The sequence below is a fragment of the Streptomyces sp. 63XJN7_1_ISO-PGPR-S23-121 genome (assembly GCF_056173025.1).
Map to the genome: position 1 here is coordinate 2,102,840 of NZ_CM149653.1, position 115,343 is coordinate 2,218,182.

The 115,343-nt window shown below is 72.8% G+C and carries 71 protein-coding genes and 1 pseudogene (1 of these 72 cut by a window edge); 43 read left to right on the forward strand and 29 right to left on the reverse strand.

Annotated elements, in window-relative coordinates; all coding sequences use genetic code 11:
* Nucleotides 1–25: 25 nt before the first annotated feature.
* The 4 genes from AC0VYN_RS09415 (at nt 26) to AC0VYN_RS09430 (ending at nt 2,980) form a co-directional block, all read left to right on the forward strand.
* A complete protein-coding gene (locus AC0VYN_RS09415) occupies nt 26–1,192 on the forward strand; it encodes an acyl-CoA dehydrogenase family protein (protein ID WP_475535575.1) in 1,167 nt (388 codons plus the stop codon).
* Nucleotides 1,189–1,587 (forward strand): RidA family protein, encoded by a 399-nt coding sequence (locus AC0VYN_RS09420; RefSeq protein ID WP_475535576.1) that lies wholly within the window; start codon nt 1,189–1,191, stop codon nt 1,585–1,587. Before AC0VYN_RS09415 ends, AC0VYN_RS09420 begins: the two co-directional genes overlap by 4 nt.
* A 142-nt stretch (nt 1,588–1,729) precedes the next feature.
* Entirely contained in the window at nt 1,730–2,173 is a 444-nt protein-coding gene (locus AC0VYN_RS09425) for a DUF6299 family protein (protein WP_475535577.1), read from the forward strand.
* A gap of 450 nt (nt 2,174–2,623) precedes the next feature.
* Nucleotides 2,624–2,980 (forward strand): DoxX family protein, encoded by a 357-nt coding sequence (locus AC0VYN_RS09430; protein ID WP_385469531.1) that lies wholly within the window; start codon nt 2,624–2,626, stop codon nt 2,978–2,980.
* Nucleotides 2,981–2,990: 10 nt separating this feature from the next.
* On the opposite strand, the gene AC0VYN_RS09435 is transcribed toward AC0VYN_RS09430, so the two are convergent.
* Together AC0VYN_RS09435 and ispH are read right to left on the reverse strand one after the other, a co-directional pair.
* Nucleotides 2,991–4,598, reverse strand: coding sequence for a class I adenylate-forming enzyme family protein (locus tag AC0VYN_RS09435; RefSeq protein ID WP_475535578.1), 1,608 nt, complete (start codon nt 4,596–4,598; stop codon nt 2,991–2,993).
* 61 nt (nt 4,599–4,659) lie between these two features.
* Nucleotides 4,660–6,687, reverse strand: coding sequence for a 4-hydroxy-3-methylbut-2-enyl diphosphate reductase (gene ispH, locus AC0VYN_RS09440; RefSeq protein ID WP_475535579.1), 2,028 nt, complete (start codon nt 6,685–6,687; stop codon nt 4,660–4,662).
* A 322-nt stretch (nt 6,688–7,009) separates the two neighbouring features.
* Here ispH and AC0VYN_RS09445 point away from each other — a divergent pair, with 322 nt between their 5' ends.
* From AC0VYN_RS09445 to AC0VYN_RS09460, 4 genes are all read left to right on the forward strand, one after another.
* A complete protein-coding gene (locus tag AC0VYN_RS09445) occupies nt 7,010–7,558 on the forward strand; it encodes a cupin domain-containing protein (RefSeq protein ID WP_475535580.1) in 549 nt (182 codons plus the stop codon).
* A gap of 46 nt (nt 7,559–7,604) precedes the next feature.
* A complete protein-coding gene (locus AC0VYN_RS09450) occupies nt 7,605–8,756 on the forward strand; it encodes a DegT/DnrJ/EryC1/StrS family aminotransferase (protein WP_475535581.1) in 1,152 nt (383 codons plus the stop codon).
* Between the two features lie 98 nt (nt 8,757–8,854).
* Nucleotides 8,855–9,979, forward strand: coding sequence for a type III polyketide synthase (locus tag AC0VYN_RS09455; protein ID WP_475535582.1), 1,125 nt, complete (start codon nt 8,855–8,857; stop codon nt 9,977–9,979).
* On the forward strand, nt 9,979–11,007 hold the full coding sequence (locus AC0VYN_RS09460; protein ID WP_475535583.1) for a class I SAM-dependent methyltransferase: 1,029 nt from the start codon (nt 9,979–9,981) through the stop codon (nt 11,005–11,007). Before AC0VYN_RS09455 ends, AC0VYN_RS09460 begins: the two co-directional genes overlap by 1 nt.
* 111 nt (nt 11,008–11,118) lie before the next feature.
* Here the strand turns inward: AC0VYN_RS09460 and AC0VYN_RS09465 are convergent, their stop codons facing one another.
* From AC0VYN_RS09465 to AC0VYN_RS09495, 7 genes are all read right to left on the reverse strand, one after another.
* Nucleotides 11,119–12,210, reverse strand: a complete 1,092-nt coding sequence (locus tag AC0VYN_RS09465) for an AfsR/SARP family transcriptional regulator (protein WP_475535584.1) — start codon at nt 12,208–12,210, stop codon at nt 11,119–11,121.
* Between the two features lie 202 nt (nt 12,211–12,412).
* Complete coding sequence (locus AC0VYN_RS09470) at nt 12,413–14,524, reverse strand: MMPL family transporter (RefSeq protein WP_475535585.1); 2,112 nt, start codon at nt 14,522–14,524, stop codon at nt 12,413–12,415.
* A 39-nt stretch (nt 14,525–14,563) separates the two neighbouring features.
* The gene (locus AC0VYN_RS09475; RefSeq protein WP_475535586.1) at nt 14,564–16,240 is read right to left on the reverse strand and encodes a prenyltransferase/squalene oxidase repeat-containing protein; all 1,677 of its coding nucleotides are present in this window, start codon (nt 16,238–16,240) and stop codon (nt 14,564–14,566) included.
* A 118-nt stretch (nt 16,241–16,358) separates the two neighbouring features.
* Nucleotides 16,359–17,876: an FAD-binding oxidoreductase gene (locus AC0VYN_RS09480; RefSeq protein WP_475535587.1), complete on the reverse strand. Its 1,518-nt coding sequence runs from the start codon at nt 17,874–17,876 to the stop codon at nt 16,359–16,361.
* A 49-nt stretch (nt 17,877–17,925) separates the two neighbouring features.
* Nucleotides 17,926–19,698, reverse strand: coding sequence for an FAD-dependent monooxygenase (locus tag AC0VYN_RS09485; protein WP_475535588.1), 1,773 nt, complete (start codon nt 19,696–19,698; stop codon nt 17,926–17,928).
* Nucleotides 19,699–19,798: 100 nt separating this feature from the next.
* A complete protein-coding gene (locus tag AC0VYN_RS09490; RefSeq protein ID WP_475535589.1) occupies nt 19,799–20,731 on the reverse strand; it encodes an aromatic prenyltransferase in 933 nt (310 codons plus the stop codon).
* 93 nt (nt 20,732–20,824) lie between these two features.
* Nucleotides 20,825–22,660 (reverse strand): AfsR/SARP family transcriptional regulator, encoded by a 1,836-nt coding sequence (locus AC0VYN_RS09495; protein ID WP_475535590.1) that lies wholly within the window; start codon nt 22,658–22,660, stop codon nt 20,825–20,827.
* Nucleotides 22,661–22,883: 223 nt separating this feature from the next.
* On the opposite strand from AC0VYN_RS09495, the gene AC0VYN_RS09500 reads away from it, so the two are divergent.
* Nucleotides 22,884–23,048, forward strand: coding sequence for a hypothetical protein (locus AC0VYN_RS09500; protein WP_475535591.1), 165 nt, complete (start codon nt 22,884–22,886; stop codon nt 23,046–23,048).
* A 42-nt stretch (nt 23,049–23,090) separates the two neighbouring features.
* Here the strand turns inward: AC0VYN_RS09500 and AC0VYN_RS09505 are convergent, their stop codons facing one another.
* Complete coding sequence (locus tag AC0VYN_RS09505) at nt 23,091–26,120, reverse strand: AfsR/SARP family transcriptional regulator (RefSeq protein WP_475535592.1); 3,030 nt, start codon at nt 26,118–26,120, stop codon at nt 23,091–23,093.
* A 165-nt stretch (nt 26,121–26,285) separates the two neighbouring features.
* Nucleotides 26,286–28,853: an AMP-binding protein gene (locus tag AC0VYN_RS09510; RefSeq protein ID WP_475535593.1), complete on the reverse strand. Its 2,568-nt coding sequence runs from the start codon at nt 28,851–28,853 to the stop codon at nt 26,286–26,288.
* Between the two features lie 271 nt (nt 28,854–29,124).
* Between AC0VYN_RS09510 and AC0VYN_RS09515 the strand changes: the two genes are divergently transcribed.
* The 3 genes from AC0VYN_RS09515 (at nt 29,125) to AC0VYN_RS09525 (ending at nt 31,072) form a co-directional block, all read left to right on the forward strand.
* Nucleotides 29,125–29,658, forward strand: a complete 534-nt coding sequence (locus AC0VYN_RS09515) for a hypothetical protein (RefSeq protein WP_385468533.1) — start codon at nt 29,125–29,127, stop codon at nt 29,656–29,658.
* 140 nt (nt 29,659–29,798) lie between these two features.
* Entirely contained in the window at nt 29,799–30,137 is a 339-nt protein-coding gene (locus AC0VYN_RS09520; protein WP_385468536.1) for a PadR family transcriptional regulator, read from the forward strand.
* Nucleotides 30,134–31,072, forward strand: coding sequence for an HAAS signaling domain-containing protein (locus AC0VYN_RS09525; protein WP_475535594.1), 939 nt, complete (start codon nt 30,134–30,136; stop codon nt 31,070–31,072). Before AC0VYN_RS09520 ends, AC0VYN_RS09525 begins: the two co-directional genes overlap by 4 nt.
* Nucleotides 31,073–31,148: 76 nt before the next feature.
* Here the strand turns inward: AC0VYN_RS09525 and AC0VYN_RS09530 are convergent, their stop codons facing one another.
* From AC0VYN_RS09530 to AC0VYN_RS09550, 5 genes are all read right to left on the reverse strand, one after another.
* Nucleotides 31,149–32,651, reverse strand: a complete 1,503-nt coding sequence (locus AC0VYN_RS09530) for an AMP-binding protein (protein WP_475535595.1) — start codon at nt 32,649–32,651, stop codon at nt 31,149–31,151.
* Nucleotides 32,648–32,947 (reverse strand): acyl carrier protein, encoded by a 300-nt coding sequence (locus tag AC0VYN_RS09535; protein ID WP_475535596.1) that lies wholly within the window; start codon nt 32,945–32,947, stop codon nt 32,648–32,650. The genes AC0VYN_RS09530 and AC0VYN_RS09535 overlap by 4 nt, the downstream gene beginning before the upstream one ends.
* Before the next feature lie 46 nt (nt 32,948–32,993).
* The gene (locus AC0VYN_RS09540) at nt 32,994–34,022 is read right to left on the reverse strand and encodes a 3-oxoacyl-[acyl-carrier-protein] synthase III C-terminal domain-containing protein (RefSeq protein WP_475535597.1); all 1,029 of its coding nucleotides are present in this window, start codon (nt 34,020–34,022) and stop codon (nt 32,994–32,996) included.
* 30 nt (nt 34,023–34,052) lie between these two features.
* Nucleotides 34,053–35,396, reverse strand: a complete 1,344-nt coding sequence (locus tag AC0VYN_RS09545; protein ID WP_475535598.1) for an MFS transporter — start codon at nt 35,394–35,396, stop codon at nt 34,053–34,055.
* A gap of 180 nt (nt 35,397–35,576) precedes the next feature.
* The gene (locus AC0VYN_RS09550; protein WP_475535599.1) at nt 35,577–36,557 is read right to left on the reverse strand and encodes a helix-turn-helix transcriptional regulator; all 981 of its coding nucleotides are present in this window, start codon (nt 36,555–36,557) and stop codon (nt 35,577–35,579) included.
* Between the two features lie 237 nt (nt 36,558–36,794).
* On the opposite strand from AC0VYN_RS09550, the pseudogene AC0VYN_RS09555 reads away from it, so the two are divergent.
* The 3 genes and pseudogenes from AC0VYN_RS09555 to AC0VYN_RS09565 form a co-directional block, all read left to right on the forward strand.
* Nucleotides 36,795–36,971 (forward strand): annotated as a pseudogene (locus AC0VYN_RS09555) (4'-phosphopantetheinyl transferase); the annotation flags it as partial.
* A gap of 6 nt (nt 36,972–36,977) precedes the next feature.
* The gene (locus AC0VYN_RS09560) at nt 36,978–37,394 is read left to right on the forward strand and encodes a 4'-phosphopantetheinyl transferase superfamily protein (protein ID WP_475536843.1); all 417 of its coding nucleotides are present in this window, start codon (nt 36,978–36,980) and stop codon (nt 37,392–37,394) included.
* A 257-nt stretch (nt 37,395–37,651) separates the two neighbouring features.
* Nucleotides 37,652–39,007 (forward strand): ATP-binding protein, encoded by a 1,356-nt coding sequence (locus AC0VYN_RS09565; protein ID WP_475535600.1) that lies wholly within the window; start codon nt 37,652–37,654, stop codon nt 39,005–39,007.
* 139 nt (nt 39,008–39,146) lie between these two features.
* Here AC0VYN_RS09565 and AC0VYN_RS09570 read toward each other — a convergent pair whose 3' ends face one another.
* Both AC0VYN_RS09570 and AC0VYN_RS09575 read right to left on the reverse strand, forming a co-directional pair.
* Entirely contained in the window at nt 39,147–40,892 is a 1,746-nt protein-coding gene (locus AC0VYN_RS09570; protein WP_475535601.1) for an acyl-CoA dehydrogenase family protein, read from the reverse strand.
* Nucleotides 40,889–41,233, reverse strand: coding sequence for an acyl carrier protein (locus tag AC0VYN_RS09575; RefSeq protein ID WP_385470325.1), 345 nt, complete (start codon nt 41,231–41,233; stop codon nt 40,889–40,891). The genes AC0VYN_RS09570 and AC0VYN_RS09575 overlap by 4 nt, the downstream gene beginning before the upstream one ends.
* Nucleotides 41,234–41,386: 153 nt before the next feature.
* Here AC0VYN_RS09575 and AC0VYN_RS09580 point away from each other — a divergent pair, with 153 nt between their 5' ends.
* Nucleotides 41,387–42,193 (forward strand): thioesterase II family protein, encoded by an 807-nt coding sequence (locus AC0VYN_RS09580; protein ID WP_475535602.1) that lies wholly within the window; start codon nt 41,387–41,389, stop codon nt 42,191–42,193.
* Here the strand turns inward: AC0VYN_RS09580 and AC0VYN_RS09585 are convergent.
* The 5 genes from AC0VYN_RS09585 to AC0VYN_RS09605 all read right to left on the reverse strand — a co-directional run bounded on the left by AC0VYN_RS09585 (nt 42,155) and on the right by AC0VYN_RS09605 (nt 55,227).
* Nucleotides 42,155–43,387 carry a cytochrome P450 gene (locus AC0VYN_RS09585; RefSeq protein ID WP_475536844.1) on the reverse strand — a complete coding sequence of 411 codons (1,233 nt, stop codon included), beginning with the start codon at nt 43,385–43,387 and terminating at the stop codon, nt 42,155–42,157. The genes AC0VYN_RS09580 and AC0VYN_RS09585 overlap by 39 nt on opposite strands.
* Before the next feature lie 55 nt (nt 43,388–43,442).
* Entirely contained in the window at nt 43,443–44,213 is a 771-nt protein-coding gene (locus AC0VYN_RS09590) for an SDR family NAD(P)-dependent oxidoreductase (RefSeq protein WP_475535603.1), read from the reverse strand.
* Between the two features lie 37 nt (nt 44,214–44,250).
* A complete protein-coding gene (gene gntD / locus AC0VYN_RS09595; RefSeq protein ID WP_475535604.1) occupies nt 44,251–45,327 on the reverse strand; it encodes a guanitoxin biosynthesis L-enduracididine beta-hydroxylase GntD in 1,077 nt (358 codons plus the stop codon).
* A 193-nt stretch (nt 45,328–45,520) separates the two neighbouring features.
* Complete coding sequence (locus AC0VYN_RS09600; protein WP_475535605.1) at nt 45,521–51,955, reverse strand: amino acid adenylation domain-containing protein; 6,435 nt, start codon at nt 51,953–51,955, stop codon at nt 45,521–45,523.
* The gene (locus AC0VYN_RS09605) at nt 51,952–55,227 is read right to left on the reverse strand and encodes an amino acid adenylation domain-containing protein (protein ID WP_475535606.1); all 3,276 of its coding nucleotides are present in this window, start codon (nt 55,225–55,227) and stop codon (nt 51,952–51,954) included. The genes AC0VYN_RS09600 and AC0VYN_RS09605 overlap by 4 nt, the downstream gene beginning before the upstream one ends.
* 369 nt (nt 55,228–55,596) lie before the next feature.
* On the opposite strand from AC0VYN_RS09605, the gene AC0VYN_RS09610 reads away from it, so the two are divergent.
* Together AC0VYN_RS09610 and AC0VYN_RS09615 are read left to right on the forward strand one after the other, a co-directional pair.
* Nucleotides 55,597–56,226: an AMP-binding protein gene (locus tag AC0VYN_RS09610; protein WP_475535607.1), complete on the forward strand. Its 630-nt coding sequence runs from the start codon at nt 55,597–55,599 to the stop codon at nt 56,224–56,226.
* A gap of 1 nt (nt 56,227) precedes the next feature.
* Nucleotides 56,228–57,232 carry an AMP-binding protein gene (locus AC0VYN_RS09615; RefSeq protein WP_475535608.1) on the forward strand — a complete coding sequence of 335 codons (1,005 nt, stop codon included), beginning with the start codon at nt 56,228–56,230 and terminating at the stop codon, nt 57,230–57,232.
* Between the two features lie 336 nt (nt 57,233–57,568).
* Here the strand turns inward: AC0VYN_RS09615 and AC0VYN_RS09620 are convergent, their stop codons facing one another.
* Nucleotides 57,569–58,588 (reverse strand): ferritin-like domain-containing protein, encoded by a 1,020-nt coding sequence (locus AC0VYN_RS09620; RefSeq protein WP_475535609.1) that lies wholly within the window; start codon nt 58,586–58,588, stop codon nt 57,569–57,571.
* 204 nt (nt 58,589–58,792) lie between these two features.
* Here AC0VYN_RS09620 and AC0VYN_RS09625 point away from each other — a divergent pair, with 204 nt between their 5' ends.
* From AC0VYN_RS09625 to AC0VYN_RS09660, 8 genes are all read left to right on the forward strand, one after another.
* The gene (locus AC0VYN_RS09625; protein ID WP_475535610.1) at nt 58,793–59,608 is read left to right on the forward strand and encodes a thioesterase II family protein; all 816 of its coding nucleotides are present in this window, start codon (nt 58,793–58,795) and stop codon (nt 59,606–59,608) included.
* Between the two features lie 73 nt (nt 59,609–59,681).
* On the forward strand, nt 59,682–66,374 hold the full coding sequence (locus AC0VYN_RS09630; RefSeq protein WP_475535611.1) for an amino acid adenylation domain-containing protein: 6,693 nt from the start codon (nt 59,682–59,684) through the stop codon (nt 66,372–66,374).
* Nucleotides 66,371–66,571 carry an MbtH family protein gene (locus AC0VYN_RS09635; RefSeq protein WP_385461288.1) on the forward strand — a complete coding sequence of 67 codons (201 nt, stop codon included), beginning with the start codon at nt 66,371–66,373 and terminating at the stop codon, nt 66,569–66,571. Before AC0VYN_RS09630 ends, AC0VYN_RS09635 begins: the two co-directional genes overlap by 4 nt.
* A 59-nt stretch (nt 66,572–66,630) precedes the next feature.
* Nucleotides 66,631–67,770 (forward strand): glycine amidinotransferase, encoded by a 1,140-nt coding sequence (locus tag AC0VYN_RS09640; RefSeq protein ID WP_385461291.1) that lies wholly within the window; start codon nt 66,631–66,633, stop codon nt 67,768–67,770.
* Between the two features lie 282 nt (nt 67,771–68,052).
* Entirely contained in the window at nt 68,053–68,847 is a 795-nt protein-coding gene (locus tag AC0VYN_RS09645; protein WP_475535612.1) for an SGNH/GDSL hydrolase family protein, read from the forward strand.
* Nucleotides 68,848–69,081: 234 nt separating this feature from the next.
* A complete protein-coding gene (locus AC0VYN_RS09650; RefSeq protein WP_475535613.1) occupies nt 69,082–70,281 on the forward strand; it encodes a serine/threonine-protein kinase in 1,200 nt (399 codons plus the stop codon).
* 74 nt (nt 70,282–70,355) lie between these two features.
* On the forward strand, nt 70,356–73,418 hold the full coding sequence (locus tag AC0VYN_RS09655; protein WP_475535614.1) for an SNF2-related protein: 3,063 nt from the start codon (nt 70,356–70,358) through the stop codon (nt 73,416–73,418).
* Between the two features lies 1 nt (nt 73,419).
* Nucleotides 73,420–78,810, forward strand: coding sequence for a DNA methyltransferase (locus AC0VYN_RS09660; RefSeq protein ID WP_475535615.1), 5,391 nt, complete (start codon nt 73,420–73,422; stop codon nt 78,808–78,810).
* Between the two features lie 52 nt (nt 78,811–78,862).
* Here AC0VYN_RS09660 and AC0VYN_RS09665 read toward each other — a convergent pair whose 3' ends face one another.
* Nucleotides 78,863–79,051, reverse strand: a complete 189-nt coding sequence (locus AC0VYN_RS09665) for a DUF397 domain-containing protein (protein WP_475535616.1) — start codon at nt 79,049–79,051, stop codon at nt 78,863–78,865.
* The gene (locus tag AC0VYN_RS09670; RefSeq protein WP_475535617.1) at nt 79,048–79,905 is read right to left on the reverse strand and encodes a helix-turn-helix domain-containing protein; all 858 of its coding nucleotides are present in this window, start codon (nt 79,903–79,905) and stop codon (nt 79,048–79,050) included. The genes AC0VYN_RS09665 and AC0VYN_RS09670 overlap by 4 nt, the downstream gene beginning before the upstream one ends.
* Nucleotides 79,906–80,062: 157 nt before the next feature.
* On the opposite strand from AC0VYN_RS09670, the gene AC0VYN_RS09675 reads away from it, so the two are divergent.
* From AC0VYN_RS09675 to AC0VYN_RS09705, 7 genes are all read left to right on the forward strand, one after another.
* On the forward strand, nt 80,063–80,521 hold the full coding sequence (locus AC0VYN_RS09675) for an ATP-binding protein (protein ID WP_475535618.1): 459 nt from the start codon (nt 80,063–80,065) through the stop codon (nt 80,519–80,521).
* Between the two features lie 263 nt (nt 80,522–80,784).
* Nucleotides 80,785–81,777 carry an endonuclease domain-containing protein gene (locus AC0VYN_RS09680; RefSeq protein ID WP_475535619.1) on the forward strand — a complete coding sequence of 331 codons (993 nt, stop codon included), beginning with the start codon at nt 80,785–80,787 and terminating at the stop codon, nt 81,775–81,777.
* 86 nt (nt 81,778–81,863) lie between these two features.
* Nucleotides 81,864–83,165, forward strand: coding sequence for a GmrSD restriction endonuclease domain-containing protein (locus AC0VYN_RS09685; RefSeq protein WP_475535620.1), 1,302 nt, complete (start codon nt 81,864–81,866; stop codon nt 83,163–83,165).
* Nucleotides 83,162–84,349, forward strand: a complete 1,188-nt coding sequence (locus AC0VYN_RS09690; RefSeq protein WP_475535621.1) for an AAA family ATPase — start codon at nt 83,162–83,164, stop codon at nt 84,347–84,349. Before AC0VYN_RS09685 ends, AC0VYN_RS09690 begins: the two co-directional genes overlap by 4 nt.
* A 54-nt stretch (nt 84,350–84,403) precedes the next feature.
* Nucleotides 84,404–85,345: a hypothetical protein gene (locus AC0VYN_RS09695; RefSeq protein WP_475535622.1), complete on the forward strand. Its 942-nt coding sequence runs from the start codon at nt 84,404–84,406 to the stop codon at nt 85,343–85,345.
* A 108-nt stretch (nt 85,346–85,453) separates the two neighbouring features.
* Nucleotides 85,454–92,299, forward strand: coding sequence for a DEAD/DEAH box helicase (locus tag AC0VYN_RS09700; protein ID WP_475535623.1), 6,846 nt, complete (start codon nt 85,454–85,456; stop codon nt 92,297–92,299).
* Entirely contained in the window at nt 92,296–94,608 is a 2,313-nt protein-coding gene (locus tag AC0VYN_RS09705; RefSeq protein ID WP_475535624.1) for a UvrD-helicase domain-containing protein, read from the forward strand. The genes AC0VYN_RS09700 and AC0VYN_RS09705 overlap by 4 nt, the downstream gene beginning before the upstream one ends.
* An 87-nt stretch (nt 94,609–94,695) precedes the next feature.
* Here the strand turns inward: AC0VYN_RS09705 and AC0VYN_RS09710 are convergent, their stop codons facing one another.
* Together AC0VYN_RS09710 and AC0VYN_RS09715 are read right to left on the reverse strand one after the other, a co-directional pair.
* Nucleotides 94,696–96,225 carry a helix-turn-helix domain-containing protein gene (locus AC0VYN_RS09710; protein WP_475535625.1) on the reverse strand — a complete coding sequence of 510 codons (1,530 nt, stop codon included), beginning with the start codon at nt 96,223–96,225 and terminating at the stop codon, nt 94,696–94,698.
* Between the two features lie 74 nt (nt 96,226–96,299).
* Nucleotides 96,300–96,497: a DUF4236 domain-containing protein gene (locus AC0VYN_RS09715; RefSeq protein ID WP_385473300.1), complete on the reverse strand. Its 198-nt coding sequence runs from the start codon at nt 96,495–96,497 to the stop codon at nt 96,300–96,302.
* 294 nt (nt 96,498–96,791) lie between these two features.
* Between AC0VYN_RS09715 and AC0VYN_RS09720 the strand changes: the two genes are divergently transcribed.
* The gene (locus tag AC0VYN_RS09720) at nt 96,792–99,587 is read left to right on the forward strand and encodes an aconitate hydratase (protein ID WP_475535626.1); all 2,796 of its coding nucleotides are present in this window, start codon (nt 96,792–96,794) and stop codon (nt 99,585–99,587) included.
* A 109-nt stretch (nt 99,588–99,696) separates the two neighbouring features.
* On the opposite strand, the gene AC0VYN_RS09725 is transcribed toward AC0VYN_RS09720, so the two are convergent.
* Nucleotides 99,697–103,500, reverse strand: coding sequence for a GH92 family glycosyl hydrolase (locus AC0VYN_RS09725; protein WP_475535627.1), 3,804 nt, complete (start codon nt 103,498–103,500; stop codon nt 99,697–99,699).
* Between the two features lie 425 nt (nt 103,501–103,925).
* Here AC0VYN_RS09725 and ngcE point away from each other — a divergent pair, with 425 nt between their 5' ends.
* The 9 genes from ngcE to AC0VYN_RS09770 form a co-directional block, all read left to right on the forward strand.
* Nucleotides 103,926–105,374, forward strand: a complete 1,449-nt coding sequence (gene ngcE, locus AC0VYN_RS09730; RefSeq protein WP_475535628.1) for an N-acetylglucosamine/diacetylchitobiose ABC transporter substrate-binding protein — start codon at nt 103,926–103,928, stop codon at nt 105,372–105,374.
* An 85-nt stretch (nt 105,375–105,459) separates the two neighbouring features.
* Entirely contained in the window at nt 105,460–106,386 is a 927-nt protein-coding gene (locus tag AC0VYN_RS09735; RefSeq protein ID WP_475535629.1) for a carbohydrate ABC transporter permease, read from the forward strand.
* Between the two features lie 2 nt (nt 106,387–106,388).
* Nucleotides 106,389–107,312 (forward strand): carbohydrate ABC transporter permease, encoded by a 924-nt coding sequence (locus AC0VYN_RS09740; protein WP_475535630.1) that lies wholly within the window; start codon nt 106,389–106,391, stop codon nt 107,310–107,312.
* A 183-nt stretch (nt 107,313–107,495) separates the two neighbouring features.
* Nucleotides 107,496–108,707 carry an ROK family transcriptional regulator gene (locus tag AC0VYN_RS09745; RefSeq protein ID WP_359392229.1) on the forward strand — a complete coding sequence of 404 codons (1,212 nt, stop codon included), beginning with the start codon at nt 107,496–107,498 and terminating at the stop codon, nt 108,705–108,707.
* A gap of 133 nt (nt 108,708–108,840) precedes the next feature.
* Nucleotides 108,841–109,944 carry an ABC transporter substrate-binding protein gene (locus AC0VYN_RS09750; RefSeq protein WP_475536845.1) on the forward strand — a complete coding sequence of 368 codons (1,104 nt, stop codon included), beginning with the start codon at nt 108,841–108,843 and terminating at the stop codon, nt 109,942–109,944.
* 165 nt (nt 109,945–110,109) lie between these two features.
* The gene (locus AC0VYN_RS09755) at nt 110,110–110,901 is read left to right on the forward strand and encodes an ATP-binding cassette domain-containing protein (RefSeq protein WP_475535631.1); all 792 of its coding nucleotides are present in this window, start codon (nt 110,110–110,112) and stop codon (nt 110,899–110,901) included.
* Nucleotides 110,898–112,190 (forward strand): sugar ABC transporter permease, encoded by a 1,293-nt coding sequence (locus AC0VYN_RS09760; RefSeq protein WP_475535632.1) that lies wholly within the window; start codon nt 110,898–110,900, stop codon nt 112,188–112,190. The genes AC0VYN_RS09755 and AC0VYN_RS09760 overlap by 4 nt, the downstream gene beginning before the upstream one ends.
* 293 nt (nt 112,191–112,483) lie before the next feature.
* On the forward strand, nt 112,484–114,409 hold the full coding sequence (gene dxs, locus AC0VYN_RS09765) for a 1-deoxy-D-xylulose-5-phosphate synthase (RefSeq protein ID WP_475535633.1): 1,926 nt from the start codon (nt 112,484–112,486) through the stop codon (nt 114,407–114,409).
* 138 nt (nt 114,410–114,547) lie between these two features.
* Nucleotides 114,548–115,343: the 5' portion of an amino acid permease gene (locus tag AC0VYN_RS09770; RefSeq protein ID WP_475535634.1), read on the forward strand. It continues 716 nt past the right edge of the window; 796 of the gene's 1,512 nt are visible here — the first part of the coding sequence; the start codon lies at nt 114,548–114,550; its stop codon lies beyond the right edge, outside the window.

Genomic DNA, 115,343 nt, shown 5'->3' on the forward strand with positions numbered 1-115,343 from the left:
AGGGGAGCAGGGGAAGGGACCGGCGATGACCGCATTCTCGCTCGAACCGGAACAACTCGCCTGGTGCGAGCGGCTGCGCGCCCTGGCCGCGGAACGGCTGCGCCCCTTGGCCGACCGGGGCGGGCCGGGCCACGTCAACCGGCCCCTCGTCGCCGAACTCGGCGCCCTCGGCCTGCTGCCCCGCCTGTTCACCTCCGGCGCGCTCGACCTGTGCCTGATGCGCGAGTCCCTCGCCTACGCCTGCACGGAGGCCGAGACCGCCCTCGCCCTCCAGGGGCTCGGCGCCCACCCGGTGCACGCCCACGGCACCGAGGCGCAGCGCGCCCGCTGGCTGCCCCGGGTGAGCGACGGCAGCGCGGTGGCCGCCTTCGCGCTCAGCGAGCCGGCCGCGGGCTCGGACGCGGCGGCCCTGACCCTGAGGGCGGAGCCGGCCGGCACCGCCCTGGCCGCGGACGCGGACGGCCGCTCCGCGTGGCGGCTCACCGGCGAGAAGTGCTGGATCTCCAACGCCCCCGAGGCCGACTTCTACACCGTCTTCGCCCGCACCACCCCCGGCGCCGGCGCCCGCGGCGTCACCGCCTTCCTCGTGCCGGCCGACCGCCCCGGCCTCACCGGGAGCCCCCTCGACATGCTGTCGCCCCATCCCATCGGCGCCCTGTCCTTCGACGCGGTGCCCGTCACCGCCGACGACGTCCTGGGCGAGCCGGACCGCGGCTTCCGCGTCGCCATGGGCACCCTCAACCTGTTCCGCCCCAGCGTCGGCGCCTTCGCCGTCGGTATGGCCCGCGCCGCCCTGGACGCCACGCTGGCCCACACCGGCGCCCGCGACGCCTTCGGCGGCAAACTCCGCGACCTCCAGACCGTCTCCCACCAGGTCGCCGAGATGGCCCTGCGCACCGAGGCGGCCCGCCTCATGGTGTACGCGGCGGCGACGGCGTACGACGAGAACGCGCCGGACGTGCCGGGGCGGGCCGCGATGGCCAAGCTGCTCGCCACCGAGACCGCCCAGTACGTCGTCGACAGGGCCGTCCAGCTGCACGGCGCCCGCGCCCTGCAACGCGGCCACCTCCTCGAACACCTCTACCGGGAGGTCCGCGCCCCCCGCGTCTACGAGGGCGCGAGCGAGGTGCAGCGCGACATCATCGCCAAGGAGCTGTACCGCACGCACACGACCGGGGAGGCCGGCGCATGACCGCCGAACGCGTGAACCCGCCCGGCCTCTCCCCGCCCACCGGCTTCTCCCACGCCGTCGTCGCCACCGGCACCCGGGTCGTCTTCCTGGCCGGCCAGACCGCGCTCGACACGGACGGGAGGATCACCGGCGACACCCTTCCCGAGCAGTTCGAGAAGGCCCTCGCCAACCTCCTCGCCGCCCTGCGCGCCGCCGGCGGCGCCCCCGCCGACCTGGCCCGCGTCACCGTCTACGCCACCGACGTCGCCGACTACCGCGGCCACGCCGCAGACCTCGGCCGCACCTGGCACCGGCTCGCCGGCCGCGACTACCCGGCGATGGCGGTCGTCCAGGTCGTACGCCTGTGGGACGAGCGGGCGCTGGTGGAACTGGACGGCTTCGCCGTACTGCCGTGAGCCCACCGCCCGGCCGCGCGCCGGGGACCGGGCGGCCGCCGCCAGGCGCGGACTCGCCACCGAAGGGGTGAGGGTCACTCCCTTCGGGCCGTCCGGCCGGTACCCCTGGAATCCCTCATTCCGACCGACCGGGAGGTACCCCATGTCCCTACGCCCCGCCGCCCTCGCAGCGGCCGCCGGCGCCGCCCTGATCCTGCTCGCCGCCCCCGCGATGGCCGACGCCGCCGACACGGTGACCGCGGACCCGTACCAGACGGTGACCGTGGACCGCGCCGGCCGCATCGCCGCGGACGGCAGCATCACCCTGACCGGCACCTACCGCTGCTCCGGCGGCACCGGCCCGGTCTACGTCAGTTCGTCCGTGAGCCAGGACAAGGGCTCCAACGAGTACGGCATCGGCGGCACCCGCGCGGTGTGCGACGGCCGCCAGCACCGCTGGACCAACACCGGCACGCCCTCCCGCGCCCTGCGTCCCGGCACGGCCCACGTCAAGGCGACCCTGCTGGAGCTGCGGCCGCTCGGCATCCTGCCGCTGCCGTACTTCCACGCGTGGCAGGAGCGGGACGTCACGCTGGCCAGGGGCTGAGGCCGCGGCCGGCCCGGACCGCACCGTCGCCCGTCACGACCGCCCGTGACGGGCGACGGTGCGTCGTCCACCGCCCGTGCCGGGCGGGCCCCCGCGCGGACCGCCTCCCCGAAGGACCCGGCGCGATCGCCGGAAGGCATCCCGCGTCCCGTCCCGGTCGTGCATACTCACAGCCTTCCGGGAGCGTGCGGAGAGCCCCGCGCCCTCCCGGTGCGCGCGTGACCCGTGGGGCCGGACCACCCGCGGGCGAACTCCCGTCCCTATCCGGCCAGTTGTGGCCGAAGAGTGGCGAGTAAGGCCTGTTCCGTACCGGGGTGACCTGTACGATCATCACCGCACAAAAGCGTCCCGAGCCGACAGCACCGACGCGTCGTGGTGCTGCGCGGTGGCCACCAGGTCATCCGGCCACTGGTGCACCCGGCACCCTTGTCTCCACAGAGCGGAGAGAACGTGTACATCGCCTTCGTCACGGTCACCATCATCGGCGCGGTCTTCAACGGTGCCGCCGCCGTCACATACCTGATCGGCCATGAGTACCCCAAGACCCAGGCGGACATGAAGGGCATCCCCCGGAAGTACGTCCCGGTCCTGGGGTCGTTGCTGGCGGCGGGCACCGTGGGGCTGCTGGCCGGGCTCGCCGTACCGGTACTGGGCACCCTCGCCGCCTGCGGCCTCATCCTGTACTTCATCGGCGCGATCATCGCCCACCTGCGGGTCGGCTCCCGCGACATCGTGGGCGGGATCGTCTTCCTGATCACCGCCGTGGCCGTCCTCGTCCTGGGCCTGCTCGACCACGGCGCCTGGTGACCCCAGCGGCCTACAGGCCGGCCTCGAGGCGGCGGGAGAGCTCGACCCGGCGGGTCTTCAGCGTGGCGGTGCGGGGCAGTTCGGCCAGCGGGATCCGGACCGGCTCCGCCAGCTGCGGATAGGCGGCCGTGGCGGCGCGCCAGCGGTCCGGGTCCAGGGGCTCGTCGCCGTGGGTGCAGACGACCGGGACCGCCGTGGACCCGGGGCCCGGTACCACGACGACCTCGGCGAGCTCCGCCAGCTCGTCGAGGAGCGCGTCCTCGATCTCGAGGTTGCTGCCCACCCCGGGGATCGTGTCGAACTCCCGGTCGAGCATGTGCAGGCAGCCGAACGAGGTGCGGTAGCCGACGTCCCCGGTGCGCCACCAGCCGTCGTGCAGATTGGCGTCGTAGCGCTCCTGCTCGCCGTGGTACGTCTTCGCCAGCCCGTCCCAACGGACCTCGATGAAGCCCGGGTTCCCTTGCGAGGGCCGCCTGCCGTCCTGGCTCACCAGCCTCACCCGGGCGCTGCCCGGCAGGGGGTAGCCCACGCAGCGGCCGTCCATCCGGTGGACGAACCGGCGGAAGTACGGCCGGCCGGCCGCGGGACCGACCTCGCTCTGCCCGTAGATCTGGAAGAACTGCGCCCGCCGGTCGGAGGCGTGCAGCAGACGGCGCACCGTCCTCGGGTGGATCGCGTCGAAGGTGCTGCTGAAGTACTTCACCGACGAGAACGGGCGGCGCGCGTCGTCGGCCACGTCCTCCCAGACCATGAAGGAGTTGGGCAGCGCCTCTATCAGCCAGGGGCGGCGCTCGGCGAAGAACGCCGCGACGGCGTCCGGGGCGCCGTCCTTCACCAGCAGCGCCGGCATCCCCTGGAGGAGGCAGAGCGACATCGCCGCGAAGGTCCGGGAGTGGCCGAAGGGGAGGTGGATCGCCACGGTCCCCCGCTTCCTCATCAGCCCCAGCAGGAACAGCTGCGGGCGCAGCCGGGACCGCATCGTCCGCGGGGTGTGCACGACCAGCTTGGGCAGGCCCGTGGTGCCGGACGTGTGAGTGATCATGGCCGGGTCGTCCAGGCCGCGCAGGACCGGCCGCACCGGCACCGAGCCGTCCAGCCCGTCGAGCGCCACCGCCCCCGGACCGGCGTCGCCCACACCGATCACGCCCCGGGTGAGCGCCTTCAGATCCACGCCGTCCCCGCTCAGGGCACGGAGCTTGGGCCCGTCGGTGACCAGGTGCGGCCGCTCCAGCCGGGCCAGCAGGGCGCCGATCGCCTCGGAGTCCAGGTGCTGCGACAGCATGACCGGGACCGCGCCGATGCGCTCCGCCGCCGTCGCCAGCAGCCAGAGATCGAAGTTGGGGGCCTTGCAGATCACTACGTGACCGCCGCGGCGCACCCCGGCGGCGGCGAGCCGGTTCGCGACGTCCGCCACGTGGTCCGCGAGCTGACGTACCGTCATTGTCCGTCCGGCCTCCGGCAGGACGTCGAGGTCGTGGTCGAGGACCAGCGGCATGCCGCCCCGGACGCGCGCGGCCCGCTCCGGGACCACGCCGAGGTAGAGGCCGCGCTGGTGCACCGACGGGGCCGGTGCGCGGTTCGGCCGGTGGCTCAGCTTGTACAGCAACGTGCTTCCCATGAGGTCTCCTGTGCGTCCTGCGGAGCGATGGTGCGGGTGGGCAACGGGTGCGGGCGCCGGATCAGCGGTCGCGGTAGGCGACCATGTCGGCCAGTTCCTCGAGACGCAGGCGCCAGTGGCCGGGCAGGCCGGCGTCCGCCAGGGCCTTACGGGCGTCGGCGACCAGGGCGTCGATCCGCTCCTCGACCTCCGCGCGCACCCCGGAGGCGAGCAGGGCGGCACGGAGCTCCGCCGGATTCCAGTCGGCGTGGCGGCTGTCCTCGACCAGCCGGGCGACCCGCGGGTCCCTGGCCGCGCCCAGCGCGATCAGCAGCGTCATCTTGTGCTCGCTGAGGTCCAAGCCGGTCGGCTTGCCGGTCGCCGTCGCGTCGCCGAACGCGTCGAGCAGGTCGTCCCGCAGCTGGAACGCCTCGCCGGCCGCCACCCCGTACGCCTCGAAGACCGCGTGCAGCCCCGGGCGTCCGGCGATGGCCGCGCCGAGGGCCAGCGGGCGGTGGATGGTGTAGCGGCCGGACTTGCAGACGGCGACCCAGCGGGCCAGGTCCGCGTCCGGCTCCACCTCGGCGGCCAGGGCGACGTCCAGCTGCTGGCCGATGATCATCTCCGTGACCAGCTCGTGCCACACCTGCGCCGCCGGGCCGGTCAGCCTGCTCGCCAGCCGGTTCGCGTAGCTGAGCGCCAGGTCCCCGGCGAGCAGGGCGACGGCCTCCCCGTACCGGCGTGACTCCCCGGCCCAGGCGCGGCGCGCGTGCAGGTCCGTGTACGCGGCGTGGACGGTCGGGGCGCCGCGCCGGGTGGGCGAGTTGTCCATGATGTCGTCGTGGATGAGCGCGAACGCGTGCAGCAGCTCGAGCGCCGCCGCCGCGTCCACGACCGTGTCCTCGTCCGCGGCGGTGCCGCCGGCCGCCAGGTAGCCGGTGACGCAGAACAGGGGACGCAGCCGCTTGCCCCCCGCCGCGACCAGCTCCGCGACGGCCGCCACCGGCACCGCCACCCGGGGGTCGACGGCGCTCCAGCGCGCCTCCTCGGCACTCAGCAGCTCCCCGATCCGCCGGTCGACCCGGTCCAGCAGCTTGCCGCAGGTCTCCTCCTCGGCCCCGGCACGCTCCCGCACCGTCCCCGCACCACTGTCCGCGCCGGCCGGCGCCACCGCGTCCTCCAGCTCCGGCGGCAGCCGGAACGTCACGTTCTCGGTGGCCGTCACCTCCGTCTCGACGTCCCCGAAGCCCAGGTCCGCCAGCCGGCGCAGCGCGCGTTCCACCAGCACCTCGGGGGCACTCGCGCCGGCCGTGAGGCCCACCGTGCCGACGCCCTCCAGCCAGGCGGGGTCGAGCAGGTCCGGGTCGGGCAGCAGCCGGGCGTCGGCGCCCGCGGCCCGGGCGACCTCCACCAGGCGCACCGAGTTGCTGGAGTTGGCCGAGCCGACGACCAGGACCAGGTCGCTGCGGCCCGCGATCGCCTTCACCGCGTTCTGCCGGTTCTGGCTGGCGTAGCAGATGTCGGCGCTGCCCGGACCGGTCAGCCCCGGGAACCGCTTCTCGAGGACGGCCACGATCTCGGCCGTGTCGTCCACCGACAGCGTGGTCTGGGTGAGATACGCGGCCGAAGTCCCCGGCGGCAGGTCGAGCCGTCCGGCCTCCTCCACGCTGCCGACGACGACGGTGCGCTCCGGAGCCTCCCCGAACGTGCCCTCGATCTCCTCGTGGCCGACGTGCCCGACGAGGATCAGGGTGTCCTTGTCCCGGGCGAACCGGACGGCCTCCTGGTGGACCTTGGCCACGAGCGGGCACGTCGCGTCGACGACCGTGAGGCCGCGCCGCCGGGCGTTGTCGCGGACCTGCGGGGACACCCCGTGCGCGGAGAAGATGCACACGGCACCGGCCGGCACCTCCTCCTCCGAGTCGACGAAACGGGCGCCCTTGCCCTCCAGGTCCCGCACGACATGCTCGTTGTGCACGATCTGCTTGCGTACGTAGACGGGCGCGCCGTGCACCTGGAGGGCGCGTTCCACCGTCTCGACGGCCCGGTGCACTCCGGCGCAGGCTCCCCGGGGCTCGGCCAGCAGAACTCGATGCGGGGCGGACGGCATGATTTCCCCCTCGGGATGGATTCTGGAATTCCGTACGGATGCAGCCGTCCCGACGGTGACCGACGGGCCGCGAAACGCATCCTCGACGCCGTCCCTTGCCGTGGAATACGCGGCGAGTTGGCCTCCGCTTCCGGCAAGCAGGCGCCAATCCCGGACCCAGTGGTCCCCAAGTCGCCGCTGGCATTCTCACTGCGGAGGCCGGCCGGCCCGGCCGCGGCACCTTTTTCCCGACGTGCCGGAAGACGCCCGCGGTCGCCCCGAATCATCCCCGGATTGCCCCGTCCTTCCGCGTCCGCATTCCACCCGAGAGAGCGACACCAGCATGAGCGGTCTCATCGTCCCGCCCGGCCAGGGCCGGAAACTCGTCACGAAAGCGCAGGACGTGACCTTCAAGGTCACGGCCGCGGACGGCTCCTCGTCCTCCGTGTTCGAGGTGGTCGTGCCCCCGGGGTTCGACGTCGGCGCGCACACCCACAGCCACTCCCAGGAGTTCTTCTACGTCCTGGAGGGGGAGTTGGAGCTCTTCGCGTTCGAGCCCACCGAGCGGACCCACGACACCTGGCACGGCTGGGAGTCCCCGGGCGGCGACCGTGCCGCCCGGGCGGTGACGGGCAGCTGCATGTTCGTCCCGCCGGGCTGCCCGCACGCCTTCCGCAACGCCACCGACCGGCCGGCCCGCATGCTCTTCCAGAGCTCCCCCTCGCCGGACCACGAGCGGTACTTCGAGGAGATCGTCGAGATCTTCGCCGCCGGCCGGACCGTCGACTCCGAGGCCGTGGAGCGGATGCGCGAGCGCTACGACGTCCAGCAGATCACCCCGCTCCGCTTCACCCCGCCCGCCCCGGCGCCGGCCGGGGGGCCCGCGGCATGACCAGCGCACACCCGACCGGAGACGAAGAGCTGAGGGGTGACCTCCGATGACCGTGACCACCACGGACAGCATTCCGCTCGTGCACGCGAGCCTCGGCGACCGGGAACTCGCCGCCGTCGCTGAGGTGTTCGCCTCGGGCTGGCCGGCCGGCCAGGGCCCGAAGGGCAAGGCACTCGAGGCCCAGCTCGCCCAGCGCTACGGCGTCGGTGACGCGGTCGCGCTGAGCAACTGCGGCGCGGCGCTCCACCTGGCCATGCTGGCGCTCGGCGTCGAGCCCGGCGACGAGGTGATCGTCGCCGACTACACCTTCCCCGCCCCGGCCCACGCCGTGCGCTACGTCGGCGCGACCCCCGTCTTCGCGGACGTGCGCCGCGACACCGGCACCGTCGACCCGCAGGCGGTGGCGGACCTGATCGGCCCGCGCACCGTGGGCGTGATCGCGGTGGACACCGTCGGGCTGCCCGCCGACTACACGGAACTGATGGCCGTCGCCGACCGCCACGGCCTGTTCGTCGTCGAGGACGCCGCCTGCGCGGTCGGCGCCACCTACCAGGGCCGCCCGGCCGGCGCGCTGGCGCCGGTGGCCTGCCTGTCCTTCCACGGCCGCAAGGGCGCCAGCAGCGGCGAGGGCGGAGCCCTGCTCGCCGCCGACCCGGTGATCGGCGCGGACGCCCGGCTGCGCTCGTCGTTCGGCATCGGCAGCATCTACGACCAGGCCCAGGTGGTCGGCCTGCCCATCCCGGCGTTCACCGACATCGGCTACAACTACAAGCTGTCCGACATCGCGGCCGCCATCCTCCAGGTGCAGCTCGCACGGGTCGACGAACTCCTCGAACGCCGCGGCCGGATCGCGGCGGCGTACACGGAGGCGCTCGCCGGCGAGGAACTGCTCACGGTGCCGCACGTGCCCGCCGACCGCACTCACGCCTGGCAGTCCTACCTGGTGACCCTCGACCCGCGCGTCGACCGCTCCGGGCTGGCCGCCTCGCTGCGCGCCCAGGGCATCGGCTGCGGGCACGGCACCTGGGCCAGCCATCTCCAGCCGGTGTACGACGCCGCGCAGAGCTGCCCGGTCTCGGCGGACCTCTTCCAGCGCAACCTGGCCATCCCCATGCACGCCGAACTCCGCCCGGACCAGGTCGAACGCGTCGTGGACGTGCTGCGGGCCGAGCTGAAGAACAACCTGCGCCCGAGCTGACCGGGGCGCCGCCCGGCCGTGCTCCGCGGCACCCCGTCGCCACGGACGACACCGAACCCCTGACCGACAGCAGACCTCCCGAGAGGCGGACGCCGGACATGCCCATCCTCTGCAAGCCCGCGGTGCGCGTACCGGAATACATCATCACCATGGAGCAGACCCTGGAATTCGCCAGGAAAGCCCACGCGGGAAAGCCGCAGCTCCCGCTCGCGCTCCGGCTGATAGAGAACACCGGAGTGCAGAAACGGCACATCGTGCAGCCCATCGAGAAGACCCTGGGCCACCCCGGTTTCGAGGAACGCAACCGCATCTACGAGACGGAATCGAAGAAGCGCTGCCCCGAGGCCGTCGAGGAGGCCCTGGCGAACGCGATGCTGCGCGCCGAGGACATCGACGCGATCATCTATGTGTCGTGCACCGGATTCATGATGCCCTCGCTCACCGCATGGCTGATCAACACCATGGGGTTCCGCTACGACACCCGGCAACTGCCCATCGCGCAGCTCGGCTGCGCGGCCGGCGGGGCGGCCATCAACCGCGCCCACGACTTCTGCGCCGCCCACCCCGACAGCAACGTGCTGATCGTCTCGTGCGAGCTGTGCTCGCTGTGCTACCAGCCCGACGCCGACGACGTCGGCTCGCTGCTGTCCGACGGACTCTTCGGCGACGCGGTCGCGGCGGCCGTGGTGCGCGGTCGCGGCGGCCCCGGCGTCACCGGGGTCGAGCTGCGGCGCAACGCCTCGTACCTCATCCCGAACACCGAGGACTGGATCTCGTACGCCGTCCGCGACACCGGGTTCCACTTCCAGCTCGACCGCCGGGTGCCGGGCACCATGGAGCCGCTCGCCCCCGTGCTGCGCGACCTCGCCGCCGGCCACGGCTGGGACGCCGCCGACCTCGACTTCTACGTCATCCACGCCGGCGGCCCCCGGATCCTTGACGACCTCGCGAAGTACCTCGGGGTCGACCGCACGGTCTTCCGGCACAGCTGGGGGACGCTGACCGAGTACGGGAACATCGCCAGCGCCGTGGTGCTCGACGCGCTGCGCAGACGCTTCGAGGAGGGGCCGCTGCCCACCGGCGCCACCGGGGTGATCGCCGGCTTCGGCCCCGGCATCACCGCAGAGATGGCCCTGGGCACCTGGGTCGACGGCACGGCCCACCAGCACAGCGAGCACCCGGCCGCCGTGGCCGCGCCGCGCCCGTACGCAGGGAGGATCTGATGAGCAGCACCGGCACCGACCGCACCGCCGGCACACCGGCCGGACCCACGTCCGACCGGATCATGCGGATGATCAACGGCTACTGGGCCACCGGCATCCTGGGCACGGCGGCGACGTACGACCTGTTCACCCACCTGGAGGACGGCGCCGGCACCCCGGACGCGCTGGCCGCACGGGCCGGGATCGCGCTCCGCGGCGCCCAGGCCCTGCTGGACGGCCTGGTCGCCCTGGACCTGGTCGAGGTGGACGGGGGCCGCTACCGCAACACCCCGGAGGCGGCCGCCTTCCTCGTGTCCGGCCGGGCCGTCTCCCTCACCGGGTTCGCCCGCCTCAAGATGGGCCACCTGGGCTCGCTGGCCGCACTGCCCGACGTCGTGCGCGCCGGAGGGCCGGTGACGGACGCGGTGGTGGAGGTCGCCGACAACCCGCACTGGGAGAACCTCGTCCAGGCCATCGCCGCGCAGTCCGTGCCCGTCGCGCACCTCGCGGCCGGGGAACTCGGGCTGGCCGACGCCGGGAAGGTCTCGGTCCTCGACATCGGCGGCGGTTCCGGAGTCTGCTCCGCCGTCTGGCTGGGCATCAACCCCGATGCCCGGGCCACCCAGATCGACTGGGCGCCGATCAACGCCATCGCCCGGCGGCTGCTGGCCGAACAGGGCGTCGGCGACCGGGTCGACCACGTCGACGGCGACTTCCACACCGTCGACTTCGGCGACGGCGAGCACGACGTCGTCATGTACTCCAACATCGCCCACCAGGAGGGTCCCGAGGCCAACCGGGCGGTCTTCGCCCGGATACGCAGGGCACTGCGGCCCGGCGGCACGCTGGTCGTCTCGGACTACATCACCGACGACGACCGCAGCGGCCCGCCCTTCGCCCTGACCTTCGCCGGGGAGATGCTGCTCAAGAGCCGGCACGGCTCGACGTGGTGCCGCCGCGACTACCACGCGTGGCTCACCGCCGCCGGGTTCGAGGACATCCGTTTCCTGGACACCCCGTCCCCCACCACCCTCGTGCTCGCCCGCTGACGGTCGGCGGAGCCCCCGGCGACACGAGGGAGACGGCTGGGGTCTGTCGTTTGGATCAGGTCGGCCGGGACGGACGGTGCGTCCGGGCCGGCATGATCCGAACGACAGGCCCTAGGAGCGCTCCAGTTCGGGCGCCTGGCGCAGTATCTCCAGCTCCAGGTGCTGCAGCGCGGGACTGGGCGAGATGCCCAGGTCCTCCACCATCCTCTTCTGGTGGGCCCGCAGCACCGACAGCGCGTCCGCCTGCCGGCCCGCCCGGTACAGCGCGAGGCTCAGCAGCTCGCAGCCGTACTCGCGCAGTGGATGGGCCTGGGTGAAGGCCACCAGCTCGGGCACCGCCATCTCGTGGTTGCCCACCGCGATCAGGGTGGCGCAGCGGCCCTCGACCACCGACAGGCGCAGCTCCTCCAGGCGCACGGCCTCGGGCGCGACCTGCGAGGTCGCGGCCACCTCCGCGTACGCCTCCCCGCGCCACAGGGCGAGGCCCGCCTCGAACGCGTACAGCGCTCGCTGCGGATCGCCCCGGTCCAGCGCCTGCCATCCCGAGGTGGCGTTCTCCCAGAAGCGGTGGGCGTCGACCTCGACGGCCCGGCTGTTCAGCAGGTAGCCCCGCCCGCGGGTGCACAGCACCGTCGCCGGGGTGCGCGGCGCCCGGTGCGGCTCCAGGGCGCGCCGCAGATTGGCGATGTACGCGTGCAGCGAGGTGATCGCCGACTGCGGCGGCCGGCCGTCCCACAGCGCCTCCACCAGTGCGTCGACGGAGACCGGCTGGCCCACCTGGCTCACCAGCAGCACGAGCGCCGCACGCTGCTTGGGCGCCCCGAGGTCCACCCACCGGCCGCCCACGGCCGCCTCCACCGGGCCGAGCACACGGAACTCCACCCCCGCGCCCGGCGCGGGGCGACGCGGGGGAGCGGACGGCTCCGGGAGGCCGCGTCCCACGGGAGCCGGAACGCGGTCGTCCGGGCGCCGGGACGGCGCGGTGTCGAGGTCCAGCGCTCTGCTCACGTACTGCTTGAGCGTCTCGTTGGCGCGCTTCAACTCCCGCACCTCACGCTCGAGTTCCTCTATGCGCTGGGCCCCCGTGCCCTCCGCCCCGCCCGGGTTCCCCGCCGGCGGCGGCCCGGCGGCGGCCCGGCCCCCGCGCTGTCCGACGGCCACCGGGACGGCGGTCATGGTGCTGCGGCGGATTCCCCTGTCCATCGTCTCTGCACTCATCGTGTCAGCCCCGTAAGTGTGTGTCCGCGCATGCCCCGGACGGTGCATGCGGTCGCCGCGGGCGCGAGGCCCGCCGCGACGTTCGGCGCACGGCCCGGTCCGCTCCCGCGGTACCGGGCCGGCTCTCCCGCGCACGGGCCCGGCACCGTCGCGCGGGACGGTGCCGGGGATCCGTGGCAGGGGTGGTTCAGCTCCCGCTGTACGCGGGCACCTGATCGGGCTCGCCCGCCGACGCCGCGGCGTCGTCGCGCTGCCGGAACAGCTTGCTGGGCCACCACATCCAGCGGCCCACGTCCAGGGTGAGCGCGGTGACCAGCACCGAACGCACCACGATGGTGTCGAGGAGCACGCCGAACGCCACCGCGAAGCCCAGCTCCACCGCGAAGACCAGCGGCAGCGAGGCCATGGCCGCGAAAGTGCCGGCCAGCACCACACCCGCCGAGGTGATCACCCCGCCGGTGGACGACAGACCGGTCAGCGCGGCGCGCCGGGTGCCGTGCAGCAGCGCGTCCTCGCGGACCCGGGTGACCAGGAAGATGTTGTAGTCGATGCCCAGCGCCACCAGGAACACGAACGCCAGCAGCGGGAACGACGCGTCGGCTCCGGCGAGGCCGAAGACGTGCTCGAACACCAGGCTGCTCACGCCGAGGGCCGCGCCGAAGGACAGCAGCACCGTCGCCATCAGCAGCAGCGGCGCGACCACCGCGCGCAGCAGCACGCCCAGGATGAGCAGCACCACCAGCAGCACGATCGGGATGATCACCTTGGAGTCGCGGGAGGCCGCGTTCTCCGTGTCGACCATGATCGCGGTGCTGCCGCCGACCTGCGCGTCCGCGCCGTCGATCCGGTGGACCGCGGTCCGTGCCCGGTCGACGGTGCGCAGCGCCGCCTCGCTGCTGGGCTCGTTCTCCAGCTGCGCGAGCAGCACCGCCTCGTCGCCCCGCACCACCGGGTCCGCGACACCGCCGATCCCGGGCACCCCGGCCAGCGCCGACCTGACCTCGTCCACCGCGCCGGCCCTGGTCACCACGTAGACGGGGTCGCCGGAGCCGGCCGGGAAGTGCGCGGCACGGATCTCCTCACCGACCGCCATCTGCGGCTTGTTGGTGAACTGGTCCTTGTTCGACAGGCCCGAGGCGTCGAGCCCGAGCGTGCCGAGGGCCATCGCGCCGAGCACCAGCACGGTGCCCACCCACACCAGCCGCGGGCGGCCCGAGATGGCGGTGCCGATCCGGCTCCAGACGCTCTCCTTGCGCTCCGCCTCGGCCCCGTACACGGGCTTCGAGGGCCAGAAGATCCACCGGCCGCAGGCGACCAGCAGCGCCGGCATCAGCGTCACCATGGCGAGCAGGCCGACCAGGACGCCGATGGCGCAGGCCGGGCCCATGCCCGCGGTGGAGTTCAGGACGGCGAGCATGAGCAGCATCAGGCTGATCGCGACGGTCGCCGCGCTGGCCACGATCGCCGGGCCCGAGCGGTACAGGGCCTCCGCCATCGCCTCGTGCCGGTCCTCGTGGCGGGCCAGTTCCTCCCGGTAGCGGGAGATCAGCAGCAGCGCGTAGTCGGTGGCGGCGCCGAAGATCAGCACGACCAGGATGAAGCTGGTCTGCTTGTTGACGACCAGACCGGCGTTGTCGGCCAGCAGGTAGATCAGCGCCTCCGCCGCCATCAGGGCGACGCCGACGGTGATCAGCGGCAGCAGCGGCAGCAGTGGGCTGCGGTAGGTGATCAGCAGGATCGCGACCACGACCAGGGCGGTGATGGTGGTCAGCGCGCCGCCGCCGCCGAACGCCTTGATCGAGTCGGCGCCGTAGCCGGCCGGCCCCGCGACATGGAAGCCGAGGCCGTTCGCGTCCTTCTCACCCACGTCGGCCATCGCGTCGACGACCTTGCCGAGCCCTTCCCAGCCGGACTTGTCCTTGTGCACCTGGACGATGGTCTGGATGGCCTTGCCGTCCTCGGACCGGACCGGGCCCTGCGGCGTGCCCACGACGTTCTCGATGCCCTGGAACGCCGTGACGTCCGCCCGCGCCTTGGCCAGGTCGGCGTCGGTGACCCCGTCGGCCCGGTCGTAGAGGACGATCGCGGGCACGGAGTCGGTGGGCATCAGCTTCTGGGCGCGCTCGACGACGGCGGTGGACTCCGCGTTGCCGGGCAGCCAGGCCGAGTTGTCGTTCTCCTCCGCGTCACCGAGCTTCCCGGCCAGCATCAGCGCCGGGACCAGTACGACGGCCCAGATCGCGATGACGACCCACTTGCCCACCCTTCCGCTGGGCAGCGCGGCCAGTTTTCGCAGCATGTGTCTCTCTCCGTGTTCCGTGGGGGTGAGTGGTGCTTCTCAGGGGGAAGTGGTCGAGGTGGGCAGGAGGCCCGGGGACGCGGCCTGTCCGGCGAGCGCGCCCCGCAGTCCGGGGACCCGCGCCCGGGCGTGGCCGAGGGCGAGCAGCACCGGTATGTCGGTGAGCAGCGGGAAGTGGTAGGCGAAAGGACGCGGGCCGACCATGTCGGGCGGGCCGCCGTAGCTGCCGTCGGCCTTCTGCCGTTCCAGCAGCCAGGCCAGGGCGGTGCCGACGGGACGGGGGTCGTCCGCGTGGCAGAGCGTGATCAGGCCGTAGGCGGTGCTGATGTCGTCGCTGGGGTCGCCGGGCTGCATGCCCCAGCCGCCGTCGGCGTTCTGCGTCTCGCGCACCGTCCGGTCGATCCGCGCGGCCATGGCCGCGGAGCGCGCGTCGTCCGGGCCCGCCGTGCAGGCGGCGAGCCGCACCCGGAAGAGGCTGTGCAGACGGCTGCGGCTCCAGCCCGGCTCGAAACCGCCGTCGGCGAGCTGGCTGTCGGCGAGGAACGCCAGGGCCCGCTCGCGCCGCGGCGCGGTCTCCGGGTGCGGACCGAGCGCGCAGACCGCGGCGGCCGTCATGCACGGCTCGGAGGACGCGCCGCCGACGTAGGTCGGGAAGCCGCCGTCCGCGCCCTGCACGGCCAGCAGCGCGGCCACCCCGTCGCGCACCGTGCCGGCGTGCGCGACCGGATCCACCGCCTGGAGGAACTCCAGCGCGCAGGAGGTGTCGTCGACGTCGTTCTGCGCGACGAGCGGCGACATGGACCAGCCGCCGGTCAGCGTCCTGCCGCGGGAGAGCGAGCGCAGCGCGGCGCCGCCCCGCTGGGCGGCCAGCGTCGCCGCCATGCGGCGCAGCAGAGCCGGGTCGGCACCGGCCGCGTGCAGGGCGAGACCACCGGTGGACGTGCACCAGTTGTGCATCTCCAGGACGAACGGGAAGCCGCCGTCGGTGCGCTGATGACGCAGCAGCGCGGTGATGCCGCGGCGCACGGTCTCCTCGTGGCCGGGCGTCCCGGCGAGGGCGTGCAGCACCAGCAGGTGCATCAGCACGTAGCCCTCCCACACCGCGCCGGCGGGGTCGGTGGCCAGCAGGGTCTCCAGGGCGGCGTCGGTGGCCCGGTTCCGTACGCCGAGGGCGCCGGCCAGGATCAGCATGATGGACGCCTGCTGCACGGCGGCCCACGAGTGCAGCGGGTCGGTGGGGACCTCTCCGCCGCCCGGGAGTTCGGCGTCGGCGGGCAGCGGGCAGCCCAGCACCGAGAGCACCGCGTACACCATCAGGCGACGGCGGGTGGAGATGAAGCCCGGCGCGGCACCCAGGACGCCCGACGCCAGGGTGGCGACGAGCGCGCTGTCGGCGCCGGGCTCGAGGCCCGCGGCACCCGCGAGGGCCCGCGAGGCGAGCACCCGGTCGAGCTTGTCCGGGGACTCCTGGTGTCCGCGCAGATAGGCGAGGAGACGGTCCCGGGCGGGGGAGTCCACACCGGTCCGTGTCATCAGCGAGAGGGCGAGCGCGGACTCCAGCACTCTGCTCTCGCACCGCTCCCGTATCGCACCGTCGTCGTCGGTCCTGCCGCTGATGTACGCCACCAGCCGGGCCGTGGCCCGGCGCACCTGGTCCGGGGAAACCTCCTCGGGCAGCGGCAGCGGGGCCGGACGCGCCGGGTCCGCGATCTTCATGGAGTGCTCCTGTCTCGGTCGGTCCGAACGGCCGGTCGGCCTGGGGTGCGGGGGGGGGGTGCGGGGAAGGGGCCCGGCCCCGCCGGGGAGGCGTCCCCGTGCGGAGCCGGGCGCCCGGTCATCTGACGCCCTGGGCGAACCGGAAGAACCGGTACGGGTCGTAGGTGTCCTTGACCCGGGCCAGCCGGGCGTAGTTCTCGGCGTAGTACGAGCGCCGCCAGTCCGGCAGGCGCGGGTCGATGAAGTTCTGGTAGGTCTCGCCGTTGGAGTACGGGTCGATCACCGCGAAGCCGTCGTCGACGTACTCCCAGGCGGCGGCCTTGGCCTCGGCCGCGACCGGCGCGGCCGCGTTCGAGGTGAGGTAGCTGACCGAGAAGAGGCTGTCGCGGTGGACGTAGGCGGTGGCGTCGCGGGCCACGGTGTTGGCCCGGCCGCCGAGCGCGGAGATCTGCAACTGGCGCATCTGCCCGGCGAACCGGTTCGCGTCGAACGTCTCCAGCGCCCTGGCCCAGCCCTCGCGCGGCATCGTCCGCTCGAACAGCCGGCTGCGCCACGCGCCGAACGCCGGGCGCTGGATCCTCCCGTCGGGGGAGGTGTCGGCGCGGTGGCACTGCTGCGCCGTCAGGTCGGAGCACTGGTACAGCGACATCAGGACCGACCGGTACGGGGCGGTGAACTTCTGCTGGTACACCGGGGGACGCCCGACCAGCGAGATCAGCCGGGCGATCTCGGCGTCGAAGCCCGCGCCGGTGTCCACCGACCCGAGGAACACCGACGCGGTCGGTACGGTGCCGGGGCCGGCGTCGGTGAGCGTGACGTTGACACCGCTGCCGATCGTCCACGGGGCGTCGGGCAGCCACCGGGTCCAGCCGTCCAGCATGTCCAGGGACTGGTCGAAGGTCCACACGAGGTTGATGGCGGCCACGTCGGTCAGCGGCGAGGGCGTGACCTCGTACGACGTCACGATGCCGAAGTTGCCGCCACCGCCGCCGCGCAGCGCCCAGAACAGGTCGCTGTGGCGGTGGGGCGAGGCGGTGACGACGCGCCCGTCGGCGAGGACCACCTGCGCCGACGTCACCTTGTCGGAGGCGATGCCGATGCTGCGGGTGAACAGGCCCATGCCGCCGCCCTGGAAGAACCCGCCGGCCGCGACGGTGGGGCAGTACCCGCCGGAGATGCCGAGACCGGCCGGCGCGAGCGTGTCCGCGATGTCGACGAGCTGCGCCCCGGGGCCCATCCGCACCGAACCGTCGCCGAGCACGATCGAGTCGAGCCCGGACACGTCGATGACCAGGCCCTCGGTGGTGGAGTAGCCGCCCGCGCTGTGGCCGCCGCTGCGCGCGGCGACGGGTATGCCGTGGGCCTCGGCGAAGCGGACGCAGGTGCTGACGTCGGCGGCGGAGGCGCAGTAGGCGACCGCCCTGGGGCTGGTGGCGTCGAACTGCACCTGGTAGAGCTGCTTGGCCCGCTGGTAGTCCGAGTCCGACGGGAGCACCAGGCGCCCCTGGAGCCGGTCGGCGAGCCGGCTCCACCGGGTGCCGGAGGTACCGGTCTTGGCCTGCGCGGCGCCGGCGAGCGCCGTGGTGGCCAGCGCGACACCGCCGGCGCCGGTGAGGAAGGACCGTCTGTTGATCATGTTGCTTCTTCCGTGTTCGTCGGTGAGAACGGGCAGGGGGTACGGAGGGTCACGGGGCCCGGTGCCCCAGGACGACGGCGAGCGCCCCGGTGAGGGCTCCCGCCGGGTCCGCCTCGGCGCCGGTGGCGCGCCAGGCCACGTGCTGGTCGGGCCGGACCAGCACGGCACCCGCCCCGTCCGTCCCGCGCAGGTGCTCCCAGACGCCGTCGGCGTCGCGGTACTCCGCGTCCCCGGCGCCGATCCGCACCGCGGTCACGGGGACGGAGAGCTTGCTCGCGGCCAGCTCGGCGGCCTCGGCCCACGCCGCCCCGTCCGGCCCGGTGATCAGCAGGAAGCCGGTGGCGGAGCCGACCAGGTCGTGGGTGGACACGCGGCGGCCGTCCCGCTCGACCCAGGCGTGCGGCAGCAGGTGACCCGGGCGGGTCGTGGGCCGGTACTCGTCGCCCAGCGGTGAACGGGCCGGCGGGCGGCTGCCGTCGGGGACGACCGCGCCCTGCTCGTAGGCGAAGCCGGTCTCCACGTCGAGGGCCTGGCACTCGCCGCGGTGCGTGGCGAAGATCTCCGCCGCCCGGGCGCGCTGCGCGGCACCCACCGGGGTCGGCGAGAAATAGGAGAAGAACACCGGCGTGCGGCGCTCCGGCGGCACGTGCGGGCCGAGACCGACGGCGGCGTCGATGACCACCTGGTGGTGCCCGGCGGCGGACATCGCCCAGCCGAGGTTGAACTGGCCGACGGGCCGGCGCTCCGCCTCGTAGGTGTCGAGCAGGGCGTCCTCCGCGCCGCCCCGGAGCACCGCGGCGAGCTTCCAGGCGAGGTTGTGCGCGTCCTGGATGCCGCTGTTGAGACCGAGGCCCACGGCGGGCGGCTGGCGGTGGGCGGCGTCGCCGACGAGGAACGCCCGGCCGTGGCGGTAGCGCTCGGCGATCACGGCCTCCACGCTCCAGCTCGTCACCTCGTGCAGGGTCAGCTCGAGGTCGGGCAGTCCGAGCACCTCGCGGATGCGGCCGAGGACCGCCTTCTCGTCGGTGCGGTCGATGCCGGCGAGCGGCAGGTGCAGACCCCACTCCTCGCAGTGCTTGCCCCAGGTCGGGCCCATCTCGATGAGGGCGCTGGACAGGTCGGGGCGGTAGGGGTTGAGGAACCAGGTGATGACCGATCCCTCGGTCCACCACTGCGACAGGTCCGCGGAGAAGTACGCCGTGGTGGCGTCGAACAGGGCGGGCAGGCCCTCCATGCGCACGCCGAGGGCGGGGCCCACCGTGCGGCCGGCGTCCGCCGCGATCACGTACTGCGCGCGTACGGTGGTGACCTCGCCGGTTTCCGTGGCACGGATCTCGGCGGTGATGCCCTCGTCGGCGTTCTCGGTCAGCGAGACCAGCTCGTGGCCGAACCGGACGCCCCCGGGGTTGCGTTCCTCCGCGTGGCGGCGCAGCACCGGCTCGAGACGCAGCTGCGGCAGCTTGGCCGGCATCACGGGGCCCGCCGCCTCGTACGTCTCGCGCAGCGCGCCGCCGCCGAAGGCGTCCATCTCGTGGATGACCCGCCCGTCCAGCGGGCCCGGGCCGGTCAGGGTGGTCTGCCAGCGGACCTTGCCGAACTGCTCGGGCGCGGCGGCCGGTCCGGCCACGTCGTCCGCCAGGCCGTACTGGCGGAAGATCTCCATGGTGCGCTGGTTGAGGTAGTGCGCCTTCGGCAGGCGCGAGGTGTCCGGTCGGCGCTCCACCAGCAGGTGCTCGACGCCGTGGCCGGACAGGAAGACGGACGCGGCCAGGCCGGAGCCGCCGCCGCCCACGATCAGTACCGGAACTTCTACGGTGCTCAAGGTGCGTCCTTCCGCATGCGGATGAGAGAAGAAGCGAGGAGAACGAGGAAAGGGAGGAGGAAAGAGAGGGAGCGGGGGAGCGGGGAGGCGGCGCGCGGGGTCACACCGGGTCCGCGAGGGCTCCCTCGGGGAGCTGCATGATCTCCGGCACGCCGGCGCCCCACCGGTAGTAGGACTGGAGCTTGTAGTACTCACCGTCGGGCTGGGACGCGACGGCGTAGACGAACCTCGTGTGCGGATCGGCACGCCGCACGTGCCGTACGAACATCCCTATGCGCTCGTCGAGTTCGACGGGCAGGGAGGACGGGTCCGTCGTCGCCACGGCGAAGCAGATCCGCGCGATGACCGGCGAGTCCCAGTCGAGGGTCACGTAGACGCCGAACGCCTGGCGGCCCAGGCGGAGCATCTGCTCACTGGGTTCGGCCTGGTCGACCTCGCGGAGCATGGAGCGCACGGACTCGGAGGAGATGCCTCCGGCCGGCGGCTCGCCGAAGTAGATGTTGACCGTGCGGTTGCGGTAATCGATGCCGAGCAGGCCCACGGTGTCGCCGAGGCCGTGCCTGGCCATGAAGTCGAGGCTCTCGCCCAGGCTGCGCGGCATCGACGGAAGGCCGGCGAGCTTCGTGACCTCCTGGAGGCCGGTGCGAGGCAGCACCACCCAGATCTTCTTGAAGCCTCCCGCGACACCGAAGTCGATGCCGTAGCCGTCCACGGGGCAGTGCTCGCGCAGGTCCGCGAGCAGCCGGGACACGGGGTGGTCGGTCTTCTCCAGCAGGCCGTTGTCGAGCGCGAGCTGATAGGGGTCGGCGTCCTGCGGCACCGTGAACCGGCAGTCGAGCTCGCCCGAGCGGCGCGCGCCGGTCGCGACCCGGAACGCGACCACGGCCTGGGTCAGATCGCCTCCGTACAGGTCCAGGATGCGCAGCACGTCCTCGGGCTCGTACTCCACCTCCAGCAGTCCGGCCGCCTCCTCGATGGCCGAATAGAGGGCCTGCACCGCGTCGTTCCGGGTGATCGGGGCCGCCTCACTCATGGCAGTCACCATCCTTGTGCGTCATCGCGGCCGGTTCCGGCCGTCCGTTGTGAACAGGGCTGTCACCGCACCGGCCGCCGCCCGGCCGCGGGCTCACCGGGGCAGCTCCCTTCGGGGAGCGGCGTCCGCGTGCAGCAGGACCAGCGGGTGGAAGCGGTAGCGGTCCTCGCCCGTCGCGCCGCCGGGCTCGCCGAAGAGCAGGCCGGCGTCGACGAGTTCCTCCAGGGCGCCCTCGGCCTCGGCCTCCTCCAGGCCGGTCACCTCGCCCGCGAGCCGGGCGGTGAAGGGGCCCGGTCCCACCGCGGCGAGCCACGGCAGCACCGCCGCGGTGCCCGGGCTCAGCCGGGTCACGGCGCGGCCGAAGGCGCGGGTCAGGTCGAGGGTGCCGTAGCTCAGGGCGGCGAGCCGGGTGCCCGGGTCGGCCAGCTGGGCGGCGAACCGGGCCACCGTACGGTGCGGGCGGGCGGCGAGGCGGGCGGCCGCGATCCGCAGGGCGAGAGGCAGCCCCGCGCAGTGGCGCACCACGTCCCGGACGGCCCCGGGCTCGGCCCGCACGCGGTCGTCGCCGACGGCCTCGGCGAGCAGCGCCACGGCGTCCTCGTCGTCCAGCGGCCCCAGGCCGACGGTGTGGGCGGCGGACAGGGCCGCCGGCCGTGTCCGGCTGGTGACGAGCAGCGCGCTGTCGCGCCCCGCGGGCAGCAGCCCGGTGAGCTGCCCGTCGCCGGAGGCGTCGTCGAGCACCACGAGCAGCCGGGCGTCGGCGGTCCGGGCCCGGTAGCGGCGCACCAGCTCGTTCAGGCCGTGCCGGGCGGTCCGCGCGGCGTCCTCGGTCCCGTCCAGCGCGGCGAGGAGTTCGGCGAGCACGGCCGCGGGCGGGCGGGCGGTCCCGTCGGCGTCCTGGAGGTCGGCGTGCACCACGCCGTCCGGGAAGGCCTCGGCGCAGTCGTGGGCCACCTCGGCGGCCAGGGCCGTCTTGCCGCTGCCGGGCATGCCCGTGACCAGCGCCGCCCGCGGCCGGGCGCCCGGGCCCGAGGGGCGGCGCAGCAGCAGCGACCTGAGCCGGGCCGCCTCGGCGGTGCGTCCGGTGAAGGTGGCGGACCGGGCGGGCAGCAGCACGACCGGCCGGCGCCGCGGGCCGGCACCCTCGCCGCGCAGCATCCGCAGATAGGCGTCGCTGAGCTGCCGCCCGGGCACGACGCCGAGCTGATCGTCGAGGATCCGGCGGCCCTCGCCGTAGACCTGGACGGCCTCGGCCTGCCGGTCGGAGCGGTGCAGCGCGGTGATGAGGTGGGCGCGCAGACTCTCGTCCATGGGGAAGCGGGCCACCAGGGAGAGGAGCTCGGGCACCAGGGAGCGGTGCCGGCCGAGCGACAGGTCCGCCTCGATCCGCCGCTCCAGTGCCTGCGCCCGCAGGAATTCCAGACGCGGCCGTTCGCACCGCAGAAGGTGCTCGGTGACGTTCTCCAGGGCCTGGCCGCTCCAGCAGTCGAGCGCGCTCCCGAGTAATCGGCCCGCCTCTTCCGGACGCTTCTCCTCCAGGGCCCGGCGGCCGAGCCGCTCGAGCCGTTCGAAGGAGAACAGATCGACCTCGGAGTCCCGGGCGTCGAGAACGTACCCCGGCCCTTTCCGGAATATCTGCGCCCGGTTTCCCAGTGTTTTCCTGAGCCGGGACACGTAGGTGTAGATCTGCGCGTTCGACGTGGACGGCGGCGCGTCCGCCCACAGCACGGCGCTCAGCCTGCTGTCGGTGACCAGGGCGCCGCGCGCCAGCAGCAGGACCGCGAGCACGGTGTGGATCTTCACCCCGGACAGCGGGACCGCCGTGCCCGCCCGGGTCACGGAGACCGGGCCCAGCAGCCGGAACGCCAGTTCTCCCGGCACGTCCGGGCCGCCCGGTCCGGCGGGCCCCTCGACGGTCCGGGACGACACCCCAGCAGAGTTCGGCACAGCGCAGTCCCCATCCCGCTCAGTCCCCGTCGAATGACACTCGGGCACCGTAGCCACGGGCGCTTTCGACGCGTTATCGAGTCGATTCGGGGTGCGCGAAATGATCGCGAAATCGCTTCAAAAGAATGCGCGCCTAGGATGATTCCAGAAATTCCACACAGGGTGTTTCTGCACATCTTCCCAGGAGCAACGAGGAGATTACTTCATGCGTAAGCCCCGTACGTTCGCCACCGCGCTCGCCGGCACCGCGCTCCTCTTCCTCCCGCTGCTTATCGCCCTGGGCGACGGCGAGCAGGGCACGGACGACCTGCCGTGGACCGGGATCAGCGCGCAGAGCGGCGGCACGGACGACGACCTGCCCTGGACGTGACGCGTCCGCGGGACGCGGAGCGGGGGCGGCGGACCGCGCGGATCAGCGGTCGGCCAGCAGACAGGCCAGCACCGATCCCTCGATCGGACGGAGCGTGTCGGGAGAGTCCAGGACCTCCCGCAACCGGCCGGCGCGCCGCTCCCACGTCGGCGCGTTGAGCGTACGGAACTCCTCCTGGGCCCAGTCCAGGGGCTCGCGGGCGCGCCCGTCGCCGCGGATCGCCTCGGCGCAGGCGAGGTGGGTGACGATCCTGGCCTGCAGGAACCGGTCGCGCACCTCCTCGGCGAGACGCAGCGCCCGCAGCAGGCTGGCGCGGGCCTTGTGCGGCTCGTCCTGCCGCCACTGCGCCTCGCCGAGGGCACACAGGCCGTGGGCCTCGCCGAGCCGGTCGCCCTGCCCGCGGGTGAGGCCCACCACGTCGTGGCAGATCCGCTCCGCCTGCGCCGACCGGCCGGCGCTCAGCAGCGCCTCGGCGAGCCGGTAGAGGTTCTGGGTGCGGCTGCGCAGCGACCCCGCCTCGTAGCTGACCTCGATGGCCTGACTGCTCAGCTCCACGCCGCGCTCGGGGTTGCCCTGCTCGATCTCGATCTGGGCGAGCAGCCCCAGCGCGTGGGAGAGCCCCGAGTTGTCCCCGGCCCGCCGGAACAGCACCAGGGAGTCCTCGCAGTGGCGGGCCGCCTCGGCGAGGTCGCCGGAGAAGCGGGCGCACACCGCGAGGTTGCGCCGCACGATGGCCCGGCCCTGGGTGTCGTCGCTCCGCTCGAGCTGGGTCAGGGCGGTGAGCAGCCGCTCCCGCGCCTCCCCGTAGCGGCGCCGGTAGATGGCGAGCGTCCCCAGGGAACGGAGCATGGTGCCGGCCCCGCGCGTATCGCCGGCGTTCCGGGCGCCCTCCAGGGCGCACTCGGCCGTGCGCCGCCAGTCCTCCAGGTAGTTGCGGGTCTCGTAGAACGGCACGGTCCTCACCGCGAGGAGCCAGGCGCGTTCCGCCTGCCCGTCGCGCACCGCCTGCGCCACCAGGGCACCGAGGGCCTCCCGCTCGTCCTCGAACCACTCGATGGGGTCGGCGACGAGCTCGCTCACCGTCTCGTCCGGGACCGGCTCGGTGTGGGCCGGGCCGCCGTGCGGGGCCTCACCCTTCCCGTAGAGCTGCTCCTGGGCCGCGTGCACCAGCGTGAGCACGGCGGTCAGGACCCGTTCCAGGGTCTGCTCGCGCTCCTGCGCGCTGTCCTCGGCCAGACACCGCTCCCGGGCGAACCGGCGCAACAGCTCCTGGAAGCGGAAGCGGGGTCCGCCGCCCGGCGCAGGACGGGTCTCCAGGAGCTGGGCGCCGACGAGCTGGTGGAGCAGTTCCTCGGACGCCTCCGGGGCGACGCCGAGGACGGGGACCCCGATCCAGGCGGGGAAGTCGGGCACGTCCAGCATGCTCAACTGCCGGTAGAGCCGCGCGGCCTGCACCGACAGCGCCCGGTAGCCGAGCCAGACGCCGGAGCGCACGCCGCTCTCGCCCGGGCTGAGCACGCTGACGCGCTCGCGTCGGTCCTCCATCCGCGCCGCCATCTGGCGCAGCGACCACCGGTGGTCGGACAGCAGCCGGGTCGCGACGACCCGCAGGGCCAGCGGCAGCCGGTCGCACAGGTCCACCAGCCGCCGCGCCGCGGCCGGTTCGGCCGACACCCGGTCCTCGCCGACGGTGGCGGCGAGCAGGTCCAGGGACTCGGCCGGGTTCATGGCGCCCAGCTCCACGCGGGCCACGGCCAGCGTCCCGGTGAGCTCGTTCAGCGGGTCGCGGCTGGTGACCAGGACCCGGGCGGGGCCGCGGCCCGGCATCAGCGGACGGATCTGGTCCACGGAGCGGGCGTCGTCCAGGACGACGAGCAGCCGTCTGCCGTCGAGGGTGCTGCGGTAGAGCGCGGCCCGGTCCTCCAGGTCCCCGGGGATCGAGGTGCCGGGCACGCCGAGCGCGCGCAGCGCCCGTTCCAGGGCCGCCTCGGACGTGCCGGGGCCGCCGTGCCCGCCCTGGAGGTCCAGGTAGAGCTGGCCGTCCGGGAAGCGCCCCGCGACCCGGTCGGCCCAGTGCAGGGCGAGTGCGCTCTTCCCGGCGCCGGCGGGGCCGCACACCGCCGCGACCCGGACCGTCGCGGCGCCGGCGTGCCCGGACCCCGCCGGCACGAGCCCCTCCAGCGAAGCGAGTTCGTACTTCCGGCCCACGAACGGCTCGGGCGCCAGCGGAAGCTGACGGGGCACCGGCACGGGAGCGGGGCCCGCGGGGGCGCCCGCAGCGGCGGTCTCCGGCGGGGCGGCGGTCCGGGCCGGGGCCCGCCCCTCGCCCTCCAGCACCGTGCGGTGCAGCTCCCGCAGTCCGGCGCCCGGTTCGACCCCCAGCTCCGCGACGAGGACGCGCCGTCCCTCGCGGTAGCAGTCCAGCGCCTCGGACCTGCGGCCGGACAGGTGGTACGCCTGCATGAGGAGGGCACGGGCGTGCTCGCGCAGCGGGTTCTCCGCGACGACCGGGGCCAGGCACTCCACCACCGACCGGTAGCGGCCCTGCTGGAGCCGGACGGCGGCGTACTCCTCGGTCAGGTTGGTCCGCAGCTCGGAGATCCGGTCGACCGTGCCGTTCAGCGCGCTGCCGTCCATCCCGTCGAGGACCGGCCCCGACCACAGCGCGAGGGCGTCCTCGAAGCGGGCCGCGGCCTCGCCCAGCTCCCCGGCGTCGACGGCGGCGCGGGCGGCCGCGGCCGTCTCGTCCAGGTCGGCCACGTCGACGTAGTGGCCGGCCCGGTGCAGCACGTAGCCGGGCAGCAGCGTCTCGATGAGGCCGTCGACGCCCGCCTCGTCGCGGAACGTCTTGCGCAGCGCGGAGACGCAGATGGCGATCTGGTTGCGTGCCGTGACGGGCGGATCGCTGTGCCAGACGGCGTCCGCCAGCGCGTCCACGGAGACGGCACGGCCCGGGGTGAGGAGCAGCACGGCCAGCACCGTGCGCTGCCGTGCGCTGCGCAGCAGCAGCGGCCGTCCGTCCACACTCACCTTGAGCGGGCCGAGCACCTGGAACGACAGACGAGGCGCCACACCGCCTCCTTCCGGGACCCTGCACGCCCCGCCCCCCGCGAAGACATTGCGCAGACATTGTGTGGACTGGTACCGGTCCTGACAACAGAGTTCTACGACAACTCACGCTGTGTGTAGGTCACTTCGGCGCCCTCCTGCGGATCCTGCCGCTCCCGCCACGTTCCGTCACCGGCCTTCCGGCGCCGGTCCGGCCTCCCGGCGCGCGTCCCGCAGCCGGGCTTCGATCTCCCCGGCGACCCGGTCGCCGGCCCGGCCGTTGGCCAGCACCACGAGACCGTGGCCGTCGTGCGGACGGAGCACCGACCCGGCGTAGTGGCCCGGCAGAGCCGCCTCGCACCGGAGCACTGGGCCGGTACCGGGGGCGCCGGCGGTCGCGGCCGGGCCGTGGCGGCCGTCCGGGGACGGCAGCCGGGCCGCGAGGTCCCGGCCGAGCAGGGCGAGGGGGGCGCCGAGCAGGGAGCGCCGGAGCTCCAGCGCCACCTCGGCGAGATCGGCGGCGGTGGTCCACAGCTCGGCCGGATCCGCGGCCCGTCGGCCGTCGAGCGCGCGGCCGTCGGCGTCGTGGCCGGTGCGGGCCACCGTGGCGCCGCTCCTGCCGCCGGTGCGGGCCGGGGGGCCGCCGAAGCGGCTGTCGTCCAGACGGAGCGGCCCGAGCACCAGGCGCCGCATCAGCGGCCCGAACTCCTCACCCGTGACGTCCTCCAGCAGCGCGGGCAGCAGCGCGGCGCCGTCCTCGGCGCCGCCCAGCAGACCCGCCAGGGTGACCGGCGTGCCCCCGCCGCGGCCGACCTCGGCGTCCAGGGCGAGCAGCCCCTCCTCCACCAGGCGCAGTGCGCCCAGTGCCGCGACGTGCCGGCTCAGCGTCCCCACCGGGAAGGCGGTGCGCGGGGTGACCGGCCGGCCCGCGCCGTCGGTGCCCGCGGCCTCGACCGCCACCAGGCCGCCGCCCTCCAGTACGGCGACGCAGGCGCCCGGCACCCGGTGCTCCGCGAGCAGCTCCGCGAGGCTGCTCCCGCCGAGGAACGTGCGCCGTCCCGGCGCGGCCCGGCGGCCGGAACCGCCCGGCCCGGGCAGCGCCGCCCGCTCCACCCGCCCGTCGGCGTCGCGCGGCACCTCGTCCAGGAGGGTGAGACTCGCGGGAACCAGGTGCCCGGGCAGCCGCCGCCGGCAGTGGGCCGCCAGGGCCGCCGCGTCGAGCTCCTGCGCGCCGGGGCGGGGCACCACGTAGGCGGCCAGGCGGACGTCGCCCGGCGCCGCCCGCACGCCGAGGACGACGGCCTCGCCGACGCTCGGATGGTCGTGGAGCGCCTCCTCGGTCTCCGCCGGGTCGGCCCGGTGGCCGCGCACCCACACCTGCCGGTCGGTGCGGCCCAGCAGCCGCACCTCGCCCGCCGCCGTCCGGCGCGCGAGCTGTCCGGTGCGGTGCATCCGCGTCCCCGCGGGGCCGAAGGGGTCGGGGACGAACCGCAGCGCCGTCAGCGCGGCCCGGCCCGCGTAACCCCGGGCGACGCCCGGCCCGGCCACGTACAGCTCGCCCACCGTGCCGTCCGGCACCGGCAGGCAGGCGCCGTCGAGCACCCGCAGCCGCGCGTCCGCGCCGGACCGCACGGGCAGCGAGAGGCCGCCGTACGACGTCTCGGCCGTCCCGTACGCGATACGCAGCCGGCCCGGGCCGAGCAGCCCGGCGAGCCGCTCCGCCGCGGGCGCAGGCGCCCCGTCCGTGAGCACGAACGAACCGGCCAGCGCGGCGGTCCCTGCGTCCCCCAACTGCCGTGCCAGCAGCTCCAGGTGGCCGGGAGCCGGCATCAGGAACGCGAACGGCCCGGCCGCCGCGAGCCACTCGCCCAGCCCCGCCAGATCCAGGTCCTGGGGCGCGAGCAGCACCCGCCGGCCCGCGCACAGCGGCACCCACAGGCCCGTCGCCGCCCGCTCGGAGGCGACCGACGAGAACACCGCCGTACCGCCGTCCCCGGTGCCGGCCAGCTCCCGTGTCGCCGCCGTCACATGGTGGGCCAGTCCCCGGTGCGTGACCGCCACGGCGAGCGGGCGCCCGGCCGCCGCGGGCACCTGCGTCACGTACGCCACGTCCTGCGGATCCGGCGCCCCGCCGAACGGCCCGCCCGGCTGCCGGGCGAGCGCGCCGCGGACCTCGGGATCGTCCACGTACCGGACCCGGCCCTCGAACCCGTCCGGTCCGTGGGCCACTTCGGTGACGAGGAACCGCGTCCCCGTGGCGGCGAGCAGCGCGCGCAGCCGGGCCGCCGGGAACTCCGGGTCCAGCGGCAGGCATCCGGCCCCCGCCTTCCACACGCCCAGCGTCACCGCGTGCAGTTCGGCACCCCGCCCGAGCAGCACCCCCACCAGCGCGCCTGGTCCCACCCCCAGCGACCGCAGGTACCGGGCCCAGCGGTTCGACGCCGCGTCGAGTCCGCCGAAGGACAGCGTGAACCCCTCGCCCCCCACGGCCGCCGCTCCGGGCGTCCGGCGTGCCTGACGGCCGACGGTCTCCGTCACGCAGTCACCGGCCGCATCCGCACCGTCCGCCGCGGGAGGGCGCAGCGGATCGGCCCACACCTCCTCCACCCGGGCCAGGCACCGCTCCCGCGTCCCCCTGGTCCCCTCGGCACGCCACCCGGCGGGCAGTTCGCGGCCGGTCCACCAGAGCGAGTACTGCTCCTCGCCGTTGAGCACGACGCACCACTCGGCGCCGGCGGCGGTCTGCGGTTCGGACAAGGCTGCTCCTGTCGGGTCCACGGGCGTTCCCCCGGTGAGAAGAATCCGCCCACCCTGCCCGGACGTGCCATACCCGGCCTATGCGAACACTGGAGCGCCCGGCTGCCGCCGGGTCGGCGGGGTCGTTCGGCGCAGCTCAGCGGCGCACGCCAAGAGATCACCAACCACCAGCAGAGGATCACCGTCTGTACTGATGCCGTGACGCCGGGCCCGGCTCCCACATCCCAGTTCTGTCAGGAATACGGCACCTGCCACGAAGGAGCACACCCCCATGCACGGCTTCTCGACGCGACGCTTCACCCTGACCGCGATCGCCGCCTCCGGCGCGCTCGCGACGACCCTGGCGCTGGCCGGTTCGGCCGTCGCCGTCGCTCCGGCGACGGCGACCGCCTCGTACGACTGCGGGTTCGCGGGCGGCGGCACCGTCACGCTCACCGCGGCCGACTCCGGCAGCGGCAAGACGATCCGGATCGACTCGACCGACATCCGCACGCAGTTCGCGCTCGACGCCGACACCGTGACCACGACGCTGAAGCTGAACAAGACGTCCGGTGGCGCGACGAGCGAGGTGCAGTTCTCCGGCACCGTGCACGAGGCCGCGAACACGGGCGACCCGCTCACCTTCGGCCCGCTCCCGCTGGCCACCGGGTCGCTGGCCGCCGGTGACACCACCGACTCGGCCGTCCGGACGGGCGCGCCCAGCGCGTCCAACTGGTCCATGAAGTTCACCGTGAACGACGCCGGCGGCAGCTTCACCTCCTACTGCACCGCCACCGGCAACCAGTCGGCGGCCTTCACCTGGTAGTTCCTTCCCCCCACCGCGTCCCCCGGGAGCCCGTGCTCCCGGGGGACGCGGCGTTTCCGCGTGCCGCCGCGACGACGCCTTGTCGATACACACCCTTCGGGGGGTGACATTAGTGTGCGGCGCACAGTATCGTGTGAGTCGTGTCCGTAGAAGAACTGACCCTGAGCCAGGCGCAGGAACTGCGCCGCGGGACGGTGGTGCTCGCCTGTCTGGCGCTGCTCCGTGAACCGCAGTACGGCTATGCGCTTCTGGAGACGCTCGACGACGCGGGGGTCACCGTCGACGGCAACACGCTGTACCCGCTGCTGAGGCGCCTGGAGAAACAGGGGCTGCTGACGAGCGAGTGGAACACCGACGAGTCCCGGCCGCGCAAGTTCTACCGCGTCAGTCCCGACGGGGCCCGCGTCCGCGAGGGCCTGGTACGCGAATGGCGGGATCTCGTCGCTTCGATCTCACGACTCACCAAGGAGAACGAATGAGTACGGGGGTGCTCACCGAGCGCTATGTCCACGAGGTCGTCCGGCGGCTTCCGGCGGACCAGCGCGACGACATGGCCCAGGAGCTCCGCGCCACCATCGCCGACACCATCGACGGCCGGGGCGACGACGACCTCGCGGCGGCCGAGCGGGAGGTGCTCAGCGAACTGGGGGACCCGGTCCGGTACGCGGCCCGGTACACCGAGCGGCCGCTGGCCCTGATAGGCCCGGACCTGTATCCCGCCTACACGCGGGTGCTGGGCACCCTGCTGGCCACCGTGCTGCCGGCCCTCGCCCTCGGCCTCGCGCTGCTGGAGGTGGCCGACGGCGGCGGCGTCGGCGCGGCTCTGCGCGTCGGCGCCGGCACGCTGCTCGGCGTCGGTGCCCAGCTGGTCGCCGCGGTCACGGTGGTGTTCGCCGTGAACGAGCGGATCCGGCACCGCCGCGGCACCACGGGCGACCGCTGGACGCCGGACGAGCTGCCCGACGCCCCGCGGGACGACCGGGGCGGCTTCGCGGCGCTGGCCGCCGTGGCCTGGGACGTGCTGCTGTTCGCGCTGATCGTCTGGCAGCACACCGCCGAACCGTACCGGGCGGACGGCGGCGCCCACCTGGAGGTGCTGGACCCGGACCTGTGGTCGGGCTGGATCTGGCCGGTTCTCGCCGGTCTCGCCGGTCTCGCGGTGGTCGGGGTCGCCCGGGTGGCCGGGCGGGGCTGGAACGTCCGGCTGGCCGGCTGGTACGCGCTCGCCCACGCGGCGTTCACGCTGCCGCTGGCCTGGGTGCTGTACCGGCAGGAGCTGTTCGACCCCGACTTCCTCGCCGACGCCGAGACCCTCTGGGAGTCGCAGGAGTCGGCCTACAGCGGGGCTGCGGCCATCGTGCTCGCCATCGGCGTCACCTCGGTCTACAAGGCCTTCCGCGCGGCGCTGCGCTGATCCGGAGGGACGACACGGAAAGGGGGGGCTGCCCGGTCACGACCGGGCAGCCCCCCCTTCTTTTCTCGTACTCGCGTCAGGACGTTCCCAGCGAGTCCCTGATCCGGTTGCGGTCGACCTTGCCCGTGGACGTCCTCGGCAACGGCTCGGACACCATCTCGAACACGCTCGGCACCGCCGCCCGCACTGCCCGCTCCGCACAGTACTGACGCAGCGCCAGCACCCCCACGGAGCCGGGCGCCTCCGGCCGCACGCGCGCGTGCAGACGGTGGCCGGCGACCGGGTCGGGCAGCGCGACGACGGCCGCCTCGGCGACCGCCGGGTGCTCCAGCAGGATGCTCTCGACGTGCTGGGTGCTGACCTGGGTGCCGCGCACCTTGACCATGTAGTCGGTCCGCCCGAGCACGCTGAGCGAGCCGTCCTCGTGCCGCCGGGCCACGTCGCCGCTGCGGTAGTACACCACCCCGGGCTCCCCGTCGGGGTGGGGGGCGAACTTCCCGCCGGCGGGCACGTTGACGTAACCCTCGCTCTGGAAGGGCGTGCTGACGAGCAGTTCGCCCTGGCCGGGTCCGGTCAGGGCGCGGCCGTCGTTCCCGGCGATCAGCCAGCGCACGCCGGGCAGCGGACGGCCGATCGGCAGCGGCGCGGCGACCGGCACGGAATGGTCCACCTCGTGCAGGAAGCTGTTGTTCGTCTCGGTGCAGCCGTAGTTGTTGAACCAGCGGGCGTGGGGGAACGCCGGAGGCAGTCCCGCCAGCACCCGGGCCGGCATCGCCTCGCCCGCGAAGACCAGGTGCTCCGGGGTGGTCAGCGGGCCGGCCTCGGCCGCGGCCCGGGCGAGCAGCTCGAACAGCAGCGGCACGCCCTGGATCAGCGTCACGCGGTGACCGGCGACCAGGTCGTGCAGATAGCGCGCCGAGGTGCCCCGCTCCGGGTCGGCCAGCACCACGGTGCCGCCGTGCGCGAGGGTGCTCCACACGTCCAGCAGGCACAGGTCGAAGTTGAGCGGCGCGTAGTTGAGGACCGTGGAGCCGGGACCGAGGGGGAAGGCGTCCGCCGCCCACGCGGTGAACCGGGCCACCGCCCCCTGCGCGAGCGGCACGATCTTCGGCAGGCCCGTCGAGCCGGACGTGGTCAGCAGGAAACCGGTGTCGCCGTCGGCGACCGGGGCAGGCGGGCGCGGCTCCCCGGCTCCGTCGTCCGGAGCGACGGCGCACGGGTCCACCACGACGTCCACCAGCGGACCGTCGGCCGTACCGAGCACCACGGAGCAACCGGCCTGCGCGTACAGCTCCTTGAGCGGCAGGTCGGGCAGCTCGTGGGAGGGCAGCAGGAAGCTGCGGCCCGCCATCAGACAGCCCAGGACGAGGGCCACCGACTCCGGCGACTTGCGCACCCGCAGGCCCACCGGGCGTCCGGGACGCGGCGCGGCGGCCTCCACCCGGGCGCGGGCCCGGCAGGCCATGGCGTACAGCTCGCCGTAGCCGATCGCGCGGCCCTCCCAGACGAGCGCGGGTGCGGACGGCCGTTCGGCGGCCCGGGCGGTGAACGCCGCGGCCAGGGGCAGGGGGGCGCTCACGAGCGCCCCGTGCCGGCCGCCGCCCGCCCGGCCGTGGCCCGGATGGCCCGCACCGTGCGGAAGTTGCGCGCGACGAGCTCATCGTCCGGCAGCTCGACGCCGTGCTCGTCCGCCAGCCAGGCCGCGATGTGCAGGACCGCGAGGCTGTCGATCACCGCCGTGGCGAGGAGGTCGTACTCCGGGTCCAGATCGGCGGCTTCGAGGCCGGGCAGGAAACGCTCCACGACGAAGCCGGCGATGTCGTCCTCGGAGGGAGCGGGAGGCATCACCGGCGCGCTGCGGGGATCGGCGGCCATGGTCGGTACGTCCTTTCACAGGTGTTGGCGTGCTGGGCGCGCCGCCTCACACTTCGACGACCGTGCAGAACCAGTGCATCCCCGGGGACGCGACGCCCGTGAGGACCACCAGGTCCCCGAGGGCCAGTTCACCGGACTCGATGTGCCGCCACAGGCAGACCAGCTGGTCGGCGGCGCCCATGTGGCCCAGGGATCGGGCCAGTTCGGCGTTGGTGCGGTCGAGGGGGATGCCGACGGCGTCGGACAGCGCCCGGAACGTCTGCTGGTTGTCGTTGATGTGGATCAGCCGGGCCACTTCGGACCGGTCCCGTCCCGCGCGGGACAGGGCCTCGTCGACGACGTCCGCGAGCCGCGTGGTGATCTCCTTCATGAACGCCTGGAAGCGCTCCGGATCCCGGTCGAAGTGCCGGTAGACGGAGGCCATCGGGCTGACGTCCTTCAGACCGCGCCCCGGCGGCGGCAGCGGCACGGCCGCCCCGCCGAACTCGATGCGGAACAGGTCCGCGTACTCGGGGTTGGTGAACTGCGCCGAGGACAGCCGGCGCAGCCGCGGATGCCCGCGGCGGACGACGGCCGCAACGGCCCCGTCGCTGGCGACGCAGCCGTTGAAGTCCATCCGGTTGCCGTGCGCCTCGCTCATCACGTTGACCAGGACCACCAGCACCGTCTCGACGCCGGGGGAGAGGGCCATCGCTCCGGCGGCGTGGTCCAGCGCGGGCGACCACGCCGCGCACGCCTGGGTGAACAGCACGCTGGGCGTGCCGTGCGCGCCCAGGGCCCGCGCCACGGCCGCCGAGGGGTCCCAGCCCAGGTAGTCCGGCACGTCGGAGTGGCCGACGGCGATCAGGTCGAGGTCCGCGACGGTGACGTCGGCGTTCTCCAGGGCCTCCCGCGCCGCCTCGGCGGCCAGGTCGACGGCGGTGACGCCGGGGGCGACGCGGTGGTAGGTCTCGTAGCCGAGGGCCGTGACCGCCTCTGGATCGGGAACGTAGTCGGCCGCCGTCGCCGACACACCGCGCGGCTCCCCGAAGGCCATGCCCACGGCGACGATGCCCAACTGCGATGACGTGCCCATGCGTGGTTCCCTCCCTGCCGTCCGGGCGGATCAGCCCGTCGGGTCCTTCGACGATCGGATCAGAACGGCGTCGTCCGCCGCGGTTTCGCCGGGCTCCGCGTCGAGGGACGGAAGCTCCTCGACCGCCTCCAGCGGCACGTCCAGCAGGGCGAGGCGGCGCCGGGCCAGGTGCAGGGTGAGGGCCAGGACGGCCATGGCGGCGGCCAGGACCAGCACGGCCGACTCCACGCCCATCGCGTCGGCGAGCACGCCGGCGACCAGCGGCCCGGTCCACTGGACGGCCTGGAAGCCGAACTGGCCCGTGGCGGCGACCCGTCCCAGATACGCGTCGGGGACCAGCCTGACCTCGTAGGACTCGGTGACGACGTTCATCGGGATCATGCTGGTCATGCCGATCATCATCACCAGGCCGATCTGCCACGGCCGGGGCGCGAGCGCGACCGCGGCGAAGGAGGCCGTGAACAGCCAGGCGGACAGCAGCAGCACCCGGCGCGCGCCGATCCGCCGCATCAGCCACGGGCCCAGCACGGCGCCGATCACGCCACCGGTGACCGCCAGGGAGGTCACCGCGCCGATGGTGGTCGGTCCGCCGCCCCGGTGCTGCACCATGACCACGAAGAGCAGGGTGAAGCCCTGCGCCACCGCGTTGAGCACGGCGCCCCAGGCGAGCGTGAACACCAGGTAGTCGCTGCGCCGGATCATGCGCAGCCCGTCCTTGACGTCCGCGACCAGGCCCGGCCGCCGCTCCCCGTCGTCCCGCCGGTCCGGCCCGAGCGGCCGGCGGATCAGGAACGAGCTGAGGGTGATGAACAGGAAGGAGACGGCGTCGAACAGGAACGGCACCCAGCGCGCCATGGAGTACAGCAGGCCGCCCAGCGGGGCGCCGAGGAGCTGGGCCAGCATGTCGCGGCCCATGCCCTGCGCCGTGGCGTCGGCGATCCGCTCCTTGGGCACGATCCGGCGCAGCACCGGCGAGGTCACGCCGGACCGCAGGCCGGCCGCGAGTCCGCTGACCAGCGCCAGCGCGTCGAGTCCGAGGACCGAGGGGTCGCCCTGGTACACCAGCCAGGCGACGGCGCCCATCGACAGCGCCTCGGCCAGCGCGGCCAGGCCCAGGAGAAGCCGCCGGGACACCCGGTCCGACAGGGCGCCGCCGATCACCAGCGTGCCGAGCCGGCCCAGCATGTGCAGCACCGTGATGGTGCCCGCCTGGGCCGCCGAGCCGGTCGCGTGCAGCATGAGCAGCGGGAAGGCCAGCGTCGACACGCTGTTGCCCAGCGCCGACAGGCCCTCGCCGGACCACCAGACGGCGTAGTCGCGGTCGCGCCACAGCGAAGGTGGCTTACCGGTGTCCTCCGGACGTGACCGCACCATCGTCGTCCGTCCCCCGTCCGTTCGTACGTCAGCTGGTCCGGGCCGGTGCCGCGGATCCCGGTCAGCATGCTGGTCGACGTGCCACCCGCCGGGCCAGGCAGTGCACCGGCAACTCCGGGGGAGGAAATGTTGCCGCTGGTGCCGCCGGTGCCCGCCGCCCGGGGCGCGGTTCAGCGGATCTCAGATCCAGCCGCGTTTGGCCGCCTGGTACCCCGCCTCGAACCTGCTGGCCGCCCCCAGCCGTGCGCACAGTTCGGCCACGATCCTGCGCACGGTGCGCAGCGAGACGCCGAGACGCCGGCGGATCGCCTCGTCGTTGAGGCCGCGTGCCATCAGGCGCAGCAGCTCCTTCTCGCGCGGGCTGAGCCCGTGCTCGTCGAGCCCCGGCCCGCTGGAGCCGAGCGGTACCGCGTTCTCCCAGGCCCGCTCGAACAGCGAGTTCACCGCCTCGACCGCCCCCGGCATGCTGATCTGGACGACCTTGTGCCACGGGTCGCGCGGATCGGACGGGAGCAGCGCCAGGGAGCGGTCGACGAGGAGCAGGTGCACCGGCAGCGACGGGACGGTGCGCACCCTGCAGTTCGGTTCGTCCTCCCAGGCGGCGCGCAGGGCGAGGCGGGTGCCGCCGCGGATGCTGTCCGTGGTGACCACGCGGTTCGCCACACCCCGCGCCATGACCTTGCGGTGCAGCTCCTGCGCGGGTTCCAGCCAGCTCGTCGGTGCGGGACCGTCGGGCAGGAAGGCCAGCCATTCGGTGTCCGCCGAGCAGGACAGCTCGTGCAGCCGGCCGACGACGGCCGCCCGGCCCACGAGGCACTCGAAACCGGGCTCCCGGCCGCCCGGCCGCGCCTCCGCGTACCGGTCGATGAGGGTCGTGACGGCGGCCCGGTCCTCCTCGAACTCCCGCAGCCGCTCCTCGATCCCGGACATCTGACGCAGCAGCAGGGCCCTGAGGGCGAGGCGGGGATCCGCCAGTTCGCCGAGGTCCTCGCCGGACGGCCGGAGCAGGTCCAGCTGCGTCAGCCGCCCCAGCGCCGCGCGCACGTCGGCGGCCGGGACGCCCAGGTGGGCGGCCAGTTCGTCCGCCTCCCGGTACCGCCCCGCGATGAGCTGCTTGTACACCGTATAGGTGAGTCGATCGAGCCCTAACCTCTGCAGCATGGAGTCACACCCCCGTGTCCCCGTCATCCGGCACTCCTCAGGCCGCCCGTCATCTTTACACGCCGTACACACACGTGAGGGAGTATCTTCGGCGCGGATCGTACGAACAGACGATCTTTCCTGCGGAGGAACGCGGTGGTCGATCGCTTGGTTCCCGAGGGCGCCGAACTGTGCGAGGTGTACGGCGACGCGGGACACGGGGGTGAGGGCTGTCTGTTTCCGTCCGAGCGGGCCCTGATGGGGGACCTGCCGGAGGGGCGCAGGCGGGAGTTCGCCACGACGCGGTGCTGCGCGCACCGGGCACTGACCCGGCTGGGCATCCCGCCGGAACCACTCCTTCCGGATGTGTCGGGTGCCCCGCGGTGGCCGCCTGCGGCGGTCGGCAGTCTGACCCACTGCCCCGGTTACCGGGCGGCGGTCGTGGCCCCGGCCGCCGCGTACGCCGCGCTCGGGATCGACGCCGAACCGGTCGCGCCCCTGCCGGGCGTCGTCGCCGCGCGTCTCCTGACGGAGACCGAGCGGGAGTCGGCCGACGCGCTGTGCGCCACCCTCGGGGCGGCGGCGGACCGGCTGGCGTTCTGCGCCAAGGAGGCGTCGTACAAAGCATTTTCGCCATGGCTCGGCCGCCGCTGGGGTATCCGCGACTTCGCGGTCTGCTTGATCGCGAATGGCTGGTTCCGGGGCACGGCGCCGGAGGGCCGGCTCGGGTTCAAGGGGCGCTGGGCAGTGCGTTCCGGTTATTTCGTGACGGTCGTCGGCCTGACGGTCGCGGATTGGTCCGGACCGCTGTCGGCCGGTGTTTCGCCCGGTAGCGGTTGGCAGCAAGCGGCCACATGACGCTTTCCTGTCGGAGAGGGAACTCCCGCTCGTTGTTTTGGTCGAGTAGGGTCCGGTCTTGGCCAAAACGTGAATGTGTCGCAGTTGACTTTGCGGGGACCTGGTCAACCGCCCTGACCTGCCCGGTGGCCGGAAAGGGATGCGGCCCGCCGTCGTGGGTGATGTTCGCCGGACGGCTGCGGGAGGTCGCGCGAGTTTGGTTTACAAGGGGGATTCTGTCAATGGTGATTCGCGCCGAGTTTGTTCCCTTCGGGAGAATGGACGTACACCAGCTACGTGAATTTCTGTTGAATCAGCGACGGGTTTCCGGCTGGACACAGGAAGAGCTCGCGGAGCGTTCGGGTGTGAGTGTCCGCACCATCCGGAACCTGGAGACCGGCTCCAACACCAATCCCCGCCGGAGCTCCGTCGAGCTGCTGCTCAACGCCCTCGGCGGCGCCCCCGCGGCACCCGCGGGGCCGACGGTCTGGGGATCCGGCGACTGGTCGCTCATTCCCGCGCAGCGGTCCCGGCACGATCAGGAGCGGGCGGAGTCCGCGCCCTGGCACGGGCCCCGGCCCCTGGGCGATCCGATGGTGGGCCGCGAGGCCGACATGCGGCACGTCCTGGCCTCCGCGCAGCGCAGCAGGCTGATCGTCCTCACCGGACCCGGCGGGGTGGGCAAGACCCGGCTCGCCCTGGCGGCGGCGTACCGGCTGCGCCCGCTCTTCCCGGACGGCGTCGCCGTCGCCGAGCTGCGCGACTGCACGCCGGAACACCTCGAGCCGGTGCGCGCCCACGCCGAACTGGTGCGTCTCACCGAGGGCCTGACCGGCGCGCCCGGGGGTTCCGCGCGCCGGCTCCTCGTCCTGGACGGGGCCGAACGCGTCGTCCGGCAGACCGCCCGCCTCGCCCGCCGGCTCCTGGACGACAACCCCGGGCTGCATCTGCTCGTGACCTCGCGCCGGGCCCTGGCCGTGGGGGCCGCCGAGAGCTGGGAGGTCGAACCGCTGCGGGTGGACGGCCCGGGGGAGCGCGACGGGGGAGTGCCGAGCGCGGTGGAACTGCTGCTGCGCAGGGTGCGCTCCACCCTGCCGACGCTGGACCTCGCCCCGCACATGGCGCAGGTCACCACGCTGTGCCGGCTGCTGGACGGGGTGCCGCTGGCCATCGAGATCGCCGCCCAGCGCCTGCGGTCCCTGCCGCTCGGCTCGCTGCTGCGGGAGGAGACGCTGTTCCAGTTGCTCGACCAGGTCGACGCGGGTGCGCTGAGCGCCCACCGCACCCTCTCCGACAGCGTCCGCTGGAGCTACGACCTGCTGCCCGCGCCGCACCGGGACCTGCTGCACGACCTGGTCGCGCTGCCGGATCCGTTCGCGCTGGACGACGTCCTCGCCGGCCGCCGCGGCGGCACCGGACCGGCCACCCAGGTGGCCCACCGGCTGGCCGAACTGGTCGACACCTCACTGGTGCAGACGCTCCGTCAGGAGCAGTACCAGTACCGCGTGCACGCCCTCGTCCGGCATGTCGTGGCACGCGCGCGGCAGCAGCCCGTCGCCCCGTGCGGTCATGTCGTGGACGAATACCGCGCCCGTCCCGTGACCGCGGCCGGCGCGGCGCACTCCGCCGCCTGACACCCCGTCCGCCGGGCGGCCGGACCGGGCATCCGGGTCCGGCCGCCCGGCGGACCGCCGGACCCGGCCGCCCGGACGGGGAACGCCCGCCGTGCCGGTCCCGCGGGGGACCGGCGCGGATCCGGCCGGCGGCTGAGGGTCATGCCGGACGGCAGGCCGTCCGGATCGCCCGGACCGAGAAGTGCTCGGGGCCGTCCAGGCACGCGAGCATCAGCTTCTCCACCGGCTCCAGCAGGGCCTCGTCCGGCTCCGTCGGCTGCCCCAGACGGGACAGCAGCCGCTGCAGCACCAGCACCAGCCAGGCGGTACCGGCCGGCGCGGAGCGCTCGTCCTCGAAGGAGTACAGCCAGGTGTACAGGCAGGAGGCCGCCGCGTGGTACAGGCAGTGCTCGGCGGCGGCGTCCTGCGCCTCGGCCGTGGTCGCGTCCAGGGAGCCCGCGGCGATCCGGGCGTAGAAGCCGCCCCGCAGCAGGGAGAGCTGGTCCAGGACCTTGGTCAGGGCGCCCGCCTCGGCCGGCGGCAGCTCACGCCCGGCGATCAGCCGCGCCCGCGCCACGGCCGGCTCCCAGCCCCGCGTGATCTCGTCCTCGGTGGCGTTGGTCAGCCGCAGCGCGCGTCCCGAGGGCTGCCAGACGGGAGCCTCCCGCGCGTCGTCGAACAGGTCCCGCAGCACCGCGTTCCCGTCGCGCGCCGGGCGGTCGGCGACCTGCGCCACCGTGTGCAGCTGCGAGGCGATGCCGTGCAGGTTGACGTGCGTGGTGCCCTCGAAGATGCTCGCGATCGCATGGTCGCGCTGGAGCTTCTGGAAGACGCCCGAGGCGACCTCCTCGCGCAGATAACTCCGCGCGCCCAGCACCCGTCCGGCCTCCGCCACGACCTCCTCGCCGAGGGTCGGCACCAGGTACTTCACCACCGACGACCACAGGCTCAGCCGGGACGGCGCCACCGTCAGCGAGCGCGTCACCGGCAGTGCCGTGCACTCGGCGATCAGCAGGTCCAGGTGGGCGCGGACCAGATGCCGGCGGATCACGGGGAGCCGGTAGATCTCCTCGCCGTACAGCACCCGCTCGCGGGCGTACCGCAGTGCGATCCGCAGCACGGAGTCCATCGTGCCCACCGACAGCGCGCCGATCGCCGTCCGCGTGATCTGGAGCACCTGGAGGATGCCGGGCAGGCCGCCGCCCGGACGGCCGAGCAGCCCGCCGCCCGGAACCCGGGTGCCGTCGAAGGAGATGCCGCTCAGGTCGTGGCCCCGCAGCCCGACGGTGCGGACGAACGGCCGGTTGCCCCAACTGCCCTCTTCGAGCTGCGTCTTGTCGAGCAGCATCAGGGAGGAGCCGGTGCCCTCGACGTTCGCGTAGACGGTGACGAAGCGGCCCCGGGTGGCGTTGCCCACCGGCCACTTCTCGCCCGTGAGGAGGTAGCCGTCACCGTCCGGCACCGCGACCGTCTCGTTGGTGCCCAGGTCGCTGCCGTGGTCGGGCTCGGACACCGCGAAACACGCCAGGTCGCCGTTGTCGAGCAGACCGCGCGCGACCCGCTCCCGCTGTTCGTCGTCGCCCCACAGCCACACCGGGTTGACGCCGAGCAGGGCCGAGCCGAACATCACCGACACGGTGAGGTTGCGCCGGGCCAGCACCCGGGTCAGCAGGAACAGCTGCTCCAGATTGCGCAGCCCGCCGCCGAACGCCTCCGGCACCAGGTACCGGGCGAAGCCCCAGGAGCGCAGGAGGTCCACGGCCTCCGGCGGCAGCGCGTCGCGCTCCTCGTACGCCACGATCTCCGCGAAGCTGAACGGGCCGCTCTCCGCGCCGGGATCGCCCAGGACCCGGTCCAGGTCCGCGGCGAGCGCGTGCGAGGGCCGGTCCACGTCCTGTCCGGTCATGCCGTGGGGCCGCCGATGTCGTAACGGGCCAGGAGCAGCTCGACCTCGTCGTCGGTGGGCAGCGTGGCACGGCCCGCGGCCACCTCGGTCCCGACGAAGTCGACGACGTCGCCGACCCGCTCCAGCTTCATCGCCTCCTCGGGGGTCAGCGACCGCAGACCGTACAGGTCCTCCAGGTTGTAACCGAGTTCGGCGAGGACCAGCGAGTGGAAGCCCAGGTCGCCGATGAGACGGTGCTCCACGGTGACCTCGGGGAGCTTGCGCGGGGCGATCAGCCGGGTCATCCCGAGCACCACGGGGGCCACGGCTTCGGTGGCGCTTGCGGCAGGGGTGTGAGTCATGGTGGCGACGCTAGGGCGGGCCCGCACTCCGCCCCAGGTAACGGCCCCGGCAAGCACTCGGCAACTCCCGCGGCGGCGCGAGGTGTTGCTACCGCGCAAACTGCCGCCGTGCTGCCTGGCCGCGGCCCGGCGGCGACGGTAAGGCTGGTCCGCATGAGCACTCTTGACCCCGTGGTGCCGGCCCAGCCGTGGATCGTCGGACGGTACGCCGCCGGACGGCCCCGCCTCCGGCTGTTCTGCCTGCCGCCCGCCGGAGGCAGCGCGTCCTCCTTCAACGTCTGGCGCCCCGGTCTGCCGCAGGGCGTGGAACTCGCCCCGGTGGAACTGCCGGGCCGCGGCTCCCGCTTCGGCGAACCGGTGCCGACCGCCCTGGAGCCGTTGGTCGACGGCCTCCTCGAGGCGCTGAGCGGCGAACTCGACCTGCCGTACGTGCTGTTCGGGCACAGCTTCGGCGCCGTCGTCGCCTACGAACTGACGCGGCGCCTCGAGCGCCGGGACGACCTGCCGGCCCCCGCCGCGCTGGTGGTGTCGGCCCACCGGGCCCCGCACCTACCGCTCGGCCGGGAACGCCTCACCGCGAGCGACGACCGGACGCTGGCCGCCTGGCTGCACCGGCACGGCGGCCTGCCCGGGGAACTGCTGGAGCACCCCGAGTTCCTGAGCGACCTGCTGCGTGCGGTGCGGGCCGACCTGGAGATCGCCGAACGCTACCTCCTGCCCGCACCGGCCCCGGTGCGCAGCCCGCTCGCCGTGCTGGCCGGCGAGGACGACGACGTCGCCGCCCCCGCCGCGGTCGAACCGTGGGCCGGATACGGCACACCGCCGCCCCGGATGCGCCTGGTGCCCGGCGGGCACTCCTACCCGCGGACGCATCCGGAGGCGACGCTGACGGCCGTGACCGGGGAACTGCGCCGCCTCGGCCTACACGGTCTCGGGACGGAGGGTGACCGGCAGGGCTGACAGACCGCTGAGGAAGTTGGAGTAGACGTACTCCGGCTCCCCGGCGGGCTCCGCCTCGGCCACCAGGTCCCGCAGGCTTTCCAGCAGGGCCGACAGTTCGGCGCGGGCCAGGAACGCGCCCAGGCAGAAGTGCGGCCCGTACGCGAAGGACAGGTGCTTGTTGGGGGACCGGGACAGGTCGAAGTCGTCCGGCCGGTCGAAGACCCGCTCGTCCCGGTTGGCCGAGGCCATCCAGACGGTGACGATGTCGCCCTCCTCGACGAACCGGTCGCCCAGCAGCACGTCCTGCGCGGCGGTACGGCCGCTGTGCAGGGCCGGGGTGGTCCAGCGCAGCACCTCCTCCACGGCCGACGACGTGTCCACGGCGCCGGACTTCAGGGCCCGCCACTGGTCCGGCCGCTCCATCAGGGCGTGCAGCCCGCCCACCATGGCGAAGCGCGTCGTCTCGTGACCGCCCATGATGATGCTGTAGCAGTTGAAGACGATCTCCTCGTGCGTCAGCGGCCGCCCGTCGATCTCGCGGTTCACCAGCAGGCCGACCACGTCGTCGTAGGGCTTCCGGCGCCGCTCGGCGGCCAGCTCCGAGAAGTACAGCAGCAGGCCGTTGCGCGAGGACCAGGTGGCCTCCAGGTCGGGCACGCCGTCCGCCGACGACAGCGCCGAGGACGTCAGGGAGATGATGTGCCCCCGGTCGGCGGCCGGCACGCCCAGCAGGTCGCAGATCGCGGCCAGCGGGATGTGCGCGGCGACGTCGGCGGCGAAGTCCGCCGTGCCCCGCTCGACCGCCTCCGCGACCAGCCGGCGGGTGCCGCGCCGCACGCTGTCCACCACCACCTGGAGCGACCGCGGGGAGAACGGCTTGAGCAGCGCGCTGCGCAGCGCCTGGTGCGGGCGGCCGTCGGTGACCGCGAGCATCTTCCCGGCCGCCGAGTCGCCGCCCGCCAGCAGCGTGTCCAGCACGTTGCCCCGCTCGGACGTGAACGTCCCGCTGTCGCCCAGCACGGCGGCGGCGTCCGCGTGACCGCTCACCACCCAGAAGCCCGGGCCGTGTTCGCCCTCCGGTTGCCAGTGCACCGGGTCCTCGGCGCGCAGCCGGCGCCACAGCGGGCCCAGGTCGTGGCGGGCGTGCAGCAGCGGGTCGGCGAGGTCCACCTCGTCGAGCGCCACCACGTCGGGCACGGGACGGGTCTTCATGGTCATCTTCCTGGGTCCCTCGGGCTCGGTCGGACGGCTTCCCGGCGGCGCCGGGTCAGGACAGGGGCTCGGTCGGTCCGGGGAAGAACGCCGTCGTCGCCCCGGCGGTCTCCGCCCCGTCCACCGTGAACTGCTGACCCGACGCGAAGGCCGCCCCGGGTGAGGCGAGGAAGTGGAAGAACTCCGCGATCTCCTCGGGCAGGGCGTGCCGCCGGGCCGGGATGCGGGCGTTCACCTCGTCGAGCATGGCGTCGGTGTACTCGGCGCGCTGCATCGGCGTGAGCACCGCGCCCGGCGCGACGCACGCCGTGCGGATCAGCGGGGCCAGCTCGACGGCGAAGGTCTGGCACAGCGACGCCACGCCGGCCTTGCTGGCGTTGTAGTCGGCGTACAGCGGGTAGCCGCGGGAGCCGTTGACGGACGCCGTCGCCAGCAGCACCCCCTCGCCCCGGCGCAGCATGTGCGGCACGGCGTGCCGCCACAGCGCGAGGACGCCCATGAGGTTGACGTCGAGGGTGCGCCGGGCGTCGGCCTCGGTGATCTCCAGGATGCCGTGCCGGACGCTGATGCCGGCGTTGGCGACGACGACGTCCAGCCGGCCCCGCTCGGCGGCCACCCGGTCGACGGCGTCCCGGACGGCGTCCCAGTCGGCGACGTCCCCCTTGACCCAGTGGACCTCGCCGCCGCCCTCCCGGGGCCCGTCCGGGCGTCCGCCCGTCGGGGGCCGCACGTCCAGGTTGACGACGTGGTCGCCGGCCCGGGCGAAGCGTTCGGCGGTGGCCTGCCCGATGCCGCTGGAGGCGCCGGACACGATGACGGTGCGCATGACGATGCTGCCTTTCGTGTACGTGGGAACCGGCCGGTCAGACGATGACGCGCGGGTGGTCGAGGGCGTAACCGCTCAGGTTGCGGCGCAGGTTGCGGCTGACGGTGAGCTTCTTCAGCCAGCGGTCGTTGCCGTCGTAGCGGGCGGTGAACGGCCTGCGGCCGTGCACCGCGCGATAGTTGTCGACGATCAGCAGCGAGCCCGGGGCGACCGCGACGTCCCTCTGGACGCGGTTCAGCTCGGCCATCAGCCGGTCCAGCGCGGCCTCGGCCTCCGCGTCGTCGGGCAGGGTGTCCATGAACGGGCGGTCGATGCGCAGGTAGGGGCTCAGCCGGTCACCGGACAGCACGGCCGTCGGGGCCGGGTTCTTGGCCATCGCGCGCAGCCGGGGCAGCGCCGGGTGGCCGGGCGCGTAGGTCTCCAGCTGCCGCACGTGCTCGGTGTCCGGGCGGATGAGGAAGCGCTCCTCGGCGAGCACCGCCCGGTCGGCGTCGCCGAGCCGGACGTCGCGCACGGAGGCGACGATGGTCGGCACCGCGTCGGGGTTGCGCAGCCCCATCAGCAGCAGGTAGTCGCAGCGGTTGGGGTGGAAGCCGTCCTCGGTGTGGAACTCCAGCAGCGTCTCGCTGCCGTGCCCGCTCTGCCGGTCCTCGTCACCGCGGATCGGCAGGATGTTCTGGATGATCCGCCCTTCCTGAAGGGTCACCCAGCCGAACGGGTCGCCGAGCACCAGTCCGCACAGCGCCAGCCACACCTCCTGGTCGCGGGCCGTGCCCCCGTGGATCGCCTCGCGCCAGTGACCTGGCGTGGGGCCGAGCGCGCCGCCGTCCACCGGGAAGCCGTGCACCAGGCAGGCGGCGTTGCGCTCGCTGCGCCGGTACGACAGCAGGAACGTGCGCAGCCCCGCCGGCAGCAGCTCCTCGGCGGTGAGCGCGCGGTCGTAGAACTCGGGCAGGGACGGCGCGCCGTACACCTCGCCGAGCTTCTCGGCGGCGGCGCGCAGCTCGGCGACCTCGTCGGCGTCCAGGCTGTACTCCGCCGGGGCGTCCGGGCCGTCCGGCATCCGGGCGTCGTCCCGGAGGAACGTGTCGACGGCCGGGTTCGTGATTGTCATGTCGGTGTCCTCACCGGGGTCGTGACCGCTCGGGTCGTCCGTCGTTCGGTCCTGTGCGGTCCGCGCCGCGGCGCGGCCGGATCGCGTGGTGGAGCACACCGGACCGGCCGAGCAGGGTCCCGGCCGTGTCGTGGTCCAGTGGTCGTGCGGTGGTGCCGTCGGGTGGTGCCGAGGGGAGCGGGCGCGGTGCGCCCTACCGCCAGTCCTGCGCGAAGCGGTCCAGCTCCGCCTGGTCCAGCGTGATCAGCGGCTCCTCGGCGTCGGCCGCGGCGTCGGCCGGCGGCGGGGCGAGTTCCCCGACCGCCGCGGCGATCGCGGCCACGGTCCTGTGGGCGAACACGTCCCGCGGAGCGACGTCCAGGCCCGCCTCGCGCGCCAGGGTGACCAGCTTGATCGAGACGATGGAGTCGCCGCCGAGGTCGAAGAAGCTGTCGTCGGCCCCGACCCGCTCCACGCCGAGGGCCTCGGCGAACAGGGAGCACAGCAACTCCTCGCGCGGGGTGCCCGGCGCCCGTCCCTCCGGCCCGGCGGAGAACTCCGGCGCGGGCAGCGCGTTCGGGTCGAGCTTGCCGCTCGCGGTCCTCGGCAGCCGGTCCAGGACGACGACCGCCGCGGGCACCATGTGCTCGGGCAGCGCCTCGGCGGCCCGCCCGCGCAGCAGGACCGGGTCGGGCACGGCACCGGCGGCCGGGGCGGCGTACGCCACCAGCTGCCGGTGGCCGGGCCGGTCCTCGCGGACGACGACCACGGCCTGCGCGACCGCGGGGTCCTCGGCGAGCACGGCTTCGATCTCGCCGGGCTCGATGCGGAAACCGCGCACCTTGACCTGGTGGTCGACCCGGCCGAGGAACTCGAGGGTGCCGTCGGCACCCCGGCGGGCGAGGTCGCCGGTGCGGTACATGCGCGTCCCGGGCGGGCCGAACGGGTCGGCGACGAAACGCCCGGCGGTCGGCCCGGGGCGGCCCAGGTATCCGCGCGCCAGGCCCTCGCCGGCCACGTACAGCTCACCGGGCACGCCCGTCGGCACCGGCTGCAGTGCGTCGTCCAGCAGGTACACGCGGGCCCCGGCGACGGGCTCGCCCAGCGGCGGGCGGCCCCGGCCGCTCAGCGGGCGGCTCATCGTCGCCATGACGGTCGCCTCGGTCGGGCCGTAGGCGTTGACCATCCGGCGCCCGGACGACCAGCGTTCCACCAGGTCGGGCGGGCAGGCCTCGGCCCCGACCACCAGGGTCGTGCCCGGCGGCAGCGCGTCCTCGGGGAGCACGGCGAGGGAGGACGGCGGCAGCAGCAGGGCCGTCACGCCGTGCCGGGCCACCGTGGCCGCCAGCGCCGGGCCGGGCAGCAGCTCGTCGGCCGGCGCGGTGACCGCGCACGCCCCGGTCAGCAGGGCCGTCGCCAGCTCCCACACCGAGGCGTCGAAGCTCGGCGAGGCGAACAGCAGCACCCGCTCGTCCGCGCGCAGGCCCAGACCGGCGCGCTGCTGGGCGACCAGGGCCGCGATCCCGAGGTGCGGCACCTGCACGCCCTTGGGACGGCCGGTCGACCCGGAGGTGTAGATCACGTACGCGGTGTGCGCGGGCCTGAGCGGCGCCACCCGGTCGGCGTCCGTCAGGTCGGTGCCGCTCAGGGCGTCGTCCACCGGCGTCGTGGCGAGGCAGCGCGTGCGCACCGCGCCCACCGCGGCCGGCAGGTCCGCCGCGCCCGGCGCGGTCAGCACCAGGGCGGGCCGGGCGTCGCCGACGATGTGCCGCAGCCTCTCCGGCGGATAGCCGGGGTCCAGCGGCAGGTAGGCGGCGCCCGCCTTGAGCACGGCCAGGACCGCGGTCACCGACTCCGCCGACCTCGGCAGCGCCACACCCACGACGTCCTCCGGGCCGATGCCCTCGGCCGCCAGCTCCCGCGCCAGCCGGTTGGCCCGCTCGTTCAGCTCGCCGTACGACAGGCTGTGCTCCCCGTCGATCACGGCGACGGCGCCGGGCCGCTCCCGCACCCGCTCCTCGAACAGCGCCGGGAAGGTGTCCGGCCCCGGGTGGGCGGGGCCCTCGGCGGCGGCGAGCAGCGCGGTCCGCTCCCCGGCCGTCAGCAGGTCCAGCCGGCCCAGGGGCGCCGACGGGTCGGCCAGGAAGCCGTCCAGGGCCGCCCGGACCCGGGTGAGCAGGGCGGCGCCCTCCTCCGCGGTGAACAGGTCGGCGCGGTAGCTGAGTTCGAGGCTCAGCCGCTCGCCGGGCACCACCACCAGGTTCAGCGGATAGTGCGAGGCGCCCGGCACGGGCTCCTCGTCCACCGTCATGCGCAGCCCCGGCACCTGCTGCTGGACGGCCTCACCGTCGAACGGCGCGCTCGCGAAGTCCAGTACGGTGTCGAAGAGTTCACCCGCCCCGAGGGACCGCTGCACCTCGGTCAGCCCGAGGTGCTGGTACGGCCGCAGCCCGGCCTGCTGCTCCTGGAGGCCCGTCAGCAACGCGCCGACCGGCCGGGCCGGGTCGAGGCGCACGCGCACCGGGACGGTGTTCATGAGCAGGCCCACGATGTCCTCGGAGCCGGGCAGTTCCGCCGGGCGGGCGGCGGTGGTGGCACCGAACACGACGTCGTCGCGGCTCAGCAGCCGGCCCAGGACGACCGCCCAGGCACCCTGCACCAGGGTGTTGAGGGTCAGCCCCGCGCCGCGGGCACCGGCGACGAGCTCGGCGGTCCGTTCCGCGTCGACGGTGTGCGTCACCAGGTGCGGCACGCCGGCCGTGGCGGCCTCCGCGTCCGGGGACACCAGGGTGGGCTCGTCGAACCCGGCCAGCGCCTCGCCCCAGGCCCGGACCGCCGCGTCGCCGTCCTGCGCGCCGAGCCAGCGCACGAAGTCGGTGAACTGCGCCGGTGCCGGCGCCGGGTGGGTGCCGCCGCGGGCGTAGGCGGCGAACAGGTCGCGGAAGAACAGCGGCAGGGACCAGCCGTCGAGCAGCGCGTGGTGGTGCGACACCACCAGCAGGTGGTCGTCGTCCGCGAAGCGGACCAGCGTGACCCGCAGCAGCGGAGGCTCGTCCAGGTCGAAGCGGAGCGTCCGCTCGTCGGCCAGCAGCTCCGCGACCCGGGTCCGCCGCTTCTCCTCGTCCATGCCGCCCAGGTCGATCTCGCGCCAGGGCGTGCGGACGTCCTCGTGCACCAGCTGCACCAGGCGGCCGGAGCCGAGCAGCCGGAAGGAGACCCGCAGCGCGGTGTGCCGGGCCAGGACCGCGTCACAGGCCGCGCGCAGCACCGCCGGGGACAGGGTGCCGGTGAGCCGTACGGGCGCCTGCGCGGTGTAGACGTCGACCCCGTCCGCGGCCAGCATCGCGTGGAAGTGCATGCCCTGCTGCAGCGGTGTCGGCGGCAGCGCCTCGGTGTACGGGCGTCCCGGCGCGTCCAGTTCCGCCAGCTCGGCCTCGGTCAGGGTGATCGGCGGCCCGGCCGGGACGGCCGGCGCGTCCGGCTCGGGACCGGCGTCCCCGGCCGCCTCGGCGAGGGCGGCCACGGTCCTGTGGACGAACACGTCCCTGGCGTTGACCGCGAGCCCGGCCCGGTGCGCGCGGGCGGCGAGCTGCATGGCGGTGATGGAGTCGCCGCCGAGGTCGAAGAAGCTGTCGTCGACGCCGATCCGCTCCCGGCCCAGCACCTCGGCGAACACGTCGTGCAGGATCCGCTCCCGCTCCGTGGACGGCGGCCGGTAGGCGCCCGCCGCCTCGAACCGGGGCTCGGGCAGCGCTTGCCGGTCCACCTTGCCGTTGGGCGTGAGCGGGAAGGCCTCGACGGTCATGACCAGCGCCGGGACCATGTACGCGGGCAGCCGCTCGGCGACGGCGGCGCGCAGCACGTCGGGACGCACCTCGGCACCGGCCGCGGGGCGCACGTAGCCCACGATCCGCCGCACACCGGCCGCGTCCTCGGAGACCGCCGCCACCGCCCGGTCCACCGACGCGTCGGCGGCGAGGGCGGCCTCGATCTCGCCGAGCTCGACGCGGTGCCCGCGGATCTTCACCTGGAAGTCGGACCGGCCGCGGTACTCCACCACCCCGTCCGGCCGGCGCAGCCCCAGGTCACCGGTGCGGTACATGCGCGCGCCCGGCTTGCCGAAGACGTCGGCGACGAAGCGCTCGGCCGTCGCCGCCGGGCGGCCCAGATAGCCGCGTGCCACCCCGCCGCCGGCGATGTACAGCTCGCCGACGACCCCGTCCGGGACCGGACGCAGGAAGGCGTCCAGGACGTAGACGCGGGTGTTGTCGGCCGGGGCGCCGATGGCCGGGCCGGCCACGGCGCCGCCGTGCCACAGCATGGCGTCCACGGTGCACTCGGCCGGGCCGTACAGGTTGTACACCGACAGGTCCGGCACCGTGTGCAGCGTCTCCCACAGGTCGGCGCCCACCTCTTCGCCGCCGAGGGCCAGGACGCGGACCCGGTGCCCCTGCCCGGACGCCTCGAACATGCCGGCCGCGAGCAGCTGGCGGGCCACCGACGGCGTGGTGTCGACGACGTCGACGGCCGCACGGGCCGCGAGGCCGGCCAGGGCGACGGCGTCCTTGCGCACGTCGTCGTCGACCAGCAGCAGCTCGTGCCCGCCGACCATCCACAGCAGCTGGCTCCAGGAGGCGTCGAAGCCGAGGGAGTTGGTCAGCGCCGCGCGCAGCGTCCGGCCCCCGGCACGCTCCCGCTCCGGTTCGAAGAAGTTCGCCCGGTGGCTGTGGAACATGTTGACCAGGTTGCGGTGCTCGACCGCGACCCCCTTGGGCCGGCCGGTCGAGCCCGAGGTGTGGATCACGTACGCCAGGTGCCCCGGTCGCAGCGGCCGCGGACGGTCGGCGTCCGTGAGGTCCGAGGCGTCCTCGGGCAGCACGGCCCCGGCGAGGTCCAGCGTCCGCCCGGGCACCGGCGGCGCGGTCGCCGCGTCGGTCAGCACCAGCACCGGCCGGGCCTCCGCGCAGATCGCCGCGATCCGCTCGGCCGGGTGGCCGGTGTCGATCGGCAGATAGCCGGCGCCCGACTTCAGGACCGCCAGGATCGCCACCACCGCGTCCACGGTGCGCGGCAGCGCCACGCCGACCAGCAGGCCGGGGCCCGCCCCCTCGGCGACCAGCAGCCGCGCCAGCCGGTTGGCCTCGGCGTTGAGCGCGGCGAAGGTCAGGCTGGTGGCGCCGTCCCCGACGGCCACCGCGTCCGCGGTGGCCCTGACCTGCTCCTCGAACACCTCGGGCAGCGTCCGTTCCGGGAGGGTCACGGTCCGCCCGGAGCACGTGCGCAGGAGTTCCTCGCGCTCGGCCGGGAAGCACAGCGGCAGCCGCCCCGCGGGGACGTCGGGCTCCTCGGCGATGTCGCGCAGCAGCCCGCACAGCCGGCCCAGCAGCCCGGACGCGGCTTCCGCGGTGTACACGTCCTCGCGGTGGTTGAGCTCCAGCCGCAGCCCCTCACCGGGGTGCACGGCGAGGCTCAGCGGGTAGTGGGTGCCCTCGAAGGCGTCGTCGACGACGTCACGCAGCAGCGTCACGCCGAGACCGGGCACCTCGGCGCCGTGGACGGCGCTGTCGACGGGGACGTTCTCGAAGGCCACGGTGGTGTCGAACAGCTCCGTCACGCCCGCGGCGCGGTGGATGTCGGCCAGGCCCAGGTACTCGTGCCGGGTCAGCGCCGTCTGCTCGTCCTGGAGACGGGCGAGCAGCGCGGCCACCGGCTCGGCCGGGTCGATCCGCACCCGGGCGGGCACCGTGTTCATCGTCAGGCCCACCATCCGCTCGCTGCCCGGCAGTTCGGGCGGGCGGCCGGCGACCGTACTGCCGTGGACCACGTCCCGGCTGCCCGTCAGCACCGACAGCAGCAGCGCCCAGGCGCCCTGCACGACGGTGTTCGGGGTGAGTCCGCGGGAGCGGGCCGTCGCCGTCAGCCGTGCCGTGTCCGCCGGGGACAGCTCCGCGACGGCGCGCCGCTGGGCCCGGGCCGGCCCGCCGTGCCCGGACGGGCCCGCGACCAGCGTCGGCCCGTCCAGCCCGGCCAGTGCCGACCGCCACGCCCGCTCGGCCTCCTCGCGGTCCTGTGCCGCGAGCCAGCCGAGGTAGTCCCCGAACGGCACCGCGGGCTCCAGCGCGTCGGCCGAGCCGCCGTCCCGGTAGATCCGGAACAGGTCGGCCAGCAGCAGCGGCAGGGACCACCCGTCCAGCAGGATGTGATGGTGCGTCAGCAGCAGGACGTGCCGCTCGGCGGAGAGCCGGACGAGGGTGAAGCGCAGCAGCGGCGGCCGGGCCATGTCGAAGCGCCGCGCCCGGTCGTCCGCGAGCAGCCGGGTCAGCCGCAGCCGCTGCTCGTCCGCGCCGAAGCCGGAGAAGTCGACCTCCTCCCAGCCGGGTTCCGCGGTCCGCGCGACGGCCTGCACGGCCTCACCCGAGCGGCGCCGCAGGAACCCCGCCCGCAGGCTCGCGTGCCGGGCGGTCACGGCGGCGGTGGAGCGGCGCAGCGCCGCGGTGTCGAGCGCGCCGGTCAGCTCCAGGGGCGTCTGCACGGTGTAGAAGTCGACGGCGGGCGCCGAGCCGTCGCCCTCGTCGAACAGGGCGTGGAAGAGCATGCCCTGCTGCAACGGGGTCAGCGGCAGCACCGCTTCCAGAGAAGTCTGTTTCACAGTGTCCCCCACTGGGCTTCGAGCTCGTCGAGTTCGTCCGCGTCGAGCCGCACCAGGCTCTCGGCGCGCGGTGCCGCGGCCCCGGGACCGGTGTCCCGGGCCACCTCGGCGAGCCGCGCGATGGTCTTGTGACCGAAGATGTCCCTGGCGGTGAGGGTCAGACCCGCCCGGTGGGCCCGGGCCGCCAGACGGGTGGCGGTGACGGAGTCGCCGCCGAGGTCGAAGAAGCTGTCGTCGACGCCGATCCGCTCCCGGCCCAGCACCTCGGCGAACACGTCGTGCAGGAGACGCTCCCGCTCCGTGGACGGCGGCCGGTAGGCGCTCGCCGCCTCGAACCGCGGCTCGGGCAGCGCCTTGACGTCGACCTTGCCGCCGGGCGTGCGCGGGAAGGCGTCCAGCACCGTCACCGCCGCCGGGACCATGTACGCGGGCAGCCGCTCCCCGGCGTGGGCGCGCACGGCCACCGCGTCCGGCCGCGTCGCCGCACCGGCCGTCGGCACCACGTACGCCACCAGCTGCCGCACCCCGGTCCCGGACTCGCGGACGACGACCACGGCCCCGCCGACGCCCGGCGCCCCGGTGAGGACGCCCTCCACCTCGCCGGGCTCGATGCGGAAGCCGCGCACCTTCACCTGGCTGTCGGCACGGCCCAGGTAGACCAGGCCGCCGTCGGCCGCCCAGCGGGCCAGGTCGCCGGTGCGGTACATGCGGGTGCCGGGCGGCCCGTAGGGGTCGGCGACGAAACGCTCGGCCGTCGTGCCCGGCCGGGCGAGGTAGCCCCGGGCGAGGCCGTCACCGCTCAGGTACACCTCGCCGGGAACCCCGGGCGGCACCGGGCGCAGCGCGGCGTCCAGCAGCCGTACCCGTGTGCCGGGCACCGGGCGGCCCATCGGCGGCACGGTCCGGCCGGAGAGCGGGCCCGTCTGGGTGGCGATGACCGTCGACTCGGTGGGGCCGTAGGCGTTGACCATGTGCCGGCCCGGCGACCAGCGGGCCACCAGCTCCGGGGAGCACGCCTCGGCGCCCACCACCAGGTCGGTGCCCTCGGGCAGCGCGTCCTCCGGGAGTGCCGCCAGCACCGACGGTGCCAGCAGCAGGCAGGTCACGCCCAGCTCGGCCACCAGGCCGGCCAGCGGCGGCCCGGGCACGAGCCGCTCGCCCGGCGCGACCACGGCCGCGGCCCCGGTGAGCAGGGCCGTCGTGAGCTCCCACACCGAGGCGTCGAAGCTCGGCGAGGCGAACTGCAGCACCCGGCTGCCCGGCCGCAGGCGCAGCCGGTCCCGCTGGCCCCGGACCAGCGCGCCCAGGCCGGTGTGCGTGACGACGACGCCCTTGGGCCGGCCGGTCGAGCCCGAGGTGTAGATGACGTACGCCGGATGCCCGGGGGCCAGCGGCGCACGGCGGTCCGCGTCGGTCAGGTCCGCGTCGGTCAGGTCGGCGTCGGCCGGGTCGGCGGTGGGCAGGTCGGCGGTGGCCGGGTCCGCGTCCGGCGGGCCGGTGACGGCCTCGTCGTCCACGTACAGCCGGGGCACCCCGGGCGCGAGCGTCGGGTCGTCCGCATCGCGGGTGGTCAGCACCAGCAGCGGCCGGGTGTCGTCGAGCATCGCGGTCAGGCGGGCCCGCGGATAGCCGAGGTCGACCGGCAGATAGGCCGCGCCCGACTTCAGCACCGCCACCACCGCGGTCAGGGCGGCGGCGCCGCGCGGCACGGCCACCGCCACCAGGCCCTCGGGTCCGGCACCGCGGGCCACCAGCGCCCGCGCCAGCCGGTTGGCGCGGGCGTTGAGCCCGGCGTAGTCCAGGGACCCGGCGGGGGAGAGGACCGCGAGGGCGCCAGGGGCGCGGCGGACCTGCTCCTCGAACAGCTCCGGGAAGGTGCGCGGCGGCACGCCCCCGGGCCCTTCCCCCGCGGCGAGCACCGTCGCCCGCTCGGCCTCCGTCAGGACCTCGGTCCGCGCCAGCGGGAGGTGTTCCGGGGCGGCCAGGAACCGGGACAGGAACGCGGTGAACCGGAGCCGGTGCTCCTCCAGTTCGGCAGGGGAGTAGCGGTCGGGGTTCGCCTCGAAGGACACCCGGGCGCCGGTGCCGTCCGGATGCGGATGGCAGGTGATGTTCAGGTCGGTGACCGGCCCGCCGGACAGCGTCGTCAGGGTCGCCTCGCGGCCCCTGAAGGCCGTCTCCGAGCCGGCGGGCATGATGTTGACGAGCACCCCGTACAACTGCTCGCCGCTGCCCAGCAGTCTCAGGTCGCGCCGCAGCTCGTCATAGGGGTAGCGCTGGTGCGTCAGCAGCTCGCCGAGCCGGCGGCCGACCTGCCGGACCAGGGCGGTGCGCCCCTGGTCCGGACGGACGGACAGCCGCAGCGGCAGCGTGTTCGACAGCATGCCGGGCGCGTTGCGCGACCTCTGGCCCAGCCGGGCGGTGACCGGCACCCCGATCGTGAGGTCCTCGGCCCCCGTCATGCCGTGGAGGTAGGCGGCGACCGCCGACAGCAGCGCCACCGTCCACGGCGCGCGGGCCGCCCGGCCGGCCGTGTGCAGCTCCGCCAGCTCGGCCGGGGACAGCTCGGCCGACGCGGACAGGGCGCGCGGCGCGGCACCCGTGGGCACGCCCGGGGCGAGGCTCGCGGTCTCGGGACGGTCGGCGAACGTGTCGTTCCAGTACCGCCGGTCGTCCGTGTACTCCTGTGAGGCGCGGTAGTCCGCCTCCTCCGCAAGCAGCGCCCGCAGCGTGTCCAGCGGCTCGCCGGCCGGTTCCGTGCCGGTGGCCAGCGCCTCGTAGTGCGTGGCGATGCGGCGCGAGTGCAGCACCGACCCGAACGCGTCGGACAGCACGTGATGGCTGCGCTGGTACCACAGGTGGTGGTCGGGCCCCACCCGCATCAGCACATGGGCGGACAGGGCGTCCTTCGTCAGGTCCAGCGCGGTGGACCGGTCGCCGTCCACCAGCGCCCTCGCCACGGCGAACGGGTCCGGCTCACCGGTGAGGTCGAGCTCGCGCCAGGTGGAGCAGCCCGGTGCCACCGGACGCTGGAACACGCCGTCCGGACGCTCGACGAACTCCACGTCGAAGGTGGCGCTCTCCGCCTCCGACCGGCGGACCGCGCGCCGCAGCAGGTCGCCCTCCAACGGGCCGCGGACCTCCATGACGGCCACGGTGTTGTAGGCCGGATTGCCGGGGTCCAGGCCCTGGGCGTGGAAGACCCCCAGCTGGGCCGCGGTGAGCGGCAGCAGGCCGGGGTCGGCGGGCAGGTCGCCGTCGCGTGGTGTCATCTGGTTCGTAACCGCTCTCGTGGACTTCCGGGAACCGCCGGGCGCCGCCCGCGGTCGTCCGGGCCTTCCGGAGGATGCCGGTGGACGGTGCGGCGCCACCGCGCGAGCACCCTTCTCGTCGCCGCGCAGGTGGGCCGGCATCCTGCTCGATGCTGCACGGGCCGTTCGCCGGTCACCAGGCAACCGACCGGCAATCGCTGTTGCTGGTGTAACTGCCGCCCCGCCCGCGCGAGTTACCGGGCCCCTGCCTGGCACCGCCACCCGGGGGGCGGTGAGGCTGGCGGTCGCCGGGCGCGACGCCCGCCCTCGGGCGGTCCGCCGAGCCCCGGGCATCCCGTGTCAGCACGACATCCCGGAGAGGACGAGCAGTTGGGAATCGGGGACCGAGGCCTGCTCGACTGGCTGGACGACGCGTCCGCCGAGCGCGGCCTGTACTACGCCAACCGCGGCGACGGCTGGGACTTCTGGTCCTACCGGGACCTGCGGGACCTGGTGCTGCGCACCGCCGCGGCCCTGCGGGCGCGAGGGGTCGGGGACGGTGACGTGGTGGCGCTGGTGCAGCGCTCCGGTCCCGGCTTCGTCGCGACCTTCTTCGGCGCACTGGCCGCGGGCGCCACGCCCTGCACCATCGCCCCGCCGTTCGCCTTCCAGCGGGCCGACGAGTACGAGCGGCACGCCGCGCACCTCCTCGGCACCGTGCGGCCCCGGATCGCCGTGTGCGACGAGGAGTCGCAGGAACGCGTCCGCAAGGTCGCCGCCGTGACCGACCTGCCGGAACCGGTGGTCTTCGACGAACTCGTCGCCGGTGCGGAGCCGTTGGACGGCCCGCTGCCCCTGCCGGAGACCGCGCTGGTGCAGTTCACCTCGGGCTCCAGCGGCTTCTCCCGGGGCGTACGGATCTCCGCCGAGGCCCTGCGCACCAACCTCACGGGGATGCGCCGCTGGCTGGGCTGCGCCCCGGAGCTTCCCGGCGATCAGCTGGCTGCCGGTCCACCATGACATGGGCCTGGTCGGCTTCCTGCTCAACGTCGTCGTCACCGGCTTCGACGGGCACATGCTCCAGCCGGACGACTTCATCCGCTCGCCGCAGCGCTATCTGCGGCGGATCAGCGAGCAGCGCATCGCCATGACGGCCATGCCCAACTTCGGCCTCTCCTACATCCTGCGCCGGGTCCGCCCGGCCGACCTCGAGGGCCTGCGGTTCGACTCGCTGCGCTGCGTCATCATCGGTGCCGAACGCATCGACCCGAAGGTGCTGGACGACGTCCAAGCCCTGCTCGGCCCGCACGGCCTCGACCGCGGCGCCCTGCTGCCCGCCTACGGCAGCGCGGAGGCCACCCTCGCCGTGACCGGACTGGCGCCCGGCGAGGGCTGGTCGACGCGCGAGCCGGACGAGGGCGACGCCGGGTCCCTCGCCGGCACGGTGGTCGTGGGCTGCGGCCGGCCGCTCGAGGACCGTACGGTCACCATCGTCTCGGAGGACGGGGACGCCCTGCCGGACGGGCAGGTCGGCGAGATCGTGGTCAGCGGCGTGTCCATCGCCGAGGGCTACGTCGGTGACGCCGGCACCGCGTCCGGCACCAGCATCGGCGACCGGCTGCGGACCGGCGACGCGGGATTCCTGCGCGACGGGCAGCTCTTCGTGATCGGCCGGCTCGGTGACGGGCTGAAGGTCAACGGCAAGATGGTGTTCGCCGAGAGCCTGGAGACGCTGCTGCACCAGCGCGGCATCCCCGAGCGCCGGGTCGCGGTGCTGCTCGGCGTCCGCGACGGCAGACCGACCGGCGTGGCCGTCTTCGCGGGGGTCCAGGACGGCTGGCGGCGCGCCGCCCACGAGGTGCTGTCCGAGTGGCTGGGCGACGCCGGACTCCTCGCCGTCGAGGTCCCGCGCGGCGGCATCGCCGTCACCTCCAGCGGCAAGCCCAGGCGCCGGGTGATCTGGAAGGCGCTGTGCGGCGGGACGTACGAGGAGACCGTCCGGCCGCTGACGGCCGAGGACGACTGACGGAGAGAAACGGGCGGGGGCGGTGGAGGGACGAGGTCCCTCCACCGCCCCCGCACCGTCGTACCCCGCGCCGGCCACGCCCCGACCGACCGCGGGGCCCATGGACGGGCTCGGCACGGGTTGGCCGGTCCGCGGTCGGGTTCCTCGCGCCTCCGTGCACGTACGGGTTGCGTGCGGGTTGGCCGGTCCGCGGTCACGTCCCTCGCGCACCCGCGCCCCCACGGCCTCCCGACGGAGCTCCGGGCCACGGATCACGTGCCGGAACGCCACCGGCCGCCCCGGATCGGTCCGGGGCGGCCGGTGGGGTCGCGCGGTGGCCGGCACGGCGGCCGCGGGTCAGCGGACCGCGGCCATCGTCTCCGCCCGCACCAGGTTCTCCGCGACCAGCAGTTCCTTCACCTTGTCCGACAGCATGCCGAGCTGCCGCAGCACGTGGATGACCTGCTGGAACAGCAGCTGCCGGTACGTGGCCATCATCGGGTTGCTCCGCGCGAACCGCACGCCCATCTCCACGTCCAGGTCCATGCGCTCCCACAGCTCCCGCAGCATGAACCGGCGCGACATCAGCCGGATCGCCTCCAGCAGGAAGTCCTCCCGGTCGCGCAGCTCCGCCGAGGTCACCTGCTGGTACATGCCGGTGAGCGCGGTGACGCCGAAGGCGATGTGCCGGGCCTCGTCGGCCGCCACCATCCGCGTGATCTGCCGGATCAGCGGATCACCGAAGCCGCTGCTGGCCAGTCGCAGCCCGGTGATGGCCAGGCCCTCCATGACCACCTGCATGCCGAGGTAGACGATGTCCCAGCGGGACTCCGACAGCACGTCGTGCAGCAGGGTCCCGAGGCCCGGGTTGACCGGGTACACCACCCCCAGCTTCTCGTCCATGTAGCGCGCGAACGCCTCCACGTGCCGCGCCTCGTCGGCGACCTGGGAGGCGGCGTAGGTCTTGGCGTCCATGTCGGGCACGGTCTCGACGAGCCGGGCCGTCGTCACCAGCGCACCCTGCTCCCCGTGGAGGAACTGGCTGCACATCCACGCCTGGTACTCCCACCGGAAGCGGGTGAGCAGCTCCGGCGGCACCGGGCTGCCCTCACCGACCACGAACGACGCGAGTTTCGCGCCGTTCTCCTCGGTCAGGTCGGAACCGAAGCGGACGTCGTAGTCCCAGTCGATGTCGGTCGTGGCGTTCCACTGGGAGGCCTTGTTCTTCTCGTACAGGCTCCACACACGGCTGTCTCGCTTGCCGTAGTCCCAGTTCAGGCAGGACCGGGTGAGGCTCTCCACTTCCATCAGGTCCGCCTTGACGGATTCCAGGGTGAAGAACGTCGGGTCGGCCGCCTCGTCAGGAAGGGTGGTCATCGTGAAGGAGATCCCCTCAGGGCACATGAGCAGGATTGTCCCGTCGATCCTCACCGCCCGGTGCCCCCGCGGGCCAGGCAGACCCCGGGCAACTGGGCGGCAGAGGTGTTGCCGGTCGGTGTGCCTGGCACCGGTCGCCCCCGGCCGCCCACCATCGTCCCCGCGGGCCACCACCCGGAAACCGCCGGCCGACGAAGGAGCGGGATGCGAACCGATGCCGCCGCACGACCCACCCACCCCGCGCACACCCAGAAGCGCGGTGCGGGCAGTCCGTGGATCGTCGGCCGGGTGTCGGCACCCGACGCCCGTCTGAGGCTGATCTGCCTGCCGCAGGCGGGCGGAAGCGCAGCGTCGTTCGCGCCCTGGCGGCTCATCCCGCCGCCGGGCGTGGAGCTGGCCACCGTGGAACTGCCCGGCCGGGGCGTCCGCAGCGCCGAACCGCTGCCCGACACCCTGGAGGAGCTCGCCGACGCCGTGCTCGACGGCATCGCCGGTGAACTCCGCACCCCCTACGCCCTGTTCGGCCACAGCTTCGGCGCACTGGTCGGCTACGAACTCGCCGTCCGCATCCGCCGCCGCGGCCTCACCCCGCCCGCCGCGCTGCTGGTCTCCGCCTCCCGCGCCCCGCACGTCCGGGTGCTCCGGCGGGTCACCGACCGCGACGACGAGGGTCTGCTCACCTGGCTCGAGGGGTTCGGCGGCTTCCCGCCCGAACTGCACCGCTACCCCGCCTACCTGCGGTACGCCGTGCGCACGGTCCGCCGCGACCTGGCCCTGGCCGAGGCGTACACGGCCCCCGGCCCCGCACCCGCCGGCTGCCCCGTGCACGTGTTCGGCGGCGCCGACGACACCCTGGTGAGCCCGCAACGGCTGGAGGGCTGGCGGGAGTGCGCCGACGGCGAGTTCACCCTGCGGCTGCTGCCCGGGGGCCACGACTACCCGTTCACCCACGCCGCTCCCACGCTCGACGCCCTCGTGCGGACGCTCGGCCCGCTCGCCCGGCCGGCTCCCCGTCCCTGATCCGCCGGCCAGACCCCGCCCGGGCGAGCGCGTCGCCGTACGCGCCGCCGACCGCTTCCGGGAAGACCTCACAGTGAAGACCAACGCCGCCCCGCAGGACCCTCGGCCGTCGCAGCCGGCACCGCCCGCGCAGCCGACGCCGCAGAGCACCGTCCCCTCCCCGATCGAGGCCGCGCTGCCGCTCACCCCGCTGCAGGAGGGCATGCTCTTCCACGCCCTGTACGACCCCGACGGCGCGGACGTCTACACCGTCCAGGCACCCTTCGAGCTGACCGGCGCTCTCGACGCCGACGCGCTCAGGGCCGCCTGCGCGGACACGCTCGCCGGGCACACCGCGCTGCGGGCCGGTTTCCGCGAGCGCACCGGCGGCCGGCCCGTGCAGCTGATCCGCCGCACCGCCACCACGGCCTGGACCTCGCTCGACCTCGCGGGCGAGGAGGACGCCGTCCGCGTCGAGAGGCTGGTCGCCTTCCTGGAGGACGAGCGGCGCCGGCGCTTCGACATGGCGGACCCGCCGCTGATCCGGTTCGCGCTCGTCCGGCTCGCCGAGGACCGGCACGCGTTCGTGCTGACGTACCACCACATCCTGCTGGACGGCTGGTCGGTGCCGCTCGTGCTGGAGGATCTGTTCACCCGGTACCACCACCACGCCGCGGGCGACGGCACCGTCACCGGCGCCCCCTTCACGCCCCTCGCCGACTACCTGCGCTGGCTGTCCCGGCAGGACCGGGCCGCCGCCGAACGGGCCTGGGGCGAGGCCCTGGCCGGACTGGCCGAGCCGACGCTCGTCGCGCCGGGCGCCGCCGAGGGCGGCGACGGAACGCTGCCCGGACTGGTCCGCGTCACCCTGCCCGAGGACACCAGCCGCGCGCTGGAACGGGCCGCGCGCCGGCACGGCCTCACCCTCAACTCCGTCGTCCAGGGCGCCTGGGCGCTGCTGCTGGCCCTGCTCACCGGGCGCGACGACGTGGTGTTCGGGCAGACCGTGCACGGGCGCCCGGCAGGCCTGCCCGGCGCCGACCGGATCGTGGGCCTGCTGATGAACACCGTGCCCGTGCGGGCGCGGATCGACCCCGCGGAGCCGCTGGCCGCGCTCTTCGCGCGGATCCAGGACGAGCAGCTCGCCCTCGCCCCGCACCAGCACCTCGGGCTGACCGAGGTGCGGCGCCTGGCCGGCCACGGCACGCTGTTCGACACCGCCACCAGCTTCGGCGACGCGCCCCTGGGCTGGGATGCCCTCGGCGACGCCGTCCCCGGCCTGCGCGTCGCCCCCCTGCGCCAGACCGAGGGCGGGGACCGGGACGCCGCGGGCGCCGGCGACGTTCCCGGCGGGCAGGAGGTCACCGGCGCCACGCACTACCCGCTCAGCGTCGTCGCCCTCGCCGGCCCCCGGCTGAGCCTCCACCTCAGCTACCGCAAGGACCTGTTCGACGACGACCGCGTGGAGCTGGTCGCCTCCCGGCTGCGGCTGCTGCTCGACGGCTTCGCGCAGGACCCCACGACCCCCGTCGCCCGTCTGCCCCTGCTGACCGCGCCGGAGCGCCGGAAGGTGCTCGACGGGTGGGGCCGCGGCTCCGGCACGTCCCCCGCGCCGGTACCGCTGACCCGGCGGTTCGCCGAGCAGGTGCGCCGCACCCCGGACGCCCCGGCCGTGACCGACGCCGCACGCACGCTCACCTACCGGGAGCTGGACGACGCGGCCGGCCGGCTGGCCCGGCTGCTCACCGAACGGGGCGTCACCCGCGGCGACCTGGTGGCCGTCGTCCTGCCGCGTGGCACCGGCCTGATCGTGGCACTGCTCGCCGCGCTGAAGGCCGGCGCCGGGTACGTGCCGGTCGACCCCGGCCACCCGGCGGAGCGCATCGCCTTCCTGCTCGACGACGCCGCACCCGCCGCCGTGGTCTGCGCCGACGCCGGCCACCCCGCCCTCGCCGGCCGTCCGTCGACGGTCCCGCTCGGCGACCCGGCCGTCCGGGCGGCGCTGGCCGCGTTCGACGGGCCCGCCCCCGACGCCGAGGTGCGGCCCGGGGACACCGCCTACGTCATCTACACCTCCGGCTCGACCGGCCGCCCCAAGGGCGTGGTCGTCGAGCACCGCACGGTCGACGGCTACCTCGCCTTCGCCCGCGCCGCCTACCCCGGACTGGCCGACCGGGCGCTGGTGCACTCGCCGCCGTCGTTCGACCTGACCGTCACCGGCATCCTCGGTCCCCTGACCGCGGGCGGCCTGGTCCACGTCGTGGACCTGACCGACGTCGATGCCCCGGCCGGCGCAGGGGCCCCGCCGCCCGCCTTCGTCAAGGCCACCCCCAGCCACCTGCCGGTGCTCGTCGCCTCCTCCGACTGGTACTCGCCCACCGGGCAACTCGTCCTCGGCGGCGAGCAGCTCACCGGCGAGGCCCTGGCCGAGTGGCGCGCCGGCCACCCCGGCGTGACGGTCGTCAACGAGTACGGCCCGACCGAGGCGACCGTCGGCTGCATGGAGTACCGACTGGAGCCCGGCGACCCGCTGCCCCGAGGCGCGGTGCCCATCGGCGGCCCCGTGCCCGCCGCCCGCCTCTACGTCCTCGACCCCTGGCTGCGCCCGGTCCCGCCCGGCGTCCCCGGCGAGCTGTACATCGGCGGCGACGTCCTGGCCCGGGGCTACGCCCGCCGCCCCGGTCTCACCGCGGCCCGCTTCGTCGCAGATCCGTTCGGTGAGCCGGGCGCCCGCATGTACCGCACCGGCGACCTCGCGTGGTGGCGGCCCGACGGCCTCATGGTCTACGCCGGACGCACCGACGACCAGGTCAAGATCCGCGGCCACCGGATCGAACTCGGCGAGGTCGAGGCCGTGATCGGCACCGACCCCGCGGTCGCCCGAGTGGCCGCCGCCGTGCGCGAGGACCGGCGCGGCACACCCCGCCTGGTGGCGTACGTGGTGTCCGGCCCCGGAGGCGACCTGACCGGCCTGGCCGACCGCGTCGCCGAACGGCTGCCCGCCTACATGGTGCCCTCGTCCTTCGTCCCGCTGACCGGGCTCCCGCTCACCCCCAACGGCAAGGTCGACCGAGCCGCCCTGCCCGCGCCCGAGCACGCCCCGGAGCCCGGACGGCCCGAGCGGCCCGCGCCCGCGCGGACCGCACCGGAGACCGTGCCGGCTCCCGCCCCGGACGGCGGTCCGGCCTCGACGCTGGCGGGTCTGTTCGGTCAGGTGCTGGGGCTGGAGGCGGTGGGGGTCGAGGACGACTTCTTCGGTCTCGGTGGTGACTCGATCACGGTGATCCAGCTGGTGGCGCGGGCGCGTGAGGCGGGGGTGCGGCTGACGCCGAAGCAGGTGTTCACGCACCGCACGTCCGCCGCCCTGGCCGCCTCCCTGGGAGAGACCGCGCCGGCGAAGGCCGAACCGGCCGCCTCGGCCTCCGTTCCCGACGACGGTGCCGCCGCGTCGTCGCTGGCGGGTCTGTTCGGTCAGGTGCTGGGGCTGGAGGCGGTGGGGGTCGAGGACGACTTCTTCGGTCTCGGCGGTGACTCGATCACGGTGATCCAGCTGGTGGCGCGGGCGCGTGAGGCGGGGGTGCGGCTGACGCCGAAGCAGGTGTTCACGCACCGCACGTCCGCCGCCCTGGCCGCCTCCCTGGCGGACACGCCGCCGCGGACCGGACCGGAGAAGCCCACCGGCCCGCGGCCCACCGAGGCCACCTCCGCCCCGGCGCCCGCTGCCCCGGCCCCCGCCACCCCGCGGCCCGCCGCCGCCGTCGTCCCCGCCACGCCCCTCATGCGGCGCCTGCACGCACACGGCGGCGGCTACGACGCCTACCACCAGTCCACCCTGCTGCGCGTGCCGCCCGCCCTCGGCACCGACCGGCTGCGCGCCGCCGTGGACGCCGTCCTGGCCCGCCACCAGGCACTGCGCGGACGGCTGCGCGAGGACGGCTCCCTCGCCGTCGACCCGGCCCCCGGCACGATGCCCCCGGGCACCGTGCGGAGGGTCGACGTCACCGCCCAGGCCGCCGGCGACGAGGAGCTGCGCGACCGGATCGCCGCCTGCGCCGCGGAGGACGCCGACGGCCTCGCCCCGCGCGACGGCGCCATGCTGCGGGCCACCTGGTTCGACGCCGGGGACACCCGGCCGGGACGTCTGCTCGTCACCGTCCACCACCTCGCCGTCGACGCGGTGTCCTGGCACATCCTGCTCATGGACCTCTACACCGCCTGGCGCACCGTCGCGTCCGGCGCCCCCGTACGGCTCGGCCCCGTGCCGCTGCCGCTCGCCGAGTGGAGCGGCGCCCTGCACCGGGCGGCGCACACACCGGACGTCCTCGCCGAACTCCCGTACTGGCAGAAGACTCTGGACGCCGGCGGACTCGTCCTCACCGACGCACCCCTGTCGCCGTCCCGGGACATCCAGGCCACCGCCGGCGAGCTGCGCCGCACCCTGCCCGAGGACCTGACCGGCAAGCTCCTCGCCACGGTGCCCACCGCGCTCGGCGCCCGGACGAACGAGGTGCTGCTCACCGCCCTCGCCCTCGCGATGGCCGCCCGGACCCGCCCGGGCCCCGGCGGCACCTCCGTCGTGATCGACGTCGAGGGCCACGGCCGCGAACCGCTCGAGCAGGACGCCGACCTGTCGGAGACCGTCGGCTGGCTCACCTCCCTGTACCCCGTCCGCCTCGACCCGCAGGTCCCCGGCTGGAGCCCCGACGACGCCGACCCGGCGTCCGACGACCGCCTCGGCGAGGCCGTGCGCCGGGTCACGGCCCAGCTCGGGCGGGTGCCGCGCAACGGCCTCGGCTACGGCCTGCTGCGCCACCTCAACCCCGCCACGGAGGCCGGCCTGGCCGGCCTCACGGCACCCCAGCTCTGCTTCAACTACCTGGGCCGGCAGAACGGTTCGGCGTCCGGGGACGAGGACTGGGGCGTCGCGCCCGAGTCCGGCGCGCTGCCGCTCGGTGCCGATCCGCGGATGCCGCTCACCCACGTCGTCGAGGTCGACGCCGCGGTCGAGGAAGGCCCCGACGGCCCCCGGCTCGTCGCCCACTGGCGGTGGGCCCGGCGCCTCCTGACCGACTCCGAGGCGGCGGAACTGGCGGACCTGTGGTTCGCGGCCCTGCGCGCCCTCGTCGTCCACGCCACCGCGCGCCCGGCCCGCGCCGCACAGGACGACGCCGCCGAGCGGACCCGGCTGGCCGCCCGCATCGGAAGCCCCGTCGAGCAGCTCCTGCCGATGACACCCACCCAGGAGGGACTGCTCTTCCACGCCCGCTACGCCGGCGAGGACCTCGACGTCTACACCGTGCAGATCGCCATGGAGACCGAGGGCACCCTGGACGTCGAACGGTTCCGGCGGGCGTGCGACGCCCTGCTGCGCCGCCACCCGATGCTCCGTGCCGCCTTCGTCCAGCGGCGCTCGGGCGAGCCGGTGCAGGCCGTGGCGGAACACGTCCGCATGCCGTGGCGGGTCCACGACCTGACCGGACTGGACGGCCCCGAGCGGGACGCCCGCCGCGCCGCGCTCCTGGACGCCGACCGGCACCGCCGCTTCGACCCCGCCGTGCCGCCGCTGATGCGCTGTACCGTGCTCGCGCTCGCCGAGGACCGGCACGAACTGGTGCTGGCCATGCACCACCTGCTCGCCGACGGCTGGTCCACCTCGCTGCTGCTGCGCGACCTCCTGGCACTCTTCGACGGCGACGGCGACGCCGGGGACCTGCCCGCTCCCGGCCGCTACCGCGACCACCTGGACTGGCTCGCCGCGCAGGACCGGGACGAGGCACGCACCGCCTGGACCGAGGCACTGACCGGCCTGCCCGGCCCCACCCTGGTGGGCCCCGGCCGCGACACCGCCCGCGTACGGGTCCTGCCCAGCACCCTCACCGTCGAGCTGTCCGAGACGGACACCGCCGCCCTGCTCGACGCGGCCCGCGGCCACGGCGTCACCCCCAACACCCTGCTCCGCGCGGTGTGGGCCCTGTGCCTGCACGACCTCACCGGGCGGCGGGACGTGGTCTTCGGCGCCGTCGTCTCCGGCCGGGAGGCCGACCTGCCGGACGTCGCCGAGACGGTCGGCATGTTCGTCAACACCGTGCCGGTCCGGGTCCGCCTGAACGCCGACGAGCCGGTGACGGACCTGCTGCGCCGCCTGCAGGGCGAGCAGGCCGTGCTGCTGCCGCACCAGCACCTCGCCCTGGCCGAGGTGCAGCGGGCCGTCGGGCGGGGCCCGCTGTTCGACAGCTGCGTGGTCTTCGAGAACTTCCCCCTGGCCCAGGCCCTCCCCAGCCCCGACGACGGTCTGCGCCTGGTCGGGCTGGCGGGCCACGACCCATACCACTACCCGCTGAAGCTCATGGTCGCGCCCGGCAGCCGCCTCCGGCTGGAGATCGGCCACCGCGCCGACCTCCTCGACGCCGGGACCGGCGAACGGGCCGCGGCCCGGCTGCGCGAGCTGCTCGTCGCCCTGCCGTCGGCGCTCACCGCCCCGACCGGGCGCTTCCTCCGCCCCTTGGACCCCTCCGCCGCCTCGCCGGACGCCGGCGTACAGCTCCTGTGCGACCTGGCCGCCGGCGTCCTCGGACGCACGGCCGTCGGCGCCGACGACGACGTGTTCGACCTCGGCTGCGACTCACTGACCGCGCTGCGCCTGGCCGGCCGCGTCGAGGCCGAACTGGACGTGACCCTCGACGTCTCGGCCGTCTTCCGCCACCGCACACCCAGGGCCCTCGCCGCCGTGCTCACCGCGCTGCGGGCCGGCACCGATGCCGCACCACCCACCGGGAGAACGACATGACCAACCCCTTCGACAACGAGGACGGCACCTTCCACGTGCTCGTCAACGGCGAACGCCAGCACTGCCTCTGGCCCGCCTTCGCCCTGGTGCCGCCCGGCTGGGACGTCGTCCTCGCCGACAGCGACCGGCAGACCTGCCTGGACCACATCGAGCAGAACTGGACCGACATGCGCCCGGCGAGCCTCGCCGACGCCTGACCCGCCCCGCCGACGCACATTCCGCCACGCCCCGCCCTCACAGACAGGTGACCGCACCCATGCACAACGACTCCGTGGTCGTCAACTCCTGGAACGAATGGGACCCGCTCGAGGAGATGGTCGTCGGCTCGGCCGACAACGCCTGCTTCGAACCGACCGAGCCAGGCAGCCGCCCCGCCATCCGCAACGCCCCCGACACGCCCTTCCCGACCGGCCCGAAGTCCAAGGAGGCGATCGACCTCGCCAACGAGGAGCTCCAGGGACTCGTCCGGCTCCTGGAGTCCCAGGGCGTCACGGTCCGCCGCCCCGCCCCGCACGACTTCACCCGCCCGGTCACCACGCCCGACTTCGAGGCCGAGAACCAGTACTGCGCGGTCTGCCCGCGGGACGTGATGATCACCCTCGGCAACGAGATCGTCGAGGCCACGATGTCCCGCCGGGCCCGCTACTTCGAGTACCAGCCGTACCGCAAACTGGTCTACGAGTACTGGAACGCCGACCCGCGCGTGCAGTGGACCACCGCGCCCAAGCCCTCGATGGCGGACGGCATGTACCGCGAGGACTTCTGGAACTGGCCGCTCGAGGAGCGGCACGAGCGCATGCACGCCTTCGAGTTCTGCGTCACGCAGGACGAGGTCGTCTTCGACGCCGCCGACATGAGCCGGCTCGGCCGGGACATCCTCGTGCAGGAGTCGATGACCACCAACCGGGCGGGCATCCGCTGGCTCAGGCAGCACCTGGAGCCGCGCGGCTTCCGCGTCCACACCGTGCACTTCCCGCTGGACTTCTTCCCCTCCCATATCGACTGCACCTTCGTGCCGCTGCGTCCCGGCCTGATCCTCACCAACCCCGAGCGCCCGCTGCGCGAGGGCGAGGAGAAGATGTTCCTCGCCAACGACTGGGAACTGGTCGAGGCCCCGCAGCCGGTGCTGACCAACGACGAGATGCCGCTGTACTGCCAGTCCTCCAAGTGGCTGTCGATGAACGTGCTCAGCATCTCCCCGACCAAGGTCGTCTGCGAGGAGAACGAGAAGCCCCTCCAGGACCTGCTGGCCGACCGGGGCTTCGAGGTCTTCACGGTGCCCTTCCGGCACGTCTTCGAGTACGGCGGCTCCCTGCACTGCGCCACCTGGGACGTCCGCCGCACGGGCACCCGCGAGGACTACTTCCCGAACCTGGACTACACCCCGCTGGTCTGACGAACGCCCACGGCCCCCGTCCGCGGCGGCGGACGGGGGCCGGGACGCCGTGGCGACCGTGCCCACCCGCGGCCGCCGCGGCGGCGTGTCACTCCCCGATCGTTATGCGACCGGCATGGGTTGAACGTTTGTCTACGCGCGGAGCTCGACCCGTTGGCTGATCATTCAGGCATACCGGATGACTTCTGCCGCGGGTGTTACCGAGCGGTATGAACGGCTGCTACAACCTTGGTCGCTTCATCAATCATTCCGGTGATCTCCACATCAGAAGGGCGGACTGACGTGTCCGTGCGTTCTCTTGGGGCATATCTGGCGACCCTCGCCATGGGTGCCGCAGCCGTGCTCGGTCTGGCGCAGCCGGCTTCGGCCGCGGGCGGCAACTACGTGGCTCTCGGCGATTCCTACTCCTCCGGGGTGGGCGCGGGCAGTTACACGTCCGAAAGCGGTGACTGCAAGCGCAGCACCCTGGCGTATCCGCAGCTCTGGGCGAACGCCAACGCCCCGTCGTCCTTCCGGTTCGTCGCCTGCTCGGGCGCGACGACGTCGAGCGTGAGTTCCGGCCAGCTGAGCGCGCTGACCACGTCGACCTCGCTGGTCAGCGTCACCGCGGGCGGGAACGACGTGGGCTTCGCCGACGTCATGCAGACCTGTGTGCTGCAGAGCGAGGCCACTTGCGTGTCCCGGGTCGACACCGCGGTCGCGCAGATGCGGAACTCACTGCCGGGCAAGCTCGACTCGCTGTACTCCGGCATCCGCTCCCGGTCCCCGAAGGCACACGTGGTCGTGCTGGGGTACCCGCGCTTCTACAAGCTGTCGGGCAGCTGCGTCGTGGGTCTCACCGAGACCGAGCGCGGCGCCATCAACAACGCCTCGGACGTGCTGAACGGCGTCCTGGCGAAGCGCGCGGCCAACGCCGGGTTCACCTTCTCCTCGGTCGTCGACGAGTTCACCGGGCACGAGATCTGCTCGAGCGACGTGTGGCTGCACAGCGTGACGGTCCCGATCGGCAACTCCTACCACCCGAAGGCCGCAGGCCAGTCCAAGGGCTACCTGCCGGCTTTCCGCTCCGTGGCCTAGCGAGGCTGTGCGCGCCGTGCGGGTCCCCTTCTGGTGCCTCGCACGGCGCGCACGACGGCCGTCCGGACGCGGCCTCGAAGCTCCCCCGCCTGATGCCGTGAGCCCTGTGGCACAGAACCTGTCGCAGCCCATTGGGGGAAGGCCAAGAGCGCGGCCTTGCATAGACTGACTGCGGTCTGGGTCGACGCATTGCAGAGCAGCGGTTGCAGGCCACGCGGGGGGAGGCTTGGCACAGTGGAACCACTGAGGGACGAGGACCCGAGGGAGATCGGGGGTTTCTCGCTCGTGTGCCGGATCGGGGCCGGCGGCATGGGGCAGGTGTACCTCGGTGAGTCCGCGGCCGGCCATCAGGCCGCCGTGAAGGTCATCAAGCCTTCCGTCCTGGACGAGGACACCCGCGCACGCTTCCTGTCCGAAGTGGAGAGCCTGCGCACGGTGTACGGGCCGTTCGTCGCGGCCTTCGTCGGAGCCGACGCGTACGCCGATCAGCCGTGGCTCGCCGTGGAGTACGTCCCCGGACCGGATCTGCGCACGTTCGTCACCGAGCACGGTCCGCTCCCGCTCGCCGAGACCGCGAGCCTGGGGGCGCTCCTGGCGGAGGGTCTCGGCACGGTGCACGAAGCGGGGCTGCTCCACCGTGACCTCAAGCCGCAGAACATCCTGCTGTCCCGGTACGGCCCCAAGGTGATCGACTTCGGTCTCGCCGTGCTCTCGGAGCGCCGCACCACCCTGACGGCGACCGGCTTCGTCGTCGGCAGCGTGCTGTGCATGCCGCCGGAGCAGGCCCGGGGTGAGCACCAACTGGACCGGTCGGCGGACGTCTACGCGCTGGGTGCGGTGCTGCTGTTCGCCGCGACCGGACACTACCCGTACGAGGGACCGAGCTGGCAGGCCGTTGCTCTGAAGATCGAGGACCCGGCGACTCCTCCCGATCTGACGGACCTCCCTCCCGAGCTCGGCCCCCTGATCACCGACATGCTCGCGCCGGACCCCGACGCCCGGCCCGCTCTGCCCGGAGTCATCGAGCGCCTCGTGCGGGTCATCCGCGACCAGGGCCTGACCGCCTTCCAGGCCAAACGCCGCCTGACCGACCTGACACCCGAGATCGTCGTGCCCCAGCTTCCCGCGCCGGCCCTCGAGTCCGCGCCCGGAGCCGGCGTTTCCGCCTACACGCCCACCGCCGTCGACCCGGCGGCGGTGGAGGACGACGAGCAGGCGGACGTGGCGGTACCGGCCGGGGCGGGGCAGCACGCCGCCGACGACGAACCCGGCGGGGAATCCGGGAGCGCCGGCGCCTCAGTCCCTCGGGAGATCGTCCTCGGGCAGGACGGGAGCCCGCCCCGAAGCGGCAGGACCCCCGGCGTCCGCCCCACGGCGCCCCTGCGGATCGCCGAGCGGATCCGCGCCGCATACGCCCGCGAGGCACGCTTCTGAGCTGCCCGGCCTCGCGCGCCGAAGCCTGCACGGCCCCCTCCGCCTCCGTGACAGACTTGCGGGCGCAGGACAGCATGACGAACGGGAAGACGGAGGGGCCGCAGGTGACCGACCAGGGGGCGACGCACGACGGGACCCGGTTCCCGCCGGGGGCGCAGATCCTCGTACGGGACGAGGAGTGGCTGGTCCGCAACACCACCACGACCGACCACGACGGGGAGCGGATCGAGGCCGTCGGTGTGTCCGAGTTCGTACGGGACGAGGAAGCCGTCTTCTTCTCCGGGATCGACACGGTGGAACTGCTCGACCCGGAGAAGACCCGCCTGGTCCCCGACACCTCCTCGTACTTCCGGCGCAGCCGCCTGTTCCTCGAAGCCGTCCTGCGCAAGACGCCGCTGCCCCAGTCGGAGCGGGGCCTCGCCCTCGCCGACCGTTTCCTGCTGGACCCGCTCGTCTACCAGCAGCGCCCCGCCGAGCTGGCCCTGTCCATGCGCAACCTGCGCCCGAGGGTGCTGATCGCCGACGTCGTCGGCCTCGGCAAGACCCTGGAGATCGGCCTGACCCTCGCCGAACTCATCCGCCGCGGCCGCGGTGAGCGCATCCTGGTCGTGACGCCGCAGAGCATCCTGGAGCAGTTCCAGCACGAGCTGTGGACCCGTTTCTCGATCCCCCTGGTGCGGCTCGACTCCCTCGGCATCCAGCGCATCCAGCGGGAGATCCCGGCGGGCCGGAACCCGTTCACGCACTACAAGCGCGTGATCATCTCCGTGGACACGCTCAAGAACATCGGCCAGTACCGGCACCACCTGGAGCGCATCCGCTGGGACGCCGTCGTCATCGACGAGTCGCACAACCTGATCAACCCCGGCAGTCAGCGCCGTGCCCTCGCCGAGATCCTCGCCCCGCGCACCGACGCCCTGCTGCTCGCCAGCGCCACCCCGCACAACGGCGACAAGCGGTCCTTCGCCGACCTGATCTCGCTGCTCGACCCGGCCGCCATCGCCGACCGCGACCACTACGACCCGGCCGAGGACCTCGGACACCTCTACATCCGCCGGACCAAGATCAGCCCCGAGGTGCGCGAGGAGATGGGCACCGAGTGGCCCGACCGCGGCCCCACCGTCTCCCTGCACTGCGCCGCGACCGAGGCGGAGGAGCGGATCTTCACCGAGCTCACCGAGCACTGGCTGCCCGCCCCGCGGACGAGCACGGAGTTCGGCACGGCCGACCAGGACCGTACGTCGGTCGCCACCGAGCAGCTCTTCGCCTACCAGCTGCTCAAGACGTTCCTCTCCTCCCACGTCGCCCTCGGCGAGACGGTCGACAAGCGCCTCGTCACCCTCGGGGAGCGGGTCCGCAAGGCCGAGGAGAAGGGACTGCGGCCCGACCCGGCCATCGCCCCCGAGCAGGCGGCCCTCGCCCGGCTGCGGGACATCGTCGCCGGCATGGGCGACGGCACCGCCCCCGGTGACTCGGCGAAACTGGACGCGCTCGTCGAGCAGTTGAAGGAGATCGGTGTCGGCCCCCGGTCCACGACCCGGGCCGTGGTCTTCTCCGAACGCGTCCGCACGCTTACCTGGCTGGCCCGGGTCGTCCCCGCCCGGCTGGGCTTCCCGGTCGCGGCCGACGGCACGACGAAGGCCGTCACCGTCATGCACGGCGGCCTCAGCGACGACGAACAGGCCAAGGTCCTGGAGGCGTTCGGCCTCGCCGACAACCCGGTCCGGCTGCTGTTCACCGGCGACGTCGCCTCCGAGGGCGTCAACCTGCACCGCCAGTGCCACCACCTGATCCACTACGACATCCCGTGGTCGCTGATCCGCATCGAGCAGCGCAACGGCCGTATCGACCGCTACGGGCAGAAGCACGAGCCCCAGTTCCGGGCGCTGATCATGACCTCGGCCGTCCCCGGCGCCAAGGACGACCGCACGGTCGCCGAGAAGCTGCTCCGCCGCGAGGAGGAGGCGCACAAGCTGGACGGCACGGCCGAGGCCGTGTCCGGTTTCTACCGGGCCGAGGAGGAGGAGCGCCGCCTCATCCGGGAACTGGTCCGGGGCGGCACGGTCGAGGACTTCCTGGAGCCCGCCCCCGAGGACGACACCGCCCTCGCCGACCTGTTCGGCCAGGTGGACGCGATCACCGAGCAGGAGCTGCCCGCGCGCGCCGAGCTGATCTCCCTCTTCGAGGGCGACACGGCCGCCTTCGTCTCCACCGCCCTCGACGAGGTCTACGAGGAGCGCGCCGGGGACCTGATCGGCCTGTCGTCCGGCACCGACGCCAAGGGCGGCGCCTACTTCTCGCTCTCCCCGGCCAAGGCCCCCGACCTGCTCCACCGCCTCAAGGCCCTGCCGCCCTCCTACCTGAAGGAGCAGCGCGTCGCCGAGCGGATGCTGGTCACCTTCGACCGCACCCTCGCGCAGCGCAAGCTCACCGAGGCCAGGGACAGCAGCGCCACCATGTGGCCGGAGGTCTCCTTCCTCACCGACATCCACCCGGTGGTGGAGTGGCTGACGGACAAGGTCCTCGTCGAGTTCGGCCGGCAGGAGGCCCCGGTCATCACCACGCCGCACGTCGACGGGCCGGTCTTCCTCGTCCAGGGCATCCACTCCAACGCCCTCGGCCGTCCCACCGTGGTGCGCTGGATGGCCGTGACCGGGCTCGGCACCGACGGCACCGGAACGCCCGAGGTGCGCCCCATGGCGGACGCGCTGCGCGACGCGAAGGTCGGCCCGAGGCTGGCCCGCACCGGCGGGCCGGGCGACCTGAACCGGCTCCAGACCCTCGTCCCGGCCGCCGTCGCCGCCGCCCGCGCCCACCTCGACGCGGGCAGGGCCGCCTGGGAGGAGCAGATCAGCGAGCCGCTGGCCACCTACCGCGCGCACGTGGCCCGGTGGCGCGCCGACTCCCTGCTGCCCGGCATCACCGGCCGCCGCGAACGCCTCGTCGAGGAGACCGCCGACGAACTGGCCCGGCTGCTGGACCAGCTGCACACCACCGGCCGCCCGCTGCTGCGCGTCCTGGCCGTCCTCGACCGCCCCGGCGACCCGGCCGCCCCGGACGCCGACGACGACGCCGACTCCACGGGCGGGACCTTCGCGTCCGACGCCCACCCGTCCGACGCCCAGGCGGAGAACTGACGTGACGTACGACTCGCTGGTCAACCACGGCGACTACCTCTCGGCCCACTACCTCGCCGAAGTCCTCCCCAAGGACCTCAAGGCCAAGGACGGCCTCCTCGCCCGCTGGGCCGCCTTCGAGGAGCGGGAACGCCGCTGGCACGCCGACGCCGTCGCCGAGGCCAAGCGCCAGGGTCTCGGCCCTGACTCCGTCTCCCCGCGCGCCCGCACCCCCCGCGAGGGACTGCGCGCCCTGCACGGCCCCTACTTCGCGGGCCGCGCGGCCCTCGCGGCGGACGCGGCGGCGCTCGTCGACCCCGGCGCGCCCGAACCCGAGGGCTGGCGGAAGCGGTTCACGGAGAGCCACCTGGACACCCTGCACGCCCTCGGCTACACCGACGCCCACGAGCAGACCGTCACCGTCCACCGCGCCGACCACGCCCACACCCTCCAGGTCCTGCACGCCGAGCCCGGCCTGTACGCCGTCTCCTGCGGCTGGACCACCGACCCGGACGCCGCCCTCGACCCGGACGACGCGGGCCGCCTGCTCCACCCCGTGGACCTGGAGGCGTCGGCGGCTCCTCTCAAGGACGCCAAGGCCCTCACCGACTTCCTCTTCGCCTGCGACGCACCCCCGCGCTACGTCCTGCTGGTCGTCGGCGGCGTGATCGTCCTCGCCGACCGCCTCGCCTGGCCCGAGGGCCGCTACCTCGCCGCCGACCTCGACGCCGCCCTCAACCGGCGCGACGACCGCCACGGCGGCGAACTCGACACCGTGGCCGCCCTGTTCGGTGCCGACTCGCTGCGCGTCCCCGACGAGGGCGGCACCGCCCCGCTCGCCGGCTTCCTCGACAAGTCCGGCAAGCACGCCGTCGGCGTCTCCACCGAACTGCGCGAGGGTCTGCGCCTGAGCGTGGAGTGGATCGCCAACGCGGTCCTGGCCCGCCTGCGCGACCCGGAGAACGGCGTCACCCCGGCCGACCTCGACGACCCGGCCCGCCTGGCCAAGGAGCTCAGCCGCGAGGCGCTGCGCTACCTGTACCGGATCCTGTTCCTGCTGTACGCCGAGGCCAGCCCCGCCCTCGGCATCCTGCCCTCCGACTACCCCGAGTACGAGGAGGGCTACGGCCTCCAGCGCCTCGGCGACCTCGTCCTGCGCGACCTCGTCGGCGAGCGCTCCCGGCGCGGCTTCCACCTGTACGAGTCGCTGGAGCTGCTCTTCGACAAGGTCGAGCGCGGGCACCGCCCCTACGGCACCGAGCCCGAGGACCTGGCCGCCGAGGCCGCGGCCCGCGAGGCCGCCGAGGCGGAGCGGGAGGCCGACGAGCTGCTCGCCGCAGGCACGATCACCCGCGCCGAGCACACCGAGCGCGTCCGCGAGGCCGACCGCGCCCGCCGCGCCGCCGCCCGCAGCACCAGCGCGGGCCTGCGCTTCGAGGCCCTGCGCTCGGAGCTGTTCACCAAGGAGGCCGTCCGCCTCATCTCCGACGACCAGATCGAGAACCCGCTGTACCGGGGAGGCGAGGGCGAGAAGCGCCGCCCGTTCCTGGACACCCGGCTGCGCAACGAGACCCTGCACAAGGTGCTGCGCCGCCTGATGCTCACCCAGGGCCGGGGCCGGGAGCGCGGCGGGTTCATCTCCTACGCCCAGCTCGGCATCAACCAGCTCGGCGCGGTGTACGAGGGCCTGATGTCCTACACCGGCTCCATCGCCGAGAAGGAGCTGTACGAGGTCGCCAAGGGCGGCGACCCCTCGGGCGGAAGCTGGACGATCCCCGCCGACCGCGTCCAGGACTACGAGGACGGCGTCTTCGTCACCCGGACGAACGAGGAGACCGGCCGACGGGAGCGGGTGGTCCACCCCGAGGGCACCTTCGTCTACCGTCTGGCCGGCCGCGACCGCCAGACCTCCGCCTCCTACTACACCCCGAAGTCCCTCACCGAGGTCACCGTCGAACTGGCCCTCAAGCACCGGCTCGACCAGAACGACACCGTCACCCTGGCGAAGGAACTGCTGGAGTGGAAGATCTGCGAACCGGCCCTCGGTTCGGGCGCGTTCCTCAACGAGGCCATCGACCAGGTCGCCGCCGAGTACCTGCGGCGGCGCGAACGCGAGCTGGGCCGCCGGGTGGACCCCGAGCTGCGGCAGATCGAGCTCCAGAAGGCCAAGGCGTACATCGCCCTGCACAACGCCTACGGCGTCGACCTCAACGCCACGGCGGTGGAGCTGGCCGAGGTCTCCCTCTGGCTCAACTCCATGCACCCGGGCATGCGGGCCCCCTGGTTCGGCCTGCACCTGCGGCGCGGCAACTCCCTCATCGGCGCGGGCCGCAAGGTCTACAAGGCCGACGTCCTGACGGACGGCGGGTGGCTGGCCAAGAAGAACACCCTCCCGCCGACCGACCTGCCGTTCAGGGAGGGCCCGCTGCCCGAGGGCGCGGTGCACCAGTTCCTGCTGCCCGCGATCGGCTGGGGCGCGGTCGCGGGGGAGCCGGAGGCGAAGAAGCTCGCGGAGGCCGAGGCGAAGGCGCTCGGCACGTGGCGCAAGGGGGTGCAGAAGGCGCCGAAGGGGCCGAAGCCGTTCCGGGAGACCGCGACCAAGGTGGTCAAAGACCCGAGGACCGGCGAGAAGACGTCCCGACCGGAGACGGAGGACGAGAAGCGGGCCCGCCACGCGAGCTGGCACAGGGCCGCTGAGAAGACCGAACTGTGGCGGCTCCAGGGGCTCGCCCGTCGCGCCGAGTTCCTGTGGTCGCTGGTGGCCACCCGCCTCGAACTCTCCGAGCGAGCGGTGTCGCGTCGCGTCGATGTGTGGGGCGCGGACTGGCTGGAGCAGTCCTCCGAGGCGGAGGACAAGCAGAAGGTCCTCGACGACCTGACCCGCCAGGGCACGCCGTACTGGCGGCTGAAAACGGTGATGGACGCTTGGTGCGCGCTGTGGTTCTGGCCGCTGGACAAGGTCGGCGAACTCGACGGCACGAACCCGGTGTACGCGACGGAGGGGATTGCGGCGTCGGCGCAGGCCACGGAAGGCTCCGGACCCGTCCCGCTCCGGAGTCTCGCCGACTGGCTGGACTTCCTGGAAAGCGTACTCGGCACGGTCGACATGCCCGAGAACTCCTTCCTGTCCGGCATCGAGAACCTCACTCCGGACGAGGCCCTGGACCGGCTGTCCGACGTGGAGGACAGCCTGGCCGGCTTCCTCGGCATGCGACCGGCCGTGCTGCTGCCGTTCCGCTACCCGTGGCTGAACACGGTGGAGGACATCGCCGGCACGACGGAGAAGGACATAAAGGCGGAGGACGGGCACGGCTTCTTCCATTGGGAGCTGCACTTCGCGCACGTTTTCCGGGGGCCTGCGGGCGGGTTCGACCTTCAGGTAGGGAACCCCCCTTGGGTGCGGCCGAGGTGGGAGGAGAACCCGATTCTTGCCGAGCACGAACCGTGGTTCATGCTCACTGAGAAGCCGACCAAGGTGGAACGAACACGGCGGCGTGAGCAACTGCTGAAGTCGTCCCGCGCTAACGCATATCTGCTCACAGAGCTGGCAGCGACGAGCGGCATGGGCGCGATGCTGGGTTCCGGCCCGGTGTACCCCTTGCTCGCGGGAACCCAACCGGACTTGTACCGGGCCTTTATGTGCCAGACGTGGCAGCACATGGGAAATAACGGCTCCGTGGGCCTGGTCCACCCGGACTCGCATTTCAGTGGTGACAAGGAGGGGCGGCTGCGTGAAGCCGCTTACACCAGGCTGCGAGTGCACGGCGACTTCGTAAACTCGGGCAATAGGTTCTTCCCGCCACCTGTCGGCCGATCCAGTCACTTTGGGGTACACATCTACGGACAGGCGGGAGAGATCGGCTTTGACCACCTCTCCTGGCTCTTCTCCGTGGACGCCTTGCGTCTGTCGGCCAATGACGACGGCACAGCTTCCGATCCCGGGGTCCGCTACGGGGATAGTTGGGACGAACGCCCACACCGCAAGCGAATCGTCCGGGTGAACGAGGCAACGCTCACCCGCTGGCGAAAACTCACCGACGACGAGGCACATCCTGTACGCCAGGCCCGACTGCTGTCGCCGGTAAGCACGGCGGAAGAGCAGGCGATCGAAGCGCTTGCGGACTATTCGCTGCGGCTTGCGGCATACGAGCCGCAGATAGCACGTGGTTACGACGAGAGCGGGGCCAAAGCAGACGACCTCATCGACTACAACACGCCGGACGACACAGGTGTGGCCCGGCGGCCAGCCAACTGGTCGGAGGTGATCCTGAAGGGCCCGCAGATCGGCTTGGCCAACCCCATGTTCAAGCAGCCGAGCCAGGGCGGTGGCGAGGTTCTGGGGCTCAACCCGGCGACCCTGCCGGACGACGCCGTACCGGAGTCCGAATACGTGTACGTCGCGAAGCCCGAGGTGTACCGGGCAGCGCAAGACGTGTGGAGCGATGGCAGGACGCTGGAGCAACTCAAGGCGTCTGGGCGTGAGGTGATGCGGGCGCGGAATACTGCGGCCGGGCGTTTCGGCGTGACGGCGTCGGACGTCACCGAGGAGCAGGTAGAGGCGGAGTTGCTGCGACGGTTGAGGAGGCCGTACACGGAGTTCTATCGGGTGGCGTGGCGACGTCAAATTGCTCCGGATACGGAACGGGCGTTGTACGTGACCCTTCTGCCTCCAGGGCCGGCCCACGTCGATCAAATCCAAAGCATGACTAGCGGCGACTCAGCCTTCGATGCCCTTGTTGGCGGCTTCTGGTCGGCACTTCCTGCGGACTATTTCTTGCGTACTACGGGGCGTGGTGATCTTCGGGTAGCCGGGGCCAAGCTGATGCCAGTGCCCACTGCTGAGCACCCACTCGCTTCTGGCCTGCTGCTTCGCACGCTTCGCCTCAATTGCCTCACTGAGGCCTACGCAGAGCTTTGGGAGGAGCTGTACGACACCACGTGGCCCGCCTACGAGCCCTGGGCGTGTGACTGGCCTGAGCTGCAACCTCTGCATACTGTCGGCCCTGCGTGGACGCGGAGTACCCCTCTGCGGACCGAGCGGGCGCGGCGAGCGGCCCTCGTGGAGATCGACGCACTTGTCGCCGTTTGGCTCGGTGTAAGCGCTGACGCTCTCGTCGCCATGTATAAGTCCCGATTCCCGATCATGCAGGACTTCGACGCCGTTACGTGGTTCGACTCCAGCGAGCGCAAGATTGCAGGGAATCGGTACACCTACGGTTTCGGGCAGACCAAGGAGCACTACGAGCACTTCCTCGCCTACCAGAAAAAGGAGCGCCACGAGCCACCCGAGGGCTACACCGCTCCCTTCTACAAGGCCAACCGCGAGGAGGAAATGCGCGAGGCGCACGCCTACTTCTCCGCGCGGCTTCAGGAAGCTGTCGACAAGGGCAAATGGACGCCACCCGCTCGGTGAACGGCGACGCCCCGCGCCGGACGGTTCCGGCGCGGGGCGTGAGGTGTGGTCGTCAGCCCTGGGCGGCGTAGGTGACGAAGTCGTGCCATGCGGCGGGGGAGAGGGCGAGTTCGGGGCTCTGCTGATCCTTGGAGTCCCTTACGTGGATCGCCTCCGTGCCCGTAGCCACCTCGACGCAGGCGTCACCGTCGGATCCGCTGTAGCTGCTCTTGAACCAAGCCCGTTCGTCGATGCTGCTCATAGCGCTCCTCGAAGTTGCTTCAGCAGGCTCCTGGAGTCCTCGGAGGTGAGAGCCTGTGAGCGCAGTCTCGCATACCGCTGAAGCGTGATGCTGACCTCCTTCGTGTCCGCGATCAGCATGCCGCCACGCTGGCCCTCTGCGTAGCCGAACCACTTGTTGTCCGGGGATTCCAGGAGCATCAACGGCCCGTCGAACCCTGCGTGATCAGGCTGGTATCGCGGCATGATCTGCAACTCGACGTTGAACTGCACCGACCGCTCCAAGAGGCTGTCGAGCAACTCCCGCGTAACGTCAGGGCCGCCCGTGCCGCGCTCAAGGAGCGCTTGCTCGATGATGAAGCTGAACGCGATCGGGGGCCTGCGCTCGAACAGTTGCTGGCGTTCCAACCGAGCCGCAACCTGCTTGGCCACCTGCTCCTCGTCCTTCACCGGCGGCACGCTCTCGGTCACCGCTCGTGCGTACCGCTCGGTCTGGAGCAAGCCGGGAATCACTCGGCACTCGTAGGTCCACAGGGTGACCGCGTTCGCCTCCAGCCGAGCCCACTGCCGGAACCAACTAGCCAACCCCGCCTGCCGTGTCAGCGTAGGCGCGGCCCTCCGCAGCGCCCCCGTGTTGCCGAGCGCCGCCTCCCCCCGCTCCACGAACTCCCGGTCCGGCATCCTGCGCCCCTGTTCCACCGAGGCGACCGTGTGCTTCGAGAAGCGGACCAGGGCGCCGAACTCCTCACGGCTCAGGCCCGCGTGCTCCCGCAGGGCCTGGACGACCGCTCCGAACGTGCGCAGACTGTCCGACACCCCCGGTTCCGTACCGCCCGCTCCCGCCCCCGTGCCGCTGTCCGTGTTCTCGTAGCCCACCGTCGGCCACCTCCCGTGCCACCCGCCGTACCGTTTCCGACCGCGACCATCGTCACGCACCGTGTCGCGTACCGTCCACCGAATGTGTGCGTACGCTGACTCAGCGTACGCAGGGCGGTGCTGGTGAACCCGCCCGTTCCGGCATCACAGTGGGCATATGACACCACCGTCCACCCCGGCGACCCGCCAAGACCCCGTCACCGTACGTGTGTTCACCCAGCGGTTCAGCTCCACCCCGCGCGGTGCCCGCCTCGCCCGCCGGCTCGCGCTGCACCAGCTCGACGCCTGGGGCGTGCCGCACGGCAGCGAGGCGTCCGACACGGCGGCCCTGCTCGTCGCCGAGCTGGCCGCCAACGCCGTCACGCACGGCCGCGTCCCCGGCCGGGACTTCGAGGTCACCGTCAAGCTCCTCGGCCCAACCGTGCGCATCGAGGTCTCCGACACCCGGGGCGAGCTGCGGCCCCCGGCCCCGGACACGCCCCGCCCCGCGCTCGGGCCGCTCGCGGAGACCGGCCGGGGTCTGCTTCTGGTGGAGGCGCTCGCCGACCGGTGGGAGGTCCTCGACCGTGCTCCCGTCGGCAAGACGGTGGTCGCCGAGCTGAACCTGCGGCGCTGACCGCTCTGCTCGCGCCGGCGGCCTCGGACGGTCACGCCGCCGGGCCAGGACGCCGCTTACGCGCTCAGTCTGGCGCGGCGTCGGGCCGACCGGACCGTACTCCTCTGCCCCTGCCCCTGCCCCTGCCCCCGACCCACGACGGCTGATCGCCTGTTCCCACCGCGCGACGCCCGTGGAGTCCGCTGCCCCGGCCGGCGGCGCCGGGCGGGGCCGGTTATCCACAGGGGGCGCGCGCCTGCCGGGCGGCGTCGGACACTTCCCTTGTGCAGGATCTGACACGACTCACCCGCAACGGTGTGCTGCTGACCGCCCACGCCCTGGCCGCCGGCTGGCCCGCTCGCAGGCTCACCCGGCGCCTCCGCCGCGACGGCTGGCTGCCGATTCACAGGGGCGCGTGGTCGGCGCCGGGTGTGACGGTGGACTGGCTGCTACGGGCCCGCGCGATGCAGATACTGCGCCCCCATCTCGTCTGCAGTCACAGCACCGCCGCCGCGCTGCACGGCGTCGAACTGCTCGGGCACGGCCCCGGTTCCGCGCCGCTGGAGTTCAGCACGACGTACCGCGGCTCGACCGACCAGCCCGCGGGCACCCGCGTGCACGCGGCGGTGTGCCTCACCGACAGCGACCGGACCGTACGGAAAGGGCTTGTCGTGACCACACCCGCGCGGACGGTTGCCGACCTCCTGCGCGCCGGACCTCGTGACGACGCCGTCGTCGCCGCGGACTCCGCCCTCTCGCCTCGCCGAGTGGCGGGCGTGAGCCGCCCGGCCCTGGTGACCCTGGCCGGCCTCGCGGCCGAGCTAGCCCCGCCCCTGCACGGGGCGGTGCGAGCCCGGCGCTGGCTGCGCCTGACGGACCCGGCCGCCGGGTCGCCGGCCGAGACGTTCGCGCGTCTGCGGATGCACGACGCCGGGTTGCGCCCGGCATCCCAGGTGGAACTGCGCACGCAGGCCGGCCGGATCCTCCGCCCGGACTTCCTCTTCCTCGCCGAGGGCCTGGTGGTCGAGATCGAGGGCTACGCCTTCCACGGCACGCGCGAAGCCCACGCACGGGACACCCGGCGCTTCAACGAACTGGCCACCTGTGTGGGCGTGAGGCGGGTGCTGCGCTTCACCGCCACGGAGGCCTTCCTCCGGCCGGACGCGATGATCGCCACCATCCGTGCGGCGCTGGCAGACCTGGGCGAGCCCGGTCTCCCCGTCACGGGCGGTACGGGACGCGCGCACCGGACCGGGAAGAACCTCCGGACGTCCTGAAGTGCCGACGACTCGGGTCAACGAATTTGGGGGGCGGCGTCTATAGGGTGGGGTGGGGATGGAAGCGGCGGTGGGGAGCGGGGAGTATGGCGGCGGAGCTGGAGGACGGCGGCGGCGGCCCGGGGACCGGGCGGGGCCGGTCGGCGGGGCCCCGGGGGTACGCCGTACCGGAGGACGTCGACGGCGGGTCGGACACGCTCTTCCTGCCGCTGGGGCCCGCCCTGGAGATCGGGGCCGACGGCCGGCCGACCGGCGTCGAACTGGAACTCCCCTCCGACGAGGAGGACGAGGAGGACGGCCCCTACCGGGACGCCGACGGCATCTCCGCCCCGTTCCGGCCCGACAGTATCAAGATCCACACGGAGACCACGACCGTGGACCTGCTGCTGTCCCGGCTGCGGGAGGGCATGATCGATCTCGCGCCGGACTTCCAGCGCCGGGCCGGGATCTGGAGCGACCGGGCGCAGAGCCGTCTGATCGAGTCGCTGCTGCTGCGCATCCCGATCTCCAACTTCCACATGGCCCAGGACGACGAGGACAAGTGGGCGGTGGTGGACGGCGTCCAGCGGCTCACCGCCATCGCCCGGTTCATGGAGCCCCGGCTCACCGGCCTCGGCCCCCTGGCCCTGCGGGGCCTGGACTACCTCGGCAACTTCGACGGCAGCACGTACCAGGACCTGACCGGGCGGCTGAAGATCCGGCTGCGCGAGACCCAGCTCACCGTCCACATCATGCAGCAGGGCACCCCGGAGGCCGTCAAGCACAACGTGTTCTCCCGAATCAACACCACCGGCATGCCGCTGACCCAGCAGGAGCTGCGGCACGCGCTGGTGCGGGGGCCGGTCCGGGAGTTCCTCGCGGACCTCGCCGAGGACCCGACGTTCGGCGAGGCCACCCGGTGGAGCGTGTCCAACGAGCGGATGGCCGACCGGGAGATGGTGCTGCGCTTCCTCGCGTTCCGCCTGAGCAATCCGGCCGAGCACACCGAGAAGGACTTCGACGGGTTCCTGACCGCCGCGATGTACCGGGTCAACAGCCTCGGCGAGGAGCGGCGGGCGCAGCTGACACGGGAGTTCCGGGTGGCCATGCGGTGCGCCAAGGAGCTGTTCGGTGAGCACGCCTTCCGCAAGTGGCACGGCGGGAAGCGCAGTTCCCCGGTCATCAACAAGGCGCTCTTCGAGACGATCTCCGTCCATCTCGCGCTTCTCGACGATCACGAGCGGGACAGACTGGTAGCGTTCCCGGCCAGGGTGCACGACGGGTTCTTCGCGCTCATGGACGACTGGGACTTCGACCGGTCGATCTCCATCGGCACCGGGACGCCGGCGAGGATCCGCACGAGATTCCAGTACATGGCACGGCTGTTCCGAGGGGTGGCTGAACAGTGATCGAGCGTCTGACGCTGCACAACTTCAAGGCGTTCCAGCACCTGGAGTTACCGCTCGGCCCCCTCACCCTGCTCACCGGCCTCAACTCGTCCGGCAAGAGCAGCGTCCTGCAATCGATCGCCCTTCTGCGCCAGTCGTACGAGGCGGGTGACCTCGCTGTGGCGGGACTCCTGCCCGAGGCGAAACGGGCCGGACTCCGGCACGCCGTCGGCAACCAGGGCTTCCTGCTCAACGGCGAACTCGTCGCCCTCGGGACCGGAGTGGACGTCCTCCACGAGGACTTCACGGAGGACGAGCCCCGCATCGGCTTCGCCGTCGACGAGGGCCCGCGCCGCTACGGATGGACCGTCGAGTACGAGCCCGAGCAGAACCTGCTGCCGCTCCTCGACGTGGACCTGCCGCTCACCTCCGAGGGGTCCGCCGCGCCCACCGGGCCCGAGGCCGTGGCCCCGTCGTTCCTCACTGCCCCCTTCCAGTACCTGCACGCCGACCGCATCTCGCCGGCCGAGTTCTACCCGCGCGACCACCACGCGGCCATCGGCCGGGGCTTCCTCGGTGTTCGCGGGGAACACACCGTCAACTACCTGCGTCACCACGCCGACGACACGGTCCCGGCAGGACCGCTGCACCACAAGCGGGCCGCGTCCGACCTGCTGCGCGACCAGGCCGCCGCCTGGATGGGCGACCTGTGCCCCGGCGTGGACATCAGGGCCGAGGCCATCGAGGGCACCGACGCCGTACGCCTGTCGTACGGATTCCAGGGCACGCTCGGTGCCACCCGGCGCCGCCGGCCCAGTCACGTCGGCTTCGGCCTCACCTACGTCCTGCCGGTCGTCGTCGCCTGCCTCACCGCACGCCCCGGCTCCCTGGTCCTCCTGGAGAACCCGGAGGCGCACCTCCACCCGCACGGGCAGACGCAGATGGCGGCGCTGTGCGCGGCCGCCGCAGCCCAGGGCGCCCAGGTGATCATGGAGACGCACAGCGACCACGTCATCAACGGCGTGCGACTCGCCGTCAAGGATGGACGGCTGAGCGCCGGGCGGGCGGTGTTCCACTACTTCCGCGGAGACGGCACCGGCGTCGAGGTCGTCAGCCCGCGGGTCGACGCGGACGGCATGCTCGACCAGTGGCCCACCGGGTTCTTCGACGAGCTGGAGAACACGCTCGACCAGCTCATCGGCTGACGCGCCCGCCCGGGGAGGGCGGGGCGAGGCGCACACCATCGCGGAGGGGGAGACGTGCCGCAGCTGTTCCTGAACGAGAAGTCCTGCGAGACGACGGCCGATCCGGCCCGGGTCAACCGCGCCATGACCGAGATGGTCAGGGCTGTGCTCGCGGTGGCCAGGGAGGACCGGGCGGGGACCCGGCTCTTCTCCCGGGAGCCCGTCAACGCGTTACAGCTGGCCCAGGGCCACGCCATCGGCAAGTGGTGCGGGACCCCGGGTGCCAGGGACCTCTGGGTGCGCCTTCTCCAGATGCAGACCAAGTGGCCCCACCGGGAGGCCTTCCCCGAGGGGGAGACGCACTCCGACGTCGAGTACCGGCACGACGGACAGCCGGTCGACGGGCTCGGGGCGGCGCACCTGACCGGTGGCCTCGCCGTGTCCCTGCCCGTCGAGCCGTGCTGGGACGCCGACCGGCTCACCCTCGTCCGGGAGGAACTCCTCGACGACGAGGACGGCGGCTCCGCGCTCACCGAGGTCGAGGTGTTGCACGCCGCCGGGCGGGAGCACGTCGACACCCACCTGTCGTGGATCCGGCGCGGCGCGGACGCCGTCCGGCAGAAGGCCGTCGAGGGCCTGCGGTCCGGTGCCGAACTCTGGAACATCAAGGCGGATCTCTTCCCCCGCCTCCAGTTCACGCGGCTCGCCGAACAGCACTTCACCGAACTGCCCGAGGTGTGGGTGCAGCCGGTGGGCGAGCGGCTCGGAGAACTCCAGGACGCGGTCAGCGACTGGGACCCGGTCCGTCGGCCCATCGCTCCCCAGTGGCGTTCCTACGTCCGCACCGAGTTCGAGATGCGTCGGCGGCTGTGCTGGTTCCCCGACGACGACGGCGAGAGCCGCCTGTTCGACTGGCACTGCGACTTCCTGCCGTCGCCGGGCCGCATGCACTTCCGGCTGCTCCACGAGGAGCGCACCCTGCGCATCGCGTACGTGGGACGCAAACTCGGCAAGTGATCCGGGCCCGGAGCCGCCCGTCCGCCCCCGTTACCGTAGGGGCGGTGAACGGGCGGCACCGGCCTGCCCGGCCCCCACCGGCACCACCAGCACCAAGGAGGACCGCGCGTGCGTCCCACCCTCGCCGCCGACCAGGTACGGGCCAGTCTGAGCCAGTACCTCGCGACGACGTACGCGCTGGCCGACGAGAGCACCCGCCGCGCCCTGGAGAACTTCCTCGACGACGCCGAGGACGGCGTCTTCCGCGGCCCCTACCTCCGCGTCCGCACCCCCTTCCGCAGCGCCGAGGGCGACGCCTGGCAGCGGCACCTGACCTGGTGGCCCCGCGACTTCACCCCGCACCGGCACCAGGAGCGGGCCTGGGAGCGGCTGTCCACCCTGCACGGCCCGGCGCGGCCCACCCTCGTCACCACCGGCACCGGGTCCGGCAAGACCGAGTCGTTCCTGGTCCCGATCCTCGACCACTGCCTGCGGGAACGCGAGGCGGGCCGGGACGGCGTCAAGGCGGTCCTGCTCTACCCCATGAACGCGCTCGCCACCGACCAGGCCCAGCGCATCGGCAGGCGGCTCGACGACGCCAAGGACACCCGGCTGCGCGACGCCGGCGTCCGGGCGGCGCTCTACATCGGCGACACACCGTCCCAGGAGTTCAAGCGGGCCAACCCCGCGATCGCCGTCGACCGGGACGAGATCCGGCGCACCCGGCCGGACATCCTGATCACCAACTACAAGATGCTCGACCTGCTCCTCCAGCGGCCCGAGGACCAGCGGCTGTGGCAGGACTCCGCGCTCGCGTACGTCGTCCTCGACGAGTTCCACACCTACGACGGCGCCCAGGGCACGGACGTGGCCATGCTGCTGCGCCGGCTCGGCTCCGTCACCGGGCTCGCGCGGCCCGGCCGCCCGCTGGGGCCGGTCTGCCCCGTCGCCACGTCGGCCACCCTCGGCGAGAACGGCCCCGGCGCGGACGGACGGGGCCCGGCCGGACGGACGGGCGGCGCCCCGGGCATGCTGGAGGTCGCCGAGCAGGTCTTCGGCGTACCGTTCCCGCCCGAGGCGGTCGTCGGCGAGGACCGGCGCTCCACCAAGGACTTCACCGGCGAGAGCGACTTCAGCCTGCCGTTCCCCTCGCCCCAGGAGGTCGCCGACCTCGGCGACCCCACCCGCGACCCGGGCGCCATGGACGCCCTCGTCGCCGCGTTCACCGGCCTGAGCGGGCCCACCCCCGAGGAACTCGGGGCCGTCCTGCGCCGCCACCGGCTGACCGCCGCCGTCCTGGAGATCCTCGACGGCGCACCCAAGACCCTCACCGAGATCACCGAGGTGCTGCCCCGCTACGCCTACCACTGGGGCATGGCCGTGCAGCTCAGGCCGCGCGTCGCCGCCCAGGCCCTCGCCCGCTACGTCGCCCTCCTGTCGTACGCCCGCGACCCGGAGCACCCCGGCCGGCCGCTGCTGTCCATCGAGATCCACCACTGGGTGCGCTCGGTCTCCCGCGTGCTGCGGGGCATCGGCGCGGCCCGCGCCGAGTTCCGCTGGGACGACGAACGGGTGACCCCCGGCGGCGTACTGGCCCGCAAGGACCAGGGCCCGGCCGCCCGGCCCTCCCCGTACGACGGGGAGGGGCCCGCCGTACCGCTGGACGCCGTCGAGCGGGCCGCCGTGCCGGCGGGGGACAGCGCCCCGCCGCCCGCCGAGGTCTTCCTGCCCGCCGTGTTCTGCCGCGAGTGCGGGCGCTCCGGGTGGGCCGCGTACTCACCCGAGGTCGACCCGGCCGAACTCGACCTGACCGCCACGAAGATCCGCCGCGCCTCCATGAGCCGCGACAAGCGCCGGGTGCGCAACATGATCGCCGCGACCCCGCAGGAAGCGCACGAGGCCGCCTTCGCGGCCGGGGAGGAACGCCGGCGCGGCGGGCCCGCCGTCATGGTCCTGGAAGGCACCGGCGGACGGCTGCGGCCCCTGTCGCCCGAGGCCGACTTCACCCCCGAGGTGAACGGCACGGGACCGCGCCGGCCCAGGCCCCCGCACAACGCCGCGTTCGTCCACGTCGACCTCGACGGCGACCGGGCCGCGGAACGCGACCAGTGCCCCGCCTGCCGCACCTTCAACTCCATCCGCTACCTCGGCACCGGGCTCGCCGCGCTCGCCGCCGCCTCCATCACCCAGCTCTTCACCGGCGGCGAACTCGACAAGAACCTCCGCGAGAACAAGACCCTCCTCTTCAACGACTCGGTCCAGGACGCCGCCCACCGCGCCGGATACGTCGCCAGCCGCTCGTACACGTTCTCGCTGCGCGCCCTGCTCGCCAGCCGCATCGACGAGGACGAACCGATCACCCTCAACGACCTGGCCGCCGACCTGATCGCGGACGTCGTCGACAGCAAGGCCGTCCAGGCCGCCGTCATCCCGCCCGACCTGCACCTGATCCGCGGCGTGGACACCCTGCTCTCCGGCCGCAGCCGCGGCTCGAAGGCCACCTGGGAGCTGATCGCGCAACGCCTGGCGTTCGCCACCGTCATGGAGTTCGGCCTGCGCTCCCGGCAGGGCCGCACCCTGGAGTTCACCCGCACCGTCGCCGCCGACGTGCCCCTCCCGGAACCGGACGCCGTGGCGGACCTCGTACGGGAACTGCTGCTCACCACCCCGGGAGAGATCGCCCTGCCCGACGGGTCCGCGCCGGGCCCCGACCGGTACGTCGGCTTCGTCAAGGGCCTGCTGGAACGGCTGCGCGTCCGGGGCGCCGTCCGGCACGCCTGGCTGGACCCCTGGCTCGACCAGGCCGGGGTGCGCCGGTGGGCGATCTGGGGCGGACGCGAGACCGGCATGCCGGCCTTCCCTCCCGGCGTCTCCGCGCCCGCCTTCCTCCTCGGCGGCCCCAAACAGGGCAGCGACGACTTCGACGTGCTCACCGGCCGGCTCGGCTGGTACCAGGACTGGGCCGTGCGCGCCCTCGGCCTGCGCCGGGAGGCCGCCGCCCCCTTCCTGACCCGGCTGCTGCCCGCACTCGCCGACGCCGGAATCCTCTCCGCACGCACCGCGCTCGACGGCGCCACCCGCGTCTACGGGCTCCAGCCCGGCCACATCCAGGTCCGCCGACTCGCCGACGACGTCCTGCCCGACGCCACCGCGCACTGCCCGCGCTGCTTCTGGGAACAGACCATCCACCCCGACCACGCCGACCAGTGGCACGGACAGCCGTGCCCCCGCTACCGGTGCTCAGGCGTCCTCGGCACCGGCCGCGACCTGGACAGCGGCCTGCGGCAACGGGACTTCACCGACGACTTCTACCGGCGCATGTACCGCGAGGCCGGCGTCTTCACCATCAACACCGCCGAGCACACCGGCACCCTCAGCCGCGCCCGGCGCGAAGCCGTCGAGAAGGCCTTCCGCGAGGGCACCGACGTCCACTACGCCAACCCGCAGGTGCTCTCCTGCACGCCCACCCTCGAACTCGGCATCGACATCGGCGACCTGTCGGCCGTCGTCCTCGCCTCACTGCCCAAGGGACCGGCCAACTACATCCAGCGCGTGGGCCGGGCGGGCCGCTCCACCGGCAACGCGTACCTGCTCACCATGGTCGACCGGGGCCCGCGCGACCGCTACTACCTCGAAGAACCCCGCCTCATGATCGCCGGGGACGTGCTGCCGCCCGGCTGCTACCTGTCGGCGGTGGAGATCCTGCGCCGCCAGTACCTGGCCCACCTCCTCGACCTCGCGGGCGCCGGCCGCCTGACCGCCCCCGACGGCACGCCCCTGCGGCCGCTGCCCGGCCGCGCCACCGATCTGTTCGGGACCTCGGCCTGGCAGGCCGAGTTCGCCGAGGCCGCGCTCGCCGACGGGGGGCGGCTCGTGGCGGACTTCCTGGACCTGTTCCCGCCGTACGACGAAAGCCGCGGCATCGGCGTCAGCCCACAGGCCCGCGCCGCCCTCGTCACCTACGCGACCGACCCCGGCGAGGAGGGCCTCAAGGGCGCCCTGGAAGCCGCGTGCCGGCGCTGGGAGGACCGCCGCGCCGACCTCCAGCGCCGCACCGAGGCCATCGACCGGGCCCACGGACTGCTCGTCGCCGGCGACCCCGACCACGAACGACAGGGGCGCGAACTGCGCGCCGAGCGGCGCGACGTGGGACGCGTCGCCCGCGAGATGGCCCGCACCACCGCGCACGGCGCCCTCGTCGACCTCGGCCTGCTGCCCAACTACAGCCTGATCGACACGGCCACCGAGCTGGAGGCCACTCTCACCTGGACCGAGAAGAGCGCCGACGGCACCCGCGAACACCACAGCAAGACCCTCCGCCACAGCCGCCCCGCCCGCCTCGCCCTGACCGAGTTCGCCCCCGGCAACCACTACTACGCCCAGGGCTACAAACACCGGATCACCGGACTGGACATCGGCAGCCCCGGCCGCCCGGCCTGGACCTGGTGGCGCGTCTGCCCCGACTGCGGCCACGTCCGCACCCACCGCGCCGAGACCGACTCCTCGCCCTGCCCCCGCTGCCGGTCCGCGGCCATCGGGGACGTCGGCTGCCTGCACAAGGTCCTCGTGCCGCGCCGCGTCACCTCCCGGGACGAACGCGACGACGTCCGCGTGCGCGACGACCGCGACGACCGGGACCAGCGGCACTACACCGTCGTCCCGGCCGTCGACATCGACGCGCGCGACGTCGAACAGGCGTGGAAACACGAACACGCCACCTTCGGGTGGGAGTTCACCCGCCAGGCGCGCATCCGCCACATCAACACCGGAGCCGTCCGGGTGGACGGCGGGACGGACACCGCCTTCGCCGGACAGGAGGTCCGCCTCAACCCCTTCTGGGTCTGCGACGCGTGCGGCTTCGCCGACCCCGACGGCGGGCCCGCCGCACACGACTCCGGCGACCCGTCCGCGTACGGCAAGTACCACCGGCCCTGGTGCCGCAGGAGGCGCGCCGGAGCCGACACCGCCCGGCGAGGCGAGCGGGTGCTGCTCGCCCACGAACTGCGCACCGACGCCCTGCGCGTCCTCATCCCCGCCGTCACCGCGCACACCCGGGAACGACTCGCCTCCTTCAAGGCCCTGCTGCTGGCCGGCATCGCCCGCGCCTACGGCGGCGACCCCGACCACCTGGAGGTCGTCACCGACTCCATGCCCGAGGAAGGCGGCGAGAGCGCGCACCGCCGCCACTTCCTGGTGCTGTACGACACGCTGCCCGGCGGCACCGGCTACCTGCACCGCCTCTCCGGCCAGGACGGCCTCAAGGGCGTCCTGGAGGAGGCCCGCCAGGTGATCGAGACCTGCGTGTGCGTGGGACAGGGCCGGCCCGCGTGCCACCGCTGCCTGCTGCGGCACGTCACCGACAGCGAGTACGAACTCGTCTCCCGCGAGCACGCCCTCGACATGCTCGGCGACCTGTTCGGCCGCACCCCCGACGGGTGGAGCGTCACACCGGTGGCCACCACCCGCGACATCACCTTGGTGCACCAGGTGGAGAGCGAACTGGAGGCGCTCTTCCGGCGCGGGCTGCTGGAATGGGCCGAGCGGATGGACGAGGTCAGCGTCCGCACCGCGCTCACCGCCGACGGCACCAGGGACACGACCCTGCGCTTCACCGCACCCGACGGAACCGTCCGCGGCTGGCAGATGGAGACCCAGACCCCGCTCGGCTTCACCCGGCCGGACGTGGTCTTCCGCAGCACCGACGACGACCGCCGCATCGCCGTCTACCTCGACGGATACCGCTACCACGCGAGCCCCGAGCACCTCGTCGCCGAGACGGACGCGGAAAAGCGCGCCCGGCTGCGCGCGGAGGGCTGGCAGGTGTTCCAGCTCACCTGGGACGACGTACAGGCCTGGGCGGGACAGGCCAGACCGCAGGCCGACCCGGTGTGGAAGCCGTACCCGAACACCGCGCAGAAGACGGCCATGGACGTCCACCGGCGCATGCACGCCGGGGACACCCGTGACCTGCCCCGCCTGGTGTGGGCCAACCCGGTCGAGACGCTGATCGGCTACCTCACCGACCCGGACCCCGACGCGTGGCGGCGCCGCACCCAGAGCGCGCTCGCGGGCTTCGCCGCCGTGTCGGCGACCAGCAGGGCCCTGGCCGACGGCGAGGAGATCGGGCACCGGATCGGTGAGGCGCTGCGCGGGCGGCGGCTGGCCAGGGGACAGGGCGCCGTCCAGGTCATGGCGACCCGGGACGCGTCGGGGTGTCCGCTCACCATCGCACTCGACCTGCGCCGGGGACAGACCGGGGCGGTCTGGACGGCGCTGACCGTCCTCGACGACAACGCGGACACGGTCACGGCCGACGAAGCCGCCCACCGCAGACGCTGGCAGGCATGGCTCTACTGGAGCAACCTGCTCCAGTTCCTCGACGCGGGTGAGGGGGACGGGGTCCAGCTCACGGCCGGCATGCTGCCCGGATTCGACCCGGCGGAGCTGGCGGTCACCGGCGGAGCCGGATGGCTCACCTCCCAGCGGCGCGAGCACGAACCCGCGGGGGAAGCAAGCACGGCGAACGGACAGCAGCCGCAGGGGGAGCGGCGACACGGCGAGGAGGCCCCCGCGGCCGTACGCGACCCCGCGTGGGACGAGGTCATCGAGTTCCTCGTGGAGGAGCCCGGTCTGCCCGCCCTGGCCCGGACCCTCGCCGACCGGGGCCTGCCCGCGCCGGAGGCCGGTTACGAGCTGGGAGCGGCCGCCTGGCCCGCCGAACTCGCCTGGCCCGCCCGGCGCGTGGGCGTCGTCCTCGCCCACCGGCCGGACCCGGCCACCGGCCGGGACATCGACGCCGAACAACGGGACCTCGCCTACCGGGACGCGGGCTGGCAGGTCCGCACCGCCACGGAATGGGACGCCGGCGAACTCGCCGGGCTGGTGAGCGGCGACCTGGACGAACCCGCCGGAAAGGTGAGCGGCGACACGGACGCCGGCAGGGCGACGAACGATCACGAGGAGAACGCACGATGACGGTCACCGGGGCGCCCAGGACGGGCGTGACCCTCCGCCTGCTCGACAAGGCCGACAAGGAGATCGTCAAACTGGACCGCGCGGTCCTGGGGGCGTTCTACAAGTTCCAGCACGACTTCCGCCGCAACCCGGACGCCGGCGGGCTCGGCCTCAAACAGCTCGAGGGCCACGACCGGCTCTGGTCGGCACGCGTCAACCGCGAGTGGCGGGCCCTGATGATCCGCCTCGGCGGTGACGACTGGCTCCTCGTCTCGGTCAAGCACCGCAGCCACGTCCACAAGAACCTGGACAGGTTCAACTACGGCATCAACCACGTCACCGGCGCCATCGAGTACGTCGACCTCCAGGTCGTCGAGGAGAGCGTGCTGCGACGTGAACTCACGCCGCCCGCCGCTCCCGCCGTCCCGGCTCCGACGCCCACGCCTGCTCCCGCTGCGGAACCGGACCGGCAGGAACGGCTGGAGAAGCCTCTCTTCGCCGCGTACACCGATGAGCAGCTCGCCGACCTCGGCGTCGCCGAACCGCTCATCCCGGTCGTCCGGAAACTCACCACGGACGACGAACTGCTCGGCCTCGCCGAATACGCGCCCCGCCACACCGGGGAAGTGCTCCTGCGGCTGCGCGACGGCGTCCCGTACGACGTAGTCATGGAACAGGTCACGGCGCCCGTCGCCGTGACCGAGCCGGAGAAGAACCTCGACACCGGCGACTGGCAGGCGGCCGTCGACCGCTCCCAGACCGTGGTGATCACCGACGACGAATCCCTGCAGAGCATCCTGGAGGAGGGCGACTTCGGGCGGTGGAAGATCTTCCTCCACCCCACCCAGGGGAAGCTGGTCCACCGGCGCTACTCCGGCCCCGCCCGGGTCGGCGGCGGGCCGGGGACGGGCAAGACGATCGTCGCCCTGCACCGCGTGTGCCACCTGGTGCGCAAGCTCCCTCCCGGCCACACCAAGCCCGTCCTGCTCACCACCTTCAACCGGAACCTCGCCGCCGACCTGCGGGCCCGGCTCCTCTCGCTCGGTGGCCCCGACGTACTGGCCCGGGTCGACATCGCCCATGTCGACCTGCTCGCCACCCGTGTCGTCAGCGAGGCCGACCCGGGCAACGCGAAGCGGCGCATCGACGACACGGCGGCGCTCCGCGAGTGGCGGGAGCTGCTGGTGGAGTCGGGAGAGACCCGCTGGAGCGCCGAGTTCCTCAGCGACGAGTGGAACCAGGTCATCCTCGGCCAGGCCGTGACCTCACGGAGCGACTACTTCACCGTCCGGCGCGCCGGACGGGGACGCAGCGTCACCCGTGCCGAGCGCGCCGGCATCTGGCAGCTCGCCGAACGCTTCACCCAGCGGCTGGAAACCAAAGGGCTGGAGACCCACCGCCAGGTCGCGGAGCGGGCCGCGCGGCTGGAGACGGCCCGTAAGGCCAGGATCGACAAGAGGTCGGAGGAACGCGAGGAACGGGGCGGCCTGGACAACCTCCACGTCGAGGCCGGCTCGGGAGCCCGGCTGCGCTACCGGTACCGGCACATCGTGGTCGACGAGGCCCAGGACCTCAGCGCCGCCCACTGGAAGATGCTGCGCGCCATGGTGCCGTCCGAGGCGGACGACATCTTCCTCGTCGGCGACACCCACCAGCGGATCTACGACAACCAGGTCACCCTCGGCAGCCTGGGCGTGCACATCCGCGGCCGGTCCTCCCGGCTGACACTCAGCTACCGCACGACCCGGGAGATCCTCCGCGACGCGATCCGGGTACTGGGCGACGCCGACTACGACGACCTGGACGGCGACTCCGACACCCTCGCCGGGTACCGCTCGGTCCTGCATGGCCTGGCGCCTTCGCTGCGCGGTGCGCGCAGCTGGGACGAGGAGATGGACCTTGTCGTGGAACAGCTGCGGGCCTGGCACGACGTGCCCCGCGAGTCCACGGCGATCTGTGCCCCGACCAACGACATGGTTACCCAGCTCGCCGAACGCCTCGCCCGGCGCGGCATCACTCCGACGGAGATCACGCCGGACGGGCCGCGCGGCGACCAGGGCGTCCACATCGGCACCATGTACCGCTTCAAGGGACTGGAGTACCGCTGTCTGATCATCGCCGGGGTGTCCGACGGACTCGTGCCGCGCGCTTCCGTTGACGCCTGGGAACGCACGGACCCAAGCCGCCACCAGCGCGAACTGCACCGGGCGCGCTCACTGCTCTTCGTCGCGGCGACCCGCGCCCGTGACGCGCTCGCCATCACCTGGCACGGTGAACCGAGCCGCTTCCTGACGCCGCTGCTTCCCAAGCGGGGCGACACCAACGTCTGACCGACGGAATATCAAGGCGCCGCCACCTTGCTTCCCTCAAGCCACCAGGTGGGCCGGGGCATGACGGCGCCCTCTCCGACGAATCTCTCAGATGTCCCGGAAGATCTCGATCTGCGCCCCGATCGAATTCAGCCGCTCCGCGAGGTCCTCGTACCCGCGGTTGATGACGTACACGTTGCGCAGCACCGACGTGCCCTCCGCCGCCATCATCGCCAGCAGGACGACCACCGCCGGGCGCAGGGCCGGCGGGCACATCATCTCGGCGGCGCGCCAGCGGGTGGGGCCCTCGACCAGGACGCGGTGCGGGTCCAGGAGCTGGAGGCGGCCGCCGAGGCGGTTGAGGTCGGTCAGGTAGATGGCGCGGTTGTCGTAGACCCAGTCGTGGATGAGGGTCTTGCCCTGCGCGGAGGCCGCGATGGCCGCGAAGAACGGGACGTTGTCGATGTTCAGGCCGGGGAACGGCATCGGGTGGATCTTGTCGATCGGCGCCTCCAGCTTGGAGGGCCGGACGGTGAGGTCCACCAGGCGCGTGCGGCCGTTGTCCGCGACGTACTCCGGCGTGCGGTCGTGGTCGAGGCCCATCTCCTCGAGCACCGCCAGCTCGATCTCGAGGAACTCGATGGGGACGCGACGCACCGTCAGCTCCGACTCCGTCACGACGGCGGCGGCCAGCAGGCTCATCGCCTCGACCGGGTCCTCGGAGGGGGAGTAGTCCACGTCCGCGTCGATGACCGGCAGGCCGTGCACGGTCAGCGTGGTGGTGCCGATGCCCTCGACCTTGACGCCCAGGGCCTCCAGGAAGAAGCACAGGTCCTGGACCATGTAGTTCGACGAGGCGTTGCGGATGACGGTGACGCCGTCGTGCCGGGCGGCGGCGAGGAGGGCGTTCTCGGTGACCGTGTCGCCCCGCTCGGTCAGCACGATCGGGCGGTCCGGGCGCACGCTCCGGTCGACCACCGCGTGGTAGTGGCCCTCGGTCGCGGCGACGTCCAGGCCGAAGCGGCGCAGCGCGATCATGTGCGGCTCGATGGTGCGCGTGCCGAGGTCGCAGCCGCCGGCGTAGGGGAGCCGGAAGCGGTCCATGCGGTGCAGCAGCGGGCCCAGGAACATGATGATCGAGCGGGTGCGCACCGCCGCCTCGGCGTCGATGGCCTCCATGTCCAGCTCGGCCGGCGGCACGATCTCCAGGTCGGTGCCGTCGTTGATCCAGCGGGTGCGCACACCGATGGAGTTGAGCACCTCCAGGAGGCGGTAGACCTCCTCGATGCGGGCGACCCGGCGCAGCACCGTGCGCCCCTTGTTGAGCAGCGAGGCGCACAGCAGGGCCACACAGGCGTTCTTGCTGGTCTTGACGTCGATGGCCCCGGAGAGGCGCCGGCCGCCGACCACGCGCAGGTGCATCGGACCCGCGTAGCCCAGGGAGACGATTTCGCTGTCCAGCGCTTCGCCGATGCGGGCGATCATCTCAAGGCTGATGTTCTGGTTGCCGCGCTCGATGCGGTTGACGGCGCTCTGACTGGTGTTGAGCGCCTCCGCAAGCTGTGACTGCGTCCAGCCGCGGTGCTGCCGGGCGTCACGGATGAGCTTGCCGATGCGTACGAGGTAGTCGTCTGCCATGAGGTTGAGGCTATCTCAGATATGAGATGGCGCCTCTTGGGGGGTCCGTTCGGGTGAGCCGGCGTCGAGGAGCCTCAGCGGCGCTTGGCGGTGGTCGTGCGGCGCCAGCCGAAGGGCCCCGGCAGATCCATCGACGTCGTACGCCGTCCCGTGCTGCTGCGGGTGTGGCGCGGGCCGTTCCCGCCGCCGGTGGTGATGGACCACGAACGTTTGTTGATGTTCAGTCGTACTCCCGGGAGGATCCGGAAGCTCTTGCGGAACGTGAGTGGCATCGTGCTGCCCCCTTCCGAGTCGCGCCGGGTGGTCCCGGCGCAAGTCGGATACCCCGGTTCGGCGTAGGGATGGCCGCCCGGGTCACTCGGGTGGGGTGCACGCCACACCAGGCCCGGGCATGACCAGCCCGGCCCCATGTACTAGAGTTATCTCGACATCGAGATATCTGCCGAGGCGCACCGCAGCCGCCACCCTGGTAAGGGTACCCTAACTTAGCCTTGCCTCAGCGGACCGGCCAGGGCGGCGTGGCGGCAGGATGCGGTGGTACGCGCACATAAATGAAGGAGACTGTCGTGTCGGCGAACAGCTTCGACGCCCGCAGCACGCTGCAGGTGGGCGACGAGTCGTACGAGATCTTCCGGCTGGACAAGGTCGAGGGCTCCGCGCGCCTTCCCTACAGCCTGAAGGTGCTGCTGGAGAACCTGCTCCGCACCGAGGACGGCGCTAACATCACCGCCGACCACATCCGCGCCCTCGGCGGCTGGGACTCGCAGGCCCAGCCGTCGCAGGAGATCCAGTTCACGCCCGCCCGCGTGATCATGCAGGACTTCACCGGCGTGCCCTGCGTCGTGGACCTCGCCACCATGCGCGAGGCCGTCAAGGAGCTCGGCGGCGACCCGGCGAAGATCAACCCGCTGGCTCCGGCCGAGCTGGTCATCGACCATTCCGTCATCGCCGACAAGTTCGGCACCAACGACGCCTTCAAGCAGAACGTCGACCTGGAGTACGGCCGCAACAAGGAGCGCTACCAGTTCCTGCGCTGGGGCCAGACCGCCTTCGACGAGTTCAAGGTCGTCCCGCCCGGCACCGGCATCGTCCACCAGGTGAACATCGAGCACCTGGCCCGCGTCGTCATGATCCGCGAGGGCAAGGCCTACCCCGACACCCTGGTCGGCACCGACTCGCACACCACCATGGTCAACGGCCTCGGCGTCCTCGGCTGGGGCGTCGGCGGCATCGAGGCCGAGGCCGCGATGCTCGGCCAGCCGGTCTCCATGCTGATCCCGCGCGTCGTCGGCTTCAAGCTCACCGGTGAGCTCCAGCCCGGCACCACCGCCACGGACCTCGTGCTCACGATCACCGAGATGCTGCGCAAGCACGGCGTCGTCGGCAAGTTCGTCGAGTTCTACGGCGAGGGCGTCGCCGCCACCTCGCTGGCCAACCGCGCCACCATCGGCAACATGTCGCCGGAGTTCGGCTCCACCGCCGCGATCTTCCCGATCGACGACGAGACGCTGAACTACATGCGCCTGACCGGCCGCTCCGACCAGCAGGTCGCGCTCGTCGAGGCCTACGCCAAGGAGCAGGGCCTCTGGCTGGACCCGACGGCCGAGCCGGACTTCTCCGAGAAGCTCGAGCTGGACCTGTCCACGGTCGTCCCGTCGATCGCCGGCCCGAAGCGCCCGCAGGACCGCATCGTCCTGGCCGAGGCCGCCCAGCAGTTCGCCAAGGACGTCCTGAACTACGTCGAGGCCCCCGTCGCCCGGACGCCGGCCGCCGCCACCTCGGTGGTCGACGAGGCGAGCGCCGAGTCCTTCCCGGCCTCCGACGCCCCGGCCTACGGCCACGAGGAGAACGGCGCCGGCGCCCCGCAGCACGGCCAGGGCACCGGTTCCGTCCCGTCGAACCCGGTCCAGGTGACCGCCCCCGACGGCACCACCTACGAGCTGGACCACGGTGCGGTGACGGTCGCGGCCATCACCTCCTGCACCAACACCTCCAACCCGTACGTCATGGTCGCCGCCGCCCTGGTGGCCAAGAAGGCGGTCGAGAAGGGCCTGACCCGCAAGCCGTGGGTCAAGACCACCCTCGCCCCGGGCTCCAAGGTCGTCACCGACTACTTCGACAAGGCGGGCCTGACCCCGTACCTCGACAAGGTCGGCTTCAACCTCGTCGGCTACGGCTGCACCACCTGCATCGGCAACTCCGGCCCGCTGCCGGACGAGGTCTCCAAGGCCGTCAACGACCACGACCTCGCCGTCACCTCGGTCCTCTCCGGCAACCGGAACTTCGAGGGCCGCATCAACCCCGACGTCAAGATGAACTACCTGGCGTCCCCGCCGCTGGTCGTCGCCTACGCCCTCGCCGGCTCCATGAAGGTCGACATCACCAAGGACGCCCTGGGCACCGACCAGGACGGCAACCCGGTCTTCCTGAAGGACATCTGGCCCTCCGAGGCCGAGGTCAACGACGTCGTCGCCAACGCCATCGGCGAGGACATGTTCACCAAGTCCTACAGCGACGTCTTCGCCGGCGACGCCCAGTGGCAGGCGCTGCCGATCCCGACCGGCGACACCTTCGAGTGGGACGGCGAGTCCACCTACGTCCGCAAGCCCCCCTACTTCGAGGGCATGGGCATGGAGCCGGCCCCGGTCGAGGACATCTCCGGCGCCCGCGTGCTGGCCAAACTGGGCGACTCGGTCACCACCGACCACATCTCCCCGGCCGGTGCCATCAAGGCCGACACCCCGGCGGGCAAGTACCTCACGGAGCACGGCGTCGAGCGCCGCGACTTCAACAGCTACGGCTCGCGCCGCGGCAACCACGAGATCATGATCCGCGGTACGTTCGCCAACATCCGCCTGCGCAACCAGATCGCGCCGGGCACCGAGGGCGGCTACACCCGCGACTTCACGCAGGACGGCGGGCCGGTGTCGTTCATCTACGACGCCTCCCGCAACTACATCGAGCAGGGCATCCCGCTGGTCGTCCTGGCCGGCAAGGAGTACGGCTCCGGCTCGTCCCGCGACTGGGCCGCCAAGGGCACCGCGCTGCTCGGCGTCAAGGCCGTCATCGCCGAGTCCTACGAGCGCATCCACCGCTCGAACCTCATCGGCATGGGCGTCCTGCCCCTGCAGTTCCCCGAGGGCCAGGACGCGGCCTCCCTCGGCCTGACCGGCGAGGAGACCTTCTCCGTCTCCGGCGTCACCGAACTGAACGACGGCACCACCCCGCGCACGGTGAAGGTCACCACCGACACCGGCGTGGAGTTCGACGCGGTCGTCCGCATCGACACCCCCGGTGAGGCCGACTACTACCGCAACGGCGGCATCCTGCAGTACGTGCTGCGCAGCCTGATCCGCAAGTAGGCGGTACGGCACAGCGACCGAGGGCCGCACCCCCTGCGACGGGGGTGCGGCCCTCGGTCGTTCGGCGGGGCGCCCGGAACCGTGGTGGCTCCGCGCGCCCCGCGCCCGCTCACGCCAGCAGCTCGACCTCCGCCAGCGTGTGCTCGCCGTCCAGGACCAGCCGGTACTTCGCGTACGTGCCCGGCGAGTCCACCGAGAACGCCCGCGTCTGCCGGTCCCACGCGAAGGACTCGCCGGAGCGTTGGTCCAGGGTCTTCCAGGCGGTGCCGTCGGCCGAGCCCTGGAGCGTCCAGCCGGCCGGGGCCTTCGTCCGGTCCGCCGAAGACGTCAGGGTGTACTGGACCGCCTTGACGCCCTTGTCCGGCACCGGCAGGTCCACCGACGTCACCGCCGCGTCCGTCGCCGACGTGTCGTCGAAGAGCGCCCCGTCACCGCTCAGCGCGTCCGCGCGAGGCGTCGGCACCCGGTCGTCCCGGGTGATCGACACCGGCGCCGCGTCCTTGCCGGTGCCCCACGCGGACGGCTTGGCGCCCATGTCGAACTCCAGGACGCCGCCCTTCGCGAGCAGCGAGTGGGGGAGCGAAGTGGCGTTCCAGCGCTTGCCGTTGACCTTCAGGCCCTGCACGTAGACGTTCTTCGTGCTGTTCTTCGGCGCCTTGACGACCAGCTTGCGGCCGTTCTCCAGGTGGACGGTCGCCTTGGTGAACAGCGGGGAGCCGATGGCGTACTCGCCGCTGCCCATCACCAGCGGGTAGAAGCCCAGGGACGAGAAGAGGAACCAGGCCGACTGCTCGCCGTTGTCCTCGTCACCGTGGTAGCCCTGCCCGATCTCGCTGCCGGTGTACAGGCGGGAGAGGACCTCGCGGACGTTCTTCTGCGTCTTGTACGGCTGCCCGGCCGCGTCGTACATGTACAGGGCGTGGTGGGCGACCTGGTTGGAGTGCCCGTAGTTGCCCATGCGGACGTCGCGCGCCTCGGTCATCTCGTGGATGACACCGCCGTAGCTGCCGACGAACTCCGAGGAGGCCGTCTCCGGGGTGGAGAGGTACTCGTCGAGCTTGTCGCCGAGCCCCTTGCGCCCGCCGTACAGGTTGGCAAGGCCCCGGCTGTCCTGCGGGGCGGTGAAGGCGTAGCCCCAGCCGTTGGTCTCCGTGTAGTCGTAGCCCCACACGCGCGGGTCGTACTTCTCCGAGTCCACGCGCCAGTTGCCCGCCGCGTCCCGGCCCTGGAAGAAGCCGGCCTTCGCGTCGAACATGTTGACGTAGTCCTGGGCGCGGTTGAGGAAGTACGCCGACTCCTCCCGGTACCGCTTCTCGCCGGTCTCCTTGTAGAGCTTCTCGCCCATCTTCGCGATGCCGTAGTCGTTGAGGTAGCCCTCCAGCGCCCACGACAGGCCCTCGTGCGTCGCCGTGCTGGTGTAGCCGAGGAACGGCGAGGTGGCCATGCCCTTGCGGCCCACGCCCGAGGACGGGGGCACCACGGTGGCGTTCTTGACGGCCGCGTCGTACGCCGCCTTCGCGTCGAAGCCGACGCCCTTGACGTAGGCGTCCGCGAACGCCACGTCCGAGGAGGTGCCGGTCATCAGGTCCGCGTAGCCGGGGGAGGACCAGCGGGAGGTCCAGCCGCCGTCCTTGTAGTGCTGCACGAAGCCGTCGACCAGCTCACCGGCCGTGGACGGCGTCAGGAAGGAGTACGCGGGCCAGGTGGTCCGGTAGGTGTCCCAGAAGCCGTTGTTGACGTACACCTTGCCGTCCACGATCTTCGCGCCGGTGTGCGTCGGGGTGTCCGCCGCCCGCATCTTCTGGAACGGCGAGGCGTACTTGTACGTGCCGCCGACCTTCTCGTGGCCCGCGTTCGGGTACAGGTACAGCCGGTAGAGGCTGGAGTACAGGGTGGTGAGCTGGTCCTGCGTGGCGCCCTCCACCTCGACCTTGCCGAGGATGGCGTCCCACTGCTTCTGGGCGTTCCTGCGGACCTTGTCGAAGGAGGTGTGCGCGGGGATCTCCTGGCGCAGGTTGTCCTTCGCCTGGTCGACGCCGATCAGCGAGGTCGCCAGGCGCAGGGTCACCGTGCGGTCCTTGCCCGCGTCGAAGCGCAGATGGCCCTTGACGCCGGACAAGTCGCCGCCGGTGACCTTCTTGTCGAACTCGCCGTAGACGAACAGCCGGGTGGCGCCGGTGGACAGCCCGGACTTGACGTCCGAGTAGCCGGTGAAGGTGCCCGTCTCCTTGTCCAGGGTCAGGCCGGCCTGGTCGGTGACGTTGTCGAAGATCACGCTCGCGTCGTCACCGGGGTAGGTGAAGCGCATGACGGCCGCGTGGTCGGTCGGCGCCATCTCGGCCTTCAGGCCGTTCTCGAAGCGCACCCCGTAGTAGTACGGCCGGGCGGTCTCGTTCTCGTGCCGGAAGGCCAGCTCGCGCGCCTCCCGGCCGGTGTCGGGGGTGCCGGAGGCGGCGGACGGCATCACCTGGAAGGTCTGCCGGTCGCCCATCCACGGGCTCGGCTCGTGGCTGGCGCTGAACGCCTGGAGCGTCGGCAGGTTGTCCGCGTTGTTGCCGCGGGCGTAGTCGTACAGCCAGCTCAGCGAGCCCGCGTTGGTCACCGGCGTCCAGAAGTTGAAGCCGTGCGGCACGGCCGTCGCCGGGATGTTGTTGCCGCGCGAGAAGCCGCCGCTGGAGTTGGTGCCGCGGGTGGTCAGCGCGTAGTCCGACAGGTGGGCCTTGGGCCGCTCGGGCGCGGCGGACCGGATGGTGACGTCGTCGAGCCAGCCGCGGAACTTGGCCGGGCCCTTGGGGGAGTCGTACGCCACCAGGATCCGGTCGACGGTCTTGCCGGCCGCGACGGAGCCGATGCCCGACTCGACGGCGTTCCACTGGTTGACGTAGAGCACCTTGGAGGCGCCCTGTCCGGCCGGCGTCAGCGCGAACCCGTGCCGGTCGACGGCGCCCAGGTCGCTCAGGTAGGTGCCGTCGGTGAAGGCCAGGTCGACGGATACGTTCGTGGCGTCGTAGTCGAGGTCGCCGTCCGCCATCGACGGGAAGATCTTGTAGGACAGCTCGGTGCGGCGGTCGACCTTCACATCGACGTCGAAGACCTTGTTGTACGAGTACGCCCGGCCGTCGGCGGTGTGCCGGCCCGCGTACCTGAGGGCGTGCGTGCCGGTGAAGCCGGCGCCCGCCTTGGCGGTCGGCGAGCCGCTCGGGCCGCGGTCGACGAGCGAGAGCATGTCCTCGGGGACGGGCGTCTCGCTGTCGCCGGTGGACAGGTGCACGTCGGCCAGCTGGAGGATGTCCCCGCCGTTGTTCTTCGTGATCTCCAGCCGGAAGTGCCGGTACTCGGCCGGCTGGGCGAGGTCGTACGTCTTCGTCTGGAACCGCCCGGAGAAGGACTGTCCGGAGCGGCTGTCGAGCGTCTGCCAGGTCCTGCCGTCGGCCGAGCCCTGGAAGGTCCAGTCCGCGGGGTCGCGTTCGGCGTGGTCGTTGGCCGAGGTGAGCGCGTACCTGGTGAGACGCACGGGCTGGTCGAGGTCGAACTCCGCCCAGCCGGTCTTCGCGAACGTCAGCCACTTCGAGCTCGGTTCGCCGTCGACGAGGTTCTCCTTCACCTCGCCGCCGCCGGTGTTCTCGTCGCTCGCCCGTACGTCGGTGACGTGGTCGGTGACGCTTCCGGGTATGCCCGTGCTGTACCCGCCGTCGACGCCCGCGGCGCGCTTGCTGCCGCCCGGAGTGGTCTCCACCGTGTTGAGCCAGTCCGGAACCGGGTCGTCCGCCTCGAACGAGGAACTGAACTCCCGGTCCGCGGCGGCGGGTGCCGCGGGCAGCGCGACCGCGGCCCCCTGCGAACCCACCGCCACCGTGAAGGCGGTCGTCAGTACGACCGCCGGACCCCATCTGTGCCGCACTCTGTACCGCATGCGCCAGCAACCTCCCTGCGCGCCCCGGAAGCGCTTTCCGGGGAAATGGACAACGTTGTCAAATTCGAAGCGCAAGGAACAGTAGTGCGTGAAGAAGCCAGTGGTGTCAAGGGTGTTGCCTGTGCCGTCCGGGGCCGACCGCCGTGGTATTTGCTTCGGGGTACACGCGGAGCGCTCATATTTCCGCCAGGTCTCAACTCGGAAAAGACGTGCCGGGAACCATGCATTCGATCTTGCTCCGCCCACCGGAAGTGGACTATACCTGTCGGCCATCGGGGGATCCGTGGGGGAATCTGCGAAGGCACACCACCAAGGCACCCGTACAGCAGTATCCGCACTTCCTGCACGACCCAGCGTGACCCGATCGCGGTGCCGGGGAGGATCCGGTTCACCGCCTGAGTCCTGGAGAGGGCGAGGACTTGAGCATGGGATCCACTTCCGCCGAGAACAACCGAACGGGCGTCGGCCGCCGCGATCTGATCAAGCGGTCCGCCGCGCTCGGCCTGATCTCCGTACCGGCCATGAGCTTCCTGTCCGCCTGCGCGAGCGGCGGCGGGGACGACCAGAAGAAGGCCGAGTCCGGCAAGAAGACCGCCAAGAACCCCCTGGCCGTCAACGAGACCGCGAAGATGGAATTCGTCCTCTTCGACGGCGGCTTCGGCAAGGAGTACGCCGAGGACGCCGTCAAGGTCTACGAGAAGAACTTCCCCGACGCCAAGGTGAAGTTCGCCGCGACCCAGAAGATCCAGTCCACGCTGCAGCCGCGTTTCAACGGCGGCAACCCGCCCGACCTCGTGGACAACTCCGGCGCCGAGCAGATGGACATGGGCGTGCTGGTCGGCAAGAACCAGCTCGCCGACCTGACCCCGCTGCTGGACGCCCCGTCCTACGACGACCCGGGCAAGAAGGTCCGCGACACGCTGCGCCCCGGCATCGTGGAGATGGGCCAGTTCGACGGCGAGAAGGTCTGGATCCTCTACTACGCCTACACGGTCTACGGCAACTGGTACTCCCAGAAGGCCCTGGACTCGCTCGGCGTCGAGTACCCCAAGACCTGGGACGAGATGCTCGCGGTCTGCGAGAAGGCGAAGAAGAAGGGCATGGCCGGTTGGACCTACGCCGGCAAGTACCCCTACTACCTCCCCTTCTCGATGTACCCGATGATCGCCAAGGTCGGCGGTGCCGGGGTGCTGGACGCGATCGACAACCTCGAGCCGAACGCCTGGAAGCACCCTGCGGTCAAGACCGTCTTCGAGGCCTACTACGAGCTCTACAAGAAGGGCTACATCCTCAAGGGCACCCCGGGCCTGGACCACATCCAGTCCCAGACCGCGTGGGCCAAGGGCGACGCCCTGTTCCTCCCCAACGGCTCCTGGGTGGAGAACGAGTCCGCCAAGGTCATCCCCGCGGACTTCCAGCTCTCCGTCTCCGCCCCGCCCGGCATCGACTCCTCCGACAAGATGCCGTTCGGCACCATCTGGGCCTCCGGCGGCGAGCCCTTCATCGTCCCGGCCAAGGCGGCCAACGGCCCCGGCGGCATGGAGCAGCTGCGCATCATGCTCGGCGAGGCGTCCTCGAAGAGCTTCACGTCCAAGGTGAAGTCGCTGACGGCCTTCAACGGCGGCACCGAGGGCATCGAGCTCACCCCGGGTCTCAAGTCCGGTGTCGCGGCGCTGGAACTGGCGGGCACCAACGTGGTGAACCCGCGCCTGCAGGACTGGTACGTGCAGCTCCAGAAGGAGAAGATCGGCGTCTCCGGACTGGGCGAGATGATGGCCGGCCGCCTCACCCCGGCCGAGGCCATCAAGAAGATCCAGGGCTTCGCCGACGAGGCGGCCAAGGACGATTCGATCAAGCACTACAAGCACCAGTGAGGACGTGTCACCAGGGCCTGGCCGGCGCGTCGTCGCCGGCCGGGCCCTGGCGGCGCCACCCGCGCGCAGATCGGGGTCGGTAGCAATGCAGCACGGCAAGTACCGGTTCATCGTGGGGTTCCTGGCGGTTCCCCTGGGACTGTACGCGCTCTTCGTCGTCTGGCCGTTCGTCCAGTCCATCTACTACTCGTTCACGGACTGGACGGGACTGAGTCCCGAGTTCGAGATGGTCGGCTTCGACAACTACTCACGGATGCTCGACGACGACATCTTCTGGAAGTCGCTGCAGCACAGCGTGATGTTCGCTCTGCTGGTGCCGCTGGTGACACTCGGCCTGGCGCTGTTCTTCTCCTTCATGATCAATGTGGGTGGGCGCCACCGCCGCGGCGGACCGGTGATCACCGGTGTCCGCGGCTCCGGCTTCTACAAGATCGTCTACTTCTTCCCGCAGGTGCTGTCCATCGCCATCGTCGCCCTGCTGTTCGCGTTCGCGTACAACCCGGACAGCGGCGCGATCAACTCGCTGCTGCGCGGCATCGGTCTCGACTCCCTCCAGCCGCTGTGGCTGGGCGACCCGAACCTGGCCCTGTGGTGCGTGATGGCCGTGCTCGTCTGGTCCACGGTCGGCTTCTTCGTGGTCCTGTTCTCCGCGGGAATGGCCTCCATTCCGGCGGAGCTGTACGAGGCCGCGCTGCTGGACGGCGCGAACCGCGCGACGACCTTCTTCAAGGTCACCCTGCCGCTGCTGTGGGACACCGTGCAGTCCGGCTGGGTCTACATGGGCATCCTCGCGCTCGGCGCCGAGTCGTTCGCGGTCGTACAGATCATGACGACCGGCCCCGGCGGCCCCGACTACTCGACCACCGTCATGGTCCTGTACGTGTACCAGAAGGCGTTCCGTGACGGCCAGGCCGCCTACGCCACCACGATCGGCGTCGCCCTGCTCGTCGTCACGCTGGCCTTCGCCGCCGTCGTGATGCGACTGGGCCGGCGCGAGCGGCTGGAGTACTGATCATGAAGACGACCGAGACCCCCGCGCCCGTACCGGCCGAGTCCGGCCCTGTCGTCCGCAAGACCGAGGCCCCGCCCGGCGGGCTGACCAAGGGGAAGAAGGAGGGCACCACCCTCAACGTCTTCTCCCACGGCGTTCTCGTCATCTGGGCGATCATGGTCGGGATGCCGCTGGTGTGGGCGGTGATGACCTCCTTCAAGGACGACGCCTCCATCTTCGGCTCGCCCTGGTCGCTGCCCGACAGGCTGAACTTCGACAACTGGTCGCGGGCCTGGTCCCAGGCCCACATGGGCGACTACTTCCTCAACACCGTCCTGGTGGTCGGCGGCTCGCTCGTCGGCACCCTGGTGCTCGGCTCCATGGCGGCCTACGTGCTCGCCCGGTTCGACTTCCCGGGCAACCGGTTCATCTACTACTTGTTCATCGGCGGCATGAGCTTCCCGATCATGCTCGCGCTGGTCCCGTTGTTCTACGTGGTGGACAACATGGGCCTGCTGAACACCATCCACGGGCTGATCCTGGTCTACATCGCCTACTCGCTGCCCTTCACGGTGTTCTTCCTGACCGGGTTCTTCCGGACCCTGCCGAGCTCGGTGGCGGAGGCGGCGTTCGTGGACGGGGCCTCCCACACCCGGACGTTCTTCCAGATCATGCTGCCGATGGCCAAGCCCGGCCTGATCAGCGTGGGGATCTTCAACTTCCTGGGGCAGTGGAACCAGTACATGCTGCCCACCGTGCTGAACACCGACCCGGACAAGCACGTCCTCACCCAGGGCCTGGTGCAACTGGCGGTCAGCCAGGGCTACAAGGGCGACTGGTCCGGCCTGTTCGCGGGCCTGGTGATGGCGATGCTGCCGGTGCTGGCCGCGTACATCATCTTCCAGCGCCAGGTGGTCCAGGGCCTCACGGCGGGCGCCCTGAAGTAGCCCGCCCCGACCCCCGCGCCTGCCGCTCCCGGACTGCCGGGGGCGGCATACGTGTGCGTGTGCGGGGCACCCGGATGCGGTTCAACCTCTTGACGGGAGGCGACCCGAACGGCTCAGCTTAGAGTTCACTAGTTGGACATAGACGGGGCCTCATCGAAGCGGCCCCGTGCGCAGGAGGTCGTCGTGGAGACTCCCGGTTCGCAGTCGTCGCTGCACCGAGCCAACCTGGAACGGGTCGTACGAGCGGTACGGCTCGCCGGGTCGCTCACGCAGGCGGAGATCGCGAGGACGACGGGTCTGTCCGCGGCGACGGTCTCGAACATCGTCCGGGAACTGAAGGACGGCGGGACCGTCGAGGTCACGCCCACCTCGGCGGGCGGCCGCCGGGCCCGCAGCGTCTCGCTGAGCGGGGACGCCGGCATCGTCATCGGTGTCGACTTCGGGCACACGCATTTGCGCGTCGCGGTCGGGAACCTCGCCCACCAGGTGCTCGCCGAGGAGTCCGAGCCGCTGGACGTCGACGCGTCCTCGGCGCAGGGCTTCGACCGCGCGGAGCAACTGGTCAGCCGGCTGATCGAGGCCACCGGCGTCGACCGTTCCAAGATCGCCGGCGTGGGCCTCGGCGTGCCCGGCCCGATCGACGTGGAGTCGGGGACGCTGGGCTCGACCGCCATCCTGCCCGGCTGGGGCGGCACCCGGCCCGCCGAGGAGCTGCGGGGGCGGCTCGGCGTGCCCGTGCACGTGGACAACGACGCCAACCTCGGCGCCCTCGGCGAGCTGGTCTGGGGCAGCGGCCGGGGGGTGCGCGACCTGGCGTACATCAAGGTCGCCAGCGGTGTCGGAGCCGGTCTCGTGATCAACGGCAAGATCTATCGGGGACCCGGCGGCACCGCGGGAGAAATCGGGCATATCACTCTCGACGAAGCCGGTCCCGTCTGCCGCTGCGGAAACCGCGGCTGCCTGGAGACGTTCGCGGCCGCACGCTATGTGCTCCCGCTGCTCCAGCCCAGTCACGGTATGGACCTGACGATGGAAGGCGTCGTGCGGCTGGCACGGGACGGCGACCCGGGCTGCCGTCGCGTGATCGCCGACGTCGGCCGTCACATCGGCAGTGGAGTCGCCAATCTCTGCAACCTGCTCAACCCGAGCCGCGTGGTCCTCGGCGGCGATCTCGCCGAGGCCGGCGAGCTGGTGCTCGGCCCGATAAGGGAGTCCGTCGGCCGCTACGCCATCCCCAGTGCGGCGCGTCAACTCTCCGTACTTCCGGGGGCACTTGGGGGACGTGCGGAGGTCCTCGGCGCGCTCGCCCTGGCCCTCAGCGAGATGGGCGATTCGACGCTTTTGGACGGAAGTGCGACCGGCGCCCTGTCCGCGGCCACCCCTGCCTTCACTTAGAGAACGGATGGCACCGTTGCCATCTCGTTAAGGATTTACTTCTTGACGTCGCACGTGTGGCCGAGTTGACTTCCAGCCACCTCGGCCGCAACGACGCGGCCTCGTCAGGGAGGTTTCTGAAGTGAACACGCGTATGCGTCGTGCCGCCTTTGCCGTTGCCGCCACCGCCATGGCCGTCTCGCTCGCCGCCTGTGGCAGCGCCAAGGAGTCCGGCGACAAGGCCGACTCGTCCGACTCCGCCGCCAAGAAGGGCGACGCCATCAAGGTCGGTCTGCTCCTTCCGGAGAACCAGACCGCGCGCTACGAGAAGTTCGACAAGCCCTTGATCGAGAAGAAGGTCAAGGAGCTCACGAACAACAAGGGCGAGGTGGTCTACGCCAACGCCAAGCAGGACGCCAGCCAGCAGTCGCAGCAGGTCGACACGATGGTGACCAACAAGGTCGACGTCCTGATCGTGGACGCGGTGGACTCCAAGGCCATCGCCGGCTCGATCAAGAAGGCCAAGGACGCGGGCATCCCGGTCGTCGCCTACGACCGCCTGGCCGAGGGCCCGATCGACGCCTACACCTCGTTCGACAACGTGACCGTCGGCAAGACGCAGGGCGAGGCCCTGCTGAAGGCGCTGGGCGACAAGGCCAAGGGCGGCCAGATCGTCATGATGAACGGTTCCTCCACCGACCCGAACGCCGCCCAGTTCAAGGAGGGCGCCCACTCCGTCCTCGACGGCAAGGTGAAGGTCGGCCGCGAGTACGACACCAAGGAGTGGAAGCCGGAGAACGCCAACGCCAACATGGAGGGCGCCATCTCCGCCCTCGGCAAGGACAAGATCGTCGGCGTCTACTCCGCGAACGACGGCATGGCGGGCGGCATCATCACCGCCCTGAAGGCCGCCGGTATCAGCAACATCCCGGTCACCGGCCAGGACGCCGAGCTCGCGGGCGTGCAGCGCATCCTCACCGGTGAGCAGTACATGAGCGTCTACAAGTCCTACCCGCAGGAGGCCGCGGTCGCCGGCGAGATGGCCGTCGCCCTCGCCCAGGGCAAGTCGCTCGACTCCATCGCCACGAGCAAGGCCGACAGCGCCACCACCAAGGGCGTCCCGACGGTGCTCGTCCCGGTCGTCTCGCTGACCAAGGACAACATCAACGAGACCGTCATCAAGGAGGGCTTCTACACCCTCGACGAGATCTGCGCCGGCAAGTACAAGGCCGCCTGCGACAAGGCCGGCCTGAAGTAGGCAGTCCCGTCCCCCGTACCCGCCGAGCGGGTGCGGGACCGGCTGCACGCGGCTTCCTCCGGCGCCCCGCACCACCAGCCCCGCAAGCTACGCGGGGCGCCGGACGGAACACCACCACCCCCCAAACTTCTGCACAACCTCCCGCCGGGTCAGGCGGCGAAGGAGATGGTTCACGTGTCCGCTACGCCCGTGCTGGCGTTGCGCGGGGTCTCCAAGCGATTCGGTGCCGTCCAGGCGCTCACCGACGTAGAGCTTGAGGTCCACGCCGGTGAGGTGGTCGCCCTGGTCGGCGACAACGGAGCCGGAAAATCCACGCTGGTCAAGACGATCGCCGGCGTGCACCCCATCGACGAGGGCGCCATCGAGTGGGACGGCAGGGCCGTCACCATCAACAGGCCGCACGACGCCCAGAACCTGGGCATCGCGACGGTCTACCAGGACCTCGCGCTGTGCGACAACATCGACGTCGTCGGCAACCTCTACCTGGGCCGGGAGCTGCGCAAGCGCGGCGTCCTGGACGAGGTGGAGATGGAGCGCCGCTCCCGCGAGCTGCTGGACACGCTGTCCATCCGTATCCCCAGCGTCCGCATCCCGATCGCCTCGCTCTCCGGCGGTCAGCGCCAGGTCGTGGCGATCGCCCGCTCCATGCTCGGTGAGCCCAAGCTGGTCATCCTCGACGAGCCCACCGCCGCCCTCGGCGTCGAGCAGACCGCGCAGGTCCTCGACCTGGTCGAGCGGCTGCGCGAGCGCGGTCACGCCGTCATCCTCATCAGCCACAACATGGCCGATGTGAAGGCGGTGGCCGACAAGGTCGCCGTCCTGCGCCTGGGGCGCAACAACGGCGTCTTCGAGGTCAAGTCGACCTCGCAGGAAGAGATCATCTCCGCCATCACGGGCGCCACGGACAACGCCGTGACCCGTCGTGCGGCGCGCACCAATGGGGAGATCCAGAAGTGAGTATCGACAAGACCTCCACCCCCGCCGGGGACCACGCCGTGGAGAACCCCGAGGCCGCCTCCGCCGCGGTCCCCACGGTCGACCCCCGGCTGCTGGTGCGCGAGCAGGGCTTCGCGGGCTACCTCAGCGAGTTCAAGCGGAAGATGAAGGCCGGTGACCTAGGGTCCCTCCCGGTCGTCGTCGGTCTGCTGATCATCTGGGCCATCTTCACCAGCCTGAACTCCAACTTCCTCACCGCCGGCAACTTCTCCGACATGTCGATCGCCATGGTCGGCACCGGCATGATCGCCGTCGGCATCGTCTTCGTCCTGCTGCTCGGCGAGATCGACCTGTCGGTCGGCTCGGTCAGCGGTGTCGCGGGTGCCACCTTCGCGGTGCTGAGCGTCACGCACGGGATGAACGAGATCCTGGCCCTGGTGCTGGCCATCCTCACGGGCACCGTGGCCGGCGCGCTCCACGGCTTCGTCTTCGCGAAGATCGGTGTCCCGGCCTTCGCCGTGACCCTGGCCGGCCTGCTGTTCTGGCAGGGCTTCATGCTGCAGATCCTCGGCAGCAACGGCACCATCAACCTGGACGCCGACGGTGTGGTCGCCAAGCTGACCAGCTACTACTTCAGCGACGTGGCCGCCGCCTACGGCCTGGCGATCGTCGTGACCGCGGGGTACTTCCTCACCGCGTTCTTCGACAACCGCCGCCGCGCGGCCGCCGGGGTGCCGTCCCGGCCGCTGAGCGAAATCATCGTGCGCACGGTGCTGCTGGCCGTGCTGGCCTTCGCCGTGGCGATCGTCTTCAACCAGTACAAGGGCCTGCCTCTGGCCGTGGTGATCTTCCTGGCGTTCCTGCTGCTCACGGACTTCGTGCTGCGCCGCACCGCCTACGGCCGCAAGATCTACGCGCTCGGCGGCAGCGTCGAGGCGTCCCGCCGGGCCGGCATCAACGTCGACCTGGTCCGCATCTCGGTCTTCGCGATCGCCGGCACCTTCGCCGCGATCGGCGGCCTGTTCGTCGCCTCGAAGATCGCCTCCGCCAACCAGGGCGCGGGTACCGGTGAGTTCCTGATGAACGTCATCGCCGCGGCCGTGATCGGCGGCACGTCCCTCTTCGGCGGCCGCGGCCGCACCTGGGACGCGCTGCTCGGTGTGATGGTCATCATCTCGATCCAGTACGGCCTCGCCCTGGAGGGCATCGCCTCGCCGGTCCAGTACATGATCACCGGTGGTGTGCTGCTGGCGACCGTCGTCATCGACGCGGTCACCCGCAAGACGCAGAAGACGGCCGGCCGCGCGTAGCGCACGCCCGGCCGACGACGGTCCGCCCGCCCGCCCAGCTGAGCCCTGGGCCGGCGGGCGGACCTTTGCCGCGGGTGCGGCCCCCGCGGGGAGCTCCCGGCCGCCCGCGCGGACCGCGGCGAGCGGAGCGACAAAAGGGAAAGAACGGAAAGAACGCGCCAGGTGACGTAGAAGCGGCCGCCGTTGGGTACAGCCGAACGCGTGATGTAAGACGCACCGCCCGGCCACGTTCCGCCGGGGCGGAACATTAGACTCGTCGAGCCCGGCAACAGCTCTACTTCAAGGAGGCACGGGTGCCGCTGCTGACCCGCATCACGGGACCGCGCGATCTGGACCGGCTCAGCCTGGAAGAGCTGGGCCGGCTGGCGGAGGAGATCCGGACCTTCCTCGTCGACGCCGTCTCCAAGACCGGCGGCCACCTCGGCCCCAACCTCGGCGTGGTGGAACTCACGCTCGCCCTGCACCGCGTCTTCGACTCCCCGACCGACAAGGTCCTGTGGGACACCGGACACCAGTCGTACGTGCACAAGCTGCTCACCGGCCGTCAGGACTTCTCGAAGCTGAAGATGAAGGGCGGCCTCTCCGGCTACCCCTCGCAGGCCGAGTCCGAGCACGACGTCATCGAGAACAGCCACGCCTCCACCGTCCTCGGCTGGGCCGACGGCATCGCCAAGGCGAACCAGGTGCTGGGGCACGACGACCGGCACGTCGTCGCGGTCATCGGCGACGGCGCGCTCACCGGCGGCATGGCCTGGGAGGCGCTGAACAACATCGCCGCCGCCAAGGACCGCCCCCTCGTCATCGTGGTCAACGACAACGAGCGCTCCTACGCCCCCACCATCGGCGGCCTCGCCAACCACCTGGCGACCCTGCGCACCACCGACGGCTACGAGCGCTTCCTCGCCCGCACCAAGGACCTCCTGGAGCGCACCCCGGTCGTCGGCCGCCCCCTCTACGGCACCCTGCACGGCGCCAAGAAGGGCCTGAAGGACTTCATCGCCCCGCAGGGCATGTTCGAGGACCTCGGCCTGAAGTACGTCGGCCCCATCGACGGCCACGACCTCGAGGCCCTGGAGTCCGCCCTCACCCGCGCCAAGCGGTTCGGCGGCCCGGTCATCGTGCACTGCCTCACCGAGAAGGGCCGCGGCTACCAGCCCGCCCTCCAGGACGAGGCCGACCGCTTCCACGCCGTCGGCAGGATCCACCCCGACACCGGCCTGCCCATCTCCAGCTCCGGCGCCGACTGGACGTCCGTCTTCGGCGACGAGATGGTCAAGCTCGGCGAGGAGCGCGAGGACGTCGTCGCCATCACCGCCGCCATGCTCCAGCCGGTCGGCCTCGACAAGTTCGCCAAGGCCTTCCCCGACCGCGTCTACGACGTCGGCATCGCCGAGCAGCACGGCGCCGTCTCCGCGGCCGGCCTCGCCCACGGCGGCGTCCACCCGGTCTTCGCGGTGTACGCCACCTTCCTCAACCGCGCCTTCGACCAGGTCCTGATGGACGTGGCCCTGCACAAGTGCGGCGTGACCTTCGTGCTGGACCGGGCCGGTGTCACCGGCACCGACGGCGCCTCCCACAACGGCATGTGGGACATGTCGATCCTTCAGGTCGTCCCCGGCCTGCGTCTCGCCGCCCCGCGCGACGCCGACCAGGTCCGCGCCCAGCTGCGCGAGGCCGTCGAGGTGGACGACGCGCCGACCGTGGTCCGCTTCTCCAAGGGCGCCGTCGGCCCCGCCGTGCCCGCCGTGGGCCGCGTCGGCGGCATGGACGTCCTGCGCGCCCCCGGCGCCGACAACCCGGACGTCCTGCTGGTCTCCGTCGGCGCCCTCGCGCCGATGTGCCTGGAGGTCGCCGACCTGCTGAACAAGCAGGGCATCACCACCACCGTGGTCGACCCGCGCTGGGTCAAGCCCGTCGACGAGGCCATGGCCCCGCTCGCCGAGCGCCACCGGGTGGTCGTCACCGTCGAGGACAACTCCCGGGTCGGCGGTGTCGGCTCCGCCGTCGCCCAGGCCCTGCGCGACGCCGGCGTCGACGTGCCGCTGCGCGACTTCGGCATCCCGCCGCGCTTCCTCGACCACGCCTCCCGCGCCGAGGTCCTGGCCGAGATCGGGCTCACCGCTCCCGACATCGCCCGCCAGGTGACCGGCCTGGTCGCCAAGCTCGACGGCCGGTACGAGCGCACCGGCGCCGAAGCGGTGGAGGCCGCGCGCGACTGACGTACGACCGGATGGGCAGGGTTCTCCACCCGTTGCAGTGGCGAAACCTGCCCATCCGCGTGAATCGGCTCACGCCGGGGCATACGCAGTACGCCCCCCTCTCGATCATGTCGGGGACGACAAGCGTCGGAGGTACCCGTGAGCAGCAGTCTTTTCAGGACCAAGCAGATCGAGCAGTCCATCCGGGACACGGAGGAACCGGAGCACGCGCTCAAGAAGTCGTTGTCCGCACTGGATCTGACGGTCTTCGGCGTCGGTGTCATCATCGGCACCGGCATTTTCGTACTGACCGGCACGGTCGCGAAGAACAACGCCGGGCCCGCCGTCGCCCTCGCCTTCGTCGTTGCCGGGGTCGTGTGCGCGCTCGCCGCGCTGTGCTACGCCGAGTTCGCCTCCACGGTCCCGGTGGCGGGCTCCGCGTACACCTTCTCCTACGCCTCGCTCGGTGAACTGCCCGCCTGGATCATCGGCTGGGACCTGGTCCTGGAGTTCGCACTGGGGACGGCGGTGGTCGCCGTCGGCTGGTCCGGCTACATCCGTTCGTTCATGGAGAACGCCGGCTGGCAGTTCCCCGAGGCCCTCGGCGGCCGGGAGGGCGCCGACGGATTCGGCTTCGACATCCTCGCCGCCGCCCTGGTGCTGGTGCTCACCGGCATCCTCGTCCTGGGCATGAAGCTGTCGGCCCGGATCACCACGATCGTCGTCGCCATCAAGGTGACCGTCGTCCTCATCGTGATCATCGCGGGCGCCTTCTTCATCAACGGCTCCAACTACGACCCGTTCATCCCCGACGAGCAGCCGGTGGAGGCGGGCGGGGGCCTGCACTCCCCGCTGATCCAGCTGATGTTCGGGTGGGCGCCGTCCAACTTCGGCGTGATGGGCATCTTCACCGCCGCGTCGGTCGTCTTCTTCGCCTTCATCGGTTTCGACATCG

Bases quoted from the DNA above. Each gene is read 5' to 3' on its own strand.
- AC0VYN_RS09415 (WP_475535575.1), top strand. From the start codon at position 26: ATGACCGCATTCTCGCTCGAACCGGAACAACTCGCCTGGTGCGAGCGG.
- AC0VYN_RS09420 (WP_475535576.1), top strand. From the start codon at position 1,189: ATGACCGCCGAACGCGTGAACCCGCCCGGCCTCTCCCCGCCCACCGGC.
- AC0VYN_RS09425 (WP_475535577.1), top strand. From the start codon at position 1,730: ATGTCCCTACGCCCCGCCGCCCTCGCAGCGGCCGCCGGCGCCGCCCTG.
- AC0VYN_RS09435 (WP_475535578.1), bottom strand. From the start codon at position 4,598: ATGGGAAGCACGTTGCTGTACAAGCTGAGCCACCGGCCGAACCGCGCA.
- ispH (WP_475535579.1), bottom strand. From the start codon at position 6,687: ATGCCGTCCGCCCCGCATCGAGTTCTGCTGGCCGAGCCCCGGGGAGCC.
- AC0VYN_RS09445 (WP_475535580.1), top strand. From the start codon at position 7,010: ATGAGCGGTCTCATCGTCCCGCCCGGCCAGGGCCGGAAACTCGTCACG.
- AC0VYN_RS09450 (WP_475535581.1), top strand. From the start codon at position 7,605: ATGACCGTGACCACCACGGACAGCATTCCGCTCGTGCACGCGAGCCTC.
- AC0VYN_RS09455 (WP_475535582.1), top strand. From the start codon at position 8,855: ATGCCCATCCTCTGCAAGCCCGCGGTGCGCGTACCGGAATACATCATC.
- AC0VYN_RS09460 (WP_475535583.1), top strand. From the start codon at position 9,979: ATGAGCAGCACCGGCACCGACCGCACCGCCGGCACACCGGCCGGACCC.
- AC0VYN_RS09465 (WP_475535584.1), bottom strand. From the start codon at position 12,210: ATGGACAGGGGAATCCGCCGCAGCACCATGACCGCCGTCCCGGTGGCC.
- AC0VYN_RS09470 (WP_475535585.1), bottom strand. From the start codon at position 14,524: ATGCTGCGAAAACTGGCCGCGCTGCCCAGCGGAAGGGTGGGCAAGTGG.
- AC0VYN_RS09475 (WP_475535586.1), bottom strand. From the start codon at position 16,240: ATGAAGATCGCGGACCCGGCGCGTCCGGCCCCGCTGCCGCTGCCCGAG.
- AC0VYN_RS09480 (WP_475535587.1), bottom strand. From the start codon at position 17,876: ATGATCAACAGACGGTCCTTCCTCACCGGCGCCGGCGGTGTCGCGCTG.
- AC0VYN_RS09490 (WP_475535589.1), bottom strand. From the start codon at position 20,731: ATGAGTGAGGCGGCCCCGATCACCCGGAACGACGCGGTGCAGGCCCTC.
- AC0VYN_RS09500 (WP_475535591.1), top strand. From the start codon at position 22,884: ATGCGTAAGCCCCGTACGTTCGCCACCGCGCTCGCCGGCACCGCGCTC.
- AC0VYN_RS09515 (WP_385468533.1), top strand. From the start codon at position 29,125: ATGCACGGCTTCTCGACGCGACGCTTCACCCTGACCGCGATCGCCGCC.
- AC0VYN_RS09525 (WP_475535594.1), top strand. From the start codon at position 30,134: ATGAGTACGGGGGTGCTCACCGAGCGCTATGTCCACGAGGTCGTCCGG.
- AC0VYN_RS09535 (WP_475535596.1), bottom strand. From the start codon at position 32,947: ATGGCCGCCGATCCCCGCAGCGCGCCGGTGATGCCTCCCGCTCCCTCC.
- AC0VYN_RS09540 (WP_475535597.1), bottom strand. From the start codon at position 34,022: ATGGGCACGTCATCGCAGTTGGGCATCGTCGCCGTGGGCATGGCCTTC.
- AC0VYN_RS09545 (WP_475535598.1), bottom strand. From the start codon at position 35,396: ATGGTGCGGTCACGTCCGGAGGACACCGGTAAGCCACCTTCGCTGTGG.
- AC0VYN_RS09550 (WP_475535599.1), bottom strand. From the start codon at position 36,557: ATGCTGCAGAGGTTAGGGCTCGATCGACTCACCTATACGGTGTACAAG.
- AC0VYN_RS09565 (WP_475535600.1), top strand. From the start codon at position 37,652: ATGGACGTACACCAGCTACGTGAATTTCTGTTGAATCAGCGACGGGTT.
- AC0VYN_RS09570 (WP_475535601.1), bottom strand. From the start codon at position 40,892: ATGACCGGACAGGACGTGGACCGGCCCTCGCACGCGCTCGCCGCGGAC.
- AC0VYN_RS09575 (WP_385470325.1), bottom strand. From the start codon at position 41,233: ATGACTCACACCCCTGCCGCAAGCGCCACCGAAGCCGTGGCCCCCGTG.
- AC0VYN_RS09580 (WP_475535602.1), top strand. From the start codon at position 41,387: ATGAGCACTCTTGACCCCGTGGTGCCGGCCCAGCCGTGGATCGTCGGA.
- AC0VYN_RS09585 (WP_475536844.1), bottom strand. From the start codon at position 43,387: ATGAAGACCCGTCCCGTGCCCGACGTGGTGGCGCTCGACGAGGTGGAC.
- AC0VYN_RS09590 (WP_475535603.1), bottom strand. From the start codon at position 44,213: ATGCGCACCGTCATCGTGTCCGGCGCCTCCAGCGGCATCGGGCAGGCC.
- gntD (WP_475535604.1), bottom strand. From the start codon at position 45,327: ATGACAATCACGAACCCGGCCGTCGACACGTTCCTCCGGGACGACGCC.
- AC0VYN_RS09605 (WP_475535606.1), bottom strand. From the start codon at position 55,227: ATGACACCACGCGACGGCGACCTGCCCGCCGACCCCGGCCTGCTGCCG.
- AC0VYN_RS09615 (WP_475535608.1), top strand. From the start codon at position 56,228: ATGGGCCTGGTCGGCTTCCTGCTCAACGTCGTCGTCACCGGCTTCGAC.
- AC0VYN_RS09620 (WP_475535609.1), bottom strand. From the start codon at position 58,588: ATGACCACCCTTCCTGACGAGGCGGCCGACCCGACGTTCTTCACCCTG.
- AC0VYN_RS09625 (WP_475535610.1), top strand. From the start codon at position 58,793: ATGCGAACCGATGCCGCCGCACGACCCACCCACCCCGCGCACACCCAG.
- AC0VYN_RS09635 (WP_385461288.1), top strand. From the start codon at position 66,371: ATGACCAACCCCTTCGACAACGAGGACGGCACCTTCCACGTGCTCGTC.
- AC0VYN_RS09640 (WP_385461291.1), top strand. From the start codon at position 66,631: ATGCACAACGACTCCGTGGTCGTCAACTCCTGGAACGAATGGGACCCG.
- AC0VYN_RS09655 (WP_475535614.1), top strand. From the start codon at position 70,356: ATGACGAACGGGAAGACGGAGGGGCCGCAGGTGACCGACCAGGGGGCG.
- AC0VYN_RS09665 (WP_475535616.1), bottom strand. From the start codon at position 79,051: ATGAGCAGCATCGACGAACGGGCTTGGTTCAAGAGCAGCTACAGCGGA.
- AC0VYN_RS09675 (WP_475535618.1), top strand. From the start codon at position 80,063: ATGACACCACCGTCCACCCCGGCGACCCGCCAAGACCCCGTCACCGTA.
- AC0VYN_RS09685 (WP_475535620.1), top strand. From the start codon at position 81,864: ATGGCGGCGGAGCTGGAGGACGGCGGCGGCGGCCCGGGGACCGGGCGG.
- AC0VYN_RS09705 (WP_475535624.1), top strand. From the start codon at position 92,296: ATGACGGTCACCGGGGCGCCCAGGACGGGCGTGACCCTCCGCCTGCTC.
- AC0VYN_RS09710 (WP_475535625.1), bottom strand. From the start codon at position 96,225: ATGGCAGACGACTACCTCGTACGCATCGGCAAGCTCATCCGTGACGCC.
- AC0VYN_RS09715 (WP_385473300.1), bottom strand. From the start codon at position 96,497: ATGCCACTCACGTTCCGCAAGAGCTTCCGGATCCTCCCGGGAGTACGA.
- AC0VYN_RS09725 (WP_475535627.1), bottom strand. From the start codon at position 103,500: ATGCGGTACAGAGTGCGGCACAGATGGGGTCCGGCGGTCGTACTGACG.
- ngcE (WP_475535628.1), top strand. From the start codon at position 103,926: ATGGGATCCACTTCCGCCGAGAACAACCGAACGGGCGTCGGCCGCCGC.
- AC0VYN_RS09735 (WP_475535629.1), top strand. From the start codon at position 105,460: ATGCAGCACGGCAAGTACCGGTTCATCGTGGGGTTCCTGGCGGTTCCC.
- AC0VYN_RS09740 (WP_475535630.1), top strand. From the start codon at position 106,389: ATGAAGACGACCGAGACCCCCGCGCCCGTACCGGCCGAGTCCGGCCCT.
- AC0VYN_RS09750 (WP_475536845.1), top strand. From the start codon at position 108,841: ATGCGTCGTGCCGCCTTTGCCGTTGCCGCCACCGCCATGGCCGTCTCG.
- AC0VYN_RS09755 (WP_475535631.1), top strand. From the start codon at position 110,110: ATGGTTCACGTGTCCGCTACGCCCGTGCTGGCGTTGCGCGGGGTCTCC.